111 protein-coding genes (2 of these 111 cut by a window edge) are annotated in these 110,517 nt (G+C 66.6%); 57 read left to right on the top strand and 54 right to left on the bottom strand.

Translation table 11 applies throughout. The features are described from left to right. Both AC3A5N_RS14980 and AC3A5N_RS14975 read right to left on the bottom strand, forming a co-directional pair. Positions 1–318 carry the beginning of a DUF4365 domain-containing protein gene (locus AC3A5N_RS14980; protein WP_487738125.1) on the bottom strand. Its footprint begins 765 nt before the window's first position, so only the first 318 of its 1,083 coding nucleotides appear in the window; it begins with the start codon at positions 316–318; the stop codon falls past the left edge of the window. Between the two features lie 338 nt (positions 319–656). Then, on the bottom strand, positions 657–1,472 hold the full coding sequence (locus tag AC3A5N_RS14975) for a hypothetical protein (RefSeq protein ID WP_487738124.1): 816 nt from the start codon (positions 1,470–1,472) through the stop codon (positions 657–659). 321 nt (positions 1,473–1,793) lie between these two features. On the opposite strand from AC3A5N_RS14975, the gene AC3A5N_RS14970 reads away from it, so the two are divergent. The 3 genes from AC3A5N_RS14970 to AC3A5N_RS14960 all read left to right on the top strand — a co-directional run bounded on the left by AC3A5N_RS14970 (position 1,794) and on the right by AC3A5N_RS14960 (position 5,591). Further along, positions 1,794–3,386 (top strand): adenylosuccinate synthetase, encoded by a 1,593-nt coding sequence (locus AC3A5N_RS14970; RefSeq protein WP_487738123.1) that lies wholly within the window; start codon positions 1,794–1,796, stop codon positions 3,384–3,386. Next, on the top strand, positions 3,383–4,042 hold the full coding sequence (locus tag AC3A5N_RS14965; RefSeq protein WP_487738122.1) for a DUF7002 family protein: 660 nt from the start codon (positions 3,383–3,385) through the stop codon (positions 4,040–4,042). Before AC3A5N_RS14970 ends, AC3A5N_RS14965 begins: the two co-directional genes overlap by 4 nt. 205 nt (positions 4,043–4,247) lie before the next feature. Next, positions 4,248–5,591: an anti-phage deoxyguanosine triphosphatase gene (locus AC3A5N_RS14960; protein WP_487738121.1), complete on the top strand. Its 1,344-nt coding sequence runs from the start codon at positions 4,248–4,250 to the stop codon at positions 5,589–5,591. Here the strand turns inward: AC3A5N_RS14960 and AC3A5N_RS14955 are convergent. After that, positions 5,588–6,952 carry a hypothetical protein gene (locus AC3A5N_RS14955; protein WP_487738120.1) on the bottom strand — a complete coding sequence of 455 codons (1,365 nt, stop codon included), beginning with the start codon at positions 6,950–6,952 and terminating at the stop codon, positions 5,588–5,590. The two genes, AC3A5N_RS14960 and AC3A5N_RS14955, sit on opposite strands and share 4 nt — an antisense overlap. 543 nt (positions 6,953–7,495) lie before the next feature. Beyond that, entirely contained in the window at positions 7,496–8,074 is a 579-nt protein-coding gene (locus AC3A5N_RS14950) for a CGNR zinc finger domain-containing protein (protein ID WP_487738119.1), read from the bottom strand. Between the two features lie 181 nt (positions 8,075–8,255). On the opposite strand from AC3A5N_RS14950, the gene AC3A5N_RS14945 reads away from it, so the two are divergent. Beyond that, a complete protein-coding gene (locus AC3A5N_RS14945) occupies positions 8,256–9,563 on the top strand; it encodes an amidase (RefSeq protein WP_487738118.1) in 1,308 nt (435 codons plus the stop codon). Beyond that, the gene (locus tag AC3A5N_RS14940; RefSeq protein ID WP_487738117.1) at positions 9,560–10,762 is read left to right on the top strand and encodes an MFS transporter; all 1,203 of its coding nucleotides are present in this window, start codon (positions 9,560–9,562) and stop codon (positions 10,760–10,762) included. The genes AC3A5N_RS14945 and AC3A5N_RS14940 overlap by 4 nt, the downstream gene beginning before the upstream one ends. A 359-nt stretch (positions 10,763–11,121) precedes the next feature. On the opposite strand, the gene AC3A5N_RS14935 is transcribed toward AC3A5N_RS14940, so the two are convergent. Next, complete coding sequence (locus AC3A5N_RS14935) at positions 11,122–12,513, bottom strand: site-specific integrase (protein ID WP_487738116.1); 1,392 nt, start codon at positions 12,511–12,513, stop codon at positions 11,122–11,124. A gap of 441 nt (positions 12,514–12,954) precedes the next feature. Between AC3A5N_RS14935 and AC3A5N_RS14930 the strand changes: the two genes are divergently transcribed. Further along, on the top strand, positions 12,955–15,069 hold the full coding sequence (locus tag AC3A5N_RS14930) for a TonB-dependent receptor (RefSeq protein ID WP_487738115.1): 2,115 nt from the start codon (positions 12,955–12,957) through the stop codon (positions 15,067–15,069). Positions 15,070–15,096: 27 nt separating this feature from the next. On the opposite strand, the gene AC3A5N_RS14925 is transcribed toward AC3A5N_RS14930, so the two are convergent. From AC3A5N_RS14925 to glpD, 6 genes are all read right to left on the bottom strand, one after another. Continuing rightward, positions 15,097–15,558, bottom strand: coding sequence for a DoxX family protein (locus AC3A5N_RS14925; RefSeq protein ID WP_487738114.1), 462 nt, complete (start codon positions 15,556–15,558; stop codon positions 15,097–15,099). Between the two features lie 87 nt (positions 15,559–15,645). Continuing rightward, positions 15,646–16,821 carry a saccharopine dehydrogenase family protein gene (locus AC3A5N_RS14920; protein WP_487738113.1) on the bottom strand — a complete coding sequence of 392 codons (1,176 nt, stop codon included), beginning with the start codon at positions 16,819–16,821 and terminating at the stop codon, positions 15,646–15,648. Between the two features lie 80 nt (positions 16,822–16,901). Continuing rightward, positions 16,902–17,456, bottom strand: a complete 555-nt coding sequence (gene dcd / locus AC3A5N_RS14915; protein WP_487738112.1) for a dCTP deaminase — start codon at positions 17,454–17,456, stop codon at positions 16,902–16,904. Positions 17,457–17,532: 76 nt separating this feature from the next. Continuing rightward, positions 17,533–18,060, bottom strand: a complete 528-nt coding sequence (locus tag AC3A5N_RS14910; protein ID WP_487738111.1) for a hypothetical protein — start codon at positions 18,058–18,060, stop codon at positions 17,533–17,535. A gap of 53 nt (positions 18,061–18,113) precedes the next feature. Further along, positions 18,114–21,242, bottom strand: coding sequence for a bifunctional proline dehydrogenase/L-glutamate gamma-semialdehyde dehydrogenase PutA (gene putA, locus AC3A5N_RS14905; protein ID WP_487738110.1), 3,129 nt, complete (start codon positions 21,240–21,242; stop codon positions 18,114–18,116). A gap of 64 nt (positions 21,243–21,306) precedes the next feature. Then, positions 21,307–22,800 (bottom strand): glycerol-3-phosphate dehydrogenase, encoded by a 1,494-nt coding sequence (gene glpD / locus AC3A5N_RS14900; protein ID WP_487738109.1) that lies wholly within the window; start codon positions 22,798–22,800, stop codon positions 21,307–21,309. A 115-nt stretch (positions 22,801–22,915) separates the two neighbouring features. Between glpD and AC3A5N_RS14895 the strand changes: the two genes are divergently transcribed. The 6 genes from AC3A5N_RS14895 to ftsH all read left to right on the top strand — a co-directional run bounded on the left by AC3A5N_RS14895 (position 22,916) and on the right by ftsH (position 29,891). Beyond that, the gene (locus AC3A5N_RS14895) at positions 22,916–23,368 is read left to right on the top strand and encodes a MaoC family dehydratase (protein WP_487738108.1); all 453 of its coding nucleotides are present in this window, start codon (positions 22,916–22,918) and stop codon (positions 23,366–23,368) included. Between the two features lie 48 nt (positions 23,369–23,416). Next, positions 23,417–24,019, top strand: coding sequence for an exopolysaccharide biosynthesis protein (locus AC3A5N_RS14890; protein ID WP_487738107.1), 603 nt, complete (start codon positions 23,417–23,419; stop codon positions 24,017–24,019). An 84-nt stretch (positions 24,020–24,103) separates the two neighbouring features. Further along, positions 24,104–26,068, top strand: coding sequence for a DUF3604 domain-containing protein (locus AC3A5N_RS14885; RefSeq protein ID WP_487738106.1), 1,965 nt, complete (start codon positions 24,104–24,106; stop codon positions 26,066–26,068). Beyond that, positions 26,065–26,868 carry a peptidyl-prolyl cis-trans isomerase gene (locus tag AC3A5N_RS14880; protein ID WP_487738105.1) on the top strand — a complete coding sequence of 268 codons (804 nt, stop codon included), beginning with the start codon at positions 26,065–26,067 and terminating at the stop codon, positions 26,866–26,868. Before AC3A5N_RS14885 ends, AC3A5N_RS14880 begins: the two co-directional genes overlap by 4 nt. Beyond that, on the top strand, positions 26,865–27,848 hold the full coding sequence (locus tag AC3A5N_RS14875) for a HupE/UreJ family protein (RefSeq protein WP_487738104.1): 984 nt from the start codon (positions 26,865–26,867) through the stop codon (positions 27,846–27,848). Before AC3A5N_RS14880 ends, AC3A5N_RS14875 begins: the two co-directional genes overlap by 4 nt. A gap of 87 nt (positions 27,849–27,935) precedes the next feature. Next, the gene (ftsH, locus tag AC3A5N_RS14870) at positions 27,936–29,891 is read left to right on the top strand and encodes an ATP-dependent zinc metalloprotease FtsH (protein WP_487738103.1); all 1,956 of its coding nucleotides are present in this window, start codon (positions 27,936–27,938) and stop codon (positions 29,889–29,891) included. A 50-nt stretch (positions 29,892–29,941) separates the two neighbouring features. Here the strand turns inward: ftsH and AC3A5N_RS14865 are convergent, their stop codons facing one another. The 3 genes from AC3A5N_RS14865 to rpoZ form a co-directional block, all read right to left on the bottom strand. Continuing rightward, positions 29,942–31,021, bottom strand: a complete 1,080-nt coding sequence (locus AC3A5N_RS14865; protein WP_487738102.1) for a DUF3667 domain-containing protein — start codon at positions 31,019–31,021, stop codon at positions 29,942–29,944. Between the two features lie 39 nt (positions 31,022–31,060). Further along, entirely contained in the window at positions 31,061–32,071 is a 1,011-nt protein-coding gene (locus AC3A5N_RS14860; RefSeq protein ID WP_487738101.1) for a hypothetical protein, read from the bottom strand. A 197-nt stretch (positions 32,072–32,268) separates the two neighbouring features. Beyond that, a complete protein-coding gene (gene rpoZ, locus AC3A5N_RS14855; protein WP_129524787.1) occupies positions 32,269–32,613 on the bottom strand; it encodes a DNA-directed RNA polymerase subunit omega in 345 nt (114 codons plus the stop codon). Positions 32,614–32,724: 111 nt separating this feature from the next. Here rpoZ and AC3A5N_RS14850 point away from each other — a divergent pair, with 111 nt between their 5' ends. Together AC3A5N_RS14850 and AC3A5N_RS14845 are read left to right on the top strand one after the other, a co-directional pair. Then, entirely contained in the window at positions 32,725–33,915 is a 1,191-nt protein-coding gene (locus AC3A5N_RS14850) for a phospholipase D-like domain-containing protein (RefSeq protein ID WP_487738100.1), read from the top strand. Positions 33,916–33,969: 54 nt separating this feature from the next. Then, a complete protein-coding gene (locus tag AC3A5N_RS14845) occupies positions 33,970–34,479 on the top strand; it encodes a hypothetical protein (RefSeq protein ID WP_487738099.1) in 510 nt (169 codons plus the stop codon). Between the two features lie 4 nt (positions 34,480–34,483). Here the strand turns inward: AC3A5N_RS14845 and AC3A5N_RS14840 are convergent, their stop codons facing one another. After that, on the bottom strand, positions 34,484–35,998 hold the full coding sequence (locus AC3A5N_RS14840) for a replicative DNA helicase (protein ID WP_487738098.1): 1,515 nt from the start codon (positions 35,996–35,998) through the stop codon (positions 34,484–34,486). Positions 35,999–36,194: 196 nt separating this feature from the next. Here AC3A5N_RS14840 and AC3A5N_RS14835 point away from each other — a divergent pair, with 196 nt between their 5' ends. Genes AC3A5N_RS14835 through AC3A5N_RS14825 form a run of 3 tightly spaced genes read left to right on the top strand, consistent with a single transcriptional unit; the run spans position 36,195 to position 37,836 of the window. After that, complete coding sequence (locus AC3A5N_RS14835; protein ID WP_487738142.1) at positions 36,195–36,689, top strand: UPF0262 family protein; 495 nt, start codon at positions 36,195–36,197, stop codon at positions 36,687–36,689. A gap of 10 nt (positions 36,690–36,699) precedes the next feature. Next, complete coding sequence (locus AC3A5N_RS14830; RefSeq protein ID WP_487738097.1) at positions 36,700–37,401, top strand: glycoside hydrolase family 25 protein; 702 nt, start codon at positions 36,700–36,702, stop codon at positions 37,399–37,401. 24 nt (positions 37,402–37,425) lie between these two features. Then, on the top strand, positions 37,426–37,836 hold the full coding sequence (locus AC3A5N_RS14825) for a cytidine deaminase (RefSeq protein ID WP_487738096.1): 411 nt from the start codon (positions 37,426–37,428) through the stop codon (positions 37,834–37,836). Positions 37,837–37,883: 47 nt separating this feature from the next. Here AC3A5N_RS14825 and AC3A5N_RS14820 read toward each other — a convergent pair whose 3' ends face one another. From AC3A5N_RS14820 to AC3A5N_RS14810, 3 genes are all read right to left on the bottom strand, one after another. Beyond that, complete coding sequence (locus AC3A5N_RS14820; RefSeq protein WP_487738095.1) at positions 37,884–38,489, bottom strand: outer membrane protein; 606 nt, start codon at positions 38,487–38,489, stop codon at positions 37,884–37,886. Between the two features lie 120 nt (positions 38,490–38,609). Then, complete coding sequence (locus AC3A5N_RS14815) at positions 38,610–39,746, bottom strand: M14 family metallopeptidase (protein ID WP_487738094.1); 1,137 nt, start codon at positions 39,744–39,746, stop codon at positions 38,610–38,612. Next, positions 39,743–40,363: a DUF4136 domain-containing protein gene (locus tag AC3A5N_RS14810; RefSeq protein WP_487738093.1), complete on the bottom strand. Its 621-nt coding sequence runs from the start codon at positions 40,361–40,363 to the stop codon at positions 39,743–39,745. The genes AC3A5N_RS14815 and AC3A5N_RS14810 overlap by 4 nt, the downstream gene beginning before the upstream one ends. 109 nt (positions 40,364–40,472) lie before the next feature. Here AC3A5N_RS14810 and galE point away from each other — a divergent pair, with 109 nt between their 5' ends. The 3 genes from galE (at position 40,473) to AC3A5N_RS14795 (ending at position 42,439) form a co-directional block, all read left to right on the top strand. Then, on the top strand, positions 40,473–41,516 hold the full coding sequence (gene galE / locus AC3A5N_RS14805) for a UDP-glucose 4-epimerase GalE (RefSeq protein WP_487738092.1): 1,044 nt from the start codon (positions 40,473–40,475) through the stop codon (positions 41,514–41,516). A 101-nt stretch (positions 41,517–41,617) separates the two neighbouring features. Further along, entirely contained in the window at positions 41,618–41,743 is a 126-nt protein-coding gene (ykgO, locus tag AC3A5N_RS14800; protein WP_029941846.1) for a type B 50S ribosomal protein L36, read from the top strand. Between the two features lie 72 nt (positions 41,744–41,815). Next, complete coding sequence (locus AC3A5N_RS14795; protein WP_487738091.1) at positions 41,816–42,439, top strand: HAD family hydrolase; 624 nt, start codon at positions 41,816–41,818, stop codon at positions 42,437–42,439. A gap of 70 nt (positions 42,440–42,509) precedes the next feature. On the opposite strand, the gene AC3A5N_RS14790 is transcribed toward AC3A5N_RS14795, so the two are convergent. Then, entirely contained in the window at positions 42,510–42,848 is a 339-nt protein-coding gene (locus AC3A5N_RS14790) for a CC_3452 family protein (RefSeq protein WP_487738090.1), read from the bottom strand. Between the two features lie 167 nt (positions 42,849–43,015). On the opposite strand from AC3A5N_RS14790, the gene AC3A5N_RS14785 reads away from it, so the two are divergent. Then, complete coding sequence (locus AC3A5N_RS14785) at positions 43,016–43,561, top strand: winged helix-turn-helix transcriptional regulator (protein WP_487738089.1); 546 nt, start codon at positions 43,016–43,018, stop codon at positions 43,559–43,561. A 90-nt stretch (positions 43,562–43,651) separates the two neighbouring features. Then, positions 43,652–44,773 (top strand): NAD(P)H-dependent flavin oxidoreductase, encoded by a 1,122-nt coding sequence (locus AC3A5N_RS14780; protein WP_487738088.1) that lies wholly within the window; start codon positions 43,652–43,654, stop codon positions 44,771–44,773. Here the strand turns inward: AC3A5N_RS14780 and AC3A5N_RS14775 are convergent. Beyond that, the gene (locus AC3A5N_RS14775) at positions 44,742–46,250 is read right to left on the bottom strand and encodes a YifB family Mg chelatase-like AAA ATPase (RefSeq protein WP_487738087.1); all 1,509 of its coding nucleotides are present in this window, start codon (positions 46,248–46,250) and stop codon (positions 44,742–44,744) included. The two genes, AC3A5N_RS14780 and AC3A5N_RS14775, sit on opposite strands and share 32 nt — an antisense overlap. 158 nt (positions 46,251–46,408) lie before the next feature. On the opposite strand from AC3A5N_RS14775, the gene AC3A5N_RS14770 reads away from it, so the two are divergent. The 8 genes from AC3A5N_RS14770 to AC3A5N_RS14735 all read left to right on the top strand — a co-directional run bounded on the left by AC3A5N_RS14770 (position 46,409) and on the right by AC3A5N_RS14735 (position 52,091). Next, the gene (locus tag AC3A5N_RS14770) at positions 46,409–47,119 is read left to right on the top strand and encodes an alpha/beta hydrolase (protein ID WP_487738086.1); all 711 of its coding nucleotides are present in this window, start codon (positions 46,409–46,411) and stop codon (positions 47,117–47,119) included. 78 nt (positions 47,120–47,197) lie between these two features. Continuing rightward, entirely contained in the window at positions 47,198–47,332 is a 135-nt protein-coding gene (gene rpmH, locus AC3A5N_RS14765; protein WP_487738085.1) for a 50S ribosomal protein L34, read from the top strand. Positions 47,333–47,476: 144 nt separating this feature from the next. Then, the gene (gene rnpA / locus AC3A5N_RS14760) at positions 47,477–47,845 is read left to right on the top strand and encodes a ribonuclease P protein component (RefSeq protein ID WP_487738084.1); all 369 of its coding nucleotides are present in this window, start codon (positions 47,477–47,479) and stop codon (positions 47,843–47,845) included. Then, the gene (gene yidD, locus AC3A5N_RS14755; protein WP_487738083.1) at positions 47,842–48,051 is read left to right on the top strand and encodes a membrane protein insertion efficiency factor YidD; all 210 of its coding nucleotides are present in this window, start codon (positions 47,842–47,844) and stop codon (positions 48,049–48,051) included. Before rnpA ends, yidD begins: the two co-directional genes overlap by 4 nt. Positions 48,052–48,096: 45 nt before the next feature. Continuing rightward, complete coding sequence (yidC, locus tag AC3A5N_RS14750) at positions 48,097–49,866, top strand: membrane protein insertase YidC (protein WP_487738082.1); 1,770 nt, start codon at positions 48,097–48,099, stop codon at positions 49,864–49,866. Further along, on the top strand, positions 49,863–50,510 hold the full coding sequence (gene yihA / locus AC3A5N_RS14745) for a ribosome biogenesis GTP-binding protein YihA/YsxC (protein WP_487738081.1): 648 nt from the start codon (positions 49,863–49,865) through the stop codon (positions 50,508–50,510). Before yidC ends, yihA begins: the two co-directional genes overlap by 4 nt. 58 nt (positions 50,511–50,568) lie before the next feature. After that, on the top strand, positions 50,569–51,234 hold the full coding sequence (locus AC3A5N_RS14740; protein WP_487738080.1) for a glutathione S-transferase family protein: 666 nt from the start codon (positions 50,569–50,571) through the stop codon (positions 51,232–51,234). Then, positions 51,195–52,091, top strand: coding sequence for a S1/P1 nuclease (locus tag AC3A5N_RS14735; RefSeq protein WP_487738079.1), 897 nt, complete (start codon positions 51,195–51,197; stop codon positions 52,089–52,091). Before AC3A5N_RS14740 ends, AC3A5N_RS14735 begins: the two co-directional genes overlap by 40 nt. On the opposite strand, the gene AC3A5N_RS14730 is transcribed toward AC3A5N_RS14735, so the two are convergent. Continuing rightward, on the bottom strand, positions 52,088–52,486 hold the full coding sequence (locus tag AC3A5N_RS14730) for an acyl-CoA thioesterase (protein ID WP_487738078.1): 399 nt from the start codon (positions 52,484–52,486) through the stop codon (positions 52,088–52,090). The two genes, AC3A5N_RS14735 and AC3A5N_RS14730, sit on opposite strands and share 4 nt — an antisense overlap. Positions 52,487–52,488: 2 nt before the next feature. Beyond that, a complete protein-coding gene (locus AC3A5N_RS14725; protein WP_487738077.1) occupies positions 52,489–54,603 on the bottom strand; it encodes a S9 family peptidase in 2,115 nt (704 codons plus the stop codon). Positions 54,604–54,640: 37 nt separating this feature from the next. Between AC3A5N_RS14725 and AC3A5N_RS14720 the strand changes: the two genes are divergently transcribed. The 6 genes from AC3A5N_RS14720 (at position 54,641) to AC3A5N_RS14695 (ending at position 60,429) form a co-directional block, all read left to right on the top strand. Beyond that, positions 54,641–56,446: an aminopeptidase P family protein gene (locus AC3A5N_RS14720; protein ID WP_487738076.1), complete on the top strand. Its 1,806-nt coding sequence runs from the start codon at positions 54,641–54,643 to the stop codon at positions 56,444–56,446. Between the two features lie 70 nt (positions 56,447–56,516). After that, positions 56,517–56,912, top strand: coding sequence for a VOC family protein (locus AC3A5N_RS14715; protein WP_487738075.1), 396 nt, complete (start codon positions 56,517–56,519; stop codon positions 56,910–56,912). After that, on the top strand, positions 56,912–57,307 hold the full coding sequence (locus AC3A5N_RS14710) for a cupin domain-containing protein (protein ID WP_203108499.1): 396 nt from the start codon (positions 56,912–56,914) through the stop codon (positions 57,305–57,307). The genes AC3A5N_RS14715 and AC3A5N_RS14710 overlap by 1 nt, the downstream gene beginning before the upstream one ends. Before the next feature lie 200 nt (positions 57,308–57,507). Next, positions 57,508–58,212 (top strand): hypothetical protein, encoded by a 705-nt coding sequence (locus AC3A5N_RS14705; protein WP_487738074.1) that lies wholly within the window; start codon positions 57,508–57,510, stop codon positions 58,210–58,212. Between the two features lie 49 nt (positions 58,213–58,261). Next, entirely contained in the window at positions 58,262–58,996 is a 735-nt protein-coding gene (locus tag AC3A5N_RS14700; protein ID WP_487738073.1) for a response regulator, read from the top strand. A gap of 2 nt (positions 58,997–58,998) precedes the next feature. After that, complete coding sequence (locus tag AC3A5N_RS14695; protein ID WP_487738072.1) at positions 58,999–60,429, top strand: sensor histidine kinase; 1,431 nt, start codon at positions 58,999–59,001, stop codon at positions 60,427–60,429. Between the two features lie 42 nt (positions 60,430–60,471). Here AC3A5N_RS14695 and AC3A5N_RS14690 read toward each other — a convergent pair whose 3' ends face one another. Beyond that, positions 60,472–61,986, bottom strand: a complete 1,515-nt coding sequence (locus AC3A5N_RS14690; RefSeq protein WP_487738071.1) for a sensor histidine kinase — start codon at positions 61,984–61,986, stop codon at positions 60,472–60,474. A 148-nt stretch (positions 61,987–62,134) separates the two neighbouring features. On the opposite strand from AC3A5N_RS14690, the gene AC3A5N_RS14685 reads away from it, so the two are divergent. The 5 genes from AC3A5N_RS14685 to AC3A5N_RS14665 all read left to right on the top strand — a co-directional run bounded on the left by AC3A5N_RS14685 (position 62,135) and on the right by AC3A5N_RS14665 (position 66,637). After that, a complete protein-coding gene (locus tag AC3A5N_RS14685; protein WP_487738070.1) occupies positions 62,135–63,301 on the top strand; it encodes an isovaleryl-CoA dehydrogenase in 1,167 nt (388 codons plus the stop codon). Further along, a complete protein-coding gene (locus AC3A5N_RS14680) occupies positions 63,298–63,723 on the top strand; it encodes a hypothetical protein (protein WP_487738069.1) in 426 nt (141 codons plus the stop codon). The genes AC3A5N_RS14685 and AC3A5N_RS14680 overlap by 4 nt, the downstream gene beginning before the upstream one ends. Further along, entirely contained in the window at positions 63,720–65,327 is a 1,608-nt protein-coding gene (locus tag AC3A5N_RS14675) for a carboxyl transferase domain-containing protein (protein ID WP_487738068.1), read from the top strand. The genes AC3A5N_RS14680 and AC3A5N_RS14675 overlap by 4 nt, the downstream gene beginning before the upstream one ends. Positions 65,328–65,413: 86 nt before the next feature. After that, positions 65,414–65,917 carry a hypothetical protein gene (locus AC3A5N_RS14670; RefSeq protein WP_487738067.1) on the top strand — a complete coding sequence of 168 codons (504 nt, stop codon included), beginning with the start codon at positions 65,414–65,416 and terminating at the stop codon, positions 65,915–65,917. Between the two features lie 87 nt (positions 65,918–66,004). Then, on the top strand, positions 66,005–66,637 hold the full coding sequence (locus tag AC3A5N_RS14665; protein ID WP_487738066.1) for a hypothetical protein: 633 nt from the start codon (positions 66,005–66,007) through the stop codon (positions 66,635–66,637). Positions 66,638–66,646: 9 nt separating this feature from the next. Here AC3A5N_RS14665 and AC3A5N_RS14660 read toward each other — a convergent pair whose 3' ends face one another. Next, positions 66,647–68,395, bottom strand: coding sequence for a bifunctional metallophosphatase/5'-nucleotidase (locus AC3A5N_RS14660; RefSeq protein ID WP_487738065.1), 1,749 nt, complete (start codon positions 68,393–68,395; stop codon positions 66,647–66,649). A 191-nt stretch (positions 68,396–68,586) separates the two neighbouring features. Between AC3A5N_RS14660 and AC3A5N_RS14655 the strand changes: the two genes are divergently transcribed. Further along, complete coding sequence (locus AC3A5N_RS14655) at positions 68,587–69,087, top strand: hypothetical protein (protein WP_487738064.1); 501 nt, start codon at positions 68,587–68,589, stop codon at positions 69,085–69,087. A 6-nt stretch (positions 69,088–69,093) separates the two neighbouring features. Here AC3A5N_RS14655 and gyrB read toward each other — a convergent pair whose 3' ends face one another. Further along, a complete protein-coding gene (gyrB, locus tag AC3A5N_RS14650) occupies positions 69,094–71,634 on the bottom strand; it encodes a DNA topoisomerase (ATP-hydrolyzing) subunit B (RefSeq protein WP_487738063.1) in 2,541 nt (846 codons plus the stop codon). Between the two features lie 110 nt (positions 71,635–71,744). Between gyrB and AC3A5N_RS14645 the strand changes: the two genes are divergently transcribed. From AC3A5N_RS14645 to guaA, 4 genes are all read left to right on the top strand, one after another. Beyond that, positions 71,745–72,203 (top strand): hypothetical protein, encoded by a 459-nt coding sequence (locus AC3A5N_RS14645; RefSeq protein ID WP_487738062.1) that lies wholly within the window; start codon positions 71,745–71,747, stop codon positions 72,201–72,203. Then, positions 72,200–73,126, top strand: a complete 927-nt coding sequence (locus AC3A5N_RS14640; RefSeq protein ID WP_487738061.1) for a cation diffusion facilitator family transporter — start codon at positions 72,200–72,202, stop codon at positions 73,124–73,126. The genes AC3A5N_RS14645 and AC3A5N_RS14640 overlap by 4 nt, the downstream gene beginning before the upstream one ends. Before the next feature lie 55 nt (positions 73,127–73,181). Then, positions 73,182–74,738 carry a class I adenylate-forming enzyme family protein gene (locus AC3A5N_RS14635; RefSeq protein ID WP_487738060.1) on the top strand — a complete coding sequence of 519 codons (1,557 nt, stop codon included), beginning with the start codon at positions 73,182–73,184 and terminating at the stop codon, positions 74,736–74,738. A 474-nt stretch (positions 74,739–75,212) separates the two neighbouring features. After that, the gene (gene guaA, locus AC3A5N_RS14630; RefSeq protein ID WP_487738059.1) at positions 75,213–76,787 is read left to right on the top strand and encodes a glutamine-hydrolyzing GMP synthase; all 1,575 of its coding nucleotides are present in this window, start codon (positions 75,213–75,215) and stop codon (positions 76,785–76,787) included. 70 nt (positions 76,788–76,857) lie between these two features. Here guaA and AC3A5N_RS14625 read toward each other — a convergent pair whose 3' ends face one another. After that, the gene (locus AC3A5N_RS14625; RefSeq protein ID WP_487738058.1) at positions 76,858–78,045 is read right to left on the bottom strand and encodes a lipase family protein; all 1,188 of its coding nucleotides are present in this window, start codon (positions 78,043–78,045) and stop codon (positions 76,858–76,860) included. Positions 78,046–78,237: 192 nt separating this feature from the next. Between AC3A5N_RS14625 and AC3A5N_RS14620 the strand changes: the two genes are divergently transcribed. Beyond that, the gene (locus tag AC3A5N_RS14620; protein ID WP_487738057.1) at positions 78,238–79,221 is read left to right on the top strand and encodes a right-handed parallel beta-helix repeat-containing protein; all 984 of its coding nucleotides are present in this window, start codon (positions 78,238–78,240) and stop codon (positions 79,219–79,221) included. 52 nt (positions 79,222–79,273) lie between these two features. After that, positions 79,274–79,537 (top strand): DksA/TraR family C4-type zinc finger protein, encoded by a 264-nt coding sequence (locus AC3A5N_RS14615; protein ID WP_487738056.1) that lies wholly within the window; start codon positions 79,274–79,276, stop codon positions 79,535–79,537. Here AC3A5N_RS14615 and AC3A5N_RS14610 read toward each other — a convergent pair. The 9 genes from AC3A5N_RS14610 to pabB all read right to left on the bottom strand — a co-directional run bounded on the left by AC3A5N_RS14610 (position 79,534) and on the right by pabB (position 86,676). Next, a complete protein-coding gene (locus tag AC3A5N_RS14610; protein WP_487738055.1) occupies positions 79,534–79,923 on the bottom strand; it encodes a hypothetical protein in 390 nt (129 codons plus the stop codon). The two genes, AC3A5N_RS14615 and AC3A5N_RS14610, sit on opposite strands and share 4 nt — an antisense overlap. Positions 79,924–80,011: 88 nt before the next feature. Then, positions 80,012–80,509 carry a GNAT family N-acetyltransferase gene (locus AC3A5N_RS14605; protein ID WP_487738054.1) on the bottom strand — a complete coding sequence of 166 codons (498 nt, stop codon included), beginning with the start codon at positions 80,507–80,509 and terminating at the stop codon, positions 80,012–80,014. Further along, complete coding sequence (gene ribA / locus AC3A5N_RS14600; RefSeq protein WP_487738053.1) at positions 80,506–81,498, bottom strand: GTP cyclohydrolase II; 993 nt, start codon at positions 81,496–81,498, stop codon at positions 80,506–80,508. Before ribA ends, AC3A5N_RS14605 begins: the two co-directional genes overlap by 4 nt. A gap of 74 nt (positions 81,499–81,572) precedes the next feature. Further along, the gene (locus AC3A5N_RS14595; protein WP_487738052.1) at positions 81,573–82,364 is read right to left on the bottom strand and encodes an exodeoxyribonuclease III; all 792 of its coding nucleotides are present in this window, start codon (positions 82,362–82,364) and stop codon (positions 81,573–81,575) included. Between the two features lie 265 nt (positions 82,365–82,629). Continuing rightward, entirely contained in the window at positions 82,630–83,292 is a 663-nt protein-coding gene (locus AC3A5N_RS14590) for a LolA family protein (protein ID WP_487738051.1), read from the bottom strand. A 64-nt stretch (positions 83,293–83,356) separates the two neighbouring features. After that, on the bottom strand, positions 83,357–83,524 hold the full coding sequence (gene rpmG, locus AC3A5N_RS14585; RefSeq protein ID WP_010233410.1) for a 50S ribosomal protein L33: 168 nt from the start codon (positions 83,522–83,524) through the stop codon (positions 83,357–83,359). Positions 83,525–83,652: 128 nt separating this feature from the next. After that, the gene (gene arfB, locus AC3A5N_RS14580) at positions 83,653–84,069 is read right to left on the bottom strand and encodes an alternative ribosome rescue aminoacyl-tRNA hydrolase ArfB (protein WP_487738050.1); all 417 of its coding nucleotides are present in this window, start codon (positions 84,067–84,069) and stop codon (positions 83,653–83,655) included. Then, entirely contained in the window at positions 84,062–84,718 is a 657-nt protein-coding gene (locus AC3A5N_RS14575; protein WP_487738049.1) for an RluA family pseudouridine synthase, read from the bottom strand. Before AC3A5N_RS14575 ends, arfB begins: the two co-directional genes overlap by 8 nt. 131 nt (positions 84,719–84,849) lie before the next feature. Beyond that, positions 84,850–86,676: an aminodeoxychorismate synthase component I gene (gene pabB, locus AC3A5N_RS14570; RefSeq protein WP_487738048.1), complete on the bottom strand. Its 1,827-nt coding sequence runs from the start codon at positions 86,674–86,676 to the stop codon at positions 84,850–84,852. 103 nt (positions 86,677–86,779) lie between these two features. Here pabB and AC3A5N_RS14565 point away from each other — a divergent pair, with 103 nt between their 5' ends. After that, positions 86,780–88,354, top strand: a complete 1,575-nt coding sequence (locus AC3A5N_RS14565; protein WP_487738047.1) for a helicase HerA-like domain-containing protein — start codon at positions 86,780–86,782, stop codon at positions 88,352–88,354. Here AC3A5N_RS14565 and AC3A5N_RS14560 read toward each other — a convergent pair. Then, the gene (locus AC3A5N_RS14560; protein WP_487738046.1) at positions 88,351–88,818 is read right to left on the bottom strand and encodes a cupin domain-containing protein; all 468 of its coding nucleotides are present in this window, start codon (positions 88,816–88,818) and stop codon (positions 88,351–88,353) included. The genes AC3A5N_RS14565 and AC3A5N_RS14560 overlap by 4 nt on opposite strands. Before the next feature lie 53 nt (positions 88,819–88,871). Here AC3A5N_RS14560 and dapE point away from each other — a divergent pair, with 53 nt between their 5' ends. Beyond that, positions 88,872–89,999, top strand: a complete 1,128-nt coding sequence (gene dapE, locus AC3A5N_RS14555; RefSeq protein ID WP_487738045.1) for a succinyl-diaminopimelate desuccinylase — start codon at positions 88,872–88,874, stop codon at positions 89,997–89,999. Positions 90,000–90,024: 25 nt separating this feature from the next. Continuing rightward, positions 90,025–91,356 (top strand): dicarboxylate/amino acid:cation symporter, encoded by a 1,332-nt coding sequence (locus tag AC3A5N_RS14550; RefSeq protein ID WP_487738044.1) that lies wholly within the window; start codon positions 90,025–90,027, stop codon positions 91,354–91,356. On the opposite strand, the gene nth is transcribed toward AC3A5N_RS14550, so the two are convergent. Further along, positions 91,304–91,969 carry an endonuclease III gene (gene nth, locus AC3A5N_RS14545; RefSeq protein WP_487738043.1) on the bottom strand — a complete coding sequence of 222 codons (666 nt, stop codon included), beginning with the start codon at positions 91,967–91,969 and terminating at the stop codon, positions 91,304–91,306. The genes AC3A5N_RS14550 and nth overlap by 53 nt on opposite strands. After that, complete coding sequence (dapB, locus tag AC3A5N_RS14540; protein WP_487738042.1) at positions 91,966–92,703, bottom strand: 4-hydroxy-tetrahydrodipicolinate reductase; 738 nt, start codon at positions 92,701–92,703, stop codon at positions 91,966–91,968. Before dapB ends, nth begins: the two co-directional genes overlap by 4 nt. A gap of 35 nt (positions 92,704–92,738) precedes the next feature. Here dapB and AC3A5N_RS14535 point away from each other — a divergent pair, with 35 nt between their 5' ends. Then, positions 92,739–93,449 (top strand): NAD-dependent deacylase, encoded by a 711-nt coding sequence (locus tag AC3A5N_RS14535; RefSeq protein ID WP_487738041.1) that lies wholly within the window; start codon positions 92,739–92,741, stop codon positions 93,447–93,449. A gap of 14 nt (positions 93,450–93,463) precedes the next feature. Here AC3A5N_RS14535 and AC3A5N_RS14530 read toward each other — a convergent pair whose 3' ends face one another. The 7 genes from AC3A5N_RS14530 to AC3A5N_RS14500 all read right to left on the bottom strand — a co-directional run bounded on the left by AC3A5N_RS14530 (position 93,464) and on the right by AC3A5N_RS14500 (position 98,626). Next, on the bottom strand, positions 93,464–94,240 hold the full coding sequence (locus AC3A5N_RS14530; protein WP_487738040.1) for a HesA/MoeB/ThiF family protein: 777 nt from the start codon (positions 94,238–94,240) through the stop codon (positions 93,464–93,466). 82 nt (positions 94,241–94,322) lie between these two features. Further along, complete coding sequence (gene dnaA, locus AC3A5N_RS14525; protein WP_487738039.1) at positions 94,323–95,789, bottom strand: chromosomal replication initiator protein DnaA; 1,467 nt, start codon at positions 95,787–95,789, stop codon at positions 94,323–94,325. 428 nt (positions 95,790–96,217) lie between these two features. Continuing rightward, the gene (gene rpsT / locus AC3A5N_RS14520) at positions 96,218–96,478 is read right to left on the bottom strand and encodes a 30S ribosomal protein S20 (protein ID WP_487738038.1); all 261 of its coding nucleotides are present in this window, start codon (positions 96,476–96,478) and stop codon (positions 96,218–96,220) included. 590 nt (positions 96,479–97,068) lie between these two features. Continuing rightward, on the bottom strand, positions 97,069–97,233 hold the full coding sequence (locus AC3A5N_RS14515; protein ID WP_487738037.1) for a Lar family restriction alleviation protein: 165 nt from the start codon (positions 97,231–97,233) through the stop codon (positions 97,069–97,071). Between the two features lie 95 nt (positions 97,234–97,328). Beyond that, positions 97,329–97,751, bottom strand: a complete 423-nt coding sequence (locus AC3A5N_RS14510; RefSeq protein WP_487738036.1) for a hypothetical protein — start codon at positions 97,749–97,751, stop codon at positions 97,329–97,331. A gap of 172 nt (positions 97,752–97,923) precedes the next feature. Next, positions 97,924–98,361 (bottom strand): DUF6680 family protein, encoded by a 438-nt coding sequence (locus AC3A5N_RS14505; protein WP_487738035.1) that lies wholly within the window; start codon positions 98,359–98,361, stop codon positions 97,924–97,926. Positions 98,362–98,398: 37 nt separating this feature from the next. Then, complete coding sequence (locus AC3A5N_RS14500) at positions 98,399–98,626, bottom strand: helix-turn-helix domain-containing protein (protein WP_487738034.1); 228 nt, start codon at positions 98,624–98,626, stop codon at positions 98,399–98,401. A gap of 108 nt (positions 98,627–98,734) precedes the next feature. On the opposite strand from AC3A5N_RS14500, the gene AC3A5N_RS14495 reads away from it, so the two are divergent. Next, positions 98,735–99,193 carry a hypothetical protein gene (locus tag AC3A5N_RS14495; RefSeq protein ID WP_487738033.1) on the top strand — a complete coding sequence of 153 codons (459 nt, stop codon included), beginning with the start codon at positions 98,735–98,737 and terminating at the stop codon, positions 99,191–99,193. Between the two features lie 179 nt (positions 99,194–99,372). On the opposite strand, the gene AC3A5N_RS14490 is transcribed toward AC3A5N_RS14495, so the two are convergent. The 3 genes from AC3A5N_RS14490 to mutM form a co-directional block, all read right to left on the bottom strand. Continuing rightward, positions 99,373–100,617 carry an IS1 family transposase gene (locus AC3A5N_RS14490; RefSeq protein WP_487738032.1) on the bottom strand — a complete coding sequence of 415 codons (1,245 nt, stop codon included), beginning with the start codon at positions 100,615–100,617 and terminating at the stop codon, positions 99,373–99,375. Positions 100,618–100,838: 221 nt separating this feature from the next. Continuing rightward, entirely contained in the window at positions 100,839–101,198 is a 360-nt protein-coding gene (locus AC3A5N_RS14485) for a hypothetical protein (protein ID WP_487738031.1), read from the bottom strand. Between the two features lie 85 nt (positions 101,199–101,283). Next, the gene (mutM, locus tag AC3A5N_RS14480; RefSeq protein WP_487738030.1) at positions 101,284–102,099 is read right to left on the bottom strand and encodes a bifunctional DNA-formamidopyrimidine glycosylase/DNA-(apurinic or apyrimidinic site) lyase; all 816 of its coding nucleotides are present in this window, start codon (positions 102,097–102,099) and stop codon (positions 101,284–101,286) included. A 122-nt stretch (positions 102,100–102,221) separates the two neighbouring features. On the opposite strand from mutM, the gene AC3A5N_RS14475 reads away from it, so the two are divergent. Both AC3A5N_RS14475 and ubiB read left to right on the top strand, forming a co-directional pair. Beyond that, positions 102,222–102,953 (top strand): class I SAM-dependent methyltransferase, encoded by a 732-nt coding sequence (locus tag AC3A5N_RS14475; RefSeq protein ID WP_487738029.1) that lies wholly within the window; start codon positions 102,222–102,224, stop codon positions 102,951–102,953. Positions 102,954–103,071: 118 nt separating this feature from the next. Beyond that, complete coding sequence (ubiB, locus tag AC3A5N_RS14470; protein WP_487738028.1) at positions 103,072–104,628, top strand: 2-polyprenylphenol 6-hydroxylase; 1,557 nt, start codon at positions 103,072–103,074, stop codon at positions 104,626–104,628. Between the two features lie 6 nt (positions 104,629–104,634). On the opposite strand, the gene AC3A5N_RS14465 is transcribed toward ubiB, so the two are convergent. After that, the gene (locus AC3A5N_RS14465) at positions 104,635–105,018 is read right to left on the bottom strand and encodes a DUF4345 family protein (RefSeq protein ID WP_487738027.1); all 384 of its coding nucleotides are present in this window, start codon (positions 105,016–105,018) and stop codon (positions 104,635–104,637) included. A gap of 147 nt (positions 105,019–105,165) precedes the next feature. Here AC3A5N_RS14465 and AC3A5N_RS14460 point away from each other — a divergent pair, with 147 nt between their 5' ends. After that, entirely contained in the window at positions 105,166–106,452 is a 1,287-nt protein-coding gene (locus AC3A5N_RS14460) for a bifunctional phosphopantothenoylcysteine decarboxylase/phosphopantothenate synthase (RefSeq protein ID WP_487738026.1), read from the top strand. After that, a complete protein-coding gene (dut, locus tag AC3A5N_RS14455; protein ID WP_487738025.1) occupies positions 106,449–106,910 on the top strand; it encodes a dUTP diphosphatase in 462 nt (153 codons plus the stop codon). The genes AC3A5N_RS14460 and dut overlap by 4 nt, the downstream gene beginning before the upstream one ends. 51 nt (positions 106,911–106,961) lie before the next feature. On the opposite strand, the gene AC3A5N_RS14450 is transcribed toward dut, so the two are convergent. The 5 genes from AC3A5N_RS14450 to murJ all read right to left on the bottom strand — a co-directional run. Continuing rightward, positions 106,962–107,264 carry a hypothetical protein gene (locus tag AC3A5N_RS14450; protein WP_487738024.1) on the bottom strand — a complete coding sequence of 101 codons (303 nt, stop codon included), beginning with the start codon at positions 107,262–107,264 and terminating at the stop codon, positions 106,962–106,964. Positions 107,265–107,321: 57 nt separating this feature from the next. Next, complete coding sequence (locus tag AC3A5N_RS14445; RefSeq protein WP_487738023.1) at positions 107,322–107,687, bottom strand: hypothetical protein; 366 nt, start codon at positions 107,685–107,687, stop codon at positions 107,322–107,324. Between the two features lie 126 nt (positions 107,688–107,813). Next, positions 107,814–108,524, bottom strand: a complete 711-nt coding sequence (locus AC3A5N_RS14440; RefSeq protein WP_487738022.1) for a DUF4136 domain-containing protein — start codon at positions 108,522–108,524, stop codon at positions 107,814–107,816. 203 nt (positions 108,525–108,727) lie between these two features. Continuing rightward, positions 108,728–109,744 (bottom strand): tryptophan--tRNA ligase, encoded by a 1,017-nt coding sequence (gene trpS, locus AC3A5N_RS14435; protein ID WP_487738021.1) that lies wholly within the window; start codon positions 109,742–109,744, stop codon positions 108,728–108,730. Positions 109,745–109,802: 58 nt separating this feature from the next. Further along, positions 109,803–110,517 carry the end of a murein biosynthesis integral membrane protein MurJ gene (gene murJ / locus AC3A5N_RS14430; RefSeq protein WP_487738020.1) on the bottom strand. The gene runs 857 nt beyond the window's last position, so 715 of the gene's 1,572 nt are visible here — the last part of the coding sequence; the start codon falls outside the window, past its right edge; the stop codon is at positions 109,803–109,805.

Here is a 110,517-nt window from a genome sequence, read left to right as displayed (position 1 = left end):
GTCGGTGTCGCGTTCGATCGCGACCAGGATGACTGGCACGCGGAACGCTGTCGCATAAGCGATCCAGCTACGCTCGATCGAGACGAGGATATGACCGTCGGCGCGGTTGAAGCGGCCCCTCGCTTTGACCTGAATCTTGAGCAGCTGGCCGCGCAGCTCTTGGTCGTCACCAATTGGATCGGCGAGTTCGGCCTCTAGGTCGATCCCGAAATCCTCGTCCTGAGTGCGTGCGACCCAGCGTGGATGATTGCCAATCAAGTTCCCGACGAAGCGTTCGCCATGTTTGCCGGTGCGCTGTGCTCCGGTGCGTTTGGGCATGTCTTCCTCTTGGTAGGGCGCTATTTGCTTGGGCTACTAGGTGCAAACCCCACAGACTTGAAGCGTGAAGGATTACACGTATTTCGCTTCCGTCTCACCTGCATCAAAATGCGGAAGGGGAACCGGTCACCACCAACTGTCGACGCGTTAAGTGTTCTGATGGATCACCCCAAGCTCGCTGTTGGCGCGGATTATTACAACGACTTGCACATGTTCCGCGTTAGGGGGCACCGAATAGTCGACCGCCAGTTCGACGGCGCGGTCCACGCGCTTCCTCCGACTGCGCCAATGCGAATACCGATGGAACGTTCTGGGACCGTCTGGTGACTACCGCGTAATCAAGCGGCAAACGCGATAACGACGGCTACGATGATACCGAGGATTGTCGCAATAACTCCCCACTTCCCCCAGTTGGGTTCAGAGGCATGTGGCGGACGGAGCAACCTTGCTTCGTCGTTTGAATACGGGCTTGATCCACGAACCTTGTTGGCTGTGTTGAGGCCAATGCCGTTTAAAAGGAACTTGTAGCCTGGGCCATCACCGATGGTCTTGCCAAGGCCACGACCTTGGAGATCGCTACCGACGAGTTTTAGCCAAGTAGGATGCGCGCTCAGGCCATGGCGGCGTGCTAGTTGTTCCAAATCGACGGGACAAAGACCAGGTGGTTCCTGCTCGTCGGCGAGGGCGACCAAAAGTTTATCAGCAAACTCGAGATATCCGCCGTCTTCTACGCTTGGCACATCGAGCGTGGACTCGTGCCCTTCCCACACATCCTTCCAATCCTCGGGCCTAGCTTGGTCCAAAGAGGTCCGAATATTCGCCTTCAGCGCTTCGTAAGAAGCAAGCCACGGAAACCCGGCCTCTGCAATCCTTGCAATAAAGCTCGCAGGTTGTTTTAGCTGGCGGTCTACGAAATCCAATCCCCGTCTCGTTATGCGCCAGCCTGCTTTCGACTGCGGAAGAAATTCGTCCTCGAGCATGCCGTTGGCGACCAACGCTTCGATTGCAACTTCCACTCGCCGAGCAGCAATCCAACTTGCTAGCTTTTCGGATATCTCGCTGGCTGGCGCGAGCTCGGAGGAGTTCTCAGAAAGCAAATAGTACTGGTACAAGACGACGTGCTCTATCTTTCGCAGATCTTTGAGCGTGCTCATCTTGAACCCCGCGAATGGCGCGAGCGTATAAAATCTCTCGTGCGCTGCATTTGCAGAAGGCTAAAGAGCCTCACCAGTGTTCGCAATGGGTTGCGAACCGACGGTCAGCTTCTCCAATCACCAAATCGCGATGCAAACGGTTCAGTTACCGGCCAAAAGTGAACCCGCCAAATCGCTAAGTGAGGAATGGGCGCCAAAAAATGAATCGCACCAAATCGGAACGGTTCCTGCACACAGGTGCACGAGTCCATAGTATTTGGAGGACGCAATCACTAGGTTCGCGTCATGATGTCGGGGGACATTCGAGCGCGAGGAGGGGGGATGCGACAGATTGTCGCCCTGTCGGGTGCGGTTGCAAGCGGCAAGTCAACAGTCGCCACGGCGATCCTGTCGCATTTCAACGGAACGCGATTGTCGACGCGATCGATGATCCTCGAGTTGACTGGCTGCGGCAACAGCCGCGAAGCGCTTCAGGCCGCAGGCGACAAGCTCGATCTCGATACTGACCTCAAATGGGTCGGGGATGCTACCAAAGCCGCCGTTGCCAGTCTCGATCCCGATGCGATCGTGATCATCGATGCGGTTCGCCGTCCGGAGCAGGTAGCCCATCTGCGCGAACTGTTTCCCGATAACGTGCGCCACGTCCATATCATCGCCGAGCCCGCGGAGCGGGAGCGGCGCCACCGTCGGCGCGATCATGAAGTGATTGAGCCCGACAGCTATGACGCCGTGCGCGCCAATCTGACCGAAGCCGACGTCGACAAAATGGCGCAGATCGCCGACGTGACGTTCGACGCCACGCGCCTTGATACCTCCGCCATCGCGGCGGTCGCGCTCGCGGGGCTCGGACTAATGCGGCGCGAGGTGACGCCGCTGGTTGATGTTATCGTCGGCGGGCAGTTCGGGAGCGAAGGGAAAGGAAACGTCTGCTCATACCTCGCCCGCGAATATCAGGTGTTGCTGCGCGTCGGTGGCCCCAATGCCGGTCACCGTGTCAAGGATCCCGATTATGACTTCATCCATCTGCCGTCGGGCGCGTTGCACAATCCCGATGCCCGCCTGCTTATCGGTGCGGGCGCGACCTTATCGCTGCCGGTCATCCTGCGCGAGATCGCGGACCTCAAGATCCTGCCCGAACGCTTGTCGATCGACCCACAGGCAATCATCATCGAAGAGAGCGACATCGCGTGGGAAACCGGCGCGCTTGAAGTCATTGGTTCGACCAAGAAGGGCGTGGGGGTGGCGACTGCGCGTAAGATTCTGTGTCGCGGCAAGGAGATGTTCGGATCGCCGGTCCGGCTGGCGCGGGACGTTGCCGAACTGGAGCCGTTCGTGCGGCCGGTCCTCATCGAACTCGAGCGCGCTTATGCCGCCGGCGAACGCATCATGCTCGAGGGCACCCAAGGGACAGATCTCAGCCTGCACCACGGCATGTGGCCGCACGTCACCTCGCGCGAAACCACTGCCAGCGGATGTCTTTCCGACGCCGGCATTCCGCCTAACCGTGTGCGCAAGGTCATCATCGTCGCGCGCACCTATCCGATCCGGGTCGGCGGCAAATCAGGCTATATGGGGATCGAAATCGACGCCAAGACAATAGCCGATCGCTCGGGCCTCAATGTCGAGGGGATCATGAAGACCGAAGTTGGCACCGTATCGGGCAAGCGGCGGCGCATCGCCGAATTCGATCTCGGGCAAATCCGTCGCGCAGCAGCGCTCAACGGCGCCGACGAGATCGCGCTGACCTTCGCCGATTATCTGTCCGCGCAGAATGTCGACGTCCCCGAGTTCGCAGCGCTCACTGACCATACCAAGGCGCTGGTGTTGCAGATCGAGGAGGTTACGGGTGCGCCGGTAACGCTGATTTCGACCGACCCGCGGCTAGGCGGCATGATCGACCGGAGACCCAAGTGACTGAAGACGAACTGATCGAACGGCACCCCACACTCTGGCATATGGCGGCCGACGGCAGCTGGCCGTCGATCCGCGATCATGGGCTGTTGAGCGTTACCGCGCTGCTCGACTTCTATGGCGTGACCGGCGCAGCGCGCGTGCCGATCGAGTCCGCCCGGCGGCCGCAATGCGTAATCCTGAAGGCGGACGGGTTGCCCGAGGCGGTCGTGCGCGACAACAAGCCGATGTTCGAAGCGTCGCTGGTCAAATGCCTGCAAGACGGCCTGACCCCGCGTGACTGGTACGAGATACTCAACCGGAAGAGTTTCCTGTGGGTCGAGCGCGAACGGCTCGAACGACTGCTGAAGGCCAAGGCCTATGCCAAGGATCCGCAGGTCGTGCTCACCGTCGATACCAAATCGCTGGTCGAGCGCCACCGCGAGTCGATCCTGCTCAGCGCGATCAACTCCGGCCAGACGCTCTATGTGCCGCAATCGCGCGGTACTGCGACGTTCCAGCCGATCGCTGGGTTTCCGACGGGCACGGGGCGGATTGGCTCCAAAACCAAGCCCAAGATAGTCGAACTTACGGTCGAAGGCGGCGTGCCCGATATCGCCGATATGGTGCTCAAGGTCGAACGCGTCGAAAACGGCGTCTGGACCACGCTCGAGATCTGATCGATGCACGCGCAGACTTCGCCGACGCGCCCTGGATTCGCGCCACTTGCGGTCAGGTCAATTGCGCATGATGGGGCACGGATTACCCGTCGGCAGTTGTACATCGATCTTGCGCTTCACGTAGTTGCCAAACTCTCTAGTGTAGTGCTGGTGCTGGATTGTCCGTGGGCCCTCGTTGGTGCGCCCGGCTGGTGGACTGAGTGACTTGACCGACACCACCACCCGATGGTCGGACCGGCGCAGCGGCCGCACGGCGCATGCCGACGACGTTCGGTCATCCGACGAGATCGACTATGCACGCATCGTTCACTCGAGCGCCTTTCGCCGGCTTCAGGGAAAGACGCAGATCCTCGCGCTTGGTGATGATGATTTCTATCGCACGCGGCTGACCCATTCGCTCGAAGTGGCGCAGGTCGCACAAGGCGTGCTGCAGCAGCTTCGCGCCCGCGGGCGCGATGATCCCGAGCTGCCCAGCCCATCGCTCATCTCGGCGATCGGCCTGGCGCATGATCTTGGCCACCCGCCGTTCGGCCATGGCGGCGAACTCGCACTCAACTACTGCATGCGTGCAGATGGCGGGTTCGAAGGGAATGCACAGACACTGCGGATCGTCGGCAAGCTCGAAGGCTATTCGCCGGCACATGGCGCCGATCTGACGCGGCGATCCTTGCTTGGCCTGCTCAAGTATCCCGTCGCGCGCAGCCAGGTCACCAATCCGGCGATCGTGCCGTCGCTCGATCCGCACGCGACGACCATCACTGTGCTGGACCGCGCGACCTGCAAGCCGGCCAAGGCCTATGGGGACGAAGAGCAAGCGATCGTCGACTGGCTGCTCGAGCCATTCAACGAGGCCGATCGCGCGCTGTTCACTCAATTCGCGTCGAAGCCGGACCGCCACGCGAAGGCGCTCCATAAGACGCTCGACTGCAGCATCATGGATGTCGCCGACGACATTGCCTACGGCGTCCATGATTTCGAGGACGCAATCGCGCTCGGCTTCATCGATCCCCCACGCTTTTGTGCAGCCGTCCCGCCCAGTCGCTGCGCGCTGCTACTCCACGAATTGCGCGATCGCCCGCTCGCCGACAGTGATGCCGACCCGTTCGGTGCCTTGGTCGCGACCCTGTTCGGCGAGGCCGGTGCGCGCAAGCGCACCATCGGCCGGCTGGTCAATCATCTGCTGCGCAACACTGAGCGGACGAGCGAGGGTGGCTTCGCCGACCCGATGCTTGGCAGCCGCATCAGCCTTCGCGCCGACGCACGCGATTTGCTTGACGCCTTGCAGGCGCTTGTCGTGACCGAAGTCATCGAAAGCGCGCGCGTCCAGCATCTCGAGTTCAAGGGCCAACGCATGGTAGTCGCCGTCTTCGAGGCAATGGCGTCAGACCCGCAGCATCTCCTCCCCGACGACGTGTTCGCCGCCTACGACGCCGGCGGCGGCAATCGCGCGATCTGCGACCATGTCGCCGCCATGACCGACGGCGCATTGCTCAAAACCTACGAAAGACTATTCAGTCCCCGCATGGGATCGGTGTTCGACCGGCTCTAGGTGCCGGCTGCGGCAAGCACCACGCGGGTCGGAATGCCCGATTTGCGTACGAGGTCGGCGACATGGCTGGTGAGGCCGACGTCGCCATGGAGTTCGAGGCCTTGGTTCGGGCCGAAATGCGCCAGTGTATCGCGCAGCGCCTCGAGACCGTCGCGAACCTCGAACGCCACCCATCTCTCGGGATCGCCCGGCACCAGCACGCGCTGCGTGCTCACCGTCGCACCAAGATGAAGCTGCACGATCCACAATGTGCTGCCGTCATATACCCATTCCAGGCGGACCGGGCCGAACACGTCCATCGCGCGCCGCTGCGCGGCCGTCACCGCCGCGTGAACCATCTCCGGCAACACCTCGGGCGTGCGCTTGCCGAGCATGAACAGGTCGCCCTCGCCCGACAGACCCTCGATCACCACCTCGCCATTGGCATCAATTATCGCCGCGCCTGAATGCGTGGCCGGCACCGCGTCCTGCCGCAACACCGAGGCGATGCGATCGCCTGTCGGATCCTCGTCGGCAAGCAGGCGGAACGGATCGAGCCAGCCCTTGTGCGTTGTGAACAGGCCCGGTTCCTGCACGCGCGGGCACGTGCGAATCCAGCTTTGGGCGCTGCCGGTCGGCGTACCGAATATGAAGGGTGCGACCCGTCGTGCGATGACCTCGGTGCGCGGCACCGGCAATCCGACCAGATCCGCCATCAACAGACCAAAGGCCTTGTCGCCGACATGCTGGCTGAAGCGGTTCGGCCAGCGCCAGCCCGGTGCGACGTTCTGCGGAGGCAGATCTTCCCATTCCCACAGCAGGGTGTGGGTCTGTCGCCACCCGCGCGGGCGCGGATGGATGCTGAACTCGGTTCGTCCGGCTGGAGCGACATCCGGCGTGAAGCCGTAAACCCGCTGCAGCAGCGTCAGTCCGAGATCGAACGGCAACGACGCGACGCCGGGCTTCTCGACGCAGCGCGGCGTGTCGTCGGGCGCGAACTCGATAATGCCGTTCTGGACGACCCCTGAGACGCCGCCGTCCTGGATGTCGACTGTTTCATTGATGATGATGAACAGGCCATCGGCAGCAAGCCGGCTGACATTTTCGAGCACCGCGTCGCGGGTCGTCAATCCATAGACAAATTCGCGGCTGCGCGGGCTATCTGGCGTGTAGCTGCGGACGTTAACCGCGCCGTCAACTGACCGGTCGAGCAGCGCCTGCACCGCATCATGCACAGAGCCGAACGTTGCGTTCGGCTCGTAGCCAGCGACCCGACAATAGCTTTGCTCCAGACCGCCACTGACCGGCACGTAGCTCACAAATTGAGCGACGTTTCCAGCGCGTGCCAATTGGTCGAGCGACTGGTCCTTTCGGAGATTCATGTTCAGCAAGATTCCCATCCGGGCAAAATTGAAGCCGCGTCCGCACCATTACGCGCGCGGCAGCCGGGCGCAACCACCACCCGCCCAGGCGGAGGCGGACGTTGTAATGGCGATCAGTCGCTTGGGCACCCTAGCACGGGGTAGGTTTAGCTTCGATGTACTGAGGTGCACGGACGATCCGCAAGGGCGGCATAAATCCGATATGAAATTCCTAGCTTTCAAGAGCGTCACTTTCAAAAATGGCCCGCTTATCGATCCCATGGTCCCATGCTCCCACGTGCACGCGATTTGCGTCCGCTTCCGGTGCTCGCCGCTCCGAAAGTTGCCGGTCTGCAAGCGGCCCAGAAGGAGCCAAAATTCGCCGCATGAACGAACGACCGGATTCAGGAGCCAACCACTGCGCCGGAAATGTCCGAAATGTCGGCGGCTGCTGATGGCTCATCGGTACGGCCGAGTGTCAGCTTTCCGAACTTCTGTCCCTAAAAACCGGGCAGGCAGAAGACGGCCCAATATGCACCCGATGCGGTTGGCAAGTCACCCCACCTAGGCCTGAGAGGCGGCTGCCCGGTTCTGGCGTGCGCGATAAGCCCGTGTCTTGTGTCGATTGCCGCAGCCGCTCGAGGAGCACCAGCGGCGCGAACCCGGCTTTGATCGGTCGAGAAATATCCACCGACACTCCGGATCGGCGCATGCCTTCATTCGGTCGAGCTGCCCCGTCATCGCGAGCGCGTGGAGCTGAGCCAGTACCAGGCCAAGCGTATCAACTCCTGCCTGGGGAAGGAGAAGGACGCGGCCGTCCGTGTCAAGTTCAACCTTCAACCCGTAGGCCGACGCCGCGACATTGAACGCAGGAACAGCGGCTCCGCGTTCGGAAGGCAGAAGCGCAAGATAGGATCGCAGCGCGTCTCTCAGCGCGACTGCATCGCGCCAAGCCCCCGTATCGGCGCTTCCGCCCAAACCGTGCTGCCCGAGCCACGCTTCGAACATCGCAGGGGTAGCGATCGCGTCGCCGCCTTCGAGCCGGACATGGTCCACGAGGTAGCGCCGCTCGTCGAGCGTATTGGCAAAGTCATAGAGCAACGCGGCAGCCGCCGGGACCTCATATCGTTCGGACAGTTTCATGACACCAGTATAGGCGCTTTTATGGTTGACTCCTAGGGTGACCTGTAAATAGGGATAACTGGTGTTGAAAACTGCGTCACCAATCCTCGCTCCAGGCTGTCCGCTCCATTATCTGGAGTTGCACGAGCTCTCCCTTGCCATCCGCACTCGCGATATCTCCGCGACCGAGGCGATGCGTTGCTTGCTGACGCGCATCGAAGCTCTCGACGGCGAATTGCGCAGCTACGCCAGAGTGATGGCTGACAGCGCTCTTGCTGAGGCCGCGCGGGCCGATGACCGGCTCGCGTCCGGTGACGTCGGAGGTCCGCTCCTTGGCGTTCCTATCGCGATCAAGGATCTATGCTGGACCGCCGGCGAGGTAACCGCAGCAGGCATGCCGCTGCACGGCGACTTCGTGCCGACGGTCGATGCTACGATCGTCGCCCGGTTACGCGAAGCGGGAGCCGTCCTGGTCGGCAAGACGCAGCTGACTGAAGGAGCATATTCCGACCACCATCCGGATATCGCCGCGCCTCGCAACCCGTGGGCAGGCGACTACTGGCCAGGAATATCGTCGAGCGGCTCGGGCGTCGCGCTCGCGTCGGGTCTATGCTTTGGTGCGATCGGCACGGACACGGGCGGATCGATCCGATGGCCATCGGCCGCCAATGGTTTGACGGGACTGAAACCCGGCTGGGGACGGGTGAGCCGATACGGCGTGTTCGGGCTGGCTCCATCGCTCGACCACGTGGGCGTGATGGCGCGTAGCGCCCGCGACGCGAGCTATCTGTTTCAAGCAATCGCCGGCCCCGATCCTCTGGATCCCACTGCTGTGCAAGCGGACCCGGTCGATTATGTCGAGGCCGTCGACGCCGGCGCCGACGGCCTACGCATCGGCATCGATCCGGATTGGGTCGTGTCTGGCGTCGACCCTGAGGTCGCGGCGGTCGTGGCCAATGTCGCGAGGCAGCTTGCGGAGCTTGGGGCAACGCTCGTCGACGTACGCCTCCCCGATCCCGAACCAGCGGTTGCTGCCTGGTTCCCGATCTGCTCGGTTGAGGCGGCCGTCGCGCATGAGGCGACATATCCCCAGCGCAGCGCCGAATACGGGCCGGTCCTTGCCTGGGTTCTCGACGAGGGCCGCGCGCTTCCGGGAATGGCATATCAGCACGCCCTCCTCGCGCGCGAGGATTTTCGGGGAAGGTGGGCGGCCGCAACGAGGGAGGTCGATCTTGCCCTCATGCCCGCGCAGCCGATGAAGCCGCTCACGCTGGAAACGATCAGCACGTTGGGGACGCAGCCCGCGCTAGTCGCCGCGCTGCAACGGTTCACCTGCCCGTTCAACCTGACCGGCAGCCCGAGCCTCACCTTTCCCGGCGGCGTGGCTTCATCGGGGATGCCGATCGGCGTTCAGCTCGTCGCGCAGAATCTGGACGAAGCGTCGTTGTTTCGTGCGGTCGGTGCGTATCAGTCGGCGACGACATGGCATCGCCGTCACCCCCCGCTATGACGGCCTTCCTCGCAAAGGAAGGCCTTGTCGAGAACGGGCGTGGCTGGGTGGTGGTCATGGCCGCGTTCGGGCTCACCTTTATCGGTTTTGGCAGCGCCTATAGTTTCAGCGCGTTCATGGCCCCACTGGCGGCGGAGTTCGGCGGCTCGCGCGCGGCTATCGCCTTCGTGTTCAGCTGTGCCGGCTTTCTCTATTTCGCGCTTGGCGCGGTCACCGGCCCCCTGGCTGACCGGTTTGGTGCGCGCCGCTTTGCCATCTCGGGAATGGCCCTGCTTGCCGTAGGGTTGGTGCTAGCAGGCTGTGCTCGCACTCTCAGCGAAGTCTATATCGCATATGGCCTGGGCGTCGGCGGAGGGATTGGTCTTGCCTATGTCCCTGTTCTAGCTGCGGTGCAGCGATGGTTCGTCGCGCGCCGGGCGTTCGCTTCGGGATTGGCGGTGAGCGGTATCGGTGTGGGAACGCTGGTCGTCGCGCCGCTCGCAGCTTGGTCGATCGAGAATTTGGGCTGGCGCTCAACCTTCTGGATGCTCGGCGCCATGGCTGCCTCGGCCGGAATAGGCATGGCGCTTCTCGTACTGGACGCCCCCCGCAAACAAGCGGCACAAGCGAGTGATCGCAGTGCCGGCCTGCGAGACATGGTCTTCACGCAGACATTTCTGCGCCTCTACCTGTCTTGCCTCGCCTGCGGTTTGGCAACCTTTGTTCCGTTCGTGCACCTCGTTCCATACGCGCACGGCCACGGGATGACGGCCAGTGCAGCGGCGGCGCTGATCGCGATGATCGGCCTGGGCAGCACCGCGGGCCGTTTCCTGCTCGGAAATGTTGCAGACCGGATCGGGCGCGATCGCTTTCTAGCCCTCACCTATCTCGCGATGGCACTCGCGATGGGATACTGGTCCTTCGCTTCGGGCGCCGCCGCTCTCATGATCTTCGCGCTCGTCTATGGGGCCTTTTATGGCGGATGGGTCGCGGTACTGCCTTCGGTGGTCGCCGATCGTTTCGGCACCGACAGGCTGAGCGGCGTGATCGGGGTTCTCTACACCAGCGTGGCTCTGGGAACCCTGACAGGGCCCGTTGCAGCAGGCCTAATCTACGATGCCACCGACAGTTATCGTCTGGCCATTCTTGCCGCCCTTCTGGCGAACGTGGCAGCGGCAGCCATCGCCATGTCCGACAATCGCCGATCCACGCAGAGATGAGAGATCTGCGGTAGTTCATCCCGGAATTTTGCTTTGTCTTCGTATCTGCTGAAAGCGGACAGTCTCCTACGGGCTCAAAGTTTGCCTTTCGCGGCTGTGTTGGACACGCGCTTGAAGGGGCCGGAAGTTAGCTGAAAGGTACTCGAACCTCTCCAGCATTCTAGGTGTGGGGGCATTTTCCGGGCAACCAGCAAAATCAAATCTGGTATAATGGTCAGATCTGTAGCGTCACTTTGCTGTTCGAGTCCTCTTCTGCGCGGCAGCCTTCCAAAATCCGTGGCAACCTCCAGAGATGGAGACCTCCGGCTGTTGCTCAGCATAATCCCACGCTGATGATCGGCCTGCGCGGTGCCGCGGCTTTACACGGCCTGGAGTGCAGCCGCTAACGCTCGCCGTTCCGGTGCGCTAAGCGGCGCATCTGACTCCAGCTTTTTCGCTAAGGCGGAAGTATCCATACAATGGTCGGTGTTGGGGGCCTGGGCAACCGCACCTAGGGCGCGGGCAATGCCTGCTGTGGCGCGATCAGCGGCAAGTCGGGCGGGGTCATGGTCTATGTGAGCGTAGATTTGCGTCGATCGAGCATTTGCATGGCCGAGGAGGGCTCCGACCATCAAGAGCGCCTCGCCGCCTGAAGCAGCGGCACTTCCCAACGTATGCCTGAGGGTATGAGGAGTTACGTCGGTCAGGCCGGCTCTGGCGATTATAGTCGGCCATAGTCGCTTCGTTCCTTGGTAGAATCCATCGCCTCGTTCGGCAGGGAAAACATAGAGCGCATCATCCGCGGCACGCGCGAACACCTCTCGTAAAAGGGCCGCAGCTGCGGTTCCCAGGGGGCGGACACTTTCTCCGGTTTTGCTATCTGCCAGGTTAAGCAATCCTCGATCTAGGTCGCACTCAGACCACTTCAAAGCGGCAATTTCGTCGCGTCGGCATCCTGTGAGCGCCCAGAGGCGGGTGATTTGCGCAGCCTTAAGATTTATGCCTTCTGCAACCAACGCATCGAGCGCAGCACCTAGCCGCGCTACTTCGGCAACCGTGAGGAAGCGCCTGCGGCGGTTGTCGGTCTTTCGAACGCTGGCGGCAGAGACCGGATTGTCCGACACTATCCGGCGCTGAATTGCGAAGGTGAAGACAGCGGAGAGGTCGCGAACCGCCTTACGCGCTGCGCCCTCTCCGCCGCGAACGATGATGCGCCGGCGTGGCCCGCGCAGCTCGTCTTTAGCGGTCTTACCCGCCGCAATATCGCGCGCGAGCTTGGCAACATCGCCTGGGCTAATTTCGCTTACACGGCGTTTGCCGAGAAGGGGCACGATGTGATGGCGTAGCCGCGCCATTGTGTAAGCGGCAGTCCTCGGTTTCATGGGCTCACCTCGTCGCGTGCCCTTGAGGATGATCAGACCCTCCTCCTCATACAGATCGACGAGGCCGGCGATCGTCATCTCTTTGCGTCGCGCCGTGAGATCTCCGGCGGGGTCGCCGCCTAGTCGCACCTCCGCCAACGCTTTCTGCGCCCGCTCTCGCGCGTCCCTTGCCTTGATCGTCGGGAAGGGGCCAATGGTGAGCCAACGAACGGGGGCCGTGCGTCCACCGCCGTCGGCACGATACTTTGCTACCCACGCCCGAGAGCCGGAAGGTTCAATCCGCAATCCAAACCCTGCAAGCTTCGTATCCCAGATGACCTCGCGCACAGCGCCAGGGGCGGCACCGGCCGCTATCCCGTCACTCAAAGCCACTTTTTGCCGCTTAGCCATGTTCAGCAGAATACTGCGTCGTCTACCACCCGTCTACCACCGTCTACCACCGATCCAGGATCCGACGAAATCCCATTCTGTCTTGAGTTTCCGAAAGATCCTTTAATATTAGGCAGTTATGAAAACGATCGGACCTCCTGAAAAGTCCCGAGATCACCAGCCCCAACCTTGCCAAGGTTGGGGTCGAGAGTTCGAATCTCTTCGCCCGCTCCAGTTCCGTCATCGATCAGGCATCGCATGACTACGAAATTTGCGCCGCACCGTGCGCGCTCTTGCATCCGAGCGCGGCAGGATCCGCTTTCATACCCCAGCCATTAGCGGTTCGTCGAGAACCCCGGTGGACATGGCGGCGGGAATCGTTATGAAGCCGCCGATATGTTGTATCGTCATCTGATCGCGGCGCGGCCGCTTGTCCTTCCGCTCGGCCTGGCCCTCTGCGCCATGGCTGCTCCCGTTCACGCTCAGGACCGCGCTCAGGATCGGCGCGAGTCGCCCGAGCCAGACGACTTCCACGATCGGCGTGTCGCACCGAGCGGGGAGATCGTCGTCACGGCCGCCGGGCTCGAGCAGCTCGATGTGCTCGCGGGCACCTCGGTCGTCGAAGGCGTGGAACTTCAGCGCAATCTCGACGGGCAGCTCGGCGAAGTGCTCGCCAAGGTCCCGGGCGTCTCGGCGACCAGCTTCTCCCCCGGCGCCTCGCGCCCGGTGCTGCGCGGCTTCTCGGGCGAGCGGGTCAAGGTGCTGATCGACGGGATCGGCGCGATCGACGTCTCCAACACCTCGGCCGACCACGCGACCTCGATCGACCCGCTGACGGCCGAACGGATCGAGGTCCTGCGCGGCCCCGCGGTGCTGCTCTACGGCAGTCAGGCGATCGGCGGCGCGGTCAACGTGATCGACAAGCGCATTCCGCTACGCCGGCTGAACGAGCCGTTCCACATCGACGCGCTGGCCGGCGTCGATACCGCGTCCGACCTGCGCCAGGGCGGCGCTTCGCTCGACGTACCGCTGGGCGACCGCTTCGTGGTCCACGTCGACGGCTCGTACCGCAAGACCGACGATCTCGAGATTGCCGGCTATGCCGCCGCGCCCGGTCTGCGCGCGGACCTGCTCCACGACGCGGAGCACGAGGAGGAGGAAGGCCATCTCGACGAGGCCGAGGAGCTGCGCGAACTCGCTGGCCAGCGCGGGGTGCTGCCGAACAGCGGGACCGAGACCTGGAGCGTCAACACCGGCTTCGCGTTCTTCGAGGGTGACAGCAATCTCGGCGCAGCGATCGGCTGGTACGACACGACTTACGGCGTGCCGATGCGCCCGGGCACCGGCCACCATCACGGCGAGGAAGAGCACGATCACGAGGAAGGCGGGGAGCATGAGCACGGCGACGAGCTCGTCACCATCGGCCTCAGGCAGTTTCGTGCCGACATGCGCGGGCGGCTCGCGCTCGGCGACGGGTTCTTCTCCGCGCTGAACACGCGGGTCGGTTTCAGCGACTACACCCATACCGAGTTCGAAGGCGATGCGGTCGGCACCGTGTTCGACGTGAAGGGCCTCGAAGCCCGCGCCGAGTTGGAGCAGAACGACCGCGGCGGCTGGGGCGGCTCGACCGGCGTGCAATACTACTTCCGCGATTTCGACGCCTATGGGGCCGAGGCCTACGTGCCCAAGAACCGCACCGACCAATTCGCGGTGTTCACCCTGCAGGAGATCGCGTTCGATCCGCTCCAGCTCGAGCTGGCGGGGCGCTACGAGGCGACCGACGTCGAATCGCAGGTGCTCGGCTTCCAGCGCTCGTTCGATACGTTCTCGGGCGCGCTCGGGCTCGTTTACGAGACCGACGGCGGCCTGCGCTTCGGCGTGAACGGCAGCCGCGCGGAGCGCGCGCCGAGCGCCGAGGAGCTGCTGTCGAACGGCCCGCACATCGCGACTCAGGCATTCGAAGTTGGCGACCCGAACCTCGAAGTCGAAGGCGCCTGGGGCGTCGAGGCTTTCGCGCGCGGCCCGATCGGCGACGGCACGATCAGCCTCGCAGTGTTCAACAACTGGTTCGATAACTACATCTACCTCTCCGAGACCGGCCTGGAGGAAGACGGGCTGCCGGTGTTCGAATACCTGCAGGGCGACGCGCGCTACTTCGGGGTCGAGGGCGAGGTGACCTATCCGGTCTACGAAACCGACGGCTTCACTCTGCTCGCCGACGTGCGCGGCGACTATATCCGCGCCGAGCTGAGCGACGGCACGCCGCTGCCGCGCATCCCGCCGCTGCGACTGCTCGGCGCGCTGGAGGCGCAGACCGGGCCGTTCGACGCGCGGGTGGAAGCGCAGTGGTTCGGCAAGCAGGACCGCATCGCGCCGTTCGAGACCGAGACCGACAGCTTCACCCACGTGAACGCTTCGCTCGCGTGGAAGCCGATGCGCGGCAACGACAATTTGACGGTCCTGCTGCAGGCGGACAACATCTTCGACGCCGAAGGACGCCGCCACGCGAGCTTCACGAAGGATTTCGTGCCGCTTGCCGGCCGCAACTTCAAGCTGAGCGTGCGGACGAGCTTCTGAGGGTAGCCGCCGCCCGCACGCAGCCGGTCAGTCGGCGGTGTGGGTGGTGGCCAGCCCTTCGGCCTTGCCTTCGGCATGTGCTGCGCGCAGCTCGGCTTTGCGCGTGCGGTTGCGCTCGCGCATATAGTCAAAGCTGCCGCGCATTTGCCCATAGGCGAAGACGAGCAGCAAGCCGCCGGCGATCGCAATGTTCTTGAGCGCCGCGGTGAGCTGGGTCTGGTCGCCCAGCTCGTTATGGAAAAAGAACGCCGTGAGCAGTGTGAAACCCGCCAGCAGGATCGAGGCGATCCGCGTCATCAGACCGATCGCGAGCATCAGACCCAGGACCAGCTCGAACACGCCTGTCGGCAGGGCGAGGCTGCCCGGCAGAGTCGTCGCGCTTTCGATGTACTCGGCCGTTCCTGCCGGATCGACGATCTTCCCGATCCCCGACAGAATGAAGATGACGGCCAGCATGATGCGCCCGATGATGGCGGCGATGGTGGACATTGGTTCCTCTCCTCTTCCCCATGATTTCCCGCCGAGCAAACGCTCGGGAATGGAAAATGGCCATCGCGCCGCGCGCTCGCGGCCGCGTCAATCCTCGGGCGCGAAGGCGATCTCGGCATGCTCCTCGAGCCGCTTCACCAGGGCTTCGCCGAGGAAGTAGCCGGGTGTGCCCACGCCGCCCGGCACCTCGCTGCCGAGCAGTGCCATGCCCGTTTCCGCGAGCATGCGGCTGGTCGAGCCATAGCCCGGATCGTATCTGCCCTTCACGCCGAAGTGGAGCCGCTCGCCGCCCGGCATCTCGCCGATGAACAGCACGTCGTAGAAGCCGTTCTCGCGCTCTTCCCGGCTCGGGCCCTCGCCCGGCTTCGGGGGCTTGGCGCCGAACGGGTTCTTGAGCATGTCGGCAACCGCATTCGCGGCGGCCTGGCCCGCCTCGCCCGGGCTCGTCAGCATCATCTCGTCGTAGCGGAAGTCCTCGCCATAGGGGAAACCGGCGAGGAAGTTCGTGCGGTGGACGTTCTTGGTGTTGATCGTCGCCATGATGAAAGGCGCGGCCCATTTGCCGAGGTCGTCCTCGTAATGCGGCACGAGGCCCATTGGCTGGTCCGGACCTTCGAAGCCCGGCGTCAACCCGAACGGGCTCTGTAGAATGGGAACGAGCCTGGGGTTCTTCGCGACGGCCTTCACGGTGGCGGAGAGGCTGGCAGCAGTGCCGCCCGAGAAGGTGCCCTTCATGGCCCGCACGCGGCCCCGCACGCGCGGGGCCGGCCTGCCGAAGCGCTTCACCGCCTCCTTCTGCAGCATCAGCACGCCGAGATCGAAAGGGATCGAATCGAAGCCGCTGGAAAAGCAGATCCGCGCACCGCTCGCTTTCGCTGCCTCGTGATGCAGGTCGATCTGCTCGCGCATCCAGCCCGGCTCGCCGCACAGGTCGGCATAGTCGGTGCCGGTGCGGACGCAGGCGGCGACCAGCGCATCGCCGTAGAGCTGGTATGGCCCGACTGTGGTCAGCACCACGCGCGTGCGGTGGCACATGGCCTCGAGGCTCGCCGGATCCTCGGCATCCGCGACGATCAGCGGCGTTTCGGCCGGCGCAGCGATCGCCGCGCGCACGTCCTGCAGCTTGGTGAGGCTGCGGCCGGCCATGGCCCATTTCGGCGCATCCGATTTGCCGCCGTACTCGCGGACGAAGTGCTCGGCGACCAGCCGCCCTGTGTAGCCGGTCGCCCCATAGACGACGATGTCGAATTCTCTGTCGGCCATTCACGCTCTCCAGCCGTCGTTCAGCGGGAGCAGGATGCGCTATTTCGGCAAGCGATGCCAGTACCTGCTGGCAGGGCGCTCTAGAGGCGCGGCAGCGTCACGCCGAGCTGACCCATATATTTGCCCGCGCGGTCCTTGTAGCTCGTCTCGCAGCGCTCGTTGCCCTTGAGAAAGAGAAACTGACAAGCGCCTTCGTTGGCGTAGATCTTTGCCGGCAGCGGGGTCGTGTTGGAGAACTCCAGCGTCACGTGGCCTTCCCAGCCCGGCTCCAGCGGCGTGACGTTCACGATGATCCCGCAGCGTGCATAGGTGCTCTTGCCGAGGCAGATGACCAGGACGTCCTCCGGGACGCGGAAGTATTCGATCGTGCGGGCGAGCGCGAAGGAGTTGGGCGGGATCACGCAGACGTCGGTCTTGCGGTCGACGAAGGAGTTGGCGGCGAAATCCTTCGGGTCGACCACCGCGCTGTCGACGTTGGTGAATATCTTGAACTCGTCCGCCACGCGCGCGTCGTAGCCGTAGCTCGACAGACCGTAGGAGATGCAGCCCTCGCGCCGCTGCGCTTCGACGAAGGGCTCGATCATGCCCGTTTCAGTCGCCTGTTGCCGGATCCACCGGTCGGAGAGAATCGCCATGCGCGGGTGATTCCCGAGCGGAGCGAAGGGGGCAAGTATCGCGCGCACCTTATCCCCTCCCGTTCACGGGAGGTCGCTAGATAGCCTCGGCGCCCAGCTGGGGGTTCAGCAGGGTGATGTGGTTGAGCCACTTCTTCGGCCGGCGCAGCATGTTCTCGGGATATTCCACTCGCAGCCCGGCAATCTGCGCCATGGCGCCGACGAAGTGGATGCAGTTGCGCTTGTCGAGGTCGTAGTACTTGCCCGGGGCATCGCGCCACTTCGCCACTTCGGCGCGCACCTCCCAGTACTGCGCGTCGGTGAGCGTCACCGTGAAATGACGATTGGTTTCGCGGATGTACTTGTCTTCCTCGGCCAGCACCGCGTGCTCGACCGGCTCGTTCAGAAGGCGGGTGGAGATCGTCTTCGCGGTGAAGCCGTAGTTCTCGTCGATCGGATGGCCGGTCTTGTCGAGAGTCCCTTCCAGAACGACGAAGGCGTGCGGAAAGCGGCCGAACAAGACCGAGCCGTTGAAGCTGTGAAAGCTCATCCGGACCTCGGCTGCCGCCCCGACCGACCAGGCCAGCGCAACGAGCGAGAGGATCAGGGCGGCGAAGCGGCGCATCGCGCCCGCTCTAGCAAACGGGCGCGATGCGCTGCAACACAATGCCTGTCGCCTCAGCTTGCCAGCAGGCTCGCGTTGCCGCCGGCCGCAGTGGTGTCGATGCAGACCACGCGCTCGGTCGCGAAGCGCGCGACGTAGTGCGGCCCGCCGGCCTTGGGGCCGGTGCCGGACATGCCCTCGCCGCCGAACGGCTGGCTTTCGACCACCGCGCCGATCTGGTTGCGGTTGACGTAGAAGTTGCCGACCCGGGCGCGCGCCTCGACGAAGCGGCGGGTGGCCTCGATCCGGCTGTGGAGGCCGAGGGTGAGACCGTAGCCGGTCGCATTGATGTCCTCGATCACGCGGCCGAGCTCGCTCGCCTTGAAGCGCACCACGTGCAGGATCGGGCCGAAGTTCTCGCGCCGCAGGTCGAGGATCGAATCTATCTCGATGATCGTCGGCGCGACGAAGCATCCGGCGGCCGTGCTGCGCGGCATCTTGCGGCGCCAAACCATGCGGCCGTGCTTCTTGCGCCTGGCGACGTGGCGCTCGAGCGCGGCCTTGGCGTCGGGATCGATCACCGGGCCGACATCGGTCGGCAGCTCTTCGGGATCGCCGATCGTCAGCGCTTCGAATGCGCCCTTGATCATCGTCAGCGTCTCGTCGGCGATGTCTTCCTGCAGATAGAGCACGCGCAGCGCGCTGCAGCGCTGGCCGGCGCTCTGGAAGGCGCTGTTGACCACGTCGCGCGTCACCTGCTCCGGCAGGGCCGAGCTATCGACGATCATCGCATTCTGCCCACCGGTCTCGGCGATCAGCGTCGCGATCGGCCCGTCGCGCGCGGCGAGCGTGCGGTTGATCGCCTGCGCGGTCTGGGTCGAGCCGGTGAAGGCGACGCCCGCGAGCCGCGGGTCGGAGGTGATGAGCTGGCCCACCTCGCCCGCACCGGGGAGGAGCTGGAACACGTCTTCGGGAATGCCCGCCTCGTGGCACAGCTTGACCGCCAGGGCGGCGATCAGCGGCGTCTGCTCGGCCGGCTTGGCGATCACCGCGTTGCCCGCGGCGAGCGCCGCGGCGGCCGGGCCGATGAAGATCGCGAGCGGGAAGTTCCACGGGCTGATCGTCGCGAACACGCCGCGCCCGTGCAGGCTCAGCCGGTTCTCCTCGCCCGTCGGGCCGGGCAGGGGGATCGGGCCGGAGAACAGCCGCCGCGCCTCGTTGGCGTAGTAGCGGAGGAAGTCGACCCCCTCGCGCAGTTCGAGAATGGCGTCCATCAGCGTCTTGCCGGCCTCGCGCTGGCACAGGCTGATGATCTCGTCGGTATGCGCTTCGAACCTGTCGGCCGCGGCTTCGAGCAGCAGCGCACGCTTCTCGCCGCCAAGCGAGTCCCAGCCGGGCTGGATCGCCATCGCGCGGGTGATCGCGACGTCGATTTCCTCGGGCAGCGCATCGCGCCGCGTGCCAACCTCGTGGGTAAGATCCTGCGGCTGGGTGATCGGCGCGACTTCGCCCTGCTCGGGCGAGCGGAACGTCGGCTCGGCATGCCAGCGGCGCGTGTCGAGCACCGCCAGTCGTTCGAGCAGCGGCTCGCGCACCAAGGGATCCGAGATATCGATCCCGGCGCTGTTGCGGCGGCCGGGGAAGATGTCGGCGGGCAGCGGGATTGCGGGATTGCGGCGAGGTTCGGTTGCGGCGAGTTCCGCCACCGGGTCGCCGGTCAGCTCCTCCACCGGCACTTCCGCGTCGGCCATGCGGTTGACGAAGCTGGAGTTCGCCCCGTTCTCGAGCAGGCGGCGCACGAGGTACGCGAGAAGGTCCTTGTGGGTACCGACGGGTGCATAAATGCGCACCGGGGTTCGGCGGTTGCCCTCGACCGCAGCAAGCTCGGCATAGACTTCCTCGCCCATGCCGTGCAGCCGCTGGAACTCGAAATCGCCTTCGCCCTTCGCCGCGAGCGCCTTGATCGCGCCGATCGTATAGGCGTTGTGCGTTGCGAATGCCGGATAGAGCACGTCGCGCGCCTCGAGCAGCTTGGCGGCGCAGGCGAGGTAGGACACATCGGTCGCGACCTTGCGCGTGAAGACCGGGAAATCCTTGTACCCGCCGACCTGGCTTAGCTTGATCTCGGTGTCCCAGTAGGCGCCCTTGACCAGCCGCACCATCAACCGGCGGCCGTGGCGCCGGGCGAGCTTGGCGGTCCAGTCGCACAGCGGCACGCCGCGCTTCTGGTAGGCCTGGATGGCGAGACCGAAGCCCTCCCATGCGCTGCCGTCGCGGCGCGTGAACAGCGCATCGTCGGCTACCAGCGCCTCGATGATGTCGAGCGAGAGCTCGAGCCGCTCGGCCTCCTCTGCGTCGATCGTGAAGTGCATGTCGGCATCGCGCGCCTTGGCCGCGAGATCCTTCAGGATCGGTACGAGCGCTTGAGTCGCCGCCTCGGCATGGAAATAGTCGTACTTCGGGTAGAGCGCCGAGAGCTTGACCGAGATGCCGGGGGAGCCGGTAATGCCGCCGTCGGTCTCGCGCGAAAGCCGCTCGATCGCGCGCTCGTAGGCCCGGCGGTAGCGTTCGGCATCGGGGAACGTCATGGCCGCTTCGCCGAGCATGTCGAAGCTGTGCGTCAGCCCCTTGGCGCGCTCGGGTGCCGCGCGCTTCAGCGCCTCCTCGATCGTGCGGCCGAAGACGAACTGTCCACCGAGGATGCGCATGGCCTGCAGCGTCGCTTTGCGGATCACCGGTTCGCCCAGCCGGCCGATCGCGCGCTTCACGGTCGCGCCCATGCCCTTCTGGTGCTCCTCGGGCCGTTCGAGCACTTCGCCCGTCAGCATCAGCGAGAAGGTCGCGGCGTTGACGAAGGTGGAGCTCGATTCGCCCAGATGCTCCGACCAGTCGATGTCGCCGATCTTGTCGCGGATCAGCGCGTCGGCAGTGGCGTTGTCGGGCACGCGCAGCAGCGCTTCGGCAAGGCACATCAGCGCAATGCCTTCCTCGGTGGCGAGGCCGAACTGCTGGAGGAAGGCGTCGATTCCGCTCGCCTTGCGTCCGCGCGCGCCCGCGATCAGCTTCCCGGCGAGCGCCGCAGCCTCGCCATGGAGCGCGCCCGCAGGCGCGGCCTGTCGCAGCCGCTCGGCAATGCACGCGCCCTCCTCCTGCCGGTAGGCGACGCGGATGGCGGTACGATCGAGCGGGGCGGAAACGGGCATTTTTGTGCGACTCGGCTGAAAGGGGAGGGGTTCGAGGGCCCCTTGGACGCGGCGCCCGCGGCAATCAAGCGAAGTCGCTTTTGCGCGCTGCCGCCACGATTTCAGGGGCTTGTGCCGTCATATGTAGGCCGAGTTTGCTGCGCCGCCAGAGGAGGTCCTCGGCCGTGTGCGCAAACTCCTCGCGGCGCAGATAGTTCGCCTCCGCTTCGCTCATCCCGCCGCCGAGATCCCGCCCCAGATCGGCGAGCGATTGCGCGCGCCCAATAACCCGCTCGATCCGTGTTCCATAGGCGCGGGCGAAGCGCAGCGCGGTCTCTTCCGGGAGCCACGGCCAGATCGCGCGAACCTCGGCCAGGAATGCGTCGAAGCCGTGCTCGAAGTCGCCCCCCGGAAGCGCGGTATCGGCGGTCCACGGCGCCTCCGGCACGGAGAGATGTTCGCCGAGCCGTTCCAGCGCGTGCTCCGCGAGCTTGCGGTAGGTCGTGATCTTGCCGCCGTAGACGCTGAGCAGCGGCGGCGCGCCGCCAGTTTCGCTGGCCGGTGCATCGATGGCGAAGACATAGTCGCGCGTTACGATCGCGTTGCTCGCGGCATTGTCTTCGTAGAGAGGGCGGATTCCGGCGTAAGTGGATACGGCATCGGCGGGCTCGACCGGCTCGCGGAAATACTCGCTCGCCACCGCGCAGAGGTAGTCGCGCTCTTCCTCCGAAATCGTCACCGCATCGGGGTCGCCTTCGAACAGCTGGTCGGTCGTGCCGATCAGCGTGAAGTCGCGCTCGTAGGGAATGGCGAAGACGATCCGCCCGTCCCCGTTCTGGAAGATATAGGCGTGGGGCCCCTCGAACATGCGGCGGATCACGATATGGCTGCCCTTGACCAGCCGCAGGTGGGCCTCCGCCCGGCCGCCGGTCGCCATCGCGGCCACGCTGTCCACCCAGGGGCCAGCGGCGTTCACCACCGCCCGCGCCCTCACCGTCTTGCCGGCACCGCCAGCGCGCAGGGTCGCGCGCCAGTGCTCACCGACCCGGTCGAGGGCGATGCATTCGGTGCGGGTCATCACGTCCGCCCCGCGCTCGCGCGCGTCGACGGCGTTCAGCACCACCAACCGCGCATCGTCGACCCAGCAGTCGGAATATTCGAACCCGCGCCGGAACCGGTCCTGCAGGATCGCCTCGTGCGGCGGCTTGCGCAGGTCTATCCCGCGACTGCCCGGCAGGGTTCGCCGCCCGCCGATATGGTCATAGAGAAACAGTCCGAGCCGCAACATCCACTTGGGCCGCAGCCCTCTGTCGTGCGGCAGGACGAAGCGCATCGGGCGCACGAGGTGTGGGGCGATTTTGAGCAGAACCTCGCGCTCGTGCAGCGCCTCGCGCACGAGGCGGAACTCGTAGTGTTCGAGATAGCGCAGGCCGCCGTGGACCAGCTTGGTGCTGGCCGATGAGGTGTGGCTGGCGAGATCGTCCTTCTCGACCAGCGCGACTTTCATCCCCCGTCCGGCGGCGTCGCGTGCGATCCCGGCGCCGTTGATGCCGCCGCCGATAACGAGAAGGTCGAACATGCGCCGCGGCCCTATCGGCCCCTGCCGCGCGAGGCGAGCGATTTGCGCCACGTTGTTTGCCTCGCGCTGCCGGGCCGCTATGGCGCTGCCGTTGAAGACTTGGGGAGCGCAGAGGATGGCAGGCCGCTATTTCGACGAATGGCAGGTGGGCGACCGGATCGAGCACGAGATCCGCCGCACGGTGACCGAGACCGACAACCTGCTGTTCACGACCATGACCCACAATCCGCAGCCGCTCCACCTCGATGCCGAGGCGGCGCGGGCGTCGGAATTCGGCCAGATCCTCGTCAACGGCACCTTCACCTTCGCGCTGATGGTGGGAGTAAGCGTGGGAGAGACCACACTGGGCACGCTCGTCGCCAATCTCGGCTACGACAAAGTCTCGATGCCGAAGCCCGTCGCGATCGGCGATACGCTGCGCGCGACCAGCGAGGTCGCCGCTCTGCGCGAATCGAAATCGCGGCCCGATGCGGGGATCGTCACCTTCACCCACGAGATGCTCAACCAGCGCGGCGAGGTCGTCTGCCGCTGCGAGCGCACGGCCCTGCTGAAGAAGAGGTCCGCCTGACGGCGGCGGGAGCCGAACGGCGACCTGCCCGTTCCTGACGGCAGGCCTATGAACCAGGAACCGCACAGCATCGAGGAAGTGCTCGAAGGGATCGAGGATCTCGGCGAGCGTCGCGACGAGGTCTGCGTCGGCGACGCGCTCGACCAGTTTGGGCGGCGCAGCTTCGGCCCGATCCTGCTGCTCCTGCCGTTGATCGAGCTCTCGCCGATCGGCGGGATTCCCGGCGTGCCCAGCCTGCTCGCGCTGTCGATCGGGCTCATCGCGGGCCAGCTCCTGCTCGGACACGACCATGTCTGGCTACCGCGCTTCATCGAGCGCCGCGCCGTCAACGGCGACCGGCTGGCGCGCGCGGCGCATCATCTCGACGGCGCGGCGGCGGCGATGGACCGCTGGTTCAGGGGCCGGCTCAAGTGGCTCACCGAAGGGTTCTGGCCCCGCGCCGCCGCTGCGGTGATCCTCCTCCTGTGCTGCATGGTGCCGCCGCTCGAGTTGCTGCCCTTCGCCAGTTCGGCGCCGATGATCGCGATCGCCGCCTTCGGCCTCGCGCTCATGGTGCGCGACGGGCTGCTCATGCTGATCGCGTTCACGCTCTCGCTCGGCGCCCTCGGCGTCCTGATCGCGCTCGTCGTTTCGGGCGGTCTCGCCGGTTGACCTCCCCCTGCGCTTGACGGCGCGCCCCGCTATGTCATTGTGCCCACGGGCCGCAGGACGACGCATATCCGGGGGGAGGATGCGATGGCGGGTTCGAGGACGGGAGCGATGGGCCTGGCACTGGCGGCGACGCTGGCGCTGGCCGGGTGCGGCGGTGCGGAGCGAGAGGCCCAGCGCGCGGCCGATGCCGAAGCGGCGATCGAGGTCGAGGAGTTCCCGCAGCAGGTCCTGTGGGGCGACACCCACCTTCACACCGACAATTCGATCGACGCCTTCGGCTTCGGCACACGGCTGGGGCCTGAAGAGGCGCTGAAGTTCGCGCGCGGCGATGAGGTGACGTCGACCACAGGTGCAAAGGCGCGGCTTTCACGCCCGCTCGACTTCCTCGTCATCGCCGACCATTCGGACGGGCTCGGCGCCATGCGCCGGCTCTACGACGCACCGCGCCTGCTGATCCGCGATCCGACGCTGCGCCGCTGGCACGACATGATGCACGAGAGCCCCGAGCAGTCGCAGCGGGCCGTCGCCGAGCTGATCGACGCCGCGGCGACCGACGCGCTGCCCGAGGCGTTCCGTGATCCCGAGGGGCGCGAGGAGAACACGCGCGAAATCTGGGACGCCCACCTCCAGCTGATCGACCGCTATTACCAGCCGGGCACGTTCACGCCGCTCGCCGGCTTCGAATACACACTGATGCCGGGCGGCAACAATCTCCACCGCGTGGTCATGTTCCGCGACGGCTATGCGCGCACGAGCCAGGTTCTGCCCTACTCGGGCCTGCAGGGGCCGGTCGACGATCTGTGGGACTATATGGACGCTTACGAGGAGGCGACCGGGGGCACGGCGCTCGCCATTCCGCACAACTCCAACCTCTCGAACGGACTGATGTTCGAGCTGACCGATTCGCAGGGAGGGCCGATGAGCGCCGACTACGCCCGCCGCCGCGCCATGCGCGAACCGGTGGTCGAGGCGACCCAGATCAAGGGCGACAGCGAATCGCACCCGTTCCTCTCGCCGAACGACGAATTCGCCAGCTTCGGCGATGCCGGATGGGAGCTCGGCAACCTGCCGCTGACCGAGCGCAAGGCCGATACCATGATGGCGGGCGAATACTTGCGCGAGGCGCTGAAGCGCGGCCTCTCGATCGAGCAGCGCACGGGGGTTAATCCCTATGCGTTCGGGATGATCGGCTCGACCGACAGCCACACCTCGCTCGCTACCGCCGACGAGGACAATTTCTTCGGCAAGCACACCGGCAACGAACCGGCGATCGAGGACCGCGCGCTGGAGCCGCAGAACCTCGGCATCGAGGAAGGCCGCTTCGGCTGGCACTACATGGCGGGCGGCTACGCGGCGGTCTGGGCGCGGGCGAATACGCGGGCGGAGATCTTCGACGCGATGATGCGGCGCGAGGTCTATGCCACCACCGGGCCGCGCATGACCGTGCGCCTGTTCGGCGGGTTCGACTTTAGCGAGGAGGACTGGCGCGGCGACTGGGTCCGCGCCGGCTACACCCGCGGCGTGCCGATGGGCGGGAAGCTGGTGGACGAGCGCACGGCGCCGACTTTCCTTGTCTCCGCGCTCAAGGATCCGGAAGGGGCGCACCTCGACCGGGTGCAGATCGTCAAGGGCTGGATCACCGCCGACGGCGTGCTGCACGAGAAAGTCCACGACGTCGTGTGGTCCGACATGGACGAACGGCCGATGGCGGGCGGCAAAGTGCCGCCGGTCGGCGACACGGTCGACCGCGAGACGGCGACATACGCCAACACGATCGGCGCGCCCGAGTTGCGCGCCGTCTGGACCGATCCCGATTATCGCGAGGGCGAGAGCGCGTTCTACTACGTCCGCGTGCTCGCGATCCCGACGCCGCGCTGGACGCTCTACGACGCGGTGCGCTTCGGGATTGAGCTGCCGGCCGAGGCTATGGCGGACGCGGTGGCGCAGGAACGCGCCTATAGTTCACCGATCTGGCTCGGTCCGCCCGATCCTGCGCCGCGTGCCGAGCGGCAGGCCGGCTGGTTCGCGCGCGAGCGGTTCCGCGGATGACCTTGCGGCCCTGGACCCGCGAGCCGATGGTGCACTTCCTCGCCGCGGGGGCGGTGCTCTTTGGGTTGTTCGCCTGGCAGGGCGAACCCGCCGATCCGGCGAGCCGCACGATCGACGTCGGCCTGGAGGACCGCGCCCGGCTGGCGCTGCAATACGAGCGGACGATGAAACGCCCGCCGACCGACGCGGAGCTCGATACGCTGACCGAGCAATACGTGCGCGAGGAGGTCCTCTACCGCGAGGCGCTGCGGCTCGGGCTCGACCGGGACGATGCCGTGGTGCGCAAGCGCATGGCGAACAAGATGGACTTCCTCGCGCAGAGCATGGCCGAGACCGTCGAGCCTTCGGACGATATGCTCGCGAAGTGGCTGGCGGATCATCCCGAACGCTTTGCGCGCGAGGTCCGCTACGGCTTCGATCAGCGCTTCTTCGGCGACCGCGCCGCGGCGGAGGCGGCGTTGGGCCACTTGCGGGCGGGCCGCACGGTGGAAGGCGAGGCGATCTCGCTCCCGCCCTCGCTCGACGGTGTTTCGCGAAGCCGCGTGGCCGAGCAGTTCGGCACAGCGTTCGTGGATTCGCTCGACGCGTTGGAGCCGGGCACCGACTGGTCGGATCCGGTCGCCTCCGGGTTCGGGTGGCACGCGGTGCGCCTGCGCTCGCGCGAGGCGGGCGAGGTCCCGCTACTCGGTGAAATCCGCGAGCGGGTCGAGAACGACTGGCGCGCGGAGACGATCGCCGGCCGCCGCGACGAGGCCTATGCGCTTCTGCGCGACGCCTACCGGGTGACGATCGCGCGGTGAGGGGGCTGGTTGCACTGCTGCTGGCGCTCTCGGCGCCGGTCGCCGCGCCCGCCAGTGCGGACGAGCTGCGTCCCGGCTATCTGGAGTTCACCGAGGCCGCTCCGGGCGAGTGGCGGCTCGCATGGAAGGAGCCGTTCACCGCGCCGCCGCTCGAAGCACCGCCGCCGCCCAACCTGCCCGCGAACTGCCGCTATCACGGCGCGGTGGAGCAGGGCGTCGCCGGCCTCGCCATCGTCGGCGCGGCGGAAGCGCGCTGCGAGGGGACGGTGCGCGGCGCCGCGATCGGCATGCCGGGACTGATCGGCCAGGCCGACATGCTCGTGCGCGTCGCTCCGCTCGGCGATCCGGTGCAGGCGCTGCGCCTCACTTCCACCGAGCCGCGTGCGGCGATCGCCGCGCGGCCCGATAGGATGCAGGTGCTCAGGAGCTATTTCGTGATCGGGGTCGAGCATATCCTGCTCGGCTGGGATCACCTGCTGTTCGTGATCGCGCTGGTCCTGCTGCTGCGCCGCTGGCGGCCGGTGGTCTTCGCCGCGACCGCATTTACCGTCGCGCACTCAATCACGCTCGCGGGTGCCTCACTCGGCCTGCTGGGCATGCCGCAACGCCCGGTCGAGGCGCTGATCGCCCTTTCCATCGTGTTCCTCGCGCTCGAGATCGTGCGCCTGCGCAAGGGGGAGGAGAGCTGGACCCTGCGCTTCCCCTGGGCGATTGCCTTCGCCTTCGGGCTGCTCCACGGGTTCGGCTTCGCCGGCGCGCTCGCTTCCATCGGCTTGCCGGAGGGCGAGATCGCCGCCGCGCTGCTCGCCTTCAACCTCGGCGTCGAGGCCGGCCAACTGCTCGTCGTCGCTGCGGTGATGGCGCTGCTTGCCGCGCTGGGTCGCCTTGCGCAGCCCGTCATGGCGACCGGTTTGCGAGTCGCCGCCTACGGCATCGGCATCACCGGGTCCTACTGGCTGATCGACAGAGTGATCGGCTGACGCGCCGCCCTGCGCCAAGCGTCGGTGCGTTATCTTGCCATTCACCCGCTCGCCCCTACATTGAGCGGCGAAAGGATTCCTGTTCCGATGAACGACGACAAGCAGCCTGGCGAGCCCGAGGGCGGCGGCCCCAACCCCTGGATCAAGAGCCTGATGGTCTGGGGCGGGATTTTCCTCGCGCTCGTGCTTCTGGTCTCGATGTTCGGCAATGCCGGGCAGCCGGCGGGCAAGGAAATCGGCTATTCGACTTTCCGCGAGAACGTGGAGGCGGGCCTCGTCAAGGACGTCACGATCTCGTCCGAACAGATCACCGGGACGCTCGACAACGGCGAGACGTTCAGCACCGTGCCCGTCACCAACGACACGCGGTTGACTGAACTGCTCGACGCGAACGGCGTCGAATACACCGGCACCGCGCCCGAGCGGATGAACATCCTGCTCGCCGTGCTGATCCAGTCGCTGCCGTTTATCCTGATCCTCGGCATCGCCTTCTTCGCGCTGCGCCAGGTCCAGAAGGGCGGCGGCGGCGGCGCGATGGGCTTCGGCAAGTCCAAGGCCAAGATGCTGACCGAGAAGCAGGGCAAGGTGACCTTCGACGATGTCGCCGGCATCGACGAGGCGCGCGAGGAGCTGGAGGAGATCGTCGAGTTCCTCAAGGATCCGCAGCGCTTCTCCAAGCTCGGCGGCCAGATTCCCAAGGGCGCGCTGCTGGTCGGCTCGCCCGGCACCGGCAAGACCCTGCTCGCCCGCGCCATTGCGGGCGAGGCGGGCGTGCCGTTCTTCACCATTTCCGGCTCCGACTTCGTAGAAATGTTCGTCGGCGTCGGCGCCAGCCGCGTGCGCGACATGTTCGAGCAGGCCAAGAAGAACGCGCCGTGCATCGTCTTCATCGACGAGATCGACGCCGTCGGCCGCCATCGCGGCCACGGCCTCGGCAACTCGAACGACGAGCGCGAGCAGACGCTCAACCAGCTCCTCGTCGAAATGGACGGGTTCGAGGCGAACGAAGGCATCATCATCATCGCCGCCACGAACCGCCCCGACGTGCTCGACCCCGCGCTGCTGCGCCCGGGCCGCTTCGACCGCCAGGTCGTGGTGCCGGTGCCCGATGTGGATGGGCGCGAGAAGATCCTCGCCGTGCACATGAAGAAGGTGCCGCTCGCCCCCGACGTCAACCCGCGCACGATCGCGCGCGGCACGCCGGGCTTCTCGGGCGCGGACCTGGCCAACCTCGTCAACGAGGCGGCGCTTCTGGCGGCACGGCGGAACAAGCGCCTGGTCGCGATGCAGGAGTTCGAGGACGCGAAGGACAAGGTCATGATGGGCAGCGAGCGCCGCTCGATGGTCATGACGGACGACGAGAAGAAGATGACCGCCTATCACGAGGCGGGCCATGCGCTCGTCAGCATGAACGAGCCGGCATCCGACCCGATCCACAAGGCAACGATCATCCCGCGCGGCCGCGCGCTGGGCATGGTCATGCGCCTGCCGGAGCGGGACAACTACTCGTACCACCGCGACAAGATGCACGCCGACCTCGCGGTCGCCATGGGCGGGCGTGTGGCGGAGGAGATCATCTTCGGCCACGACAAGGTTTCGAGCGGCGCCTCGTCCGACATCCAGTATGCGACCAAGCTGGCGCGCAACATGGTCACCAAGTGGGGCATGTCCGACAAGCTCGGCCCGCTTCAGTACGAGGAAAGCCAGGAAGGCTACCTCGGCATGGGTCAGACCGCGCGCACGATGGGTTCTGACGAGACCAACAAGCTGATCGACGCCGAGATCAAGACGCTGATCGAAAGCGCGCACCGCCGGGCGACCGAGATCCTGAAGACGCAGGAGGACAAGCTCCACCTGCTCGCCCAGGCCATGCTCGAATACGAGACGCTGACGGGCGACGAGATCCGCGAACTGCTCGACAGCGGCAAGATCGACCGCCCCGACGCGCCCACGCGCCCCACCGTGCGCCCGGTCACCGGCTCGGCGATTCCCAAGGCGGGCAAGCGCTTCGGCGGCAACGAGGGCGCCCCCCAAGGCGCCTGATCGTCGGGGTCAGGACTATCGGATAGCTGACCGGCCTCTCGGGAGGCCGGTCAGTGCCCGGCCATCCAGCCGATCGCCATCAGGAAGAAGCTGATCGCGATCCAGGCGAACAGGCTCAGCGCCAGCATGCGCCAGAGGGCGCCGAAGCGGCTGGTGCCGTAAGCGCCGCGGATCTGCCGGTACATGTGGTAGGGCGCATAGAATAGCAGCAACCCGCCGATACCTGGCATGCCGAAGTAGAACAGCAGGCTCGACGCTGCCGCGAGCGCGATCATGAAGGCGATCGAATAGGTGGTGAAGACCGTATGGTCGTAGCCCTTGAAGCGGCGCGCGAAGGGGAACAGCAGCCACACGAAAGGCACGCTCAGCGGGATAAGCATCCAGCTGAACTTGTAGGCGTTGGTCTGCAGTTTGTAGATCGTGAGCTGCGGGTTCGCGGCCGCCTTCTCCCACGCCGCGGTAAGGGCGTTTCCTTCGGGTAGCGGATTGCTCTCGAACCCTTCCCTGAAGTTCGTCTCGAACTCGCTTCCGACGCCGCCGATGACCATTTCCAGGCCCTGCTGGTCATCCTTGAGTTCCGCGATGCGCTCGTCGATCTCGGCCAGGTCGGCAGGGTCGTCGATGTTCCGCTCGCGCTTCTCCTGCAGCTCTGCGAGCTCCTTCTGGTTGGTGGCATAGGCCGACTTGACCTGCTCCATCCCGCTAACATCGGGCGCGAAAGCGGTCGATCCGCCCAGCGCGCTGAACAGGGCGTAGCTCAGGAACACGACGAACAGGAACAGCGCGATCGGGCTGACGTAGCTGGCGCGCTTACCGTCGATATACTCGCGGGTCAGCTTGCCGGGCTGCCACACGAGCAGCGGCAGCGTGCGCCAGGTCTTGCCTTCGAAATGGAGCACGCCGTGCAGCAGGTCATGGAAGAAGGCGCGCAGCGTGCGGTGGACGTGCGCGCGCTGGCCGCAGTTGTGGCAGTGCGGTCCGGCCAGCGCTGCACCGCAGTTAAGGCAGGCGCTCTCGTGCGTATGACCCGTGGCCCCGGGCGATGCCTCTCCGCCGCCCGGCTCGATCGCGCGCGCCGCCAGAGCCCCCGTGGCGATCTCCGCCATTCCCTCGCCGATATCCCCTGCCATGTGCGCGTTCTAGCCCCGCAGAACCGGCGATGGAAGCGCTCAGTCCCGCCCCTCGATCGCGTCCTCCAGCCATTCCAGCGCCTCGTCGAAACATGCGCCGTAGCGTTCTTCGATGAATTCATCGGCGCGCGCGTGGATCGCCGGCTGGAACGGGCTGGACGGGTCCTTCGTGTGACGCTTCATCAGGATGGCGGCGCGTTCCGGCTCGGGCGGCAGCACCGGTAGGCCGAGTTGCTCCTGCGCGCGCCGGACGACGCGTTCGGGATTGGCGACGATGCTCTCGAAATCGATCCGCACGGCATCCGGCCAGCCGTTGCGCGCAATGGCCTCGTCGAACAGTGTTTCCTGAAACCAGTGGAGCAGCGCCATGATCCGCGCCATCCGCCCCAACGGGTCGGGCGTGCTTTCTATCGCCGATTGCATGAGCGCATTGCCGCCCCCTACCACCGGCGCGATCTGGCTGGCGAGGCGGGCGCAGAATGCCAGCCGCTCGTTGCCACCGCGGAACGTCGCACCGAGATAGCGCCGCCGCTTCATTGAGACGAACACGGCATGTTCGATCCGGCCGGGTACACAGAGTTCGGGCAGCAGCGAATTGACCCAGTTGGTCGGCTTGACCACGACCGAGATTCCGTTGCCGCCGATCTTTCCGAGCTCCGACAGCGCGTAATCCAGTAGCGGGCCGAGCGGGGCGATCGCCTTGCCCGCGGCGATCAGCTCGCGCTGCCCGGCGATGTCGGCGAGGCACTGAGGTTCCTTGAGCGCGGCGACCTGGCCGGGCCAGTCGAGAAGCCGGGCCAGTAGTGTCGAGCCGGCAAAGCCGACATGGAACACGAACCGGGCGGCCTTCTCGGCGCCGCTCGGCCGCAAGTCGAGCGGGCGCAGGACCTGCTCGCGCCAGAAGGTCTCACGACCGTCGAGGAAGCTCGCGCTGGCGAGCTGCGAGCGGTCGGTCGCCACCACGATCGTTTCGCCTTCGACACTGTCCATGCGATGGAGAAACGCGATCTCCTCGCCGACCGGTGCTCCATCGATTCGATGCAAACTCATGGGGCGGCGCTTGGCAAATCGGCGTCTGCGCGCGAGAAATAATCGTCCAACGGCATTGCAATCCGTCGAATCCCGTCAGCAATCGACTAACGACTGCGACTTCCCGATTTTTTGCGCTGCGGCGGTTCAGGCTCGGGAGCGCGGACGAAAAAGGCCGCCCTTGCGGGCGGCCCCTTCGAACGTGGCGGAAGGGCGGTTCAGCCCTCGTAGTCGGAGCCGATCGAGGTCGAGCGGGTCGGGGCGGATGCGGTAATGCGCAGCGCCTCGGCCGACTGGCTGAGCGAGCCGATCTCGTCCGCCTCGTCCTCGTCGTCGGGCAGGATCTTCTGCAGACCGGTGACGAGCGATTCCTTGAGTTCCTTCGGCCGCACCGTCTGCTCGGCGATTTCGCGCAGGGCGACGACCGGATTCTTGTCGCGGTCGCGGTCGACGGTGAGCTCCGCACCGCCGGAGATCTCGCGCGCGCGCTGCGCAGACAGCAGCACGAGATCGAAACGGTTGGGGATCTTGTCGACACAATCTTCGACGGTAACGCGCGCCATGTGGCACTCCGATGCTTGCGTATGGGTTGTTCGGAAAGCGCGTGAGCTAGGCGGTCGGAGCGCGAAAGTCAAGGATTTGCGCCCGGGCGCGGCTCGCCCTAAGGCTGGGCAATGGCGGGCGCGCAGACCTCGGGCGATAGCACAGATCCTGCCGCTTTCATCGATCCGAGCCCCTTCTCGATCCGCGCCGGCGGACAGGACCTGACGTTCTACCCGGCCGGCAAGGACCGGCGCGACGCGCTGTTCGCGATGGTCCACGCGGCGAAGCGCTCGCTCAAGCTGTGCTTCTACATCTATGCCGAGGACGAGGTCGGCACCGCCTTGCGCGATGCGCTGATCGAAGCCGCCGAACGCGGCGTCGCCGTTACGCTGATCCTCGACGGCTTCGGCGCGGCGGCGGGCGACGAATTCCTCGCCCCCCTGCGCGCTGCCGGCGGCACCGTCTATTGTTTCAGCCCGCGCTGGACGCAGCGGTATCTGATCCGCAACCACCAGAAGATCGTCATCGCCGACGACGAATGCGGGATGATCGGCGGCTTCAATATCGAGGATTCCTACTTCGCCCCGCCCGACGCGGACGGCTGGAACGACCTCGCCATCCGCATAGAAGGACCCGCGGTAAAGGGACTGACCGACTGGTTCGCACGGCTGAGCGGCTGGTGCGACGTCGACGACCACAAGTTCCGCTCCATTCGCCGCGCGGTGAGAAGCTGGGACTGGGCCGAGGGCGGCGCGCGCTGGCTGGTGGGCGGACCGACCAACGGGCTTTCGACCTGGGCGCGCTGTGTTAGCGAGGATCTGCTGGAAGGGCAGCGGCTCGATATGCTGATGGCCTATTTCTCCCCGCCGACGCGGCTGCAGCGGCGGATCGGCCGGATTGCGGCGAAGGGCCAGACGCGCCTGGTGATGGCGGGGAAGAGCGACAACCCCGCAACCGTCGGTGCGACGCGCTCCCTCTACAGCTACCTGCTGCGCAAGAGGGCGCGGATCTGGGAGTTCAAGCCCTGCAAGCTGCACACCAAGCTGATCGTGCTCGACGACGTGGTCTATCTCGGCAGCGCCAACTTCGACATGCGCAGTCTCTACCTCAACCTCGAACTGATGTTGCAGATCGACGATGCCGCACTGGCCGAGCGGATGCGGGAGTACATCTCACATCACATACAGGCGTCGGAGGCGATTACCCCTGCGCTCCACCGCAAGCGCGCGACGCTGTGGAACCGCGTGCGCTGGAACATCGGCTGGCTGCTCGTCTCGGTGATCGATTATACGGTAACGCGGCGACTGAATCTCGGGCTATAGGCGCTCACGGACCTCCGACGCTGCCCTGCGCGTTGGTGGGCGAAGGAGAACTCAATGCGAATTGCGATCCTCGGCACGGCACTCGTGCTGGCAGCCTGCGGCGATACCGGTGAACGGACTCGCCAGCCGGACGTTGCCGAACCGTCCGCCACGCCGACGGCCGAGCGTTCCGCGACGCTGGAAGAACTGGACGAGGCGGACATCCGCTCGGCCCGGCTTGAGGGCGAACTGGTCTGCACGTTCCGCCACGAGGACGGGCAGGCCCCGATCTTCTTCGGGCGCGGCAACGTGCTCGACGATGTCGGCGCGATAGCGGCAGTGAAATACGGCGGCTCCGTGCAGCGCCTGGAGATGGAGGGCCGGGGCGGCTACGACGCGATGGCAGATGGCGCACGCTTCGGCGGCCAGGGGTTGACGCTGACGATCGCGACGACAGGTGACGATCCCTTGCCGCAGAAGCCTCAGGTCGCCATGGAATCGCCGGCTTACCCCGCGACGCTGACCTTCACCGGACCGGGCGAGGCCAGGCAGATGATCGAAGGCCTGTTCGAATGCGGGCCATGACGCCTTAGTCGTACTCGCCGGTGCGCCGGTCTTCCTCGGCCAAGTCGGAGAAGCGCGTGATGCGCGGCTCGAAGCGCAGCCGTACTTTGCCGGTCGCACCGTGGCGCTGCTTGGCGACGATCAGCTCGGCAAGGCCGAAGACGCGCTCCATTTCCGCCGCCCAGGCGCTGTGCGCCTCGTGCGTCTTGCTATCGTCGCTCTCCACCGGGCGCTTCGGCTCGCGCGAGGCGACGTAGTAGTCCTCGCGGTAGATGAACCAGACCATGTCCGCGTCCTGTTCGATCGAGCCCGATTCGCGCAGGTCGGAGAGCATCGGGCGCTTGTCGTCGCGCTGCTCGACCGCACGGCTGAGCTGCGAGAGCGCGATCACCGGCAGGTCGAGCTCCTTGGCCAGCGTCTTGAGGCCGCGGCTGATCTCCGAAATCTCGTTCACGCGGTTGTCGTTGGCGCGTCCGCTGCCTTGCAGGAGCTGCAGGTAGTCGACGATCACCAGGCCGATGTCGTGCTTGCGCTTCAGCCGCCGCGCGCGGGTTCGCAGCGCAGCGATGGTCAGCGCGGGAGTGTCGTCGATGAACAGCGGCAGCTCGGCAAGCCGCTGGCTGGCGAAGCTCAGCTTCTGGAACTCGTCGCGGCTGATCTTGCCCATGCGCAGCGCTTCGGAACTGATCCCGGCCTGTTCGGCGAGAATACGCGTCGCAAGCTGGTCCGCGCTCATTTCCAGGCTGAACAACGCCACGCCTGCGCCGACCGACTTGCCGTCCTCGATCTCGTCGCGCCGATCGCGCAGCAGGCGGTCGGCGCAGTTGAAGGCGATGTTGGTCGCCAGCGACGACTTGCCCATGCCCGGGCGGCCGGCGAGGATGATGAGGTCCGAATTGTGCAGGCCGCCGCACTTGTCGTTGATCGAGGTGAAGCCGGTCGTCTTGCCCGAGATGTGGCCGCCGGAGTTGATCGCCAGCTCGATCATGCCGAGCGCCTTGTTGGTCGCCATGCCGAAGCTCGAGGCTTCGCTCGTGCTCGAGGCGCCTTCGGCGACGCGGAACAGGTCGGCCTCGGCCTGCGCGATGCGGTCCATCGGGGCGACGTCCTCGCTCGTGTCGAGCGCCCCTTCGACGAGCGTGCGGCCGACGCTGACCAGCTCGCGCAGCAGCGCGAGATCGTAGATTTGCTGCGCCAGCTCGCGCGGGGCGAGCAGGCCCTGCCCGTCGGCGGTAAGCTGCGCGAGATAAGTGATCCCGCCCAGTTCCTTCAGCGCTTCGTCGGCCTCGAAATAGGGCTTGAGCGTGACCGGCGTGACCACCGCGTTGCGGTCGAGCAGCGTCAGCACGCGCTCGTAGATGCGCTGATGCACGGGCTCGAAGAAATGCTCGGGCCGGACCGCGACGGGGAGCTCCTCGATCACCCGGTTGTCGATCAGCACCGCACCAAGGAACGCCGCCTCCGCCTCGATGTTTGCAGGCAGCGCGCGGCCTTGCGCGGTGTCGGATTCGGGGCGGGTCAGGAGGTCTTGTTCGGCCATCGGCGGCCTTGTGCGCAGGGGTGCGCAGCGATGGCAAGAGCAGCGGTAGGGCGGCTGCTTGTGGATAGCGGGGATGAAGCTCGTAAAGGCGCTGGGTTTTCGCGAAACGCTGATGTCCCGCGACCTCCGCATCTCGGCGGTCGCAATATTCGATGCTTGCCCCGGCCCCTTCGCATCTGCGAAAGCGCCGGGGATCATGCCCGTTCCCGACAACCCCTGGCGCATCGCCCACATCGCGCTCGATCAGGATACGATCCTGTGGCGCAACGCCGATGTCGAGCAGGAACGGCGCGTCGCGATCTACGACCTGATCGAGGAGAATACCTTCAAACCGCTGCGCGCCGTGGCGAAGGGTCACGAGGGGCCCTGGCGCCTCACGCTCTCGGTGCCGGAGGGACGGCTCGCGATGGAGATCCGCGACATGGCGGATGCGCACGTCGAGACGATCGTTCTCGGTCTCGCCCGTTTCCGGCGGCCGATCCGGGAATATTTCGCGATCTGCGACAGCTATTATCAGGCTATCCGCAAGGCGACGCCGGCGGAGATCGAGACCATCGACATGGCCCGCCGCGGCATTCACAACAACGCGGCCGAGCTGCTGCTCGAACGGCTCGACGGCAAGGTCGAAACCGATTTTCCCACCGCACGGCGGCTGTTTACCTTGATCTGCGTCCTCCATATCAAGGGGTGACGGGGGGCTAATGGCACGCAAGGCGAGACGAATCGGATGGCGTACGCGTGCGCTGGGGCTGCTGCTGCTCGCGGCACTGGCGGGCGGCGCATGGCTCTGGTGGGACCTGCAGCGCTGGCAGCCGGACGAGACCGCGTTTCCCGATCAGGGCGCGCGGGTCGGTGCATCCGACGGCGCAGTCAATTTCCGCACCTTGCGCGCGCTCGGCGCCAGCTTCGTCTACGTGGATGCGAGCGATGGCGCCAAAGGGCGGAACCTGCGCTTCGGGAGCAATCTTGCCGATGCGCGCGCGGCGGGGTTGCAGGTCGGTGCGGTCCACCGATTCGACCCTTGCACGATGGCCGACGGACAGTCGGCCAACTTCGTCACCATGGTGCCGCGCGATCCGGCGCTCCTGCCGCCGGCGATCGAGCTGTCGCGCATCGCACAGGACTGCAGCGAGCGCGTGGGCGACGCAGCGGTCGAGAGCGAGCTGATGACGCTGATCAACCAGATCGAGATGCACGCGGGCAAGGCGGTGATCCTCAAGGTCGATCCCGGCTTCGAGGAGCGCTACCACCTCGCTGGCATGCTCGAACGGCACCTCTGGCTCACCCGCACCCGCTTCCCGCCTGAATATGCCGGCCGACCGTGGCTGCTGTGGACCGCCAACACCTCCCTGCAGACCGAAGCCGCCGATGCGCCGCTACGCTGGGTGGTGGTGCAGCCTTGACGTTTTCTCCGTAGGACCTCGGAAATGACAACGACCGACGAAGATCTCATCGCCGCCGCCCGTGCCGCGGCGGACATGGCCTATGCGCCCTATTCACGCTTCCGGGTGGGCGCCGCGCTGCGCTTTGCCGACGGCAGCGTGGTGACGGGGGCGAATATCGAGAACGCCAGCTACGGCCTGGCGCTCTGCGCGGAGACGGTTGCGGTGGCGAAGGCGATGGCGAACGGTGTGCGCGGGGGGTTGGAGGCGGTGGCGGTGACCGGGCCGGGCCGCGAGCCGCTCACGCCTTGCGGGCGCTGCCGGCAGGTCCTCAACGAACTCGCCGCACTCGGCGGCACCGATCCGGAGGTGCTGTGTGCGGGGCCGGATGACGTGCGCCGGACGAAGCTCAGCGCGCTTCTGCCCGATGCCTTCGGGCCGGCAAGCCTGAGCTAGTATTCGAAAGAAGAGGCCGCCCGTTGCCGGGCGGCCTCCCGTTTGCGTCAGAAGCGGACGCCGAGGCTAGCCACGGCCTGATCGGTCGTCGCGTCGCCGTAGGTGCCGTCGGCAATGTCCTTGTAGCGCGAGCGGCGATATTCGAGTCGCCCTTCGAACGGTCCGGGCAACTGCACCTGGACGCCGCCGCCGAAGCGCAGGCCGCCGGCATTGTCGTCGAGCTCGTCGAGCGAGCCCGACGAGGTGAACGCCGTCGTGTCGAGCGAGGTGTAGCCGATCTTGCCGTAGGCCGCGATGCCGGGCGTCAGCGCGACACCGGCGCGGGCGCCGATGTAGTACTGGCCGTCGGCATCCAGCCCGTCGCGCGCACCCGAGAAGCTGTCGGGGAAGGTCGTCGAACCGCCGCTGGTCGAAAGCTCGCCCTCGACCCCGACGAAGGCGCTGCCGAGGCTGAGGTCGTAACCCGCCGTGATCCCGTAGACCGCGGAATCCGCGCCGGCGCTGACCGAACCATCGGCCGCTTCGACGTCGATCCCCTCGTAGCCGGCAATGGCGCCGACATAGAGGCCGCCGGGAGCGGTATTGTCCTGCGCCATTGCGGGGGCGGCGGCGAAGCCGGCCCCGAGGGCGGCCAGGGCGAAAACTCTTTTCATTGCTCGTCCTTTCGCGTGCGTTGAAATGCACGCTGCCGGTTCAGCCCGCGCATCTTGCCCGGGCATGAACCGGCGGACGGCACGAGTGCGCGATGCGACGGATCGCGGCCGCTTTTTCGGTCAGTCGGCACCCTCGAGCCACTCCAGCAGGGCACCCAGGCAGTCGCGGCCCAGTTGCTTGCACCGCTCGGGCGACCAGTTCTGGTCCGGATCGGGCAGGTCGTCGTTGTCCTTGTACGGCATCTCCAGCGTCATCGCGGTGCAGCCGAAGCGGTGTGCGACCTGGGTGGTGCTCATGCTCATGTTCGCCTCGCCCGGGCGGGAGACGGTATAGCCCTTCTCGGTCTGGAAATCGGGCGTGCGGCGCTCGAGGATCGTGCGGTAGCGGGTGAAGCCGGCGAGGTGCTCGTCGGTCAGGCCGGGAATGCCCTCGTAGCCGGCGACGAATACTGCCGGGATCGCCTCGTCCCCGTGGACGTCGATCGCGAAGTCGACCCCGGTTTCGTCCATAGCATTGCGGATGGCGAGCACTTCGGGCGAGTTTTCCGCGGTCGGATTGGCCCACTCGCGGTTGAGGTTTACTCCCTGCGCGTTGGTTCGCAGATGGCCGCGGCGCGAGCCGTCGGGATTGCAGTTGGGCACCACGTGGAATCGGCAGCGGGCGCGCAGCGCGCGGGCGATCGGGTCGGCGGGATCGGTCAGGCGTTCGAGCGCGCCTTCCATCCACCATTCGGCCTGGGTCTCGCCGGGGTGCTGACGGGCATAGAGCCAGACCTGCTTGTCGCCTTCGCCCAATTCGAGGCAGTCGATTGGCTGCCCGTCGAGGCTGCTGCCGAGGCACCGGTAGGAAACGCCGTCGCTCACCGCACATTCGGCGACGAGATCGTGGTGCCGCTCCATCGAATAGGGCGCGAAATAGGCGAACCAGGCAATGTCGCTCGCCGGCGCATAGCGCACGGTCAGCGTGCCGCCATCGGCCTGCTTGTCATAGCTGGTCGAAGCGGCCGCCCAGTAGTCGCGGTCCTCGCTTACCCGGCAGTTGTAGTCAGGCCAACCGAGCGGATAGGCCGAGCCTTCGAGCCCGGTGATCTTCAACACCAGCTCGCGCCCCGCCGCCCCGCTGGCGCGGAAGTGGAACCACTGCTTGAACTCGGACATGTGGTCCTGGCGGATCGCCAGGGTAGCCTCGGCGCCGCTGACCGACAGCACCTCGATGTTGCCGCTGTCGAAATTGCTGTCGATCCGGATATCGTTCACTCGCTAACCCTTACTTCTATCGTTTCGCCGTTGTTGCCCGGGAAGCCACGAAACAGCGCGTCGGCGATTGCCGAGGCGTTGGCAGTGGTATCGGCATATGGCGAATTGTCGCTGACCGAAAATTGCGCGCGGCCTTCCCAAAGTGTCGCGCCGCTTTCCTTGTCTTTTATCATCACGCCGATCCGCGTGTCGAGCATCTCCCGCGGACCACCTCCGCCCAGATTGATGCCGACGCCGAGACCAACGCCAGAGCCGTAGCTCCCGGTCGAGCCGCCCACGCCGACATTGACGGGGGAGCGCTCGCGCCCGCCGCGGCCCGATACGAAGCGCTCGACGCGCACTTGCGCTATCTGCGTCGCCGCTGCGCGCGAGGCCTCGCGGTAGCCGAGCTCTTCCAGCTCGCGAGCGATCGCCTGCTTGTAGGGTGCGAGCGCCAGCGAATCGCTCTCGGCTCCGGGTGCGCTCTCGACGAAGACGGTGCCCTGGCCGAGCTGCGCCTGCGCGGCGGGGTCGAGAAAGCGGGTCACTTCTACCGGGCTGGTGACAGCCGGGGTGGCGCATGCGGAAAGCGTCGCCAGCGCGGCAGCAGCGGCGATCGCGGTGGGAAGGGTTCTCATCGGCGGCTCCTTCATCGGTCGCGCCATCAACGCGCGGATGCGCTTATCTGTGCCCGGCGCGCGGCAGAAGCAAACGGTTCGTTTACCGTGGGTGGCCTAGCACGGTTCGATGGAATCCAAGCCCCCCGTCCTGGTGACCGGCGGCGCCGGCTATATCGGCAGCCACGCGGTGCTCGCTTTGCTCGATGCCGGCTGGCCGGTCGCGGTGATCGACGATCTTTCGACCGGCTTCCGCTTCGCCGTGCCCCCATCGGTGCCGTTCTACCGCGGCGACGTGGCCGACAGTGCCCTGCTGGCGCGCATATTCACGGAGCAAGGGACCCGGGCCGTAATGCACTTCGCCGGCTCGGTCGTGGTGCCCGAATCGGTCACCGATCCGCTCAAGTACTACGACAACAACACCGCCAGGAGCCGCGCGCTGATCGCCGCGGCGGTCGCGGCGGGCGTGCCGCACATGATCTTCTCCAGCACCGCGGCGACCTACGGCATGCCCGACGTCTCGCCGGTCACCGAGACTACGCCGCAGAACCCGATCAACCCCTACGGCTGGTCGAAGCTGATGACGGAGCGCATGCTGGCCGACGTAGCCGCCGCGCATCCGATCAACTACTGCGCGCTGCGCTATTTCAACGTCGCCGGCGCCGATCCGCAGGCGCGCGCCGGCCAGTCGACCGCCGGCGCGACGCACCTGCTCAAGGTCGCCTGCGAGGCCGCAACCGGCAAGCGCAGCCATGTCGACGTGTTCGGCACCGACTACGCCACGGCCGACGGTACCGGCGTGCGCGACTACATCCACGTCAGCGATCTCGCCGCGGCGCACGTGCTGGCGCTGGAGGCGCTGATAGCGCAGCCCACGCGTTCGCTGGCGATGAACTGCGGCTACGGCCGCGGCTTCTCGGTGCTCGAGGTGCTCGACGCGGTCGACCGGGTCACCGGCGGCACGATCGAGCGGCGCTTCGGGCCCCGTCGCGCGGGCGATCCGGGCGCGCTGGTCTCCGACCCGTCGCTGATCCGCGCCACACTGGCGTGGGAGCCGAAATATGCCGATCTCGAACAGATCGTATTCCACGCGCTGCAGTGGGAGCGTATGCTCGACGAAGTACACCGCGAAACCCGCGATGCCGCGCCTCTGCGCGTCATGCCCGCGGCCTGAGCGCGCTTGACTTTGCCGCCTGCCGCCCTTAGGCGCGCGGCTTGATTTTCCGGCATCGGGGGATGATCTCCGGTGCCGATTTCATTTCCCGGGAAAGACCAATGAAGATCCGCAACAGCCTCAAGTCGCTCAAGGACCGCCACCGCGATTGCCGCGTCATTCGCCGCCGCGGGCGCACCTACGTGATCAACAAGACCAACCGCCGCTTCAAGGCTCGCCAGGGCTGATGTCGGCCGCGCCGCGATTCGTTCGCGGCCGCGACGGAGCGAGAGGCCTCCGCGAAAGCGGGGGCTTTTTGCATGCCTGATAGGCAGGCGAATCGGGTCGACGCCGTCGTGTTTGACGTCGGACGCGTGCTGATCGAGTGGGATCTGCGCGCGCTGTTCGCAAAGCTGATCGAGGATGCGGAAGAGCTCGACTGGTTCCTCGCCAACGTCGTAACACAGGAATGGCACTTTCAGCATGACGGCGGGCGTCCGCTGGCGGAAATGGTGCCCGAGCGGAAGGCCGAGTTCCCCGAGCACGCAGCACTGCTCGATGCCTATGCCACGCGCTTCCTCGAAACCATTCCCGGCCGGGTTCCCGGCACCGATGCTCTGGTCGAGCGGCTGGCCGCGCGCGGCGTGCCGCTGTTCGCGATCACCAATTTCGGCGCTGAGTTCTGGGCGCAGTTTCGCCGGACCGAGTCCCTGCTCGACCGGTTCGCCGACATCATCGTCTCAGGCGACGAGCGGATCGCCAAGCCCGATGCCGCGATTTTCGCGCTCGCGGCCGAGCGGTTCGGCCATGCCCCGGAACGCATGCTGTTCATCGACGACAACCGCGCGAACGTGGATGCGGCCGCGGTGCTCGGCTGGCAGGTCCACCACTTCACCGATGCCGGAAAGCTCGAGCGCGACCTTGCGGCGCGGGGCCTGATCTGAAAAAGGGCCCCCGGCGCGTGCCAGGGGCCCTGCAGTTACCACCCTGTGATGGAGAGGACGGGGTGGAGAATCAGTCGTTGCACCGGGCGAGCGCTTCGGCGTCGAGCGCTTCGCCCTTGGCGGTGAAGCCGGTCACTTCGCCGAGTTCGCGCGCCACGCGCTGGCATACGACGAGGGCGCGCGAGTTGCTCTTGGCCGCGGCGCAGTTGGTGCCTTCGCACTGCCAGGCGACGCCGCTGATGATGTTGGTCTGCTTGGCCGCGGGGGCTGCGAGCTCGGCAGTATAGAAGGCGGCGCTGTTCGCCTGGGCGGGCACCGGGGTGACGGCGGCGCCGAGAGCCAGCGCGCTGCAGACGAGCGCCAGGGAGGCGGTGCCGATGTTGCGGAAAAGGGGAGAGGAGAGATTCATCGATCTTGTCCTTTGCGCGAGGGGCTTTCAAACCGATTGAGTTTCGATTAGCAACTAGTTGCGATTCGCTACCTAACGAATCGCAAATTAGGTTGCAAGAGAAAACTTAGTTTCAATTTTGTGACGGCGCCCCTTCGGGTTACACAAGGCGCCGGGAGAATGATGCGATGGGCGACCTCAGAGAACCGCTACGCGAACTGACCTCTTGCGGCTTGCCCGAGGCGCTGGAAGTAATGGGCGAGCGCTGGAGCTTCATGATCCTGCGTGCCAGCTTCAACGGCCTGCATCATTTCGAGGAGTTCCTTAGCGAACTCGGCATCGCACGCAACATCCTCTCCAACCGCCTCGCCAAGCTGGTCGAGCATGGCATTCTTGACCGCCAGCCCTGCCCCGACGACCGCAGGCGAATCGAATACCGCCTGACCGAGAAGGGCTACGATCTCCTCCCCGCAATGGTCGCCCTGCGCCAGTGGGGGCAGAAGTACGGCTCCGAAGTGGTCGAGGACCCGATCCTGGTCGACGCTTTCGACCGGCTCCCGATCGGCCCGACCTCGATACTCTCCCACGACGGGCGCATCCTCGGCCCACAGGACCTCCGCCTGGTCAAACCCGACCGCGTCGGCCAGCGCGAAGATGGTACCCGCGCCAAGCGGGGCGAACCGCTGGGGCGAGGGGACGTGGCTTACGACGGCCGCGCACAGGCGGCGGAATAGCGTTGGCAGGAGGGCGAACGCTCGAGGTTCACTTCGCGCGCTGAGGTGCCCATAAAGCGACGACCGTCCACTGCGGAACACTGCGTGCTCATGTCTCTAATCGATCGGCTTCACCTTACGGTGCCTTTGATCCAGGCACCCATGGCCGGCGTTTCGACCTCGCTTCTGGCGGCTTCGGTCTGCGACGCTGGCGGGCTGGGTTCGATAGGAATAGGCGCGACTGACGCGGCCGGTGCTCGAGCGATGATCGAAGAGGTGCGTGGCCGCACGAACCGCGCCTTCAACGTCAATCTGTTCGTGCATGGTACTCCCAAGGCCGATCCGGAGCGAGAGGCAGCGTGGCTCGAATGGCTCGCTCCACTGTTCGCCGAGTTCGGAGCGGAGCCTCCAGCAACGCTCCGCATGATCTACAGGAGCTTTGCCGACGATCCCGACATGCTGGCGATGCTGCTGGAACTGGCGCCGCCCGTCGTCAGCTTTCACTTCGGATTGCCGCCCGCCGATGTGCTGTTGGCGCTGCGCGCACGCGGCATCTACCTGATGGCTACCGCCACGAGCCTTGAGGAAGCAGCGGCGATTGAGGCGGCGGGCATCGATGCGGTTGTCGCCCAAGGGATCGAGGCGGGTGGCCACCGCGGCGTGTTCGACCCCGCCGCGCCCGATGATGGACTCGGCACCCTCGCCCTGACCCGCTTGCTGGTCCGAGAGACGAGGCTGCCCATTGTCGCATCCGGCGGCATCATGGATGGCACCGGCATCGCTGCCGCGCTCGATCTCGGCGCGGTCGCCGCGCAGCTCGGCACCGCCTTCGTCGCATGCCCGGAGTCTGCCGCGGACGACGCCTATCGCACCGCGCTGACCGGGCCGGGGGCGTATCACACGACGCTCACGTCGCTCATCTCCGGCCGACCCGCGCGAGCGCTGGCCAACCGTTTCACGGCACTTGGCGATCAAGTCGCTGGACACATGCTGCCCGACTACCCGATCGCTTATGATGCCGGAAAGGCGCTTCATGCGGCGGCCAAGGTGCAGGGCGAGCATGGCTTCGGTGCACAATGGGCCGGACAGGGCGCGCCGTTGACCCGCGCAATGCCGGCCGCTCGACTGGTCGAGACGCTGCGGAGCGAGCTTGAACGCTGCCGCCGAAGGCCGGCCCCCACAAAACCGTCAACAGCAGACCTCAGGCCCGCGGAGGCTGACGCCGATAGCTGAGCGCTTCGGCGATATGGATACGGCCGATCTGTTCGGCACCCGACAAGTCCGCGATCGTTCGCGCCACCCGCAGCATTCGGGTGTAGCCGCGCGCCGATAGCCGCATTGCCTCGGCGGCCTGCATCAGCAGCTTGCGTCCGGCCTCGTCCGGCGTGGCGAAGCGTTCGAGGGGTTCGCCATCGAGCTCGGCATTGGTGCGCGCGCCGGTCTCCTTCGCCCGCGCAGTCTGGATGGCGCGGGCGCGGGCGACGCGGGCTGCGACTTCGGCCGAGCCTTCGGACGGCGGCGGGAGCGCGAGGTCGGCGGCGCTGACGGGATCGACCTCGACGTGGAGGTCGATCCGGTCGAGCATGGGGCCTGAGACTTTCGACTGATAGTCCGCCGCGCAGCGCGGCGCGCGGCTGCAGGCGAGCGCCGGATCGCCGAGGTGGCCGCAGCGGCACGGGTTCATCGCCGCGACCAGCTGCACGCGTGCGGGGAACGTCACGTGCGCATTGGCGCGGGCGACGTCGACTTTGCCGGTTTCGACCGGCTGACGCAGCGAATCGAGCACCGCGCGCTGGAATTCCGGCAGCTCGTCGAGGAACAGCACGCCCAGATGCGCCAGGCTGACCTCGCCCGGCTTGACCTTCAGCCCGCCGCCGGTGAGCGCGGCCATCGACGCCGAATGGTGCGGCGCGCGGAACGGACGCGTCCGGCTGATCCGCCCGCCGTCCAGCGTGCCGGCGACCGACTGCACCATCGACACCTCGAGCGCCTCGGCCGAAGTGAGCTCCGGCAGCACGCCGGGAAGGCACGAGGCGAGCAGGCTCTTGCCCGCGCCCGGCGGGCCGATCATCAGCAGATTGTGTCCGCCCGCGGCTGCGATCTCGAGCGCGCGCTTGGCGGTTTCCTGGCCCTTCACCTGCTTCAGATCGGGCCCGTGCGGCGCCTGCTCGACCTCGCCTTGGGGTGGGTTAGGTAGCCGCTGTGTGCCTTTGAGGTGATTGAGCAGGCTGATGAGGTCAGGCGCGGCGATCACCGGGACCTCGCTCGCCCAGCGCGCCTCGGAACCTTGCGCGGCGGGGCAGATCAGCCCCGCCTCTTCCTCGCTGGCGTGAAGCGCGGCGAGCAGCACCCCGGGCGAGGGGACCACGCGCCCGTCTAGCGCCAGTTCCCCCACCGCGACGAAATCGGTCAGGTGCTCGGCATCGGCGACCCCCATGACCGCCAGCAGCGCGAGCGCGATGGGGAGGTCGTAGTGCGATCCCTCCTTGGGGAGGTCGGCGGGTGAGAGGTTGATCGTGATCCGCTTCGGCGGCAGCGCCAGACCCATGGCCGAGAGCGCCGCGCGTACGCGTTCCTTGCTTTCTCCCACCGCCTTGTCCGCGAGGCCGACGATGTTGAACTTCGGCAGGCCCGGCGCGATCGAGCACTGCACCTCCACCGCGCGCGCCTCCAGCCCGAGATAGGCCACCGTCCTCACCAGTGCGACCACGCAAATCCCCCTGTTCCCCCGGGGGCGTTGTGGCGTGAACGGACCCAGCTGTCGAGACGGCGGGGAGGGAATGATCGGAGATGGAGCGAACAAGGTGAATCGCGCGGCAAGCATATCGCTTCCGATTTGCGCAACGCCGTCCGCCGCATACCGGCAGAATGCGAAAGGCGCTTCTTGCCCTTGTGTGCTTCCTCGCCGCGCTAGCCGTGCCGGCGCACGCGCGTGAGCCCGCCGCCGCAGTCGCGGCCGAGACCGGTTCGACGCGGTTCGTCCCGGCGTGGGCCCTGGCCGAGCGGCAGGCGATCGCCCGCTATGGCCCGTTCCGCGTCCTCGACAGCGGCCGCGCGGCGCTGGTGGGCGTGACCGATTCGGCGACGCCCGCGCAGTTCGCCGCCATGCTGCGCGATTATCCCGCGCTGGCCGCGCTCGAGATGGTCGAGTGCCCGGGAACCGAGGACGACCGCGCCAATCTGGAGCTCGGGCGCCTGATTCGTGCCGCCGGCCTGGCGACGCGCGTTCCGCGCGGGGGCTCGGTCCGCTCGGGCGCGGTCGAGCTGTTCCTCGCCGGCACCGCGCGCCATATAGAGGAGGGGGCCGAGTTCGCGGTCCACTCTTGGATCGACGAGGATGGGCGCGAAGCCGCCGATTTCGCGCCGGGCGCCGCCATTCATCAGCCCTATCTTGCCTATTACAGCGAAATGGACATGGACGAGGCGCAGGCGCGGGCGTTCTATGCAATGACCAATTCGGCGCCCTTCGCCGCGGCCAAATGGCTCGACGCGGCGGAGATGCGCCGGTGGGTCGGTACGGGTGTCTCGCGGCCCCATCCGCGCATCGCCTATCTTGACTTGCCGCCCATGCTGCCCTAACCGCGCGGCCATACAGGCGGTCGCCTCCCTTCGGCTCAAGCGGAGGGGCGGCCCTTTTTATTTCACCTAGAGGTTATCATGAAGCGCACTTTTCAGCCGAGCAATCTGGTCCGCGCCCGCCGTCATGGCTTTTTCGCGCGCAAGGCGAGCCCGGGCGGCCGCAAGGTGCTGCGCGCCCGCCGCCGTCGCGGCCGCAAGACGCTCTGCGCCTGATTTTCTTTCCGCGCGTCCAGCCGGACGCGCGTTTTCCTCGCGCCTTGTGGCGCAGCGGGCGGCCGGTCGGCCTTGCGGGCTCCCATGGGGAGCCCGTTTCGTGCGTGCTTACCATTGCCTGCATTTGATCCTACCTTTTCCGCGATGACCATCGGGACGATCCGCAAGCGGGCCGATTTCCTTGCGGCGAATCGGGGGCTGCGTGTGGCGCGGCCGGGGTTCGTGCTGCTCGCGCATCCGAACGGCGGGCGGGGCAAGCGGTTCGGGGTCACGGTGACAAAGAAGATCGGCAACGCGGTGGTGCGCAACCGGATGAAGCGCCGGTTCCGCGAGCTGCTGCGCATCGCGCTGCCCGAAGGGGGGCTGCCCGATCACGATCACGTGCTGATCGGCCGCGAAGGCGGGATCGAGCGCGATTTCGCCCGGATGCAGGCCGAATTGGTCGAAGCGCTGCACCGCGCTGCCGAAGGCAAGGGCGATGCGCCCCGCCGCCGCCGGGGCCGCGCGAAGTGAAGCGGGTCCTGATCCTCATCGCGCGTGCCTGGCAGCTCGGCCCCTCGCGGGTGCTGCCGCCGACCTGCCGCTATGCCCCGAGCTGTTCCGAATACGCGATCGAGGCGCTCGGCAAATACGGGGCAATCAAGGGTGGATGGATGGCGGCTAAGCGTATAATGCGCTGCCACCCATGGGGCGGGCACGGCTATGATCCGGTGCCGTAGTGCCTATATAATACACCGACCACGTCAGAATACGGGATCGAAGCCTTGCAAAACCAGCGCAATCTCCTGCTCGCCGTCCTGCTGAGCGGCCTGCTGATTCTCGGCTGGGATGCCGGGATGAGCTGGCTCTACCCGCAGCCCGAGAGCGCCGCGGTCGAAGGCAAGGTCGATACCCCGACCGAAGTCGTCGAGGCGCAACATACGCGCGAAGGCGGGCTGACCGACCCGATGGCGATCGCGCAGGAGAAGGCCGACCTCGCCATCTCGCTAACCGCACCGGGGCGTGTCGCGATCGACGGGCCCGAGATCGGCGGATCGATCAACCCTGTCGGCGCGCGGGTCGATGACGTCACGCTCAAGAGCCACAGCGAATCGATGGCGGACGATAGCGGCCCGGTGCGCCTGTTCTCGCCGCAGGGCACCCCGGCGCAGCACTTCGCGCAGTTCGGCTGGGTAGGCGAGGGCGTCGCGGCCCCCGACGCCGAGACCGTCTGGCAGGTCGAAGGCGGCCCGCTGTCGCCCGAAAGCCCGGTGACCATGCGGTGGAACAACGGCGAAGGCCAGCTCTTCACGATCCATCTGACGGTCGACGAGCACTACATGATCACGGCCGAGCAGGCCGTCGCCAACACCGGCCAGGGCCCCGTCGTCGTGCGGCCCTTCGCACTGCTCAACCGCACCAGCCGCACCGCCAGCCAGAGCACCTGGACGCTCCATTCCGGCCCGATCGGCTATTTCGGCGACGGCGTGCGGTTCGGGCCCGACTACGACGAGCTCGACGAAGACGGCACGGTGGCGCCGGAAGGCCGCGCCGGCTGGATCGGCTTTACCGACATCTACTGGCTTTCGGCGCTCGCGCCCGAGGCGGGCAGTACGCCGCAAGCCGAATTCCGCCCGCTGGGGCAGCAGTACTATCGCGCCTCGCTGGTCTATCAACCCGTCACCGTGGCGCCAGGCCGCCAGGTCACGCGGACCACGCGGCTGTTCGTCGGCGCCAAGGACAACGAGGTGCTCGACGCCTACGAAACAGCGGGCGTCCCCGGCTTCGACAATGCGATCGACTGGGGCTGGTTCGGCGTGATCGAGAAGCCGATCCTGTGGCTGCTCAAGCACCTCTACGATCTGGCCGGCAACTTCGGCGTGGCGATCATCCTGCTCACCGTGGTCGTGCGCCTGCTGATGTTCCCGATCGCGCAGAAGCAGTTCGCCAGCATGGCGGCGATGAAGGCCGTCCAGCCTAAGATGAAGGCGATCCAGGAGCGCCACAAGGACGACAAGCAGAAGCAGCAGCAGGAGATCATGAAGCTGTACAAGGACGAAGGCGTCAATCCGCTCGCCGGATGCCTTCCTCTGCTGCTTCAGATCCCGATCTTCTTCGGGCTCTACAAGGTCCTGATGCTGTCGATCGAGATGCGCCACAAGCCGTTCGCGCTGTGGATCGAGGATCTTTCCGCGCCCGATCCGGCGCATATCCTCAATCTCTTCGGTATGCTGCCGTTCGAGGTGCCGAGCCTGATCGCGATTGGCCCTCTGGCGGTGCTGCTGGGCGTGACCATGTGGCTGACCTTCAAGCTCAACCCGAGCTCCATGGACCCGATGCAGCAGCAGATCTTCAACATCATGCCCTGGGTGCTGATGTTCGTCATGGCGCCTTTCGCGGCCGGCCTGCTGCTCTACTGGATCACCAACAACGTGCTGACGCTGGCGCAGCAGAGCTACCTCTACTCGAGGAACCCGCAGCTCAAGGCGCAGGCGGAGAAGGACAAGGTCGACCGCCAGACGGCGGCCGAGGGCGAGCAGAAGGGCAAAGCGTGAGCGAGCCTTCCGACACCTCGGAGCTGGAGGAACGCGCGGCGAAGCTGTTTTCGGGCAGGGTCGAGTTCCTGCTGTCCGCGCCGCAGCTCAAGTTCCTGCCCGAGCCGACGGTGCCGGAAATCGCGTTCTGTGGCCGCAGCAACGTCGGCAAGAGCTCGCTGCTCAATGCGCTCACCGGGCGCAGAGCGATCGCGCGCACGTCGGTCACGCCGGGCCGGACGCAGGAGCTGAACTTCTTCGAGGTCGGCGATCCGACGCTGTTTCGCCTGGTCGACATGCCGGGCTACGGCTTCGCCAAGGCGCCGGTGAAAGTGGTCGAGCGCTGGCGGCAGCTCGTGCGGACGTACCTCAAGGGCCGTGACGTTCTCCACCGTACGCTGGTGCTGATCGATTCGCGGCACGGGCTGAAGGACGTCGACCGCGAGATGATGAAGATGCTCGACGAGACTGCCGTCGGCTACCGCCTGGTTCTCACCAAGGCGGACAAGATCAAGGCGAGCGAGCTTGCTGCGGTACGCGACGCGACCGCGGCCGAGGCACGCAAGCATCCCGCGGCGCACCCCACGCTCCACGTCACCAGTTCCGAGAAGGGCATGGGCATCGCCGAACTGCGCGTGGCGGTGCTGGAGGACGCGCGGGTATAACCTCGACAGGCCCCGGGGGACCCCTTAGGGCCGGCACGGCACAAGCGGTGGGCATGCGATGAAGCTGATTATCGGCAACAAGAACTATTCGAGCTGGAGCCTGCGCGCCTGGCTCGCGCTCAAGCAGTCGGGCCTCTCGTTCGAGGAGCTGATCGTCAACATCGGCGGCGAGGAATGGGCCTCGGTCCGGCGCGAATCGGGCGAGATCATGCCGTCGGGCAAAGTTCCCGTGCTGTGGGACGGCGAGACCGTGATCTGGGACAGCTTCGCCATCCTCGAATACCTTGCCGACAAAGTCGGGCGCGAGCGGTTCTGGCCCAAGGACGACACCGCGCGCGGCATGGCCCTGTCGATGGTCGCCGAGATGCACAGTTCCTACCAGGCGCTGCGCAGCGAGTGCCCGATGAACGTGCGCAAGCGGTTCGAGGGCGTGCGGATCTCCGACGATGCGAAGGCGAACATCGTGCGCATCCTCCAGCTCTGGGCCGAGGCGCGGGCGCGCTTCGGCAAGGGCGGCCCGTTCCTGTTCGGCACCTTCGGCGCGGCGGACGTGTTCTACGCGCCCGTCGTGAGCCGTTTCGTCACCTACGGCGTCGCGGTGCCCGGTTTCGCGCAGGCCTACATGGAAGCAGTGTGGGAACACGAATGGATGCAGGCCTGGATCGAAGGCGCGGAAGAAGAACGATGGGTCATCGAGCAGTACGAAACCGCGCCGCGCACCTGATCGGCGCGCTGGCGCTGCTGCTTGCGTCGCTGCTTCCCGCATCAGCCAATGCCTGGGGTTACTACGGCCACCAGACGACCGCGAGAATCGCGCTTGCCAATGTCACGCCGGAAACCCGCGCCGCCATCGCGCGGCTGATCGCGCACGAGAAGGAACTCGGCACGCCCGAATGCCGCATGGGCGATCTCGCCGATGCCGCGACATGGCCGGACTGTCTTCGCGGCACCTACTGGCGCTGGGCCTATACCTTCGCCTGGCACTACCGCACCGCGCCGGTTTGCGAGGCCTACGACGCCAAAAAGCACTGCGCGGGCGACAACTGCGTGACCGCGCAGATCGAGCGTAACTTCCGCATCCTGTCCGATGAGAGCCTGCCGGCGAACGTGCGGCTGGAGGCGCTTGCCTTCATGGTCCACTTCGCCGGCGACGTGCACATGCCGCTCCATTCGGGCGACAAGGACGACCGCGGCGGCAACGACCGGGTGACCGATTACGGCATCGTGCCCGACCGCAACCTTCATTCGATCTGGGACACGGCGCTTGCCGAGCGCGCGATCACTGCGGCCGAGCCGCCGCTGGTGCGGCGATATTCGCGAGAGGAGAAGGCGGCGCTTGCCGGCGGCGATCCCGCCGAATGGGGCCGCGAAAGCTGGCAGATCGCGCGCGACTTCGTCTATCCCAACGCCTTCGACCGCGACCCCTGCGAGGGCGACCTGCCGCTTGAAACCGCCCTGACGCAAGAGGATATCGTCGCCGCCGTCCCGGTGGTCGAGCGCCGCGTGACTCAGGCGGGCCTGCGCATAGCGGACCTCCTCGACGCGGCCTTCGCTCCGGGCGCGGCGGGCGAGTTGCCCTAGGTGTCCAGGAACGGCGCCACGATTTCCCGCCGCACGCGTGCCAGGCGTCCGCTTTGCCGGTCGAGCATCGCCCAGGTCGTTGCCGCTGCGACGATGATCTTGCCGGCTGCGTCGCGGAACTCGACCCGACGCACCGAGGTCGCACCGCGCGGCTCGCCGTCGATCCAGGTCTCGGCGGCCACACTCTCGCCTTCGGAGACGTTGCCGCGATAGTCGATCTCGTGCCGCGTCACCACCCAGACGTAGTCGCGCACATGCTCCGGCGTGGCCGCCGCTTCCCAGTGCGCCGTCGCAAGATCCTGCACCCACTGCACCCAGACTGCATTGTTGACGTGGCCCATCACGTCGATGTGCTCGGACCTCGCGGTGAAGGTGCGATGGAAGCGCGCGCTCACTTTTATCGCCCTACCGCTTCACTGCTTGAGGGTATGGCCGCCATACCCATCTGCCACAGGATGAAGGCGAACTCCTCGGCGGTCTCCTCGAGACTCTCGAACCGCCCGGACTTGCCGCCGTGGCCCGCGCCCATATTGGTCTTGAGCAGGAGCTCGTTGTCGTCGGTCCTGAGTTCGCGCAGGCGGGCGACCCATTTGGCCGGTTCCCAATAAGTCACCCGCGGATCGTTGAGCCCGGCGGTCACCAGCATAGGCGGATAGGCCTGTGCGCGCACGTTCTCGTAGGGGCTGTAGCTGCGGATCAGCTCGAACGCCGTTTTGTCCTCGACCGGATTGCCCCACTCGGGCCATTCGCCCGGCGTCAGCGGCAGGCTCGCGTCGAGCATGGTGTTGAGCACGTCGACGAAGGGTACGTGGGCGACGACCGCGCCCCAGAGTTCGGGATCGGAGTTGATCACCGCGCCCATCAGCTCGCCGCCGGCGGAGCCGCCCGAGATGCTGATCTTGCCGGCCTCGGTATGACCGCGCGCGATCAGCCCCTTCGCCACGTCGACGAAGTCGGTGAAGGTGTTGACCCGCCGCTCCAGCTTCCCGGCCTTGTACCAGGCGCGGCCGAGATCGTCGCCTCCCCGGATGTGCGCGATGGCATAGGCGAAGCCGCGGTCAACCAGGCTGAACCGCGTCGTCGAGAAGCCCGGCGGAATGGCGATGCCGTAGGCGCCGTAGCCGTAGAGGTGCAACGGGCCCGCGCCTGCACGGTCGGCACGGTAGAGGATCGAAACCGGGATCGGCGTTCCGTCGCGCGCCGCGATCTCGATCCGCTCGGTGCGGTAGAGCGAGGCGTCGTAGCCGGACGGGATCTCCTGCACTTTCAGCGTTTCGAGCCGCCGCTCCGCCACGTGGTAGTCGTAGACGGTCGAGGGGCTGACCATGCTTTCGTAGGACAGCCGCAGCGCGTCGGTCGCGAACTCGGGATTGTTGCCGAGCCCGGCGGTGTAGCTCTCCTCCGGGAAGGCGATCGGCTCGACCCGCTCGGGATCGTCGTAGTACCGCACCTCGATCGTATCGAGGCCCGCCTGCCGCCCTTCGACGACGTAGAAGTCGCGGAACAGCGCAAAGCCGGTGAGGTAGAATTCGTCCGAACCCTCGATCAGCGTCGTCCAGTCGGACGGATCGGTGAGCGGTGCGATTGCGAGGCGGAAGTTCTCGTGCGTGTCGTTGGCATGGATGAACAGCGTCTCGCCGTTCGTGTCGACGTCATACTCCACGCCCTTGCGACGCGCGCGGACCAGTAGGGGCTCGGCCAGCGGATCGTCCGCCGGAATCAGCCGGACCTCGCTCGTCTCGTGGTCACTGGTACCGACGATCAGCCACTTGTCGTCCGCCGAGAGCGTCGAGCCGACGCGGAAGCCCTCGTCGTCCTCGTGATAGAGCTCGACGTCCTCCTCGGCAGGCTTACCGAGCCAGTGGAGCCGCGCGTTGTCGGTCCGCCACTGCTCGTTGGCGAGCGAGTAGACGATCCCGGTGTCCCCCGCGACCCAGACCAGTGCGGAGAGCGTGCCGGAAATCTCGTCGGGCAGCATCTCGCCGGTCGCCAGATCCTTGATCCGCACGGTGAACCGTTCGGAGCCGTTGTCGTCGATCGAATAGGCGAGCTTGCTCCCGTCCTGACTGACCGACAGCGCGCCGACCCGGAAATAATCCTTGCCCTCGGCCAGCGCGGGTTCGTCGAGGATGAGCACGTCGGCGCTGCCGTCGTCGGGCGCACCGACCGGGCGTCGCCACCATTTCTTGTACTCGGCGCCTTCCTCGAACTCGATCCAGTAGAGCCAGTCGCCGTCCTTCTGCGGGACCGACTTGTCCGCCTCCTTGATCCGCGCGCGCATCTCCTTGAAAAGCGTGTCGACCAAAGGGCGGTAAGGCTTCATCCGCGCTTCGAACCAGGCGTTCTCCGCCGCGAGGTGCGCGAGGACCTCGGCATCGTCGACTACCGGATAGCCCGGGTCGCGCAGCCAGGCGTAATCGTCGGAAATCTCGAGCCCGTGATGCGTTGCAGTAACGGGCCGCTTCTCCGCGATCGGCGGCCCAAATACGGATTGTTCGGTGGCATGATCCATCCTGCGCCTCTATGTGGGCCACGGAAGGACCGCAACCATGCTGATGCAAACCCACGAAGCCCGCCTCACCGCCCTGCGCGAGGAACTGAAGCGACGGGGGCTGGATGGTTTCGTCGTTCCGATCTCCGACGAGCACATGAGCGAGTACATCGGCGGCTATGCCCAGCGCCTCGCCTGGCTGACCGGCTTCGGCGGCTCGGCCGGCAGCGCGGTCGTGCTGCGCGACAAGGCGGCGATGTTCATCGACGGACGCTACACGATCCAGGTGCGCGAGCAGGTCGACGGGAAGCTCTACGACTATTGCCTGGTGCCGCAGGTCTCGATGGGCAAGTGGATCGCGGAGAATGCGCCCGAAGGCGCGAAGATCGGGTTCGACCCCTGGCTCCACACCAAAGGCTGGGCTGACCAGGTCGGCAAGGCGCTGGCGAAGAAGGGCAGCGAGCTTATTGCAGTCGACAGCAATCCGGTCGACGCCGTGTGGGCCGACCGGCCTGACCCGTCTCCGGCGCCCGCGCTGGTCCATGGGGACGAGCACGCCGGCCGTTCGAGCGCGGAGAAGCGCGCCGAAGTCGCCGACTGGCTCAAGAGCGAAGGCTATGACGCCACCGTCGTCTCTGCGCTCGATTCGATCGCCTGGCTGCTCAACATTCGCGGTGCCGACGTCGAGCGGACGCCGGTCGCGCTGTCCTATCTCATCGCGCACAGCGACGGGACGGCGGAGCTGTTCATCGCGCCCGAGAAAGTCACGCCCGAGCTCGAGAAACACCTCGGCAACGCGGTGACGATCCGCGCGCGCAGCGCGTTCGAGAACTCCCTCAGCGGGATGAAGGGCAAGACCGTTTCGGTCGATCCCGACTACGGCGTGGCGGCGATCTTCCGCCTGCTCGAGGATGCGGGTGCGAAGCCGGTCGCGGAGCGCGATCCGGTGATCCTGCCCAAGGCGATCAAGAACCCGATCGAGCAAGAAGGGCACCGACGGGCACAGGAACGCGACGGCGCGGCGGTTGCGCGGTACCTCCACTGGCTCTCGGTCGCGGCGCCCAAGGGCGGCGAGACCGAACTCTCGGCTGCGGCCAAGCTGCAGGAATTCCGCCTCGCCACCGGGGCGCTCAAGGACAACAGCTTCGACACGATTTCCGCGGCCGGGCCGCATGCGGCGATCCCGCACTACCGGGTCGACGAGGAATCGAACCTGCCGATTGAGCCGGGCAGCATCTTCCTGTGTGATTCGGGCGGGCAGTACCTCGACGGGACGACCGACATCACGCGCACGGTGTGGATCGCGCCCGGCGAGCCGACGGCGGAGCAGAAGGACCGCTTCACCCGCGTGCTCAAGGGGCATATCGCGATCAACCGCGCGACGTTCCCGCAGGGGACCAACGGCAGCCAGCTCGACGCTTTCGCGCGCCAGTTCCTGTGGCAGGCCGGGGTCGACTACGGCCATGGCACCGGCCACGGGGTCGGGAGCTATCTCGGCGTTCACGAGGGGCCGCAACGCATCGCCAAGGCGAGCGGCGGGCAGGCCGGCACCGGGCAGGAGCTCCATGCCGGCATGATTCTCTCGAACGAGCCCGGCTACTACAAGGGCGGCGAGTACGGCATCCGGATCGAGAACCTGATCCTGACTGTCACGCGCGACATTCCGGGCGGCGAAGGCGACTGGCTCGGCTTCGAGACGCTCACCTTCGTGCCGATCGACCGCACGCTGGTGGAGCGCTCCCTGCTGACGGACGAGGAGATCGCCTGGTGGAATGCCTACCACGCGAAGACCCGCGCAATCCTCGCGCCGCAGCTCGAGGGCGAGGCGCTCGCCTGGCTCGAGGAGGCTTGCCGGCCGCTCTGAAGGGTCTTTCCGACGGGAATTTGTTCATGTAATGTTCTGATGGTCGCGAGTCGCAGATGGGAGAGATGCGATGATCGGTTACGTAACGTTGGGGACGAACGACCTGCAGGGCAACGCCGGGTTCTACGATGCGCTGGCCGCAGAGCTGGGTGTCGGCAGGATCATGGATTTCGACACGTTCGTCGTCTGGGGCGAACTGGGCGGCAGCGGTGCGGGCATCTCGCTGGTCAAGCCTTACGACGGCAACACGGCGACGGTCGGCAACGGGACCATGGCCGCGCTTCAGGCGAAGGACCCCGAGCAGGTCCGGCGACTGCACGAGATCGCGCTGGCCAACGGCGGCAGCGATGAGGGCGCACCGGGGCCGCGCGGCGAGCCGGATGAGCAGGGGAACACGTTCTACGCCGCCTATTTCCGCGATCGCGAGGGCAACAAGCTCAACGCCTTCTGCATGGTGCAGGGCTGATGGCCGGCACGCCGATCGAGCGGTTCCCGATTCACCTCGGGCTCGGCGCCACGGCGGTGAGCGAGCCCGAGTTCACCGGCATGGAATGGTACGGCGACTATGTCGCGCGCCATGCCGCCGACGGGAAGGAAGGGCGGCTGGTGGGCTTCCACCGCTTCACCCAGTCATGGGACAGCTGGGAGATGCATCCGGCCGGCGACGAGGTCGTGCTGTGCCTCGAAGGCGCTATGACGCTGCATCAGGAACACGCCGACGGCTCGACGGCGACGGTGACGCTCGGGGCCGGGGAATATGCGATCAATCCCCCGGGAACCTGGCACACGGCGGATATCGAGGGTGAGGCGGCCGCGCTGTTCATCACCGCGGGCGAAGGGACCGAGCACCGGCCCCGCTAGGCGCGCCGCGGCTTCCGATTCTTGCACGCGGTTGAACGTGGTCGCGGCGCTGCGACAAACCGCGACACTTCTGCCGTTTCGCGCGATAATCCTGCGACAATCGCGGCCTAGAAGGGCACTCTGAGCTGCGAGAGCCGCCTCCTACCTCCCCCCTTCCGGGCGGTCTCGCAGTTCAACCTTTCCCGAACGGAGGTTCGACGATGAAGAAGGTTGCCCTTTCCCTTTCTGCAGCCGCGCTCGTCCTGGGCGGTGCCACCACGGCGCTCGCCCAGCATCAGGGCGGCCGGCACAGTCCCGATGCTGACCGCGACGGCAACGTCACCCGCGCCGAAATGACCGCGCACGCCGGCGCGATGTTCCAACGGCTCGACACCAATGGCGACGGCAGGTTCGATACCGCCGACCGCGAGGCCCGCAAGGCGCAGCGCTTCGCGCGCCTCGACGCCGACGGCGACGGCGAGGTGACGCAGGCCGAGATGGACGCGCGTCGCGCCGAGCGCCGCGCGCGAACGGCCGAACGCCGTGCGGAACGCGCCGAGAAGCGTGAGGAGCGCCGCACGCAGCGCTTCGCCCGGCTCGACACGGATGGCAGTGGCGGCGTTTCGCAGGCCGAGATGCAGGCGGCGCGCGAGGCGCGTAGCGAAGCGCGCGGCAAACGCGGCACCCGCCCCATGTCCCATGGCCGCCGCGGCGGCCGTGCGATGGGCATGGCGATGCTGCGCGGGGCCGACGCCGATGGCGACAAGGCGATCACCCGTGCCGAATTCGACGCCGCGCTCGAGCGCCGTTTCGCCCGCTCGGATGCCGACGGCGACGGCACGATCACGGCCGCCGAACGCAAGGCCGCCCGCGACGCCATGCGTGAACGGATGAAGGAACGCCGCGCCGCGCGACAGGCCGGCTGAACGCAGCTCGCTTGATCGCCGGCCAGTCGAAGGCCTAGGCGGGGAGACGATGGACGAAACCGCGCTCACACGCCTGCTGCTGGTCGACGACGAGGCCAGCCTGCGCGAACCCCTGGCGGAATATCTGGCCCGCCAGGGCTTCGTCGTGCGGCAGGCGCCCAGCGCTGCCGCGGCGCGCAGTGCGCTGATCGACGATGTCCCCGACCTCGTGCTGCTCGACATCATGATGCCGGGGGAGGACGGGCTGTCGCTCTGCCGCCACCTGGTCGAATCGCGCGATCTGCCGGTGATCTTCCTGACCGCCAGAGGCGAGGCGACGGACCGCATCGTCGGGCTGGAGATCGGTGCCGACGATTATGTCGTGAAGCCGTTCGAGCCGCGCGAACTCGTCGCCCGCATCCGCTCGGTCCTGCGCCGCGCCGGGCGCTCCGCCGCTCCGGCCGAGAGCGACGCGCACTACCTGTTCGAAGGCTGGCGGCTCGACCCGCTCAAGCGCAAGCTGACCGATCCCGAAGGCGCGGTCGTGCCTATCTCCACCGCCGAGTTCCGCCTGCTGCGCGCCTTCCTCGACCACGCGCGCCAGGTGCTCGACCGCGACAAGCTGCTCGACATGGTGCAGGGGCGCGAGGCGCATCTGTTCGACCGCGCGGTCGATAATCAGGTCAGCCGCCTGCGCCGCAAGATCGAGGAAGACAGCCGCAGCCCCCATTTCATCCAGACCGTCCGCGGGGGCGGCTACCGCTTCGCCGCCGACGTGCGCCGCGCCGCGCGGGAACGCGGCTGATCATGCGCTTCTGGCCCCGAAGCCTGCTCGGCCAGATGCTGCTGGCGGTCGCGGCGGTGCTGCTGCTCGCCCAGGCGATCTCCGCGGCGCTCCTGTGGCAGGCCGCCGAAGCGCGGCGCGAGGCCTCGGTCCTCAATGCCGCGGCCTTCGCCTTCATCGTGCGGGGCGAACCGCGCAGCGAGGGCGGCGAGCGTTGGCGCGTTCCCCGTCCCTACCGACATCTGATCGACCGCTTCACGCGGCCGCTACGCATCGAACAGACGGAGCGCTTCGCGCGGCTGCCCGACGACGAGATCGACGCCGGCCGCGCCGAGGCGCTGCGTGCGGTCATGGTCGATCAAGGCATCTCCGTCGCCGAACTGATCGTGATCGAGCGTCCGATGTCGCGCGATCCCTACATCCTCGAGCGGCCTCGGCTGCACGCGCGGCTGACGCCGGGCGGCACGGAGGACCGGCGCGTGCTGGTCGCCGCGCTGAAGCGGAGCGGCGCGGACGGCTGGATGATCGCGCGCGTTCCGATCCCGCCACGCCAGGGCGGCGTGATAGGGTCGATCCTGCTTCAGACGCTGGTGATCTACATCCTGCTGGTCGGTCTGCATTTCCTGCTGCTGCGGCAGATCACGCGCCCGCTCGCGGCGCTGACCGTGCGGACCGAGACCTTCGCCCGCACGCAGAGCGCCGACGGCCAGCTCACCCCCGATGGGCCGCACGACGTGCGCCGCCTGATCGCCGCGCACAACGCGATGGAGGCGCGCATCGCCGCGCTGCTCGACGAGAAGGACGTCATGCTCGGCGCGATCGGACACGATCTCAAGACCCCGCTCTCTGCGCTGCGCGTGCGGATCGAATCGGTCGAGGACGAAGGCGAGCGCGCCAAGATGGCCGCGACGATCGAGGACATCACCCGTTCGCTGGACGACATCCTCTCGCTCGCCCGCGTCGGCCGCGCGAGCGAGCCGCCCGAGCGGGCCGATCTCGCCGCCCTGACCGCCGCCGTGGTCGAGGAATTCGAGGACATGGGCGATCCGGTCACGCTCGGCCAGACCACCCGCATAGCCCTGCCCGTTCATATCACCTGGCTGCGCCGGGCCCTGCGCAATCTGATCGCCAACGCGGTGCGCTATGCGGGCGGGGCCGAAGTGACGCTGCTGCGCGAGGGCGGCCACGCGATCCTGCGGGTCGACGATGAAGGACCGGGGATTCCCGACGGACGCATCGCGGAGATGACCGAACCCTTCACCCGCGGCGAGGCATCGCGCAACCGGGAGACCGGCGGCGCCGGCCTCGGCCTTACGCTCGCCCGCGCGATCGCGGAACAGCATGGCGGCGAGCTTGCCCTCGCCAACCGCCCGGCGGGCGGGCTTCGCGCGGAAATCCGGCTGCCGCTCGCTTCCGGCGCTGCGCCTAGCGCGGATGGAAAAAGCGTCGGCTAGACGGCGATGCGGCGGGCTGAGCCGCCGCGGCGATGCACGGGATCAGTTGGCGAGCTTCTCGCGCGCGAGGCGCAGCGTGGCGGCAAGGCCTTCCGTGCGCCAGTCCCGCTCGACCTTGCCGTCGAGCTGCGCGGTCACGCTCATGTCGATCAGCCGCGTGCCGAACCCACGCCCTTCGTGCGCCACGGGTTCGGGTCCGCCGGTTTCGACCCAGCGGAGAACGACGTCCTTGCCATCCGCCTGCAGCGTGATGGTGACGCGCCCGCTCTCCGCAGACAGGGCGCCGTATTTGACCGAGTTGGTCGCCAGTTCGTGCAGCACGAGCGCGAGCGGCGTGGCCGAACGCGAGCCGATCGGCACCGTATCGCCTTCCACCGAGATATGCGCCGGCTCCTCGCCGGAGAACGGCTCGAGCAGGCCGCGGACCAGCTCGCGCAGGTCGCCCGATCCTTCCGCGCCCGAAAGCTGTACGAAGTCCTGCGCCTTGCCCAGCGCGGCGATCGTGCCGACGAGATCCTGGCCGAACTCGCGCAGTTCTGCGCGGCCGCGCGTGCGGACCGAGATCAGCCCGGAAATCAGCGCGAAGATGTTCTTGATCCGGTGCGCCATCTCGTGCGCGACGGCGCCGCTGCTGTCGGCCTGGCGCCGCTTCTCGTCGATATCCGTGAGCGTGCCGAACCAGCGCATGACCGTGCCGCGCTCGTCCCTGACGGGCAGGGCCCGGGCCATCGTCCAGCGCCAGCCGCCGTCGGCCTGGCGGAGGCGATATTCGGCCTCGTAAGTATCGCCGCGGGCCGAACAGTCGGTCCATCCGGCATATGTCGTATCCCAGTCGTCAGAATGGATGAACGGCCGCCAGCCTTCGATGTCGATCGGTGGCTTGGCCCCCGTCACCCTCTCCCACCGGCCGCTGTAGTAATCGAACCGGCCCTTGCCGTCCGACGACCAGATGATGTCGGGCAGCCAATCGCCCAGCGTGCGGAACTGGGCGTTGCGCCGGGCATGTTCGGCCTCGCTCTCGCGCCATTCGCGGCGCGCCTGGATGCGGCGCTTGACCGCCTGCGCCAGCACCGTGAGACCGTGCCGCTGCAGGTCGGTCAGCCCGTCCGGCCGCGGCGCGGTATCGATCACGCACAGCGCCCCGATCGGCGCACCTTCGGCCGAGACGAGCGGCGCGCCGGCATAGAAGCGCAGCCCAAATTCGCCGGTCACCAGCTCGAAATTGGCGAAACGCGGGTCCCTGGTCGCATCGGGCACGACCAGCATGTCGGCCTGCATCATCGCATGGGCGCAGAAGCTGGTCGAACGCGGCGTCTCGTCGATGTCGACCCCGGTCCGCGCGAGGAACCGCTGCCGCTCGGATTCGACCAGCGTCACCAGCGACACCGGTGCGTCGCACAGGCGCGCCGCGAATCTGGTGATTTCCGCCAGCTCCGGGTCCTCGCCCAGGGAATTGAAGCCGTGCGCTCCGATGACCTTTGCGCGCTCCTCTTCACCGCAAAACGCGGGCGCAGGAGCCGCGTGATCCGGCCAAAGGGTCGACTCGTGCAATTTCATTCCGATCCGCCGCCACGATAAAGGAAAATTGCCGGAATCCCAGATACTTTCACTATCCCACTTAACATCTGCGGGGTTTCGATCCTCAAGTGCGTTTGCCGCCATTCGCGCGCTCGGCTATGCGCCTTGGCCGCAGACAGGAGTTCTCATGCGCGCCACCCCCGATTTCGATTTCCAGCTCGGCGAGACCGCGGAAATGATCCGCGAGAGCGCGGGCCGCTTCGCCGACGAGCAGATTGCCCCGCTGGCGGAAAAGGCCGACCGTGAAGACTGGTTTCCGCGCGAGCTGTGGCCGGCGATGGGCGAACTCGGGCTGCACGGGATCACGGTGGAGGAGGAGTTCGGCGGGCTCGGCCTCGGCTATCTCGAGCATGTGATCGCGGTCGAGGAAGTCAGCCGCGCTTCGGCCTCGGTCGGCCTCTCCTACGGCGCGCACTCGAACCTCTGCGTCAACCAGATCCGCCGCTGGGGCAGCGAGGAGCAGAAGGCGAAATACCTGCCGAAGCTGATCTCGGGCGAGCACGTCGGTTCGCTGGCGATGAGCGAGGCGCAGGCCGGTTCCGATGTCGTCTCGATGAAGCTCAAGGCCGACGCGGTCGAGGGCGGCTATGTGCTCAACGGCACCAAGTTCTGGATTACCAACGCCACCCACGCCGACACGCTGGTGGTCTATGCCAAGACCGCGCCCGAGGCGGGCAGCCGCGGGATCACGGCGTTCATCATCGAGAAGGACATGGCTGGTTTCTCGATCGGACAGAAGATCGACAAGATGGGTATGCGGGGCAGCCCCACGGCCGAGCTCGTGTTCGACGACTGCAGGGTGCCCGAAGAGAACGTGATGGGCCCGCTGCACGGCGGCGTCGGCGTGCTGATGAGCGGGCTGGACTACGAGCGCGTCGTGCTCGCCGGGCTCCAACTCGGCATCATGCAGGCCTGCCTCGACTGCGCGATCCCCTACGTCCGCGAGCGCAAGCAGTTCGGCAAGCCGATCGGCGCGTTCCAGCTCATCCAGGCCAAAGTCGCCGACATGTACGTCGCGCTGCAATCGGCCCGCGCCTACACCTACGCTGTGGCCAAGGGCTGCGACGCCGGCCAGACCACGCGCTTCGACGCGGCCGGCGCGATCCTGCTCGCGAGCGAGAACGCCTTCCGCGTCGCCGGCGAGGCCGTGCAGGCGCTTGGCGGTGCGGGTTACACCAAGGACTGGCCGGTCGAACGCTACCTGCGCGACGCCAAGCTGCTCGACATCGGTGCGGGCACGAACGAGATCCGCCGCATGCTGATCGGCCGCGAACTCATCGGGGCCGCCGGGTGAGCAAGCCTCCTCAGGCCGAGGAGGAGCGGGCCGGCGCGCCGCGTGAGGCGATCCCGCAGATCGCGATGTTGATCTGGACCGTCGGCTTCCTGCTCGGCGCGGCCAGCCACGCGGCCGACGTCTTCACGTACGGTTGGCTGCCCTACGAGTTCATGCCGCTGGGCTTCAACCTCTACTGGACCAGCCTGCTGTTCCTGGACCCGGTCGCGGCCCTGCTGATCTGGTGGCGCCCTGCCCCGGCGCTGGTCCTCGGGTGCCTGATCATGGCGTCGGACGTGCTGGTGAACGCCTGGACGGCATTCGTCGCCGGCTACACCGAACTGCTGCCCAGCCTGGCGCTGCAGAGCGCCTTTGCCGCCTTTGTCTTTTACCTTGCGATACGCCAGAAGCGCCCGTCCCAACGCCATTCGGATACCCCATGACCGCACCCGTTCTTACCACCAAGCTCGACCGCGAAAGCACGGAGGCGAAGGCGCGTTTTGCGCATAACAAGGCGCTGGCAGACGAGCTGCGCGCCCGCGTGGCGGAGGCGGCGCTGGGTGGGCCGGAGAAACACCGGGAGCGGCACGTCAGCCGCGGCAAGCTGCTGCCGCGCGAGCGGGTGGAGCGCCTGCTCGACCCCGGCTCGCCGTTCCTCGAGATCGGCCAGCTTGCGGCGGGCGGCATGTATGAGGGCGACGTGAACGGCGCTTCGATGATCGCGGGGATCGGCCGCGTCGCAGGCAGGCAGGTGATGATCGCCGCCAACGACGCGACGGTGAAGGGCGGCAGCTACTATCCGATGACCGTGAAGAAGCACCTGCGCGCGCAGGAGATCGCGCAGGAAAACCGCCTGCCGTGCATCTACCTGGTCGACAGCGGCGGGGCGAACCTGCCCCACCAGGCCGAGGTCTTCCCGGATCGCGACCACTTCGGGCGGATTTTCTTCAACCAGGCGAACATGAGCGCGCTGGGCATCCCGCAGATCGCCTGCGTCATGGGCTCGTGCACCGCAGGCGGCGCCTACGTCCCGGCGATGAGCGACGAGACAGTGATCGTGCGCGAACAGGGCACGATTTTCCTCGCCGGCCCGCCGCTGGTGAAGGCGGCGACGGGCGAGGAGATCAGCGCCGAGGATCTTGGCGGCGGCGATCTCCACGCGAAGAAGTCCGGCGTGGTCGATCACCTCGCCGAAAACGACGAGCACGCGCTGACGATCGTGCGCGACATCGTCAGCCATCTCGGCGAGAACCCGAAGGGCGCCGAGAGCGTGCAGCTCCGCGAGCCGCGTTCGCCGAAGTTCGATGCGGAAGATCTCTACGCCCTCGTGCCGGAGGACGTGCGCGCGCCGTATGATGTGCACGAGGTGATCGCCCGCATCGTGGACGGCAGCGAGTTTCACGAGTTCAAGCAGCACTACGGCTCCACGCTCGTCTGCGGCTTCGCGCATATCTGGGGCATGCCGGTGGCGATCCTCGCCAACAACGGCGTGTTGTTCTCCGAAAGCGCGCAAAAGGGGGCGCACTTCATCGAACTCGCCTGCCAGCGCCGCATTCCGCTGCTGTTCCTGCAGAACATCTCGGGCTTCATGGTCGGCGGCAAGTACGAAGCGGAAGGGATCGCCAAGCACGGCGCCAAGCTGGTGACCGCCGTCGCCACCGCCACCGTGCCCAAGATCACCGTTGTGATCGGCGGCAGCTTCGGCGCGGGAAACTACGGCATGTGCGGCCGCGCCTACCAGCCGCGCTTCCTGTTCACCTGGCCCAATGCCCGCATCAGCGTAATGGGCGGGGAGCAGGCCGCCAGCGTGCTCGCCACCGTCCACCGCGACGCCGGTAGCTGGAGCGCAGAGCAGGCCGAAGCCTTCAAAGCCCCGATCCGGCAGAAGTATGAGGATGAGGGCAATCCCTACTACGCCACCGCGCGCCTGTGGGACGATGGCGTGATCGACCCGGTCCAGACCCGCGACGTACTTGGCCTCGCATTCGCCGCGACGCTCGAGGCTCCGATAGCGGAGCGGCCGGCGTTCGGCGTCTTCCGGATGTAGGATTGGAACTCCCTTGGCGGACTTTCTCGAAACCCTGCCAAGGCTCGCGCATTGAAACGAGCAAGCGCTTACGGAGGAGAGAACCGATGAACACCCCCGCCCGCCTCGCCCTGGCCATTCCCCTCGCTCTTGCGCTCGCCGCCTGCGGCGACACCACGGAAGTCGACGATCGCGTGGTCGAAACCGATGATGTCGAGGCGCCGGTCGACGTGACCTTGCCCAAGGTGGAGGTCGAATATCCCGAAGTGCCGCTCGATGCGCGCAGCACGGTCGAGTATGCGGGCACGTACGAGCTGCACGGCCGCACCGGCGAGGTCGACAGGATCACGCTCGAAGACGACGGTACCTATACCTGGGTCGCGCCCGACGGCACGGAGACGACCGGTGAGTTCACCTGGGGTGAGGACAACAGCCGCATCCTCATCACCCGCAACGGTGAAACCAATGCCTTCGCCGTGGCGGAGGGCGTGCTTTACCGCCTTTCGGACGAAAGCGCGCCGCTCTCCGGCGAACGGGCGGAGGAGACGACCTGGCGCCGCAGCGATCCGACCCCGACGGACGGCAACCAAGCGGACCGTCCGGGCGAGTAGCCGGCCCGTAAAATTCGCGCCGCACGGGCTTTAACCGGCGCGGGTCTGTTCCTAGATTGCGAAAGATCAAGGGGACGGACTTTTACCATGACTTCGCCCAGCGATGTGGACAGCGAACGCGCCCGGCTCGTTACTCTTGCGATGCGCGTGATCGAGCGCACGGGCGAGAACATCACGCGCGCCGCATTGGCCAAGGAAGCGCGGATGCCGCGTGCGCGGATCGACGCGATCTTCGACACGGAAGATGCGCTGTTCGATGCGATCCTCGAGAAGTGGTACGCGCCCGACATCGCGATCATGGAGGAAGTCGTCGCCTCCGATCTGCCGATCCGCCGCAAGTTCTACGAGTTCTTCGCCCGCCGCTTCGCCCGCCAGCGCGCCCGCTTCCGCAAGGACCCGGCTGCCTTCGCGGTCTATTGTGAGGTCGGGACGGACAACTTCGAGAACGTGAGCGGCTATATCGACCTGGCCGATCATTACCTCGCCGAACTGATCGCCCAGGCGCAGGAGGAAGGCCATTTTGCCGGCCTCGGGATCAACCGCGCGCTCTCGCTGATCAACCAGATGGTCGTCTGCTACACCCTGCCGCAGATGCTGATGATCCTGGACGAGGACAAGCTGGAGGACGGCAAGCTCGCGACGATCATCGATACGCTGTTCGACGGCCTTTCGGGCGAGGCGCGCGGCGCCGCGCCGGTCGCGGGCCTGCGGATCGCCTGATTTTTCTGCTCAGCTCCGCGTGAGGTCGGTGACCCGCCCCGCTGCGGGCGGATGCCGCATCTCCGCTGCGCCGAGGTATTCCTCCATCGCGTCGAGATCGGTCGGACCGGTCACCGCGTCGGTTCCATCGGCAAAGACGGTGAACGTGTCGCCGCCGGCGGCGAGGAAGCTGTTCATCGTGACGCGGTAGCGCGCGGCCGGATCGATCGGCTTGCCTTCGAGTGTGACCGAGACCACGCGGCTCCCCACCGGACGGCCCAAGTCGTAGGAGAAGGCGAAGCCTTCGGAAACCGAGAAGGTCTGGACGAATCCGTCCTCGTCGAACTGCTGCTCCAACAGCGCGAGAAGCTGCGCGCCGGTGTAGCTCTTGGTCACGAGCGCGTTGCCGAACGGCTGCGCCGCATAGATGTCGCCGAACGTCACCGTGCCGTCCGCATCAGGCACGATCGGCGCGCGCACGCCCGAATTGTTCATCAGCGCGATCTGCGCACCCGCGTCGCGCGTGGCGTCGCGCGTGGCGAAGAGCTGCGCGTCCGCGATCAGATTGCCGAGCGCCGTCTCCTCCGTTGCGGGGCCGGGATCGGGGGCAGGGCCGGAGATCCGGCCGACCGGACGCATCTCCGCCTCCTGGGCGGCCTGTACATAGCGCGCGACGTATGCGGCGAGGCCGGGGTCGGGCTGGAAGACTTCGAACGAAGGATCGGGGGTCACGCCCTCGATGCGTGCGTTCTGGACCACCACGTTGCGTGCGGTGAGGTCGGTGACCTCGCCAGCGACCGGGTCGATGGTGAGCGCGATGTCGGTTAGCAGGGTGCCGCCGTAGCCTGCGCTGCTGACGGTGAACCCGCGCGAAGGGTCGACCGTGGCGAAGTCGCAGACGTAAGTCCGGTGCGTATGGCCGGAGACCACCAGATCCACCCGCGGGTCGAGCCGTTCGAGGATCTCGCGGAGCGGCCCGGCGATCGCGCCGCAGCCCGAGAACGGTGTGCCGGGCTCCGGCTGGAGCCCCTGATGGATCGCGACCACGATCGCATCGGCGCCCTGCCGCTCGATCTCCGGCACGAGTGCATTGATCGCCTCGGCCTCGTCGCCGAAGGTGAGGCCCGCCACGCCGCTCGGCGTGACGAGGGTCGGCGTTTCCTCGAGCGTCAGGCCGATCACGCCGATAGTGACTTCGCGCGCGCCGGTGCCGAAGCGGCGAATGGCGTAGCCGGGGAACAGCGGTTCTCCGCCCTCGGTGATCACGTTGGCGGCGAGGAAGGCGAAATCGGCGCCGCCGAAGTCCGGCTCGACCGCGCAAGGTTCGCGCAGTCCGTGCTTCTCGCAGCCGCCTTCCTGCATGCGCGCGAGCTCGCGCCAGCCGCGGTCGAACTCGTGGTTGCCGACCGCGTTGAAGTCGAGCCCGATGCGGTTCATCGCGCCGATCGTCGGCTCGTCGAGAAACAATGAGGAGACGAGCGGGCTGCCGCCGATCAGGTCGCCCGCGGCGATGACCAGAGAATGGTCGCCGCCCGCGCGGTACTTTGCGACCGCCGAGGCGAGATAGGCCGCGCCGCCGGCCCCGACCTCGTGTTGTGCGCCCGCATCGTCGGTCAGCCGGATCGGGCGGGGGAGCGGCTCGAGATTGCCGTGGAAGTCGTTGAGCCCGAGGATCTTGACCGTGACCGGCTCCGCCGGAGTGTCGGGCGCCTCGGGCACGCTGACGCAGGCGCCGAGCGCGATCGCCGCTGCGAGAGGGAGGAGGTTGCGAAAGTTCATGGCTCGGTCCCTGGCTGAAGCGGATGTCCGGCAGATGACAGACCGCCTGACGCGCGCCTCTCCCGTGCCGGGCGCGGGCGCGAGACTCAACTCGAAATCGTGCAAGCCCACATGCATGCGGCGGCTTTCCGAAATCTGTCATCTAAGCGTCGTAACTGGCTCGAACCACGAATCGACAGGAGCCGACGCAAATGTACCGCAGCCACGCCGCGATGGCCTTCATCCTTGCCGCCCCTCTTGCGCTGGCCGCCTGCGGCGACCAGCCGAAGGGCGAGAACGCGGAGGACTTCGCCGCGCGCGTCAACGGCGGCGGCGCTACGGCAGAGCAGACCACGCGCGGCCGCCCGCAGCCGGACGGTCCGCGCGACCCTTCGCTGCCGCGCGTGGCGGCGGACGGACGCCAAGCGCTGCAGCAGGCGACCGCCTACACCCGGCCCAATCCCGACGGCACGGCCGACAGTCTCTCGATCGGGAACGATGGCACTTTCACGCTAGTCGAAGGCGGCCGCACGCAGACCGGCACCTGGGAATGGCTGCCCGACGGCAAGCGCCTGCGCCTTCAGGGCGTGGTACGCCAGCCGGTCGTCCTCGTCGCCGACGGCGCGCTCTACCGCATGCAGAACGAGAACGTGCCGTTCGACGACGTCACGCCCGACCGCACCTACCGGCTCGCGCCGCCGGCCGCGGAATAGCACCGATCAGATATCGAGGTTGGCGACGTTCAGGGCGTTGTCCTGGATAAACTCGCGGCGCGGCTCGACGATGTCGCCCATCAGGCGGGTGAAGATCTCGTCCGTCACGTCGGCATCCTCGACCTTGACCTGCAGCAGGGCGCGGTTCTCGGGGTCGAGCGTGGTCTCCCACAACTGCTCGGCATTCATCTCGCCCAGTCCCTTGTAGCGCTGGACCGAGAGGCCCTTGCGTCCGGCGGCGAGCACCGCATCGAGCAACTCGGTTGGCCGGGTGATCGCCGCGTCGGGCGCGACGATGACTTCCGTCTCTTCGTTGTCGCCTTCACCGCTCTCGTCTTCTTCGGCCGCATCGCTTTCCGCGCCGACGCGCGCGAGCCGCGTGGGCCGGGCGTAGACGTCGGGGTTCTCGCTCGCGAGGCTGTGAAGCTTGCGCGCTTCCGCACTGGTCAGGAAAGCTGCCTCGATGTCGTGAACGTCGGTCACCCCGCGCCACAGCCGCTCGAACCGCACGCTGCCGTCGGCGCGCAGTTCCGCGCGCCATTCCGCCTCGGGATCGGACATGCCGAGCCGCTCGGTCGCGAGGGCCAGCGCCTGCCGCCGCGTTCCGCTGTCGATCGCCGGGTCGAACACGCCCGAAAGCGCCATCTGCTCCACGATCGCGGCGTCGTACTTGCGCGGGATGAAGCCCATCAGGTTGCGGATGCGCAGGCCATGCTCCACGAGATGGCGCAAGTCGGCGCCGCCGCGGGTGCCGCCCACCGTTTCGAGCATTCGGCCCTGCAGTCCGGCGTCAACGAGGTAGCGGTCGAGCGCGGCCTGGTCCTTCAGATAGACCTCGCTGCGCCCCTTGCTCACCTTGTAGAGCGGCGGCTGAGCGATGAAGAGGTGCCCGGCCTTGATGATCTCCGGCATCTGCCGGTGGAAGAAGGTCAGAAGCAGGGTGCGGATATGCGCGCCGTCGACGTCGGCGTCGGTCATGATCACGATCTTGTGATAGCGCAGCTTCTCGAGGTTGAAATCGTCGCGGATGCCGGTGCCCATGGCCTGGATCAGCGTGCCGACTTCCTTCGATCCGATGATCCGGTCGAACCGCGCGCGCTCCACGTTGAGGATCTTGCCCTTGAGCGGCAGGATCGCCTGGGTCTTGCGGTCGCGGCCCTGCTTGGCCGAGCCGCCGGCCGAATCGCCCTCGACCAGGAACAGTTCGCTCTTGGCGGGATCGCGTTCCTGGCAGTCGGCGAGTTTGCCGGGCAGGCTGGCGACGCTCATCGCGCCCTTGCGGCTCATTTCGCGCGCCCTGCGCGCGGCTTCGCGCGCGGCGGCGGCATCGACCACCTTCTGGATGATCGACTTCGCGTCGGCCGGGTTCTCCTCCAGCCATTCGGTCATCTTCTCGCTCATCAGGCTCTCGAGCGGCTGACGCACTTCGGAACTGACCAGCTTGTCCTTGGTCTGCGAGCCGAACTTGGGATCGGGCAGCTTGACGCTGACGATGGCGGTCAGCCCTTCGCGCATGTCCTCGCCCGTCAGCGAGACCTTTTCCTTCTTCATCAGGCCGGACGCGGAGGCATAGTTGTTGAGCGTGCGCGTCAGCGCCGCGCGGAACGCGGCCAGGTGCGTGCCGCCGTCGCGCTGCGGGATGTTGTTGGTGAAGCAGAGCACGTTCTCGTAGTACGAATCGTTCCACTCCAGCGCGACATCGATCCCGATCCCGTCCTTCTCGGCCGAAACCGAGATCGGCTCGGCCACCAGCGCCTGCTTGTTGCGGTCGAGGTACTTCACGAACGCGGCGATCCCGCCTTCGTAGAAGAGATCGTGCTCGGCAGTCTCCTCGTGGCGCAGGTCGCGCAGCAGGATACGCACGCCGGAATTGAGGAAGGCGAGCTCGCGGTAGCGGTGCTCCAGCTTCTCAAAATCGAACTCGGTCACGTTCTTGAACGTGTTGGTCGAGGGCAGGAAGGTGACCCGCGTGCCTTTCTTTAGACCGTCCTCGTCGCCATTCGACGCGACCGGCGGCGCATCGCCGACGACTTTCAGCGGCGCCACCGCATCGCCGTGCTCGAAGCGCATCCAGTATTCCTGGCCGTCGCGCCAGACGGTCAGCTCGAGCCATTCGGAAAGCGCGTTGACCACCGAAACGCCCACGCCGTGGAGGCCGCCCGAGACCTTGTAGGCGTTGTCGTCGCTGGTGTTCTCGAACTTACCGCCCGCGTGGAGCTGGGTCATGATGACCTCGGCCGCCGACACACCTTCTTCCTTGTGCACGCCGACCGGAATGCCGCGCCCGTTGTCTTCGACGGAGACCGAGCCGTCTGCGTTGAGTTCGATCAGAACGAGGTCGCAGTGACCCGCGAGCGCCTCGTCGATCGCGTTGTCGGATACCTCGAACACCATGTGGTGGAGGCCCGATCCGTCGTCGGTATCGCCGATGTACATGCCCGGCCGCTTGCGCACCGCATCGAGGCCCTTGAGGACCTTGATCGAATCCGCGCCGTAACCGTTCGTCTTCGCCGCTGCGGGCGGGGTGTTTTCAGGGGTCTCGTCCATGAACATCATATAGGCACAAGGGGGCCGTTTCGGAAGGTGAGAACACCCTTTCCATCCACAGGCGAATCGCACGTGGGGAACGCCGCATCGCCCTGCGGCGTTGCCCGGCCATGGGCATCACGGGGAACGCGTTCCTGCGCCTCGCGGGAACGGTCGCATCAGCCGCAATCCTGATTGCAGGGCTCGCCGCATGTGCGGAGCTGCCGCGCGACCCAAACGGCACCACCGAGCGCATCCGGCGCACGCATGAAATCGTGCTCGGCGATATTGCCGGCGCTCCGCGTTCGCCCGATGCCGAGCGGATAGTCGAACGTGTCGCCGGCCGGCTCGGAGCGCGAGTCACGCGGGTGGAAGGCCACGGCGAGGACCTCCTGAACCGGCTCGAGAAGGGCAAGGTGGATCTGGTCTACGGCCATTTTGCACAAGCCTCGCCCTGGGCCGGCAAGGTGCACTTCGGCAGTCCTCTCGGGCGGAGGCGAAACGCCGGCGAAGAGGAACATGTGCCGCGCTTCGCCTTCCGCAACGGTGAGAACGGCTGGATCGCGCTGGTCGAAAGGGAAGCGCGGTGAACCGCCTGCCCGCGCCTATCCGCGAGGATTTCGCCCGCGCCAAGCGGCTCGAATGGCAGACGCTGTTCTGGATGAGCACCGTCGTCGCAGCGATGTTCGCCACGATGGGCGGCAGCCAGGCGATGCGCTCCGCCCTGATCGAGGACGTGCTGAGCCTCGTGCCCGCGATCACTTTCCTCATCGCTGCTCATTTCGAGCCGAAGGACCCGACCGGGAAGTACCCTTTCGGTTTTGTCCGCGTGAACAGCCTCGCGTTCCTCGTCGCCGCGGTCGCGCTGACCGCGGTCGGCGGGTTCCTGATGTACGAGAGCGCGATGACCCTGATCATGGCCGAACATCCCACGGTCGCTCCGGTCGAGGTCTTCGGGCACACGGTCTGGCTCGGCTGGCTGATGATCGCCGCGCTGGGCTGGTCGGTTGCCGTGCCGATGATTCTCGGGCGGATAAAGCTGCCGGTGGCGGAAAGACTGCGCGACAAGGTTCTGCACACCGACGCGCTGATGCAGAAGGCCGACTGGCAGACCGGCCTCGCCGGCATCGTCGGCATTCTCGGTATCTATTTCGGCTACTGGTGGGCGGACAGTGCGGCCGCGCTGTTCATCGCCTTCTCGATCCTGCGCGACGGGCTGTCGAACATGGGCATTGCGGCGGCGGAACTGCTCGACGGCGCACCGCGCGAACTGGACAGTTCGGACATCTCGGCCGAGGCGCAGCGCCTGCAGGCCCGGCTCGAAGAGCTCTGGCCGCAGGGCGAGGTGCGGCTCCGCGAATCGGGCCGCTATATCGTCGGTACGATCGAAGGCGTGCATCCGCCGGCCGATTTGCTGAAGCTGGACGAGCTGATGGGCGACGACCCGGCCTGGCGCCTCGCACGCCTGTCGTTCTCGCCGCCGCAGGCCTTGCGCCGCGAGGACGTCGGCTGACGCCGACGGCCGCGAATCTCTCGACAAGTCCGCCGGTGCAAATAGAAAGGCGGGTATGCCGATCACCGATCCCGCCGCCGCGCTCGCAGAACCTTACGGTTCGTTCTCCGACATTCTCGCGGCTTGGGCCGACCACCAGCCAGGCGCAGTGGCGCTGCGCGACGAGCGGGGCATGCTGACGTGGAGCGAGCTGGCCGACCGGGTCGAGCGGATCGCCGCCCGCCTCCAGGCCGATGGGCTGGAGCGTGGCCAGTCGGTCGCGATCCTCGGGCTTTCGAGCATTCCCTACGCGCTGGTCTTTCTTGCCGCGGTGCGTGCGGGCGGGGTCGCGGCTCCGCTGACGACGAGCGCCAGCCGCGAACAACTGGAAGGCATGGCCCGCGACAGCGGTGCCCGGCACCTGTTCGTCGACCGTGCCCGGTTGACCGAGCTCGGCGACGACTTCCTGCCGCGCCTCGAACGGATCGTGCTCGACGAGGAGCTTGATGGCTGGATGGCTGAGCCCGGGACACGCGCCGCCCCGGTCGAGCCTCGGCCGGACGAGCCGTTCAACATCATCTATTCCAGCGGCACCACGGGTATTCCCAAAGGGATTGTCCATTCGCACCAGATGCGCTGGCGGCAGTTCGCTGCAATGGCCGCGTCCTACCGCGCGGGCGGGCTAGATGTGCGTTCGCTCGCCTCGACGCCGCTCTATTCCAATACGACGATGGTGGCTTTCCTCCCTGCCTTGCTGGCGGGCGGCAGCGTGCGGGTCATGGGCAAGTTCTCGGCTCTCGGCTGGCTCGAGGGCGCCGAGGCAGACCGCGCGACCGTGACGATGCTCGTGCCGGTGCAATATCAGCGGCTGATGGACGAGCCACGCTTCGACGAATTCGATCTCTCTTCGCTGGCGATGAAATACTGCACCTCCGCCCCCTTTCCCGCGCCGCTCAAGCGGGAAGTGCTGCAGCGCATGCCCGGCGCACTGATCGAGATCTATTCGATGACCGAGGGCGGCGTGGTGTGCATGCTCGCGTGCCACGAGTTTCCGGACAAGCTCCATACCGTGGGCCGTCCGACTCCGGGCGGCGAGCTCAAGGTGCTGGACGACGACGACAACGAAGTGCCGCCCGGAACCGCCGGCAATCTCGTGGGGCGGAGCCCGACGATGATGAGCGGATACAAGAATCAGCCGGACAAGACCCGCGAAGGCTACTGGACCGACCCCGCGACGGGCGAGGTGTGGCAGCGCATGGGCGACATCGGGCGGATCGACACCGACGGTTTTGTCGAGCTCGTCGGACGGGCGAAGGACATGATCATCTCGGGCGGATTCAACATCTATCCCTCCGACCTCGAGGCGGAGCTGGAGAAGGAACCGGGCGTCGCCGAAGCGGCGGTGGTGGGCGTGCAGAGCCGGCGCTGGGGCGAGACTCCGGTCGGCTTCGTCCGGCTTGCAGGCGGTGCTACCTCGACCGCCGACATTCTCGTCGCGGTCAACGCGCGGTTGGGCAAGACGCAGCGCCTCGCCGCGCTTCACGCGATCGACGAGATGCCCCGCAGCCACATCGGCAAGCTGCTTAAGACCGATCTTCGGACAATGGCGGAGGAAATGGGCGGGATCGAGTGATCCGTCTCAAGCGAGCGGTTGAGACGCGGCCACCAAGGGGGGAGAGGACTGAGTGGCGGCCGCGTCTCGTTCGCTGCCTTTCGGCTCAGGCGATCGCTGCGCCGAGCATGAGGCTGCTGATCGAAGCAGCCACGACGAAGGCGAGGAAATGCGAAGCTGTCGTGCGCATGGCCTGTCTCCTGTCAAAGAAGCCGGGGGAAGGGGGGAGAGAGGAGAGGAACCTTCCGCCCGGCTCGAAGAGGGAAATAATCTTTCGCCGGACTTTTCACAAATGAGAAAACTGCGTCATATGTTGCAAAATGCGCAACTACTCGATGGGGTGCAACCCTTGTTTCTCCGAAAGTTTGCATGCTGGAGGATGCAAAACATGCAGCAGCACGGCACCGACCGGGACCATAAGGCGACCTAGCGTCCCCACACCCGACTTCACCGCCGCTGGACAGCCCGCCGCACTCGCGCCTAACGGACCTTGCCATGGACCCGCAGCATCTCCCCGATTCCATCCTCATCGTCGATTTCGGCAGCCAGGTGACCCAGCTGATCGCGCGCCGCGTGCGCGAGGCGGGCGTCTATTCCGAGATCGCGCCCTTCACCCAGGCGGAAGAAGCCTTCGAGCGGCTGAAGCCCAAAGGCGTGATCCTCTCCGGCGGCCCCGCCAGCGTCCCCGACGAGGGCAGTCCGCGCGCGCCGCAGGCGCTGTTCGACAGCGGGGTCCCGATCCTCGGCATCTGCTACGGCCAGCAGGTCATGACCCAGCAGCTCGGCGGCGAGGTCCGCCCCGGGCACGAGACCGGGGAAGGCGGCGAATTCGGCCGCGCCTACTGCACCGTGAGCGAGGAATGCGTGCTGTTCGACGGCCTGTGGCAGCCGGGCGAACGGCACCAGGTCTGGATGAGCCACGGCGACAAGGTCACGCAGCTCGCCCCCGGCTTCCGCATCGTCGCGGTCAGCGACGGCGCCCCGTTCGCGCTGATCGCCGACGACGAGCGCCGCTATTACGGCACCCAGTTCCACCCCGAGGTCGTCCATACGCCCGACGGGGCCCGCCTGCTCGCCAACTTCGTGCGCCATGTCTGCGGCCTCGCCGGCGACTGGACCATGGCCGAGTTCCGCAAGACCAAGATCGAGGAAATCCGCGCCCAGATCGGCGACGGCAAGGTCATCTGCGGCCTTTCCGGCGGCGTCGACAGCGCGGTGGCCGCAGTGCTGATCCACGAGGCGATCGGCGAACAGCTCACCTGCGTCTTCGTCGATCACGGTCTGATGCGGATGAACGAGGCCGAACAGGTCGTCACCCTGTTCCGCGACCACTACAATATCCCGCTCGTCCACGTCGATGCGGAGGAGATGTTCCTCTCCGGCCTCGCCGGCGTCACCGACCCCGAGGCCAAACGCAAGTTTATCGGCAAGGCCTTCATCGACCTGTTCGAGGCCGAGGCCAAGAAGATCGGCGGCGCAGACTTCCTTGCGCAAGGCACGCTCTATCCGGACGTGATCGAAAGCGTCAGCTTCACCGGCGGGCCATCGGTGACGATCAAGAGCCACCACAACGTCGGCGGCCTGCCCGAGCGGATGAACATGGCGCTGGTCGAGCCCTTGCGCGAACTGTTCAAGGACGAGGTCCGCGCATTGGGCCGCGAGCTCGGCCTGTCCGAAGTGTTCGTCGGCCGCCATCCCTTCCCCGGCCCCGGCCTTGCCATCCGCATTCCCGGCGAAGTGACCAGGGAACGCTGCGACATCCTGCGCAAGGCCGACGCGATCTATCTCGAGGAAATCCGCGCCGCCGGGCTCTACGACGCGATCTGGCAGGCCTTCGCCGTGCTGCTGCCGGTCAAGACCGTCGGCGTGATGGGCGACTACCGCACTTACGACAGCGTCTGCGGCCTGCGCGCGGTGACCAGCACCGACGGCATGACCGCCGACGTCTACCCCTTCGACGCCAGCTTCCTCACCCGCGTCGCCACCCGCATCGTCAACGAAGTGAAGGGCATCAACCGCGTGGTCTACGACTATACGTCGAAGCCCCCCGGCACGATCGAGTGGGAGTGAGGCGGCCTGCGACGACGGGTGTAGCGCCCGGCCATAGTTCCGCGGCCTGTGCCGCCCCAAAGGTCGATTGTCACCGCTCCACCGGGGGCACGACACAGCCGCGTTGTGGCTCCGCCTGCGTAAAGCGCGCGTCGATCCAGTCGGTTATCCTGTCCGCGCTGAGCGTGGCGATGCCGAGGTGATCCGTCTCCATCTCTATCAGGTGTGCAGACGTGTCCTGCTCGCACAGCCTGCGCACGAAGTCGCGCGTCACGGCAGGCAGGACGATCGTGTCCTTCGTCCCCTGTGCGACGAGCACCGGCACTCCGTCCCCAACCGAACTCGGCGTGTTGCGCGCAATGATCTCCCGCCACGGTGAGACCCGGGTGGGATCGGCACGCAGGAACTTGTGCGGCAACAGCTCCAGGCCAAGCCCGTCGACCAGCAGCCCCAGCGCATTCGTCATGCAGCCATCCCCGATCAGCCGCACGCCCGGTAACGCTTTCGGTTCGACCACCGTGGAAAGGTCGAGGTCGTACACTTTCGACCAGGACAGGAGCGCCAGCGCGGTGAAGGCCTTGCCCCCCTTGGTATCGAGATCATCCTCGAACAGGTGGGCGAGTTCGGTCGCAGGGGCTGCGGCGGCGACACCGAGCAGCGTCAGATCGGGAGCATAGCTGGCAGCCATCTCCCCCGTCCAGAGCGCGGCATGCCCCCCCTGGGAATGCCCCCACACCACGAATTTCGAGCCGGCGCCGGCGAGCGACCGGGCCGCGCGCACTGAATCCAGGATCGTTTGTGCCGCGCTGGACCCTACGAGATAGGGATGGACGCCATCCGTGCCCAAGCCTTCGTAGTCCGTCGCCGCAACCGCATAGCCGCGCCGCACAAGCTCGGCGAGATTGGGCACCGTCTTCTCGAAGTGATGTCCTCGCGAGGGGGCGCACTTGGTCGCAATACCGGTCGTGGGATGTGCCCAGGCAACGATCGGCCAGCCGCCCGGCGGCGGCGGCCCGTCCGGCGCGACCACGACTCCGGAAACCTCGATCTGCTCTCCCTTGGCCCCGCTCGACCGGTACAGCACCCGCCAGGCCTTGGCCCCCGGAACGGGAAGTTCGAGCGGATCGGCGTGAGCCACGCTGCCGGGCGGATTGATGATCCAGGAACCTTCGCGCGGGTGGATCGGCGCACGGCTGCCCTGAGCAGTGCTCATCGCTGGAATGGCAACCGCCGCGATCAAGACCAGCAGGGCGGCGAATGGCGCAGCGCGTCGGGTCATGGTTCCCCTCCTCCCGAAGCCGTATCGGGTGCCGCGCAGCCTCGCATGTCTATGCCCCAGCGGCAAGGAGCTCACCGAAAGGCCATGTATGCTCCCGCCGACAGGTGGCGTGGACGCCCCGCGTGATCCCCTCGGCGAGAGAATTGCGAACCTTTAGCCGGCCGTTAACCCCTGTGGGCTAACCACGGCGCCATGGATACTTGCGCCCGCACGACGCCCGTTCGCCTCTCGCTCAGGACCACCGTGGTGATTGCCGCGCTGGCGGTAGGGGCGATCCCCGCAGCCGCGCTCATCGCACAGCCGGCGAGATCGCCGTTTACGGTGGTCGAGACAGAGGAAAGCTACGTCTCGCTCCAGCAGGCGGTCGACGCCATCGGCGACCGCGAGGGCAGCATTGCGATCGCCAGCGGCACCTACCGCGAATGCGCGGTGCAGGAGGGCGGATCGATCTCCTACCTCGCGGCGGAGCCGGGCAAGGCGGTGTTCGACGGCGTCACCTGCGAGGGCAAGGCCGCGCTGGTGCTGCGCGGGCGCGCGGCGCAGGTTTCGGGGCTCGTCTTCCGGCGCATGGCCGTGCCCGACTACAATGGCGCGGGCATCCGGCTCGAGCAGGGCGATCTCACGGTGGCGCAGTCCTCGTTTGCCGACAGTCAGCAGGGCATCCTGACGGCCGACGATCCTTCGAGCCGCATCGTCATCGACAAGTCCACCTTCTCCGGCCTCGGCACCTGCGAAGGCTCGGGCGGGTGCGCGCATTCGATCTACATCGGCGACTACGGCCACTTGCGCGTGACCCGCAGCCGTTTCGAGCGCGGCACCGGCGGGCACTACGTCAAGGCACGCGCGGCGCGGGTCGAGATCGCGGCATCGAGCTTCGACGATTCGGCGGGGCGCGGCACGAACTACATGATCGACCTGCCTGCAGGCGCAACCGGGCAGATTACCAACAACTGGTTCGTCCAGGGCCGCGACAAGGAGAATTACTCCGCCTTCATCGCGGTCGGCGCCGAAGATATCCGCCACAGTTCCGACGGCTTGCAGATCGCCGGCAACGACGCCCGCTTCGTCCCCGCGCTCAGCCGCAGTTCGACTTTCGTCGCCGACTGGGCCGACGCCAAGCTCGCCATCGGCCAGAACAACCTCGGCGCCGGGATCAAGCGCTACGAGAAGCGCTGACACGGAACTCTCCCGCGTATCAGCGGGTTGATTGCGCGAAGGAGCACTTCGCATGGCAGGCGGCTGGACCCGCGACGGGGCCGTTCAGGATCAGATCGACGATACCGTGAGCGACGCGGTGCAGGCGGCGCGCACCCGCATGCCGCGCGGCGAGAGCGCCGAGTTCTGCGACCTGTGCAGCGAGGAAATTCCCGAGAAACGCCGCCAGGCCCTCCCCGGCGTCCGCACCTGCGTCGCCTGCCAGGCGCAGCGCGACGCCGCCGTCCGGTCCACCGGCATCAACCGGCGCGGCAGCAAGGACAGCCAGTTGCGCTAAGTGTCATGCACGATCGTTTCAACCGCGCGACCGTCCTCCCAGCGAACTCCTAGCACCCAAACGTCGAGGAAGCTGGGGCAAAGAAGCCAGTAGCTGATGTCCGGCTCATAACGACGATCGTCTGGTTCTCCCAGGAGAGCGACTATCTCGCTACGCGTCTTGTCTTCGATACCAACCCTAAGCTTTAAGTCCGCGAGCATTCCGCATCGGCGGTCGTCCTCAAGCTCTCCGCCGGCAATCCAGCTCTCTGAGTTGAACGGGCGAGGCAGGCTGGACGTGTAGGGCCCGCCTGCCAACCAGGCCAGGCCCAGCGCCATTGCTCCTATCGGTAAAGCGATCGATAGAACGCAGCCCAGACGGCGAGAACTCTTATTGGAATAGGGCATCGCTTGAGAAGAATGGCAGATTGGGGGAGGTCCGCAATGTGTCGTTCTCCGCCTGACCGAATTCGTCCGCGCTGCCGAGGCGCACGGATCAGCCGAATGCGGGTGCGTAGGTCACCACGCCGCTCGCGCCCGAGGCGCCGATGACGAGGCGCTGGAAGTACTCGGGCGGCGGGCCGGGATAGGTGAGCGCCGGATCGTGGAGGAAGCCGAACCGTCCATAGTAGACGGGGTCGCCGAGTACCACGCAGCCCGAGGCGGCGCGCTCGCGCAGCAGGGCCAGTCCTTGCTCGATCAGTGCGGCACCGATGCCCTCACGCTGGCGCTGCGGTGCGACCGCGACGGGGCCGAGGCCGAACCAGCCGGCGCTTCCGTCCGAGATCGCGACGGGCGAGAATGCGACGTGGCCGACGATTTCTCCGCCGTCCTCCGCAACCAGCGAAATCGCGAGATCGCCGTCGGCGCGCAAGGTATCGACGATGCCGGGCTCGCTGCCGTCGCTGTGCGGGTGGCCATCGAAGGCCGAGCGCACGACCTCGTGGATCGCGCGCTCGTCGCCCGCGCGTTCGGGGCGGATGACCGCGCTCATGTCAGCAAGTGGCCCGAGCGGTCGCGCTTGGTCGAGAGATAGCGCGCGTTGTGCGGGTTGGCGGGGAGCTGGTGCGGAACGCGCTCGGCCACTGCGATGCCGCTTGCGGCGAGCGCTTCGACCTTGGCCGGATTGTTGGTCATCAGCCGGACTTCGCCCACGCCGAGCAGTTCGAGCATGCGGGCGGCCACCGGGAAATCGCGCGCCTCGTCGGGCAGGCCGAGCCTGCGGTTGGCGTCGACGGTGTCGAAGCCCTGATCCTGCAGGCGGTAGGCGCGCAGCTTGTTGACCAGCCCGATGCCGCGCCCTTCCTGCCGCAGATAGAGCAGCACGCCCCAGCCGCCGCGCGCCGCCTCGTCGGCCATCGCATGAAGCGCGGCGTCGAGCTGCGGGCCGCAGTCGCATTTGAGGCTGCCGAGGATGTCGCCGGTCAGGCATTCGGAATGGAGCCGCACGAGCGGCGCGATGTCCGACCGCTGCTCGCCGATCACCAGCGCGACGTGTTCGCGCAAGTCGTCGGCGCTGCGGAAGGCGACGATCTCGGCGTCCTCGCTCGCCGAGACGGGCAGGCGCGCGCGGGTGGCGATCGAGAGCGCCGCGGCATCGGCCCAGGCCGCAAGATCGGATACGGCGACGGGCTGCGTCTCGCCCGCATCGGCCGGATCGACGAGGAACGCCGGAAGGATTCCGGCGATCCGCGCCAGTTCGAGCGCCGCCGCCGCTTGCTCCACCCAGCCGATCGTCTCGGCCCGGAACGGCCCCTTGAGCGGCGCGGTGAGATCGAGCGCGGGGTCGGCCACCGGCAGCGCCGCGGCGAGATCGAACGGCTCCGCGCCGTGGATCAGCACCGGCGCATGCGGTTCGGCGGCCTCGCGCTGGTTGGCGAGCTTGAGCGTCTCCGCGCGCGCGGCGGAGATCAGCATCCGGTCAGCGCTCGCCTGCCGCGCGACCGCCGTCTCGACCGGAAGCAGCACCGGGCCGCCGTCCATCGCCAGCGGCCAGCCGTGGCGCAGGGCGTCGATCGCCTGCGCCGCGCGGCGTGCCGGGGATGGACCGGAGGCCGTCAGAGGTCGAACTCCGTCACCAGCGGCACGTGGTCGCTCGGGCTTTCCCAGCGCCGCGTTTCCTCCACGAAGCGGTGGCTGCGCGCCTGCTTCGCGAGGTCCGGGCTGGCCCACATGTGATCGAGCCGCCGGCCCTGGTCCTTCTGCCGCCAGAAGCTGCGATAGGACCACCAGGAGTAATTGCGCTCCGGCGCCGGGATGAACTCGCGGCCGAGATCGACCCATCCGTGCGCGTCGCGGAAGCGCCCCAGCGTCTCGATCTCGATCGGCGTATGGCTGACGACCTTGAGCAGCGCCTTGTGGTCGTAGACGTCGCATTCGAGCGGGGCGACGTTGAAGTCGCCGACGATCAGCGTCGGCCGGTCGAGCGCCTCCGCCCAGCGCGTCATCCGCCCGAGGAAGTCGAGCTTCTGGCCGAACTTGAGGTTCACCGCCCGGTCCGGCACATCCCCGCCGGCCGGGATATAGACGTTCTCGAGCACCATGCCCTGTCCCGGGCCGAGCAGCTCGACGCCGACGTGGCGCGCCTCGCCGTTGTCCTGCCAGTCATGGCGGGAGAACTCGCGGAAGGGGATGCGGCTGACGGTGGCGACGCCGTGGTAGCCCTTCTGCCCGTGCACCGCCTGGTGGACGTAGCCCAGCTCCGCCAGCGCCTTGGCCGGGAACTGGCTTTCCTGACACTTGATTTCCTGCAGGCAGAGCACGTCGGGCGATTGTTCGCGCAGCACGCGCTCCACCTGAGAGAGACGCAGGCGGACGGAATTGATGTTCCAGGTGGCGACAGAAAGCATCGTGGCGGGATAGGGAGCCGCCGCAATCACGGCAAGCGGCCCAAAAACAAAAAACCCTCGTGCCGGGGGCATTGGCACGAGGGTTCCATGTTAGCGTTCGTCACGCTTGTACAAGGCGACTATTCTCTTGCGAGGTCAGGGCAACAGGGGGGAAACCCGCCTCGCGCCGCCTTGTGACTAGCAAGATAAGACAGGCGTCCTTGCTTGCCAATGAACGACCGTCAGCGCCTCGTCGCAATCGCCCCACGCGCTGCCGCCGAAGCGTTTACCGCGGGCGACGGGTGGATCGGCGCGGATCTTTGTACGTGAACGCGCTGTCCGGCACCGAGATGCCGTAACGGTGATTGCGCAGCCGCACGGTGGTGCGATTGTTCTGCGCATCGAGCGCCACCCAGTTGGTCAGCTCGAGCCCGCCCGGGGCCGAGGAATCGCGGGTGAAGATCAGGGTGATCACACCGAACTGCGGTTTGTTCGGATCGCGCACTTCGACGCTGATCACGCCGGGATGGTCGGTCGAAACCAGCTTGCCGTATTTCTTCACGTCGCGGTTCGGATCGAGCAGCGCGCCGAGCGGCGATTCGGAGATCGGCCAGCGCTCGACCTGGTTGACCTCGTAGTCGATCATCGTGAAGGACTGTCCATTCGACACCAGCAGCAGCGGCACGCCGTCTTCGTACTGGAAGCGGATCTTGCCGGGGCGCTTCAGCGTCATCTCGCCGGAGACGGTCTGGCCCTTGCGGTCGGTCTGCGTGAAATCGGCCTTCATCGTCGAGATCCCGCGCAGCGCGGCAACCGCGCGGTCGAGATCGCCTTCGGCCGCGGCAACCGGGGTCGGCATCGTGATGAGAGCCGCAGGCGCGGCAACGGCCAGCGCGCCGGCCATGGCCGCGCGCAGGGGGGTGACGGTAAGCTTGTGCACTATGGTCATGCTCCGTGAACTAGGATCGGAGCATTGAACCGATGCTGAATTCATCCGGTTCCGGAAATTCAGCTTACTTGATCTTCGCTTCCTTGAACTCGACGTGCTTGCGCACGACGGGATCGTACTTGCGGAAGGTCATCTTCTCGGTGATGTTCCGGGGATTCTTCTTGGTCACGTAGTAGAAGCCCGTATCGGCGGTCGAGACGAGCTTGATCTTGACGGTTGCGGGCTTCGCCATGGCGTGTTCCTAAGATCGTTCTGAGGCCCCAAACACCAGTGTAAGCGGCCGAAAAAATTCAGGCGGCGCGCGCGGCACCGCCATTCCGGCGCGGCCATTGGGTGATTCACGGGGAAAAGTCAAGCACGCTACCAGTCGACCTTGCCCCGGCTGGCCTTGACCGCGCCGCGCGATTTCTTCGCCTTCAGACGTTTCACCTTGCCGACGCGGTTGACGCGGCTCTTGGCGCGCTTCTTCGGCTCCCTGAGCGCCTCTTCGATCAGCTCGGCCAGCCGGTGGCGGGCCTCCTCGCGATTCGCCTCCTGCGTGCGGTGGGTGCGCGCGGTGAGGACGATCTCGCCCCTTGCGGTCATCCGGCTGCCGGCGAGCGTCTTGAGCCGCGCGAAGACCGCGGGCGTCAAGCGCAGGGCAAAGACGTCGAGCCGCAGTTGCACCGCGGTCGCGACCTTGTTGACGTTCTGCCCGCCGGGCCCGGTGCCGGCGATGAAGCTTTCCTCCGCCAGCGCCAGCGCGCGCTCCACCGGGGACGGCGGCTCCTCATCCATCGGCGAATCCGAGGGCGGCGAAATCCGCGGGGAGCGGGGCGGTCGCCTCGACCGGGGGCTTGCCCGCGCGTGGGACGACGAGCGCCGCCGCATGGAGCATGGTGCGCGGCGCACCCTTGCCGCTGCCATAGACCGGGTCGCCGAGCAGCGGCACGCCGAGGCCGCTGGCGGCGTGGACGCGGATCTGGTGCGTACGGCCGGTCTCGGGCCGGAACTCGACCAGCGTGCGGCCCTGGTGCCGCGAGACGACGCGCCAATGGGTGACCGAGGGCTTGCCCTTCTTCGCAACGATCATCCGCCAGCCTTTTTCCGCACTGCTGATCTTGCTCAGCGACAGCGCGATCCTGCCTTCGTCTTCCGCCGGCTCCCCGTCGAGAATGCCGAGGTAGCGCTTTTCGACCAGCCGCTCCTCGAACGCCATGGCGAAGCGCCGGAGCGCCTTGGGATTGCGCGCGAGCAGCAGGCAGCCGGAGGTGTCGGTATCGAGCCGGTGAACGGGCATCGGCGCGCGCTGGAAGCCGAGCTTCAGTTCGTCGAGCTGATCTTCCAGCGCCCGGCCGCCTTTGCGCGGGCGCTCGATCGGCAGCCCGCCGGGTTTGTCGATGATCAGCGCTTCGCCGTCTTCGAAGAGGATATGCAGAGCGCTCATTGCCGACCTTCCGTTCGCCCCGAACTTGTCGAAGGGCCGTTCCTGTGTCCAGCGCGCCCGCTAGAGGAAAGAGAGGGCCTTGGCCAACGCCCTCCTCTTCCTGTCCGGCGCGCTCGGCTCCAACGGCAGCGCTAGAGTGCGAGTTCCGCCCGCATCAGCCCGCGCAGGGCGTTGCCGATCAGGAAACCGCCTTCGAGATCGGCGAGCGTCAGCTCAGCCTCGCGCGCGTGATCCTGGGCGAGGAGCGCAGCGCGCGCGACGCCTGGCAGCAGCCCGAGCCGCGCCGGCGGCGTCAGCAGGATGCCGCCGCGCTCGACGTAGAGATTGGTGAAGCTGCCTTCCGTCACGAGCCCGTCGTCGCGAACGAACAGCGCCTCGGCCGCGCCGGCTTCGCGAGCAGCGGCCAGCCCGTCCGCGTAGAAGCCGCGGTCGCTGGTCTTGTGCCGCAGGCGCCAGTCGCCGGGATCGACCGGCAGCGGCAGCGCGATGCAGCGCACCGGCTCGCCCAGCGGCGGGGGCAGGTCGCACGCCTCGACCGCGATCGCACCGCTACGGGCGCAGAGCAGGCGCACGCGGGCCGGGCGCTCGAGCTCGAAGCAGAGCGCATGGATGCGATTGCGTGCGACATGGCGGTCGAAAGCGAAGCCGAGCGCGGCGGCGCTCGCCTTCATCCGCTCCAGGTGCCCTTCTATCAGCGCTATGCCCTCTTCGGGCGTGAAGCGCATGGTCTCGATCAGATCGAACGCGGGCGCCGTGTGGCCGGGCGAACTGCGCCGGGCGAAGCCGCCCTTGAGCACCGCCTCGCGCCACTCGGTCAGCGGCTCACTGTCGGCGACGATCGCGGAACCGACGCCGAGCACGGCGGTGCCTTGCGCGTTCTCGATCGGAGTCAGCCGCAACGTGCGGATCGCGACGTTGAACGCCGCGTCGCCCCCGTTTCCATCCTTGGCCGGGCCGATCCGGCCGATCGCGCCGCAATAGGGACCGCGGGCATCGCGTTCGACTTCGGCGATCAGTTCCATCGCGCGGATCTTCGGCGCGCCGGTGATTGAGCCGCAGGGGAAGATCGCACGCACGAGGTCCGCCGCGCCTTTCCCCTCAGCCAGTGCCGCGCGCACGGTGGTGACCATCTGGTGGACGGTCGGATAGCTTTCGACCGCGAACGGCGCATCGACGCGGACGCTGCCGGGTTCGGCCACGCGCGACAGGTCGTTGCGCATCAGGTCGACGATCATCAGGTTTTCTGCCCGGTCCTTGGTCGAGGCCGCCAGATCGTCTGCCAGCGCGCGGTCCTCTGCCGGATCGTCCGACCGGGGCCGGGTGCCCTTCATCGGCTTGGCCTTGGCCTTGCGTCCCTTGAGCGAGACGAACAGCTCGGGCGAGAGGCTGAGCAGCCAGTGCGCGCCATCGAACACCATCCCGCCGTAGCCCGCCTGCGCCGCCGGGCGCAGCGCCGCGTAGAGCGCGAGCGGATCGCCCCGGTACGACCCGGCGAGCGGGAAAGTGAGATTCGCCTGATAGATGTCGCCGCCGCGGATCGCCTCCTGCAGCCGGGCGAAGGCCTGGGCATAGGCGCCGGGCGAGACCTGCGGATCGAGCGGTCCGAGCGAGGCATCGCCCTCGGCGCGCGCCGCAAGCCAGGTGGGCACGTCTGCGGCGGAAATGACGGTTTCCGTCTCGAACAGGCCGAGCCAGACGAGCGGCCCGGCCGCCCCGGTCCTTGCCTCCGCCAGCGTGCGCAGCCTGGGCTCGAGCGCCAGCCCTGCCTCGTACGCGAGAAAGCCGACGAGCCAGCCGCCGCGTTCGGCCCGCGCCGCATCGGCGGCGGCAAGCACGGCTTCGACCTCGCCGGGCTGGCGCGCGACGAAAATCTCCACCGGGTTCTCGTAGAAATGCGCGTCGGCCGCGCTCCCGGCGCGCGCATCGTCGAGCAGCACGAAGGGTGTTCGCTCTCCCATCGCCCCCGCCTTAGGGTCCGGAGCCCTATCCGCCAAGCCGGGAACTTGCGGCGCGCGAACGCCTGCGCCATGCCTGATCGCGATCACGGCGGGAGAATCATACGTGAGCGAAATCTTTCTCGGGCTGGCCGGCAACGGCGAGAAGCAGTTCCTCAACCTTCGGCGCGCCAACCGCCACGGGCTGATCGCCGGCGCAACCGGCACCGGCAAGACGGTGACCCTCCAGGGCCTGGCCGAGAGTTTTTCCGCCCAAGGCGTGCCGGTCTTCGTGGCTGACGTGAAAGGCGATCTCTCCGGCATCGCCATGGCCGGCTCCCCGACCTTCAAGAACGCCGACAAGCTGGAGGAGCGCGCGAAGGAGCTGGGCATGGAGGACTATGCCTATTCCGACAACCCGGCCATTTTCTGGGACCTCTACGGCGAGCAGGGGCATCCGATCCGGACGACGATCTCGGAGATGGGGCCGCTGCTGCTCGCCCGGCTGCTCGACCTCAACGAAACGCAGGAGGGCGTGCTGCAGATCGTCTTCCGCCACGCCGACGATCATGGGCTGCTGCTGCTCGATCTCGGCGACTTGCAGGCGATGCTCGCCTGGTGTGCGGAGAACTCGAAGGAGCTGAGCACCAAGTACGGCAACGTCACGAAGGCGAGCGTCGGCACGATCCAGCGCCAGCTCCTGAGCTTCGAAAGCCAGGGCGCGGACCGGTTCTTCGGCGAACCCGCACTGGAGATCGACGATTTCCTGAAGGCCGACGAGCAGGGGCGCGGCTACATCAACGTCCTCGCCGCCGACAAGCTCATGCGCAGCCCGAAGCTCTACGCGACATTCCTGCTGTGGCTGCTGGCCGAACTGTTCGAGAGCCTGCCCGAAGTCGGCGACCCCGAGAAGCCCAAGCTGGTGTTCTTCTTCGACGAGGCGCACCTGCTGTTCGACGATGCGCCCAAGGCCCTGCAGGACAAGATCGAGCAGGTCGTGCGCCTGATCCGCTCCAAGGGCGTCGGGGTCTACTTCGTGACGCAGAACCCGATCGACATACCGGAGGAAGTCGCCGGGCAGCTCGGCAACCGGGTCCAGCATGCGCTGCGCGCCTTCACCCCGCGTGACCAGAGGGCGATCCGCGCCGCGGCCGAGACCTTCCGCATCAACCCGGAGCTCGACGTCGAGACGGCGATCACAGAGCTCAAAGTCGGTGAGGCGCTCGTCTCTACCTTGCTCGACGACGGCGCCCCCTCGATCGTTCAGCGCACGCTGATCAAGCCCCCGCGCAGCCGCCTGGGGCCGGTGACGGCGAAGGAGCGGGCGATCGTCCAGTCGGTCAGCCCCGTGGCGGGCAAGTACGATACCGCGGTCGATCGCGAGAGTGCGGAGGAAGTGCTCGCGCAGAAAGCCGCCGACGCCACCGCGACGGCCGAGGAGGTCGAGCAGAAGGGACGCGAAGAGGTCGAGAAGCGCCCGCGCAAGAGCACCTCGATCTGGGGCAAGGCGTTGAAGCGCGCGTTGGGCGCGGCGACCGGCTCGGGCGCGTCGATCGCGGCGAGCACGATCACGGGGCGCAAGTCGCGCGCGAACCCCATGAAGACCGCAGCATCCTCCGGCCTCGGCTCGCTCGCCACCGATCTCGCGGGGCCGCTCGCAGGCCGCTTCGTGCGCAACCTGATCGGCGGACTGATGCGCTAGGGTATCCGCTTCGTCGGATAGGGCGTGCCGTCCTTGTGGAGGTAGCCGTCGGGTCCGAACTTCATGTCGATATCGGGGTACTCGCCGTGATCGGCCGAGCTGTCACCCGCGCTGATGGCGACGAAGACGCAGTCGCTCCCGCTGCGGTTCTGCAAGTGGTGCCCGTCGTGCACGCCTTTCGGCCAGGCGGCAACGTCGCCGGCGCGGAGCATCGTTTCGCCGCCGTCTTCGACCAGCACCGCCTCGCCCGCGATCATCACCAGCAGCTCGTCCTGCCCGCCATGCCAGTGGCGCTGCGACGACCATGCGCCGGGCTTCAGCACGACATGGCTCGCGCCCATTTCGGTAAGCCCCGCTCCGGGCGCGAGGCGGCGATACCAGCGGCCCTCCACCTCCTGGTCGTAGGGGGCGGGGTAGCCGGTGGCGTTGGTCAGCGGGAGACTGTCGAGAGCGAGCTTGGGCATGGAATGACTCCGATGGGTGGTAAGCGACGAATTGCTCGTCTAACCCCCGCGCGATGACCGACGCCAGCCTGCTTGCCGAAAAGCTGATCGCCGCGCCCAGTGTCACCCCGGCGACCGGGGCGGTGTTCGACGTGCTGGAGGGGATGCTGGTGCCGCTCGGCTTCGAGGTTCACCGCTTCGTGCGCGGCGAGGCGCCGGACGGGCCGGTCGAGAACCTCTTCGCGATCCGCCCGGGTCCCGCGAGATCGAGGCACTTTGCATTCGCCGGCCATCTGGATGTCGTCCCGCCCGGAGAAGGCTGGACCAGCGCGCCCTTCGCGCCCGAGCGGCGGGGCGATCTGCTCTATGGGCGCGGTGCGGTCGACATGAAGGGGGCGATCGCGGCGATGGCCGCGGCCGTGGCCGAAGTGCCGCCCGGCGCCGGCACGATCAGCTTCATCGTGACGGGCGACGAGGAAGGTCCAGCCGTCTACGGCACCCGCGCGCTGATCGACTTCATGCAGGAACGCGGTCATCGCCCAGACCTGTGCCTCGTGGGCGAGCCGACGAGCGTCAACCGCCTCGGCGACATGATGAAGATCGGCCGTCGAGGCTCGGTCAATATCTGGCTCGAGGTCGACGGCACGCAAGGCCACGTCGCCTATCCGCACAACGCCGACAATCCGATCCCGAAGCTCGTCGCGATCCTCGCGGAACTCGATGCGCTGGTGCTCGACGAGGGGACCGAGTGGTTCCAGCCGTCGAACCTCGAAATCACCGACCTCGAGGTTGGCAACCCGGCGCACAACGTGATCCCGGCCAAGGCCACCGCACGGATCTCGATCCGCTTCAACGACCGCCACACGGGTGCGTCGCTGTCGGAGAAGGTCGCCGGTATCGCCGCGAAGCACGGCGGAACCGCGCTTCCGATCATCTCGGGCGAACCGTTCCTGACGCCGCCTGGCGAGTTCTCGCAGATGATCGCCGATGCGGTCGAGGCCGAGACCGGTCTCGTGCCCGAAGCTTCGACCAGCGGCGGCACGTCCGATGCGCGGTTCCTGCGCGCCGTCTGCCCGGTGATCGAGTTCGGGCTGTGCAACGCCACCATGCACAAGCGCGACGAGGCGGTGGCGCTGGCGGACCTCGATACGCTAGGCCGCATCTATGCGCGCATCGCCGCAGCGGCGCTGGGCAAACGATAAGACGATACCGGAGGGGAAGCGAGAAATGGCAAGCCAGGACGCAGCGGAGATCGCCGCAGGCGCCGCACCGACGGGACACGGCAAGCTGCAATGGCGGATCCTGATCGGGTTCGTTGGCGGGCTCGTCGCCGGCCTCCTTGCCTATACCTTCGCGCGCGACGCGACGTGGGTCGAATCGATCGTGACTTACGTCACCAATCCGATCGGGCAGATCTTCCTCCGCCTGCTGTTCATGCTCGTCATCCCGCTGCTGTTCAGCGCGCTGGTGGTCGGCATCGCAGAGATGGGCGAGGTCAAGTCGCTCGGCAGGGTCGGGCTCCGGACACTGCTCTACACGGTGGTCGTCTCCTCGATCGCGGTCGTGATCTCGCTCGCACTGGTCAATCTGATCAAGCCGGGCGAGGGGATCGACCCTGCCGCCGCCGCCGAATTGCTGGCCGAAGGGGCGGAGGGCGCGTCGAGCATCGTCCGCGCGAGTGCCGAGAGCCAGGCCGGCGTCAACCAGGTCATCGCCATCGTGCCGAGCAATGTCATCGCCGCGATGTCGTCCAACGACATTCTGGCGGTCATGTTCTTCGCGCTGTTCTTCGGCATCGGCCTTCTGCTCGTCCAGACGCGGCGGACCGAAACGCTGAAGGACGCGATCGAGGGTGTGTTCGAAGTGGCGATGAAGCTGATCGGCTTCGTCATCCAGCTCGCGCCGATCGCGATCTTCTGTTTCATGTTCAACCTCACGGCCCAGTTCGGCTGGGACCTGCTGTTCAAGCTCGCCGCGTTCGTCGGCGTCGTTCTGCTGGCGCTCGGGGTGCAGATGTTCGGCGTCTTCCCCGCGATCCTGAAGTTCGTCGCCAAGAAGAGCCCCATCGCGTTCTTCCGCGAGACGCGCGAGGCGAGCGTCATGGCGTTCTCCACCGCCAGCTCCAACGCAACGCTGCCGACCGCGCTGCGCGTCGCCGATGCCGAGCTGGGCTTGCCGCGCCGCATCGCACGCTTCGTGCTGACCATCGGCGCCACCGCCAACCAGAACGGCACTGCCATGTTCGAAGGGGTGACGGTGCTGTTCCTCGCCCAGTTCTTCGGGGTCGAGCTCTCGCTGATGGATCAGGCCTTCGTCATGCTGATCTGCATCCTGGCCGGCATCGGCACCGCCGGCGTGCCGGGCGGCTCGCTGCCGGTGATCGCACTGATCCTGGCGGGCGTGGGCGTCGATCCGGCCGGCATCGGGCTGATCCTCGGCGTCGACCGCTTCCTCGACATGTGCCGCACCACCCTGAACGTCGTGGGCGATCTCGTCGCGGCGCAGACTATCTCGGCGCTTTCGCCCGACTTGCCGGAGGCACCAGAACCTTCTGCTTGAAGGCGCACAGCTCCACTATCGGGCAGTGCCAGCATTCGGGAAGCCGCGCCTTGCAGATGTAGCGGCCGTGCAGGATCAGCCAGTGATGCGCGTGCAGGCGGAAGGGCTGCGGCACACGCTTCTCCAGCTTGGCCTCGACCTGTTCGGGCGTCTTGCCTCTTGCGAGACCCGTGCGGTTGCCAACGCGGAAGATGTGCGTGTCTACCGCGAAAGTCTCCTGCCCGAACCAGCAGTTGAGCACGACATTCGCGGTCTTGCGGCCGACGCCCGGCAGCCTGACGAGCTCCTCCCGCGTATCGGGCACTTCGCCGCCGAACTCGTCCATCAGCATCTGCGAGAGCGCGATGACGTTCTTCGCCTTCGAATTGAACAGGCCGATGGTCTTGATGTGCTCCTTCAGCCCCTCCTCGCCCAGTGCGACCATCTGCTCGGGCGTCTCGACTTCGGCGAAGAGCTTGCGCGTCGCCTTGTTGACGCCGACGTCGGTCGCCTGGGCCGATAGCGCGACGGCGACGACGAGCTGATAGGCATTGCCGTATTCCAGCTCGGTCTCGGGCGCGGGGTTGTCTTCCGCTAGCCGGCGGAAGAACTCGAATATCTCGTCTTTCGTCATCGCGCAGCGGGGTCGAGCACGTCGTCCATCGTGTAGCGGCCGGGCGCGCGGCCGATCAGCCATTCGGCCGCCCTGACCGCGCCGCGGGCGAAGATCATGCGATTCTCGGCGCTGTGCGAGAGGATAAGGCGCTCCTCCTCGCCGGCCAGGATTACGCTGTGCTCGCCCGCGACCGTGCCGCCGCGCAGGGCGGCAAAGCCGATCACACCGTGCTGGCGCTCGCCGGTATGGCCGTCGCGCCCGCTCTCGCGATGGGCGGCAAGCTCGATCCCGCGCCCCTGCGCCGCCGCTTCGCCGAGAAGCAGTGCCGTGCCGGAGGGGGCGTCGACCTTCCGCCGGTGGTGCATCTCGACGATCTCGATGTCCCAGTCGGGACCGAGCCGCGCCGCCGCTTCGCGCACGAGCTGTGTGAGCACCGTCACGCCGAGCGAGGTATTGCCAGTCTGCAGCACGGCGATGGCCCGCGCGACATTGTCGATCGCGGTGTGGTGGCGGTCTTCCAGCCCGGTGGTGCCGATCACGATCGGGATGCCCGCGCCGATCGCCGCGTGAATGTTCCCTTCGAGCGCGACGGGAGCCGAGAAGTCGACCAGCACGTCGCTGCGGTCGGCGAGCGCGGCCGGATCGCCCCCGCGGTCGACCCCGCCGGCATATTCATGCCCGGCATCGGCAATCGCGCGGACAAGCGCCTGCCCCATGCGTCCCTCGCTGCCGATGATGCCGATGCGTGCCATTGCGCTTCCCCGAAACCCCGTGCTTCATGACGGCCATGGCAGACATTCGCAACATCGTCATCCTCACCGGCGCGGGCGTGAGTGCCGAAAGCGGCATCGACACCTTCCGCGACGTCGGCGGGCTGTGGGAACAGCACCGGGTCGAGGACGTCGCCACGCCCGAGGCGTTCGCGCGCGCTCCCGACCTCGTGCTGCGCTTCTACGACATGCGCCGCGCGGCGATTCAGGAGAAGCAGCCCAATGCCGCACATGAAGCGCTCGGGCGGCTCGATCGCGAGTGGCCGGGCGAGTTGCTGATCGTCACGCAGAACGTCGACGACCTCCACGAACGCGGAGGGGCGCGACGCGTGCTGCACATGCACGGCACGCATCTCAACGCCTGGTGCATGGCCTGCGACGTACGCTCGCGCTGGACGGGGCCGCTGATCGACCGTCCGCCCTGCCCGGGCTGCGGGGAGCGGGCGCTGCGGCCGGACGTGGTCTGGTTCGGCGAGATGCCTTACGAGATGGAGCGCATCTACGCCGCCCTGCGGCAGGCGGACCTGTTCGTCTCGATCGGCACCTCGGGCGCGGTTTATCCCGCAGCCGGCTTCGTGCGCGATGCCCGCGACCTCGGCGTGCAGACGCTCGAGCTCAACCTCGAACGCAGCCAGGGCTCCGCCTGGTTCCACGAATCCCGTCTCGGCGCCGCAAGCGAGCTGGTGCCGGCTTGGGTGGAGGAGATGCTGCAATCACGACGCCCATGAGCCGGAAGTGACGTTCAGGAGGTTGGAACCGAGCATCCCTTGCACGCCGGGTCTTTCGCGATCCGGAAGCTGCGCATTTCCGCCTTGAGGCCGTCGAGCAGGTGCAGCCGGCCCCATTGCGGGTCGCCGAACGCGGCCTTGCCCGCGAGGAGCACGCGGATCGCATGCATGGCGGCGAAGGTGCCGGTCCAGCCGGACATGGCGCCGAGCATGCCGTCTTCCGCGCACGTGTCGCAATCGTCGGCATCGAAGGCGTCGCCGACGAAGCAGCGGTAGCAGGCCTCGCCAGGCAGGTGCCCCACAAAGGCACCGACCTGGCCCTGAAAGCGACCGACGGCGGCCGAGAGGAGCGGGATGCCGGACACAACACAGGCATCCGACACGGCCAGGCGGGTGGCGAAGTTGTCGGTCCCGTCGAGCACCAGATCGGCCCCTGCGATGGCGGCGCCGGCATTGTCGCGGGTCAGGCGCCGGTCGACCAGTTCGACCGCGATCTCGCCGTCGAAATTCGCCAGCCAGCGGCGCGCGGCCACCGCCTTGCCGTGCCCGACGTCGCGTTCCGAGTAGATCGTCTGGCGCTGGAGGTTGGAGAGCTCCACCCGCCCGTCGTCGATCAGCGTGAAGCGCCCCACGCCGGCGCCGGCGAGGTATTGCAGGACGGGGCTGCCGATCCCGCCCAGCCCGACCAGCGCGACGTGCGCCGCGGCAAGCGCCACCTGCCCTGCGCCGCCGATCTCGGGCAGGACGATATGGCGCGCGAAGCGGTCGATGCGTTCTGGGGGCAGGGCCATGGACACGCTGTTGGCAGGCTGTGGAGAGCCTGTCGAGAATGGTCTTCAGGACATGCCCGGCGCAGCTCGCCGGGCGAAAGGATCAGCTCTCGAGCTGCCGCAGCAGACTGCGCACGTCGCCGTCCATGTCGGCGTCGCGCTGGCGCAGATCCTCGATCAGGCGCACCGCGTGGATCACGGTCGAATGGTCGCGCCCCCCGAACTTGCGGCCGATTTCGGGATAGGAGCGCGGGGTCAGTACCTTGGAGAGGTACATCGCCACCTGGCGCGGGCGGACGACGGCGCGCGCGCGGCGCTTGCTCGACATCTCGGCGCGGTCGATGCGGTAGAACTGGCACACCGTGCGCTGGATCTCGTCGATCGTGATCCGCCGGCGATTGGCCGAGAGGATGTCGGTGAGCTGCTCCTCGGCGAGCTGGAGCGAGACTTCCTGGCCCGTGAGCTGGGCATAGGCGATCAACTTGTTGAGCCCGCCGACGAGCTCGCGCACGTTGCGCGTGATCGTGCGTGCGAGGAAGTCGATCACGTCTTCGGGCACCGAGAGCGGCGCGAACCGGGTCAGCTTCGATTCAAGGATCGAGCGGCGCAGCTCGATATCGGCCGGTGCGATATCGGCCACGAGGCCCATCGACAGGCGGCTGAGCAGGCGCGGCTCGACCCCGTCGAGCGCCTGCGGTGCGCGGTCGGCAGCGAAGACCAGCCGCTTGCCTTCGGCCAGCAGCGCGTCGATCGTGTAGAGCAGCTCTTCCTGCGCGCTGGCCTTGCCGATGATGAACTGGATGTCGTCGACCAGCAGCAGATCGAAGCTGCGCAGCCGCGCCTTGAACTCGATCATCTGGTTCTGCTTCAGCGCCTGGACGAACTCGACCATGAAGCGCTCGGCGCTGCAGTAGAAGATCCGCGCCCGCGGATGGCTGGCGAGATAGGCGTGGCCGATCGCGTGCAGCAGGTGCGTCTTGCCCTGCCCGGTCGCGGCCTTGAGGTAGAGGGGCGAGAACTGCGGCTGCTCGGTCGCGGCCATGCGCTGCGCCGCATTGCAGGCGAGCACGTTCGATTCGCCGGTGACGAAGGCCGCGAAAGTCAGCGAAGGATCGAGGCCCACTGAGGAGGTGAAGCCCTGTTCGCCGATCGTGCCGGCGGCGACCGCGATCATCGAGGAATCGGCATCGTTGGCCGGGCGGCGGCCGTCGCCGGCGAGGCTCAGCTCGGGCAGCTTGCGGCGGCCCGGATGGACCGAGATGCGCACGTTGCGCACTTCGCTGCGCGCGATCTTCCAGGCGAGCGAGAGTCGATCCGCGAAGCGGTCCTGCACCCAGTTGGCCGAGAACTCGGTCGGAAGGTAGAGATCGAGGGTGCCGGTTTCCTCGCAGAAACCGCCAAGCTGGATCGGCTTGATCCACTGGCTGTGGAGTTGATGGCCCAGATCCTTTCGCAGGCCCTGGCTGATATCCGCCCAATCCGCAGCCAGGTTTACCGCTTCCAGATCTTCCATCGATTCCTCTTGCCCTTTGCCCAGTGCCGCGCGTGCTTCGCCGTTCCTGCTTTTCATTTTCGAACCGCTCCTGTCGCGCCCGGTCTGCCCCCGGACATCCTCATGAACCCCACAGACGGCACGCAAAGCTCCATCCTGCCCGGAATCGGGGATTCCAGACCGAACGCGACCGTCCAATTTCCAGGAGCACCAGCCGTCCCGCCTCGTGCTGCGGACCTTTTAGGAACCGCTTCGCTTGAGTCGCAAGGGGCGGGGCTGCAAAAAAACTGAAATAAAGGATATTGACTCGTCGCAACCCCGCAGCCGTCCGTTCAAGTCGCTGTTTGCGTTCGAAAATCACGTGTCGTGCCACGCGAATCGCGGAACTTCCTAGCTTTTCTTAGACAGGGTTTGGAGAAGGGTAGCAAAACGAAACGGGCCAGCGCTCCTCGCACCGGCCCGTTCGGCATACAATGCTGCGATCGCCCCGATCAGGGGCCCGCGAATCAGAGCGCCGCGACTCGCTTGGAGAGGCGCGACATCTTGCGCGATGCGGTGTTCTTGTGGAGCACGCCGCGTGCGACGCCGCGAGCGAGCTCGGGCTGCGCGGTCTTGAGGGCTTCGGCAGCGGCCGTCTTGTCGCCGCCTGCGATCGCGGTTTCGACCTTCTTCAGGAAGCTGCGGATGCGGCTGATGCGCGCGCCGTTGATCTCGGCGCGGTTGGCGTTGCGACGGATGCGCTTCTTGGCTTGCGGCGTATTGGCCATGTTCGTCCTTGTCTCGGGCCGTCTTGCGAACGGCCGGATTTCGTTCGTAAACCTGCAGAAAACGGCGGTATGCCCACCGGAAAGCGCGCGCCTTAGCGGCGAGGGCCCGAATCGTCAAGCGTAGCGCTCACCGGGTGGTGACGTAGTTTGAAAACGGAGGTTAGGAATCGTAAGTCGGGGCGGGCCGAAGCCCGCCCTGACCGTTCACAGAAATTGCGAGATGATCACAGCAACTGCGCTGAGGCACAGCGCTAGATTAATCTCCACGTTCACTGTTACCGTGGTTCGGGTTTTCATAGCTGACCCCCCGAGCCGCGACCGGCCGCGACCCGTAGGGTTGCGGTCAAAGCGCCCTGCGTTACGGTTCGATCCCCGTTCGCAGGTTTATGGACCCATCATTTGCGTTCTAGAACCGCTCCTGATGGCATCGCGTGACGTCCCGCCCGGTTAGCCGCCAACGCCGTTGGCGGGCCGGGTAGGCACGATGCTTCGCAGCTTGCCGCTCAAATAGGTGAACGTCATTTCACCTATCCTACGTCGGGCTGCGCACACCAATGATGGGTCCTTTTCTTTTCAAAGTCTAGGCGCGGTCATCGAGCGATGGCGCGAGAATTCCAAAGCCGAATGGCTTCGGCCTCTGTTTCGGCTAGCGGTCCGCTCCCGCCACAGTCATCGCAATTCAGCCGCCAATCGTTCACGCCGCCTTCGACGGAAAGCTCATCGGAGCCGCAGAATGGGCAAGGTCTGTCAGTCATGTTCCCCCTTCCTCGTAAAACCTCTATCGGTAGTGAAGGCAAGCTACCTAGCGACCCGGACCGCCTCATTTCTACAAACCGCGGTAAACGGGACCTTATGGGTTGTGGCCGGGAATGCCCGACGCCCAAAGGCGCGCTTGAAACTCTTCCGGCGTTTTCGTGGGCGGATCGTCGAGATCATTTCTGATCTGCCACACGAGCCGGGACCAAAGCTCGTCGTGGCGATCTCGGGAACGGTTTTGGTTCGAGTAGGCGATCTCATCACAAAATGCGTGAAGCGCCTTCAAAACATCATCTGAGCCAATCAGGTGCAAATTGTTGACGGCGGTAGCAAATCTCACCTTCGTATCAGGCGGCGAGGTTTCTCCGACAATCCCGCTCGCGGCTCCGAAGAACTCCTCATAGTAAGCCAGCTTCTTCGCGCGCCAGAGAGCTTCCCGCTCCTTCTGCTTAGTCAGATAGATCGCGCCCGCAGATGCGATAATTGCCGCGAGCGCCGAAATTAATGCTGCAAGCACTCACCTTATCCCATTTAACATCCCGCAACGAAGGAATAGCAATGAAGATCGTTCGGTATTTCGGCGCAAACGCACAAAGCGGTAACGCTGGGTTCGAATCCAATCATCCCAGCGATCCGGCCGGCCTTTTCCAGCAAACGCACCCAAGTCGTCCAAGTCTGGGTTTCTGCCCTCAATGTCGTTTAGGAAAGTAGCCTCGGTCGATCTTGGCGACGGTAATCTCACGTGAATAACCGAGGACCTTGGCGATCGCGACGATGATCCTCATATAAGCGTCCATGCGGTTCTTATGATTTTCTGATCCATTAATATAGCGCTGGAAGTCTTCCCATTCTTCCAGAACACTTCGCTCCTCCTGAAACGCCACAACCAACATATTCAAAGCCGCTACCGGCTCTGGCGCTGATATGTTAGTTCCCCGAAACTCCATCAATGTTCGCAGGATGCGGTTCCGCTCTCGCCACAATTCTGTCGCCGCTTCATGTTTTCTGTGAAGTTCTGCTGCCCGTTCCGGAGCTTTGTGAGAAATCCGAACTGCGATCAACGCAGCAACTAGAGCTAATACGGATGAGGCCGCTTGAGCTACGGTCGCAATTTCGATCGTCGTCATCTTGCTTCGATAATACTCGCGATTTGGTATTGTCTAGTCAGTTCCGGACAGGCGGGAGCCCGAACGTCAGCGTCGCCACGTCGCACCCCATCGCCCGACACAGCTTGATCAGCGAGACAAACGTCAAGTTGTGCTCGCCGCGCTCGATGCGACCGACGTAGCTGCGATCCAGCCCTGCCTCGTGCGCCAATCCCTCTTGCGACATGCCGAGTTCGCGGCGCTTGGCGCGGATACGTTGGCCGAGGATGTCGAGATATGGGTCCACTCTCCCAAGTCGCGGGAAAGGGGAGTATCAGTCCACGGCGTATGAATCCCGCTGTTAACCTTTGAGCGCTATCAGTCCGCTCGTTCGAGACGACAACAGGAGGGCTCGATGGGTAAGTGGACCATTTTGGCGGCGACCGCCGCACTCGTAATTATAGGCACCGCACAGGCGCAGGACACATATCAATGGCCGGCCCCGCTTACGGCGAATGCAGACAAGGGACAGTTGTATTACTTGCCTATGGGCACGCCGCTGATGCTACGCACGCGCAGGCAAATCTCGACCAAGGATAACGAGGCGGGCGACCGTATATATCTGGAAGTCGCGGAAGCCGTCTCATTCCGGGGACAGACTGTGATCCCGATCGGTGCGCCGGTCGTGGCCGAAGTGTCACGCGTGCAGGAGAACGGGCATTTCGGACGGAAGGGGAAACTCGAAATCCGCTTGCGGTATGCACAGACACCAAACGGTCCCGTGCGCCTCTCGGGGCGAGCCTACGATGAAGGGAAGAGCGGCACTGCTGCCTCGATCGTAACGATGGCGTCGTGTCAGGGCTTGGTTTTCTGATCCACGGCACGAGCGGCGAACTTCCACCGGGGACGTCGGTCGAAGGGTATCTGGCCGAACCGCTGCATTTCAGATGGTATCCGCCGACTGACGCGGCCGCTGCCGTTCCCCGTCCGGCGCGCGCTGATTCGTTCGAGGTGGCCGAGCCGGGATTCAGCATCGCGGACTGAGGCGCATCGCTAACCTGAGGGTGGTGTCTGCCTCGACGATCCTTTGTGTTGGTATCCAAGCGTGCGGGGCGAGCCGATGCATATATTGCAGATCGAGTGGCGGTCCGGCTGTAATTGACGGGCCGCTTCGATCGCCTGCTCTTCGGAATAAAAAGGCAGCCATTCCCCGGTCTTCTTGGCACCGTCCTTCTTCCCACGCCCATGCCGGCAACTGGCGCAAGTCGCCCAATGAACCTTGGTGGTGTGGTGAAGAAGGTGGTGAAATACCCAATAAGTTGGTTGGCCCTCCTCGCTTTGCGGTTGGACGGACTCCACGATCTCCAGTTCTGGTGGACAGTCACGCTTTTTGCGTTCGGCGACAAACTCATCGGTGAGTGCCAATAGGTCATCGATCTCCCACAAACGGTCGGTCACGCCTGCCGCTATTCCGGCCGGGAGCTTCTTCACCCATTGCTTCGACCGCGCACCGTTCTCGTCTAGCCGTGGACGGCCCGGTCGAGGGACCCAGCAGAGACTGTGATACATGATCCAAAGCGCCAAGTGACGCTCGTGATTTAGGAACGTTTTCGAGAAGGCGTTGGTGCGGCGGTTGTATCGGCGGTTGCCCATACGCAGATTGCCATTCTGGCGCTCGATGTAGCTGGTGTGGATGTCGGCTGGATCAGCTTCACCAACCCGAACCTCCCTGTCGGCCCCCACATATTGCCTTCGTCCTCGCTTCCCGCCGCGCTGGACAATCTCGTAGCGTTTGACGAGTGTCGCCCGATCGGCATCACTGCCGAGCACGACATCAAACGCTTCATCGTAGGCTAGCAGTCCATCAGTGACAATCAGTGGACGGACAGCGAGATCACCTCGCTCGGTTCGCTTGAGCTTGGCGGCGATATCCCGCGCGAAGAGCGTGGCATCCGAAATACCTCTATCACCGAGATGGTAGGAGAAGACGAGCTTGGTATCCGCGCACATCGCAAGATAAGCCCAGACCGTGCCCGCTTCTTCATTGGGCACCGCCATGTTCATGACATTCTGATCTTTGGCGGAAACGAAAGGGTAGAGTTCATCCGCTTGAATGCGTTTAGGCGTCAGATCGCGAAGAGAGGCGACGTGGGCAATCGCCATGTCGCCAGCTTCCTCAAAGAGCTTGGAGACAGTCTTGTTGCTGACACCGAAGATGCGCTCGCAGGAGCGCTGCGACATACCTTCGCAGAGGCTATGCAGGATATAGGCGCGTCGTTGCGCATCCAGCCTATTCATCCGGCTCCGTCGCTGACCGGCCCCGGACAGTCCTGCTACTACTGGAATTCACCATCGACGATCTCCTTACTGACGGCGTGCATATCCGCACGCCCACCTTGGAGATCAGAACCAGATTTCAATCAACGAAATGAATATCCCCAGCAAACGAGATATAGTTCTTCGTACGAATCGCGAAAATCTATATTAGAATTCGATGGCGCTTATCGTCGCCATTAACCTTAACGGGCGGATTTCTTGAGCATCTTCTTAGCCTCCTCATGGATTTCTTTTCTTCCGGGTCTCTCCTTCTCTCTGCGCACCTCATCCATGATAGCCTTTTCCTCCTTGGTCAGCGGGTTCGAATCATCGTCAGCATCCCCAGCGAGTCGTCGCGCCGCCTGAATCAGTTTTGTTGTATCGCTGTCTTTCGCCATGATCCGCGCCGATGCCTGCAAGAGATGACGCACCACTGCGTCGGGGCTCAACGCAACAATATAGAGACGGCCGTCGATCAGGCCAACGTAGCGCTCTGCGAGCTTCGCTATGGTGAGGGTCTGAGAACCTCGGGTGAGGTGAAAAAGGGTCTTGTCGGTCAGCATTGGTGACTCCTTCTGGGATCACATCATGCTTCGGATCGCTGAGCCATGCTGCGCAACCCGGAATCTCAAACTACGTCACCACCGCTCACCGCTGGCAGCGCGGACAGAACCAGGTGCTGCGCCCGCCTTGCGCGATGCGGCGGATCGTGCCGCCGTCGTCGCGCCGGCAGGGTTCGCCCTCGCGTCCATAGACGTCGAAGCGGGTGGCGAAGTAGCCGAGCTCGCCGTCGGGCCGCGCGTAGTCGCGCAAGGTGGAGCCGCCGTCGGCTATCGACTGTTCGAGCACTTCGCGGATCGCGGGGACGAGCCGCCCAAGCGCCGCCCGCGAGACGCTGCCGCCCGCCTTGCGCGGATCGATCCGCGCGCGGAACAGCGCTTCGCAGACGTAGATGTTGCCGAGCCCGGCGACGATCCGCTGATCGAGTAGGAGAAGCTTGATCGCCTGCCTGCGGCCTTTCAGCGCCGCGTGGAGATGCGCGGTCGTCAGATCGTCGCCCAAGGGTTCTGGCCCCATGCCGACGAACGAGGGCCATTCGTCGAGGCTCTCGGTCGGCACGAGATCGACCCAGCCGAACCGCCGCGGATCGCACAATGCGAAGCGGTGGTCCTCGGTTTCGATGACGATATGGTCGTGCCGGTCTTCGGTCGCCGGATCGATCCGCCAGCGTCCGCTCATGCCGAGGTGGAACACCAGCGTCTGGCCGCGGTCGGTGTGGATCAGCCCGAACTTGGCGCGCCGGCCGAGCCCGGTCACACGCGCGCCGGTGAGCATCTGGACGAGCCCGGGCGGAAAGGGCCGGCGCATGTCGGGCCGGTTCACCCTCGCACGAACGATCCGCTCGCCTTCGAGGAATCGCGCGAGGCCGCGCACGGTGGTTTCGACTTCGGGAAGCTCGGGCATGAAAATCTCGTCATGCCAGCGGAAGCTGGCATCGCTATCGGAGGGCGACCTGGGCTTTCGCCGGGATGACAGCCGAATTCAACACCTTTGCCGGGACGGCGATTCCTCCTAAGGCCCGGCCCATGAGCGAGAAGGTTTCATTCGGCTACGAGGACGTGGCTCCCGAAGAGAAGACCGAGCGCGTCGGCGCGGTGTTTTCCAACGTCGCGGCGAAGTACGACGTGATGAACGACGCCATGTCGGGCGGGCTCCACCGGCTGTGGAAGGACCGCTTCGTCCGCCGGGTGAGGCCGCAGCCGGGCGAGGCGATCCTCGACATGGCCGGCGGCACCGGCGACATTGCCTTCCGCATGGCCGCACGCGGGGCCGAGGTGACCGTCGCCGATATCAATCAGGACATGCTCGACGTCGGCGTGGAGCGGGCGATCGACCGTGGCATGACCGGTCTCACCTGGTCGTGCCAGAATGCGGAGGAGCTCGGCTATCCGCGCCGCATGTTCGATGCCTACACGATCGCCTTCGGGATCCGGAACGTGACCCGGATCGACAAGGCGCTGGCCGAGGCGCACCGGGTGCTCAAGCACGGCGGACGGTTCTTCTGCCTCGAGTTCTCGACCACCGAATGGCCGGGCTTCAAGGAAGTCTACGACCTCTATTCGCACAAGGTCGTGCCCCAGATCGGCAAGGCGATCGCGGGCGACGAGGCGAGCTACCGCTACCTTGTCGAATCGATCCGCCGCTTCCCGCCGATGCCCGAATTCGAGGCGATGATCCGCCAGGCCGGCTTCTCCAACACCCGCGTCGAGCCGATCATGGGCGGGCTCGTGGCGATCCATTCGGGGTGGAAGGTGTGAGGGGACCGGGCGAGATTTGCTTGCGCGCACCGATCCCCCGCGAAGGCGGGGGTCTCAGGCAGCTCGTCGAGCGCGGGTGGCCTGAGGCCCCAGCCTTCGCTGGGGCTCGTTCTGTACCATGACCCAGCCCGCGACGCACATCTTCCGGCTGCTCAAGTGGGGCCGTATGCTTGCGCGGCACGGGGCGCTGCGCGGGATCGAGAACGATCCGAACACGCCCGATCCGGTCAAGCGGCTCGCGCGGGTCGCGCGCTTCGGCACGTTCCAGCCGGCGCAGCCCGACTACGCGGGAGCCTTCCGCGAGATCGGCCCCGCGGCGATCAAGCTCGGCCAGTCGCTCGCGACCCGGCCCGACCTGGTCGGCGAGGACGCGGCGCGCAATCTCCTCTCGCTGCAGGACAGCCTGCCGCCGGTCGCCTATCCGGAGATAGAGCGCGCGATCGAGGCGAGCTTCGGTCAGCCGATCGGCACGCTCTTCGCCGAGATCGACCCCGTGCCGGTGGGTGCGGCGTCGATCGCGCAGGTTCACCGCGCGGTGACGACCGACGGACGGCAGGTTGCGGTCAAAGTTCTGCGGCCGGGCATCCGCGAGCGCTTCGCGCGCGACATCGCGACTTACGAATGGGCCGCCGCGCATCTCGAAGCGCTCGGGGGCGAGGCTGCGCGGCTGCGCCCGCGGCTGACCATCGCCAACTTCAAGCGCTGGACCAACCGCGAACTCGACCTGCGGCGCGAGGCAGCCTCGGCCAGCGAACTGGCCGACGCCATGCGCGGGGTCGAGCGGTACTGCATCCCCTCGATCGACTGGGACCGGACCAATGGCCGGGTGATGACGATCGAGTGGATCGACGGCATCAAGATCTCCGACCGCGAGGCGCTCGTCGCCGCCGGGCACGACCTGCCCGAGCTCGCGCGGCGGCTGGTGCTCGCATTCCTGCGCCAGGCGATCAGCGCCGGGTTCTTCCACGCGGACATGCACCAGGGGAACCTGTTCGTGCAGGCCGACGGAACGATCGTCGCGATCGACTTCGGCATCATGGGCCGGATCGACCGGCAGGCGCGGCAGTGGCTGGCGGAGATCCTCTACGGCCTCACCACCGGCAACTATCGCCGCGTGGCGGAGATCCATTTCGAGGCGCAATACGTGCCGAGCTACCATTCGGTCGACGAGTTCGCGACGGCGCTACGCGCGGTCGGCGAACCCATGCGCGGCAAGCCGGTGAGCGAGCTGTCGGTGGGCCAGATGCTCGACGGGCTGTTCGCGATCACGCGCGACTTCGACATGCAGACCCAGCCGCACCTGCTGTTGCTGCAGAAGACCATGGTCATGGTCGAAGGGATCGCGACCCAGCTCGATCCAGCAATCAACATGTGGGACGTGGCTGCGCCGTTCGTGCGCAGCTGGGTCCGCGACGAGCTCGGGCCCGAAGCGGCGCTCGCCAACCGCATCCGCGAGGATACCGAGACGCTGCTGCGCATCCCGGCGCTGATCCGGCGTCTGGAAGAGAAATTCCCGCCCCGCGGCGGCGCGCCCGAGCCGCCCCCGCTGCCGCACGTCGAGCTGATGTGGCAGCGCCGCAAGCGCAAGCGGCGCGGCTGGCCGGGCTACCTGCTCGCCGCGCTGGCCGGCGGCGGCGCGGTGGCGGCGGCCGCCCTGCTGGGCTGGATCGGCTGAGCGCGCTCAGGTGACCGGGTGCGGCAGGACGCGGCTGGCGACGAGAAGCACGATCACGGTCACCGCCTCGATCACCATCGGCATCCAGAAGCCGGGCTCGGTCCCGTCCGCCGCGATGCTGACGAAGCGGCCGATCAGGGCGACGCCGAACAGGCCGGCGGGCACCAGCAGGATGTCGCCGTTGCGGCGCCAGGCGCCGACCAGCATGCAGACCGCGGCGATCACGAAAAACGCGGTCATGTCGGCGCGCATCGTCGCCAGCCCATCGGCATCGATCGCGCGCAGGCCGAACGTCTCGCCCGAGTTCACCGGGTCGGCCAGGAAGCCCATCCCGGTCACCAGGAAGAACAGTCCGCCCACGAAAATGAGCGCCGTCAGTATGATCCGCATCAGTCCCCTCTCCATTCTGCGTTCGCCACCGGTCTACAGGGGCGGACGGGTGCACGGCCAGCCGAATCTTTATATCGCCCGGCAGGGCTGGCACCCGGCGGCGCGCCCGGCTAGGCTCGGGCGCAGTGAAAACGGGGACGATCTGCCATGACCGTTGACAGCCGCTCGGGCGCTCCCCGCATCCTGCTCATCGTCGGCGGCGGCATCGCGGCCTACAAGGCGTGCGAGCTGGTGCGGCTGATCCGCAAGGCCGGCGGTTCGGTCACCTGCGTGATCACCGAAGGCGGGCAGCAGTTCGTCACCCCGATGACTCTGGCGGCGCTGTCGGAAAATCCCGTCTACACCACGCTGTGGGACCTCAAGAACGAGGCCGAGATGGGCCACATCCAGCTCAGCCGCGAGGCGGACCTCGTGGTCGTGTGCCCGGCGACGGCGGACCTGCTGGCGAAGATGACCGCGGGCCTCGCCGACGATCTCGCGACCACGCTGCTCCTGGCGACCGACAAGCCGGTCCTGGCGGTGCCCGCGATGAACGTGCGCATGTGGCAGCACGCGGCAACGCAGCGCAACGTCGCATGGCTGCGGCAATCGGGCGTAGAAGTCATGGAGCCAGATGAGGGGCCGATGGCCTGCGGCGAGTACGGGCCGGGCCGCCTGCCCGACCCGGAGGCCATCTGGGCGGCGATCACCGCCCGGCTCGGCCTGGCACATACGCTTGCGGCCGATCCGCTTTCGGGCCAGCCCGACTTCGATGCCGCGCCCGTGCATCGCCCGCTCTACGGCCGCCATGTGCTCGTCACCGCCGGGCCGACGCATGAGCCGATCGATCCGGTGCGCTATATCGCCAACCGGTCGAGCGGGAAGCAGGGCTTCGCGATCGCCGCTGCGGCTGCCGCGGCGGGTGCGCGGGTGACTTTGATCGCGGGCCCGGTCACGCTCGAAACGCCGCCGGGGGTGGAGCGGGTCGACGTCGAATCCGCGCGCGAGATGGCCGAGGCGGTGCAGGACGCGCTGCCGGCCGACGTCGCGGTGATGGTCGCCGCAGTCGCCGACTGGCGCAGCAAGGATCTCGCCGCGCAGAAGATCAAGAAGAACGGCTCCGCCCCGCCCGCGCTGGAGCTGGCGGAGAACCCCGACATCCTCGCCGCGCTCGCCCGCGACCCGCGGCGGCCCGGCCTGCTGATCGGGTTCGCGGCCGAGACCGAGAACGTGGTCGCGAACGCCACCGCGAAACGCGAGCGCAAGGGCGCCGACTGGATCGTCGCCAACGACGTTTCGGGCCCGAGAGAAGAAAGCGTGATGGGCGGCGAGAGCAATGCGGTGCACGTGGTTACCGCCGAGGGTGTCGAAACGCTCGAGCAGATGCCCAAGAGGGCCGTAGCCCGCGCGCTGGTCGAGCGGATCGCGAGAGAACTGGAGCCGAAAGACGAATGACCCACGCGATACCCGTCCGGATCAAGCGCCTGCCGCATGGCGAAGGGCTCGACCTGCCGCGCTACGCCACTGAGGGCGCGGCGGGGATGGACGTGCTGTCCGCCGAGGATGTGACGATCGCGCCGGGCGCGCGGCATGCGGTGGCTACGGGTCTCGCAGTGGCCATTCCGCCGGGCCACGAGATCCAGGTCCGCCCTCGCTCAGGCCTCGCACTCAAGCACGGGATCAGCGTGCCCAATGCGCCGGGGACGATCGATTCGGATTACCGCGGCGAGCTCAAAGTGATCCTGATCAATCATGGCGCCGAACCCTTCGCAATCGCACGCGGCGACCGGGTGGCGCAGCTCGTGCTTGCGCCGGTGACAAGGGCGGCGTGGGACGAAGTCGCGGATCTCGACGAAACCGCGCGCGGGGCAGGCGGTTTCGGGTCGACGGGGGGGCATGCGCAGCTCGTGTGATTCATGACAGTCGGGCGGAGCGGCTTGTTGTGAGGCCGCTCCGCCCGGTGGTCAGAGCATGATGGCCAGGGCCGTGAGGCCGGCGATCAGGAGAGTGCCGACTACCGCGGCGATCACTTTCTCGAGCGTGGAGAGGCGATCGAGGTGGTCCTTGCGGAACTGCTGGTAGGGGCCGCCAAGCCGATCGTCGCCGGCGAGCATGGCGGTTTCGAGCGCCGTCGTCTCCTTGCCGAACCAGCGGCGGAGGTCGTCGATCTCGCTCTGCGAGAGGTCGGGATAGCGCGCGAGCAGGGCTTCGGCCTGCGCGCGCCGTTCGTCACCGGGCGAAGCCGCCCGGCTGGTCTGCATTGTCATGATTCACCTGAAATAGTTCGTTTGTCGTCGTCGGCGCCGTGGCCGAGGCGGGAACGTTCAGGCGACAGGCGGCGCGCGCGGCGCCAGTGAAAGGCTGGCGAGCTCGCGCGCCAGGGATGGCGGGCCGGTCGGTGCCGGCAATGCAGCTCGTGCATAGGATGCCGTCGGCGCGGCCGCCGGATTGGCGGTACGCATCGCGGGAATCGGCGGAGGCGGCGCCGGCGGTTCGAACCGCTGGACTTCGCTCCCGCTCGCCGTGCGCAGCGCCGCCGGGGTCGCGACGTCGATCGAGGAAATGTCGAAGGCGGAGCCATGATGTCGCTCGATGCCGATCGGATGCGCCGGCACCGCCTGAAGGCCGATGATCGCCAGCAGGAGGGCGGAGAGCGCGCGAATCGCAAGGAGGTTCGGTGACACGGTCATGGCTTCAGCGCCGGATGTAGCGCCCAAGGCCGGGGCGGCAAGATGCGGGCGGCGCGGCACCCAATTAAAAAGGCGGACCTGCTCGCGCAGGCCCGCCCCTTGGTGATCGCTTGGCGTGCGGCCGGATCAGTCGATCCGGCGCACTGTGGTCTCGCCCTCAGGCTTGATCGAGATGCGCACCGTTTCGCCCGAATTGCCCGGGAAGTCGGTGAACATCGCGTCGACCAGGTTGGGCACGAGATACTGCAGTCGGTCCGACGTCGAAACGGCTTCCGCCGTGCCTTCGAACAGCCGTGCGCCGTCCGCCGCACGGTCGATCTTCAGCTCGATGCCGCTGGTGTAGACGGTGTAGCTGCGGATATCGGGCCCGCTGAACCATGGATCGTGGAAACCATAACCCCACGAACGCGTCGGCACGTAGGCTACGCGGTAACCTTCGGGTGTGCGGACGTAGACCGGTCGGCGCGAGAAGCCGTACCACGGGTCGTAGAACGGATCGCGGAAACCGGGGGTCGAGCGGATCCGCTCGCGCCCGCCGTCCACGCCGTAGTCGAACCGGACCAGCAGCGTCGCGTCCTCCGGCGAAGTCTGGGTATAGCCGAGCTGCTCCATCTCCGCCTCGACATAGTCGGCGTAGCGAGCGAACTCGAGACCACCGGCAAGCGCCGGATCGTCCGCCACGACGGCGAAGGTCTGGCCCTGCGGCGCAGGCAGCTGCGACTGGAAGCGCGACACGTCGGCCTTGAACGGCGTGGCGCAGGCGGCGAGGCCGGCGAGCAGCACCGGCACGGCGGCGAGCTTGAGGGTGCGGCCCCAACCTTTCTTGCGGGTGTTCATCGTATCATCCCCTTAGGAAGCAGTAACGCATAGCGCGACCGTCCCTCACGCTGGCTCTACGCTGTCATCGATAAGGCGTGTTGTAAAGGAGGCGGGCTGAATGGGAATTGAATGAGGGAATAGCAAAAACATAAGAAAATCAGACACGTTCGGCTGCCACGCGTCCGTTCTGCCCGCGTTGGAATGAATGCAGGAAGAGCCCCTCACCCCCGCACGAGACCGAGCGCTTCGTACGTCGCGGTGAGCGTTGGCGCGCCGCGCTCGCGCGCCTTGGCCGCGCCCTTGGCGAGAATCGCATCGAGCGCCTCGTGGTCTTCCAGGAGCGCGCGGAACCGTTCGGTAATCGGTGCGATCACCTCCACCATCAGTTCGCCCAGCGCCGGCTTGAATGTGCCGAAGCCCTGTCCGCCGAATTCGGCCAGCACCGCGTCGACCGATCTGCCCGCCAGCGCGCCATAGATCGAGACGAGATTGTAGGCCTCGGGCCGTCCGCCCAACCCGGCTGCCTCGGACGGCAGCGGTTCGGCGTCGGTCTTGGCCTTTTTGACCTTCTTCATGATCGTGTCGGCATCATCGGTCAGGTTGATGCGGCTCATCTCGCTCGGGTCGGATTTGCTCATCTTGGCGGTCCCGTCGCGCAGGCTCATGATCCGCGCCGCGTCGGGCGGGGTGATCGGATCGGGCAGGGTGAAGACGGGCGCCGCCTCGCTGGCGAAATCGTTGTTGAACTTCTGCGCGATGTCGCGGGCGAGCTCCAGATGCTGCTTCTGGTCCTCGCCCACCGGCACGTGAGTGGTCTGGTAGAGCAGCACGTCGGCCGCCTGCAGCACCGGATAGGTGAACAGCGCGGCGCTGGCGCCTTCGCGATTCTTGCCGCTCTTGTCCTTGAACTGCGTCATGCGGTTCAGCCAGCCCATGCGCGCGGTGCCGTTGAGCAGCCATTGCAGCTCGGCATGGGCGGGGACCTGCGCCTGGTTGAACAGGATCGAGCGATCCGGATCGATCCCGCAGGCGACCAGCGCGGCTGCCATCTCCAGTGTCGCGCGGCGCAGCTCCGCCGGATCGTGCGGCATCGAGATCGCGTGCAGGTCCGCCAGGAAGAACAGACATTCGCTGCCGCCCTCCAACTCGTCCTGCATGCGCACCCAGTTGCGAATCGCCCCCAGGTAGTTGCCGAGGTGGAGATTGCCCGTGGGCTGGATGCCGGAAACGACGCGCATGACGGTCCTGTTGTTTGGGTGAAGAAGGGGGAGCGCTTCCGGCCCCGGCCCTGCGATGTCAACCCTCGCGGCGCATCAGCCGTGCGACGGCGGCACGGTCGAGCACGCCGAGCAGCGCGGCGAGGACGAAATAGATGACCCCGCCGGTCGCGACCAATGCAGCGATCGATCCGACCCGCTCGAGCACTCCGCCGGCGTAGTAGTCCGCGCCCCAGGGCATCGCGAACCACAGCGCCGCGCCCATCAGGGCGGCGGCGAGAGCAATGCGTGCGATGCGCCACGCGACTCGCCCGGTCATGCGGAAGTGCCCCTTGCGCGCCAGCAGGGCGTAGAGCAGCGCGACGTTGGTCCAGGCCCCTGCGGACCCCGCCAGGGCGAGCCCGACGACGCCCAGGCGGGGCACGAGGACGAAATTGAGCACGATGTTGAGCATGAGCCCGGCGAGCGCGGTATAGACCGGCGTGCGCGTGTCCTTGCGCGCGAAGTAGTTGGGCACCAGCACCTTGATCAGCACGTAGGCCGGCAGGCCCACGACGAGCGCCGAGGTGACGGCGCCGGTCGCCATTGCGTCGGACAGGGTGAAGGCGCCGCCGGTGTAGAACGCGCGGGTGAAGGCGCTGCCGGTGACGAACAGCGCCACCGCGGCCGGCACGGTGAGCAGCATGGCGAGCTCGATCGCGTTCGACTGCAGGCGCTGGGCCGCGTCGTGGTCCGCACCTGCGATATGGCGCGAGAGCGAGGGCAGGATCGCAGTGCCGAGCGCGATGCCGACG

It is taken from the genome of Pelagerythrobacter sp. Soil_C_18 (assembly GCF_057657235.1).
The sequence above is the reverse complement of the archived record's forward strand: the minus strand, read 5'-3'. Positions and strand labels throughout refer to the sequence as shown.

Coding starts and splice junctions, on each gene's coding strand:
- AC3A5N_RS14930 (WP_487738115.1), top strand. CDS start 12,955: ATGGCTGCTCCCGTTCACGCTCAGGACCGCGCTCAGGATCGGCGCGAG.
- AC3A5N_RS14785 (WP_487738089.1), top strand. CDS start 43,016: ATGGGCGACCTCAGAGAACCGCTACGCGAACTGACCTCTTGCGGCTTG.
- mutM (WP_487738030.1), bottom strand. CDS start 102,099: ATGCCCGAGCTTCCCGAAGTCGAAACCACCGTGCGCGGCCTCGCGCGA.
- AC3A5N_RS14705 (WP_487738074.1), top strand. CDS start 57,508: ATGAAGAAGGTTGCCCTTTCCCTTTCTGCAGCCGCGCTCGTCCTGGGC.
- ftsH (WP_487738103.1), top strand. CDS start 27,936: ATGAACGACGACAAGCAGCCTGGCGAGCCCGAGGGCGGCGGCCCCAAC.
- AC3A5N_RS14690 (WP_487738071.1), bottom strand. CDS start 61,986: ATGAAATTGCACGAGTCGACCCTTTGGCCGGATCACGCGGCTCCTGCG.
- dapE (WP_487738045.1), top strand. CDS start 88,872: ATGACCGACGCCAGCCTGCTTGCCGAAAAGCTGATCGCCGCGCCCAGT.
- gyrB (WP_487738063.1), bottom strand. CDS start 71,634: ATGGACGAGACCCCTGAAAACACCCCGCCCGCAGCGGCGAAGACGAAC.
- AC3A5N_RS14715 (WP_487738075.1), top strand. CDS start 56,517: ATGATCGGTTACGTAACGTTGGGGACGAACGACCTGCAGGGCAACGCC.
- rpoZ (WP_129524787.1), bottom strand. CDS start 32,613: ATGGCGCGCGTTACCGTCGAAGATTGTGTCGACAAGATCCCCAACCGT.
- AC3A5N_RS14850 (WP_487738100.1), top strand. CDS start 32,725: ATGGCGGGCGCGCAGACCTCGGGCGATAGCACAGATCCTGCCGCTTTC.
- AC3A5N_RS14625 (WP_487738058.1), bottom strand. CDS start 78,045: ATGACCCGACGCGCTGCGCCATTCGCCGCCCTGCTGGTCTTGATCGCG.
- AC3A5N_RS14890 (WP_487738107.1), top strand. CDS start 23,417: ATGAACCAGGAACCGCACAGCATCGAGGAAGTGCTCGAAGGGATCGAG.
- AC3A5N_RS14610 (WP_487738055.1), bottom strand. CDS start 79,923: ATGCCCTATTCCAATAAGAGTTCTCGCCGTCTGGGCTGCGTTCTATCG.
- AC3A5N_RS14675 (WP_487738068.1), top strand. CDS start 63,720: ATGACCGCACCCGTTCTTACCACCAAGCTCGACCGCGAAAGCACGGAG.
- AC3A5N_RS14740 (WP_487738080.1), top strand. CDS start 50,569: ATGAAGCTGATTATCGGCAACAAGAACTATTCGAGCTGGAGCCTGCGC.
- rpmG (WP_010233410.1), bottom strand. CDS start 83,524: ATGGCGAAGCCCGCAACCGTCAAGATCAAGCTCGTCTCGACCGCCGAT.
- dut (WP_487738025.1), top strand. CDS start 106,449: ATGACCCACGCGATACCCGTCCGGATCAAGCGCCTGCCGCATGGCGAA.
- AC3A5N_RS14820 (WP_487738095.1), bottom strand. CDS start 38,489: ATGAAAAGAGTTTTCGCCCTGGCCGCCCTCGGGGCCGGCTTCGCCGCC.
- AC3A5N_RS14725 (WP_487738077.1), bottom strand. CDS start 54,603: ATGGATCATGCCACCGAACAATCCGTATTTGGGCCGCCGATCGCGGAG.
- AC3A5N_RS14810 (WP_487738093.1), bottom strand. CDS start 40,363: ATGAGAACCCTTCCCACCGCGATCGCCGCTGCTGCCGCGCTGGCGACG.
- AC3A5N_RS14670 (WP_487738067.1), top strand. CDS start 65,414: ATGAACACCCCCGCCCGCCTCGCCCTGGCCATTCCCCTCGCTCTTGCG.
- dnaA (WP_487738039.1), bottom strand. CDS start 95,789: ATGAAAAGCAGGAACGGCGAAGCACGCGCGGCACTGGGCAAAGGGCAA.
- AC3A5N_RS14660 (WP_487738065.1), bottom strand. CDS start 68,395: ATGAACTTTCGCAACCTCCTCCCTCTCGCAGCGGCGATCGCGCTCGGC.
- rpsT (WP_487738038.1), bottom strand. CDS start 96,478: ATGGCCAATACGCCGCAAGCCAAGAAGCGCATCCGTCGCAACGCCAAC.
- trpS (WP_487738021.1), bottom strand. CDS start 109,744: ATGCGCGTCGTTTCCGGCATCCAGCCCACGGGCAATCTCCACCTCGGC.
- AC3A5N_RS14830 (WP_487738097.1), top strand. CDS start 36,700: ATGGCACGCAAGGCGAGACGAATCGGATGGCGTACGCGTGCGCTGGGG.
- AC3A5N_RS14950 (WP_487738119.1), bottom strand. CDS start 8,074: ATGAAACTGTCCGAACGATATGAGGTCCCGGCGGCTGCCGCGTTGCTC.
- AC3A5N_RS14910 (WP_487738111.1), bottom strand. CDS start 18,060: ATGCGCCGCTTCGCCGCCCTGATCCTCTCGCTCGTTGCGCTGGCCTGG.
- AC3A5N_RS14655 (WP_487738064.1), top strand. CDS start 68,587: ATGTACCGCAGCCACGCCGCGATGGCCTTCATCCTTGCCGCCCCTCTT.
- AC3A5N_RS14620 (WP_487738057.1), top strand. CDS start 78,238: ATGGATACTTGCGCCCGCACGACGCCCGTTCGCCTCTCGCTCAGGACC.
- AC3A5N_RS14700 (WP_487738073.1), top strand. CDS start 58,262: ATGGACGAAACCGCGCTCACACGCCTGCTGCTGGTCGACGACGAGGCC.
- AC3A5N_RS14840 (WP_487738098.1), bottom strand. CDS start 35,998: ATGGCCGAACAAGACCTCCTGACCCGCCCCGAATCCGACACCGCGCAA.
- AC3A5N_RS14955 (WP_487738120.1), bottom strand. CDS start 6,952: ATGAATCTCCGAAAGGACCAGTCGCTCGACCAATTGGCACGCGCTGGA.
- nth (WP_487738043.1), bottom strand. CDS start 91,969: ATGACGAAAGACGAGATATTCGAGTTCTTCCGCCGGCTAGCGGAAGAC.
- AC3A5N_RS14685 (WP_487738070.1), top strand. CDS start 62,135: ATGCGCGCCACCCCCGATTTCGATTTCCAGCTCGGCGAGACCGCGGAA.
- AC3A5N_RS14645 (WP_487738062.1), top strand. CDS start 71,745: ATGGGCATCACGGGGAACGCGTTCCTGCGCCTCGCGGGAACGGTCGCA.
- dcd (WP_487738112.1), bottom strand. CDS start 17,456: ATGGCGATTCTCTCCGACCGGTGGATCCGGCAACAGGCGACTGAAACG.
- pabB (WP_487738048.1), bottom strand. CDS start 86,676: ATGGGAGAGCGAACACCCTTCGTGCTGCTCGACGATGCGCGCGCCGGG.
- AC3A5N_RS14460 (WP_487738026.1), top strand. CDS start 105,166: ATGACCGTTGACAGCCGCTCGGGCGCTCCCCGCATCCTGCTCATCGTC.
- guaA (WP_487738059.1), top strand. CDS start 75,213: ATGGACCCGCAGCATCTCCCCGATTCCATCCTCATCGTCGATTTCGGC.
- AC3A5N_RS14575 (WP_487738049.1), bottom strand. CDS start 84,718: ATGAGCGCTCTGCATATCCTCTTCGAAGACGGCGAAGCGCTGATCATC.
- AC3A5N_RS14935 (WP_487738116.1), bottom strand. CDS start 12,513: ATGGCTAAGCGGCAAAAAGTGGCTTTGAGTGACGGGATAGCGGCCGGT.
- AC3A5N_RS14825 (WP_487738096.1), top strand. CDS start 37,426: ATGACAACGACCGACGAAGATCTCATCGCCGCCGCCCGTGCCGCGGCG.
- AC3A5N_RS14880 (WP_487738105.1), top strand. CDS start 26,065: ATGACCTTGCGGCCCTGGACCCGCGAGCCGATGGTGCACTTCCTCGCC.
- AC3A5N_RS14535 (WP_487738041.1), top strand. CDS start 92,739: ATGGCAGACATTCGCAACATCGTCATCCTCACCGGCGCGGGCGTGAGT.
- ubiB (WP_487738028.1), top strand. CDS start 103,072: ATGACCCAGCCCGCGACGCACATCTTCCGGCTGCTCAAGTGGGGCCGT.
- AC3A5N_RS14885 (WP_487738106.1), top strand. CDS start 24,104: ATGGCGGGTTCGAGGACGGGAGCGATGGGCCTGGCACTGGCGGCGACG.
- AC3A5N_RS14615 (WP_487738056.1), top strand. CDS start 79,274: ATGGCAGGCGGCTGGACCCGCGACGGGGCCGTTCAGGATCAGATCGAC.
- ribA (WP_487738053.1), bottom strand. CDS start 81,498: ATGGACGGCGGCCCGGTGCTGCTTCCGGTCGAGACGGCGGTCGCGCGG.
- AC3A5N_RS14505 (WP_487738035.1), bottom strand. CDS start 98,361: ATGACGACGATCGAAATTGCGACCGTAGCTCAAGCGGCCTCATCCGTA.
- AC3A5N_RS14595 (WP_487738052.1), bottom strand. CDS start 82,364: ATGCTTTCTGTCGCCACCTGGAACATCAATTCCGTCCGCCTGCGTCTC.
- AC3A5N_RS14795 (WP_487738091.1), top strand. CDS start 41,816: ATGCCTGATAGGCAGGCGAATCGGGTCGACGCCGTCGTGTTTGACGTC.
- AC3A5N_RS14860 (WP_487738101.1), bottom strand. CDS start 32,071: ATGAGTTTGCATCGAATCGATGGAGCACCGGTCGGCGAGGAGATCGCG.
- AC3A5N_RS14925 (WP_487738114.1), bottom strand. CDS start 15,558: ATGTCCACCATCGCCGCCATCATCGGGCGCATCATGCTGGCCGTCATC.
- dapB (WP_487738042.1), bottom strand. CDS start 92,703: ATGGCACGCATCGGCATCATCGGCAGCGAGGGACGCATGGGGCAGGCG.
- ykgO (WP_029941846.1), top strand. CDS start 41,618: ATGAAGATCCGCAACAGCCTCAAGTCGCTCAAGGACCGCCACCGCGAT.
- AC3A5N_RS14835 (WP_487738142.1), top strand. CDS start 36,195: ATGCCCGTTCCCGACAACCCCTGGCGCATCGCCCACATCGCGCTCGAT.
- AC3A5N_RS14485 (WP_487738031.1), bottom strand. CDS start 101,198: ATGCTGACCGACAAGACCCTTTTTCACCTCACCCGAGGTTCTCAGACC.
- AC3A5N_RS14975 (WP_487738124.1), bottom strand. CDS start 1,472: ATGAGCACGCTCAAAGATCTGCGAAAGATAGAGCACGTCGTCTTGTAC.
- AC3A5N_RS14450 (WP_487738024.1), bottom strand. CDS start 107,264: ATGACAATGCAGACCAGCCGGGCGGCTTCGCCCGGTGACGAACGGCGC.
- AC3A5N_RS14780 (WP_487738088.1), top strand. CDS start 43,652: ATGTCTCTAATCGATCGGCTTCACCTTACGGTGCCTTTGATCCAGGCA.
- AC3A5N_RS14475 (WP_487738029.1), top strand. CDS start 102,222: ATGAGCGAGAAGGTTTCATTCGGCTACGAGGACGTGGCTCCCGAAGAG.
- AC3A5N_RS14635 (WP_487738060.1), top strand. CDS start 73,182: ATGCCGATCACCGATCCCGCCGCCGCGCTCGCAGAACCTTACGGTTCG.
- AC3A5N_RS14440 (WP_487738022.1), bottom strand. CDS start 108,524: ATGAACACCCGCAAGAAAGGTTGGGGCCGCACCCTCAAGCTCGCCGCC.
- AC3A5N_RS14710 (WP_203108499.1), top strand. CDS start 56,912: ATGGCCGGCACGCCGATCGAGCGGTTCCCGATTCACCTCGGGCTCGGC.
- AC3A5N_RS14845 (WP_487738099.1), top strand. CDS start 33,970: ATGCGAATTGCGATCCTCGGCACGGCACTCGTGCTGGCAGCCTGCGGC.
- AC3A5N_RS14445 (WP_487738023.1), bottom strand. CDS start 107,687: ATGACCGTGTCACCGAACCTCCTTGCGATTCGCGCGCTCTCCGCCCTC.
- AC3A5N_RS14940 (WP_487738117.1), top strand. CDS start 9,560: ATGACGGCCTTCCTCGCAAAGGAAGGCCTTGTCGAGAACGGGCGTGGC.
- rnpA (WP_487738084.1), top strand. CDS start 47,477: ATGACCATCGGGACGATCCGCAAGCGGGCCGATTTCCTTGCGGCGAAT.
- putA (WP_487738110.1), bottom strand. CDS start 21,242: ATGCCCGTTTCCGCCCCGCTCGATCGTACCGCCATCCGCGTCGCCTAC.
- galE (WP_487738092.1), top strand. CDS start 40,473: ATGGAATCCAAGCCCCCCGTCCTGGTGACCGGCGGCGCCGGCTATATC.
- AC3A5N_RS14515 (WP_487738037.1), bottom strand. CDS start 97,233: ATGACTGACAGACCTTGCCCATTCTGCGGCTCCGATGAGCTTTCCGTC.
- AC3A5N_RS14695 (WP_487738072.1), top strand. CDS start 58,999: ATGCGCTTCTGGCCCCGAAGCCTGCTCGGCCAGATGCTGCTGGCGGTC.
- glpD (WP_487738109.1), bottom strand. CDS start 22,800: ATGTTCGACCTTCTCGTTATCGGCGGCGGCATCAACGGCGCCGGGATC.
- AC3A5N_RS14465 (WP_487738027.1), bottom strand. CDS start 105,018: ATGCGGATCATACTGACGGCGCTCATTTTCGTGGGCGGACTGTTCTTC.
- AC3A5N_RS14895 (WP_487738108.1), top strand. CDS start 22,916: ATGGCAGGCCGCTATTTCGACGAATGGCAGGTGGGCGACCGGATCGAG.
- AC3A5N_RS14920 (WP_487738113.1), bottom strand. CDS start 16,821: ATGGCCGACAGAGAATTCGACATCGTCGTCTATGGGGCGACCGGCTAC.
- AC3A5N_RS14605 (WP_487738054.1), bottom strand. CDS start 80,509: ATGAGCGCGGTCATCCGCCCCGAACGCGCGGGCGACGAGCGCGCGATC.
- AC3A5N_RS14490 (WP_487738032.1), bottom strand. CDS start 100,617: ATGAATAGGCTGGATGCGCAACGACGCGCCTATATCCTGCATAGCCTC.
- AC3A5N_RS14735 (WP_487738079.1), top strand. CDS start 51,195: ATGGGTCATCGAGCAGTACGAAACCGCGCCGCGCACCTGATCGGCGCG.
- AC3A5N_RS14550 (WP_487738044.1), top strand. CDS start 90,025: ATGGCAAGCCAGGACGCAGCGGAGATCGCCGCAGGCGCCGCACCGACG.
- AC3A5N_RS14865 (WP_487738102.1), bottom strand. CDS start 31,021: ATGGCAGGGGATATCGGCGAGGGAATGGCGGAGATCGCCACGGGGGCT.
- AC3A5N_RS14495 (WP_487738033.1), top strand. CDS start 98,735: ATGGGTAAGTGGACCATTTTGGCGGCGACCGCCGCACTCGTAATTATA.
- AC3A5N_RS14530 (WP_487738040.1), bottom strand. CDS start 94,240: ATGGCCCTGCCCCCAGAACGCATCGACCGCTTCGCGCGCCATATCGTC.
- AC3A5N_RS14590 (WP_487738051.1), bottom strand. CDS start 83,292: ATGACCATAGTGCACAAGCTTACCGTCACCCCCCTGCGCGCGGCCATG.
- rpmH (WP_487738085.1), top strand. CDS start 47,198: ATGAAGCGCACTTTTCAGCCGAGCAATCTGGTCCGCGCCCGCCGTCAT.
- arfB (WP_487738050.1), bottom strand. CDS start 84,069: ATGGATGAGGAGCCGCCGTCCCCGGTGGAGCGCGCGCTGGCGCTGGCG.
- AC3A5N_RS14720 (WP_487738076.1), top strand. CDS start 54,641: ATGCTGATGCAAACCCACGAAGCCCGCCTCACCGCCCTGCGCGAGGAA.
- AC3A5N_RS14970 (WP_487738123.1), top strand. CDS start 1,794: ATGCGACAGATTGTCGCCCTGTCGGGTGCGGTTGCAAGCGGCAAGTCA.
- AC3A5N_RS14665 (WP_487738066.1), top strand. CDS start 66,005: ATGACTTCGCCCAGCGATGTGGACAGCGAACGCGCCCGGCTCGTTACT.
- AC3A5N_RS14560 (WP_487738046.1), bottom strand. CDS start 88,818: ATGCCCAAGCTCGCTCTCGACAGTCTCCCGCTGACCAACGCCACCGGC.
- AC3A5N_RS14770 (WP_487738086.1), top strand. CDS start 46,409: ATGCGAAAGGCGCTTCTTGCCCTTGTGTGCTTCCTCGCCGCGCTAGCC.
- AC3A5N_RS14790 (WP_487738090.1), bottom strand. CDS start 42,848: ATGAATCTCTCCTCTCCCCTTTTCCGCAACATCGGCACCGCCTCCCTG.